Annotated in this window: 102 protein-coding genes and 1 riboswitch (2 of these 103 cut by a window edge); of the genes, 81 read left to right on the top strand and 21 right to left on the bottom strand. The window is 71.0% G+C overall.

What is annotated here, in order from left to right; all coding sequences use genetic code 11:
- The 4 genes from secD to ACZ4N5_RS09005 all read left to right on the top strand — a co-directional run.
- Positions 1-1717, top strand: the 3' portion of a protein-coding gene (gene secD, locus ACZ4N5_RS09020) for a protein translocase subunit SecD (RefSeq protein ID WP_467756447.1). It extends 41 nt beyond the left edge of the window; only the last 1717 of its 1758 coding nucleotides appear in the window; the start codon falls outside the window, past its left edge; it ends in the stop codon at positions 1715-1717.
- Position 1718: 1 nt separating this feature from the next.
- A complete protein-coding gene (gene secF / locus ACZ4N5_RS09015; RefSeq protein ID WP_467756446.1) occupies positions 1719-2834 on the top strand; it encodes a protein translocase subunit SecF in 1116 nt (371 codons plus the stop codon).
- Positions 2831-3370 carry an adenine phosphoribosyltransferase gene (locus tag ACZ4N5_RS09010; RefSeq protein WP_467756445.1) on the top strand — a complete coding sequence of 180 codons (540 nt, stop codon included), beginning with the start codon at positions 2831-2833 and terminating at the stop codon, positions 3368-3370. The genes secF and ACZ4N5_RS09010 overlap by 4 nt, the downstream gene beginning before the upstream one ends.
- 231 nt (positions 3371-3601) lie before the next feature.
- Positions 3602-6166, top strand: a complete 2565-nt coding sequence (locus tag ACZ4N5_RS09005; RefSeq protein WP_467756444.1) for a RelA/SpoT family protein — start codon at positions 3602-3604, stop codon at positions 6164-6166.
- 116 nt (positions 6167-6282) lie between these two features.
- Here the strand turns inward: ACZ4N5_RS09005 and ACZ4N5_RS09000 are convergent, their stop codons facing one another.
- Complete coding sequence (locus tag ACZ4N5_RS09000) at positions 6283-7512, bottom strand: DUF349 domain-containing protein (protein WP_467756443.1); 1230 nt, start codon at positions 7510-7512, stop codon at positions 6283-6285.
- 134 nt (positions 7513-7646) lie between these two features.
- A complete protein-coding gene (locus ACZ4N5_RS08995; RefSeq protein ID WP_467756442.1) occupies positions 7647-8465 on the bottom strand; it encodes a peptidylprolyl isomerase in 819 nt (272 codons plus the stop codon).
- Positions 8466-8645: 180 nt separating this feature from the next.
- Between ACZ4N5_RS08995 and ACZ4N5_RS08990 the strand changes: the two genes are divergently transcribed.
- The gene (locus ACZ4N5_RS08990; RefSeq protein ID WP_467756441.1) at positions 8646-9368 is read left to right on the top strand and encodes an MBL fold metallo-hydrolase; all 723 of its coding nucleotides are present in this window, start codon (positions 8646-8648) and stop codon (positions 9366-9368) included.
- 10 nt (positions 9369-9378) lie between these two features.
- Positions 9379-10641 carry a histidine--tRNA ligase gene (gene hisS, locus ACZ4N5_RS08985; protein ID WP_467756440.1) on the top strand — a complete coding sequence of 421 codons (1263 nt, stop codon included), beginning with the start codon at positions 9379-9381 and terminating at the stop codon, positions 10639-10641.
- 246 nt (positions 10642-10887) lie between these two features.
- Here the strand turns inward: hisS and ACZ4N5_RS08980 are convergent, their stop codons facing one another.
- Positions 10888-11733, bottom strand: coding sequence for an ABC transporter permease (locus ACZ4N5_RS08980; RefSeq protein ID WP_467756439.1), 846 nt, complete (start codon positions 11731-11733; stop codon positions 10888-10890).
- On the bottom strand, positions 11730-12596 hold the full coding sequence (locus ACZ4N5_RS08975; RefSeq protein WP_467756438.1) for an ABC transporter ATP-binding protein: 867 nt from the start codon (positions 12594-12596) through the stop codon (positions 11730-11732). Before ACZ4N5_RS08975 ends, ACZ4N5_RS08980 begins: the two co-directional genes overlap by 4 nt.
- Before the next feature lie 138 nt (positions 12597-12734).
- On the opposite strand from ACZ4N5_RS08975, the gene ACZ4N5_RS08970 reads away from it, so the two are divergent.
- From ACZ4N5_RS08970 to rpsD, 3 genes are all read left to right on the top strand, one after another.
- Positions 12735-13370, top strand: coding sequence for a vitamin K epoxide reductase family protein (locus tag ACZ4N5_RS08970; RefSeq protein WP_467756437.1), 636 nt, complete (start codon positions 12735-12737; stop codon positions 13368-13370).
- Positions 13371-13449: 79 nt separating this feature from the next.
- A complete protein-coding gene (locus ACZ4N5_RS08965) occupies positions 13450-14805 on the top strand; it encodes a replication-associated recombination protein A (protein WP_467756436.1) in 1356 nt (451 codons plus the stop codon).
- 339 nt (positions 14806-15144) lie between these two features.
- A complete protein-coding gene (gene rpsD, locus ACZ4N5_RS08960) occupies positions 15145-15759 on the top strand; it encodes a 30S ribosomal protein S4 (RefSeq protein WP_054233962.1) in 615 nt (204 codons plus the stop codon).
- A 39-nt stretch (positions 15760-15798) separates the two neighbouring features.
- On the opposite strand, the gene ACZ4N5_RS08955 is transcribed toward rpsD, so the two are convergent.
- Positions 15799-17967: an ATP-binding protein gene (locus tag ACZ4N5_RS08955; protein WP_467756435.1), complete on the bottom strand. Its 2169-nt coding sequence runs from the start codon at positions 17965-17967 to the stop codon at positions 15799-15801.
- A 161-nt stretch (positions 17968-18128) separates the two neighbouring features.
- Here ACZ4N5_RS08955 and ACZ4N5_RS08950 point away from each other — a divergent pair, with 161 nt between their 5' ends.
- The 13 genes from ACZ4N5_RS08950 to nusB all read left to right on the top strand — a co-directional run bounded on the left by ACZ4N5_RS08950 (position 18129) and on the right by nusB (position 31357).
- On the top strand, positions 18129-18563 hold the full coding sequence (locus ACZ4N5_RS08950) for a DUF948 domain-containing protein (RefSeq protein WP_261702773.1): 435 nt from the start codon (positions 18129-18131) through the stop codon (positions 18561-18563).
- A 7-nt stretch (positions 18564-18570) separates the two neighbouring features.
- Positions 18571-18942, top strand: coding sequence for a DUF6167 family protein (locus ACZ4N5_RS08945; RefSeq protein WP_467756434.1), 372 nt, complete (start codon positions 18571-18573; stop codon positions 18940-18942).
- Positions 18942-21614 (top strand): alanine--tRNA ligase, encoded by a 2673-nt coding sequence (gene alaS / locus ACZ4N5_RS08940; RefSeq protein ID WP_467756433.1) that lies wholly within the window; start codon positions 18942-18944, stop codon positions 21612-21614. The genes ACZ4N5_RS08945 and alaS overlap by 1 nt, the downstream gene beginning before the upstream one ends.
- A gap of 11 nt (positions 21615-21625) precedes the next feature.
- Positions 21626-22090 carry a Holliday junction resolvase RuvX gene (gene ruvX, locus ACZ4N5_RS08935; protein WP_467756432.1) on the top strand — a complete coding sequence of 155 codons (465 nt, stop codon included), beginning with the start codon at positions 21626-21628 and terminating at the stop codon, positions 22088-22090.
- 177 nt (positions 22091-22267) lie between these two features.
- Entirely contained in the window at positions 22268-24106 is a 1839-nt protein-coding gene (mltG, locus tag ACZ4N5_RS08930; protein WP_467756431.1) for an endolytic transglycosylase MltG, read from the top strand.
- Positions 24087-24926 carry a shikimate dehydrogenase gene (locus ACZ4N5_RS08925; protein WP_467756430.1) on the top strand — a complete coding sequence of 280 codons (840 nt, stop codon included), beginning with the start codon at positions 24087-24089 and terminating at the stop codon, positions 24924-24926. The genes mltG and ACZ4N5_RS08925 overlap by 20 nt, the downstream gene beginning before the upstream one ends.
- A 272-nt stretch (positions 24927-25198) precedes the next feature.
- Positions 25199-26383: a chorismate synthase gene (gene aroC, locus ACZ4N5_RS08920; protein ID WP_467756429.1), complete on the top strand. Its 1185-nt coding sequence runs from the start codon at positions 25199-25201 to the stop codon at positions 26381-26383.
- Entirely contained in the window at positions 26380-26895 is a 516-nt protein-coding gene (locus ACZ4N5_RS08915) for a shikimate kinase (protein ID WP_467756428.1), read from the top strand. The genes aroC and ACZ4N5_RS08915 overlap by 4 nt, the downstream gene beginning before the upstream one ends.
- Positions 26892-27983 carry a 3-dehydroquinate synthase gene (aroB, locus tag ACZ4N5_RS08910; protein WP_355839541.1) on the top strand — a complete coding sequence of 364 codons (1092 nt, stop codon included), beginning with the start codon at positions 26892-26894 and terminating at the stop codon, positions 27981-27983. Before ACZ4N5_RS08915 ends, aroB begins: the two co-directional genes overlap by 4 nt.
- 192 nt (positions 27984-28175) lie before the next feature.
- A complete protein-coding gene (locus tag ACZ4N5_RS08905; protein ID WP_467756427.1) occupies positions 28176-29096 on the top strand; it encodes a Pro-rich N-terminal domain-containing protein in 921 nt (306 codons plus the stop codon).
- Between the two features lie 90 nt (positions 29097-29186).
- The gene (locus ACZ4N5_RS08900; protein WP_467756426.1) at positions 29187-30293 is read left to right on the top strand and encodes an aminopeptidase P family protein; all 1107 of its coding nucleotides are present in this window, start codon (positions 29187-29189) and stop codon (positions 30291-30293) included.
- A 60-nt stretch (positions 30294-30353) separates the two neighbouring features.
- Entirely contained in the window at positions 30354-30920 is a 567-nt protein-coding gene (gene efp / locus ACZ4N5_RS08895; RefSeq protein ID WP_081223344.1) for an elongation factor P, read from the top strand.
- 2 nt (positions 30921-30922) lie between these two features.
- Positions 30923-31357 carry a transcription antitermination factor NusB gene (gene nusB / locus ACZ4N5_RS08890; RefSeq protein WP_401334189.1) on the top strand — a complete coding sequence of 145 codons (435 nt, stop codon included), beginning with the start codon at positions 30923-30925 and terminating at the stop codon, positions 31355-31357.
- 237 nt (positions 31358-31594) lie between these two features.
- Here nusB and bldD read toward each other — a convergent pair whose 3' ends face one another.
- Positions 31595-32095, bottom strand: coding sequence for a transcriptional regulator BldD (gene bldD, locus ACZ4N5_RS08885; RefSeq protein WP_037621142.1), 501 nt, complete (start codon positions 32093-32095; stop codon positions 31595-31597).
- Between the two features lie 245 nt (positions 32096-32340).
- On the opposite strand from bldD, the gene pyrR reads away from it, so the two are divergent.
- From pyrR to ACZ4N5_RS08815, 14 genes are all read left to right on the top strand, one after another.
- Positions 32341-32931, top strand: a complete 591-nt coding sequence (pyrR, locus tag ACZ4N5_RS08880) for a bifunctional pyr operon transcriptional regulator/uracil phosphoribosyltransferase PyrR (RefSeq protein ID WP_261702761.1) — start codon at positions 32341-32343, stop codon at positions 32929-32931.
- Between the two features lie 82 nt (positions 32932-33013).
- Positions 33014-33991 (top strand): aspartate carbamoyltransferase catalytic subunit, encoded by a 978-nt coding sequence (locus tag ACZ4N5_RS08875; protein ID WP_467756425.1) that lies wholly within the window; start codon positions 33014-33016, stop codon positions 33989-33991.
- A 4-nt stretch (positions 33992-33995) separates the two neighbouring features.
- On the top strand, positions 33996-35282 hold the full coding sequence (locus ACZ4N5_RS08870) for a dihydroorotase (protein ID WP_467756424.1): 1287 nt from the start codon (positions 33996-33998) through the stop codon (positions 35280-35282).
- Positions 35279-35848, top strand: a complete 570-nt coding sequence (locus tag ACZ4N5_RS08865; RefSeq protein WP_467756423.1) for a PH-like domain-containing protein — start codon at positions 35279-35281, stop codon at positions 35846-35848. The genes ACZ4N5_RS08870 and ACZ4N5_RS08865 overlap by 4 nt, the downstream gene beginning before the upstream one ends.
- Positions 35845-37002, top strand: a complete 1158-nt coding sequence (gene carA / locus ACZ4N5_RS08860) for a glutamine-hydrolyzing carbamoyl-phosphate synthase small subunit (RefSeq protein ID WP_467756422.1) — start codon at positions 35845-35847, stop codon at positions 37000-37002. The genes ACZ4N5_RS08865 and carA overlap by 4 nt, the downstream gene beginning before the upstream one ends.
- Positions 36995-40303, top strand: coding sequence for a carbamoyl-phosphate synthase large subunit (gene carB, locus ACZ4N5_RS08855; RefSeq protein WP_467756421.1), 3309 nt, complete (start codon positions 36995-36997; stop codon positions 40301-40303). The genes carA and carB overlap by 8 nt, the downstream gene beginning before the upstream one ends.
- A gap of 99 nt (positions 40304-40402) precedes the next feature.
- Entirely contained in the window at positions 40403-41509 is a 1107-nt protein-coding gene (locus ACZ4N5_RS08850; RefSeq protein WP_467756420.1) for a quinone-dependent dihydroorotate dehydrogenase, read from the top strand.
- Positions 41506-42348: an orotidine-5'-phosphate decarboxylase gene (pyrF, locus tag ACZ4N5_RS08845; RefSeq protein WP_467756419.1), complete on the top strand. Its 843-nt coding sequence runs from the start codon at positions 41506-41508 to the stop codon at positions 42346-42348. The genes ACZ4N5_RS08850 and pyrF overlap by 4 nt, the downstream gene beginning before the upstream one ends.
- A 310-nt stretch (positions 42349-42658) precedes the next feature.
- Complete coding sequence (locus ACZ4N5_RS08840; protein WP_016638838.1) at positions 42659-42982, top strand: integration host factor; 324 nt, start codon at positions 42659-42661, stop codon at positions 42980-42982.
- Between the two features lie 37 nt (positions 42983-43019).
- On the top strand, positions 43020-43577 hold the full coding sequence (gmk, locus tag ACZ4N5_RS08835) for a guanylate kinase (RefSeq protein ID WP_467756418.1): 558 nt from the start codon (positions 43020-43022) through the stop codon (positions 43575-43577).
- 37 nt (positions 43578-43614) lie between these two features.
- Positions 43615-43887, top strand: a complete 273-nt coding sequence (gene rpoZ, locus ACZ4N5_RS08830; RefSeq protein WP_003982715.1) for a DNA-directed RNA polymerase subunit omega — start codon at positions 43615-43617, stop codon at positions 43885-43887.
- A gap of 91 nt (positions 43888-43978) precedes the next feature.
- Positions 43979-45181 carry a bifunctional phosphopantothenoylcysteine decarboxylase/phosphopantothenate--cysteine ligase CoaBC gene (coaBC, locus tag ACZ4N5_RS08825; protein WP_467756417.1) on the top strand — a complete coding sequence of 401 codons (1203 nt, stop codon included), beginning with the start codon at positions 43979-43981 and terminating at the stop codon, positions 45179-45181.
- A 238-nt stretch (positions 45182-45419) separates the two neighbouring features.
- Entirely contained in the window at positions 45420-46628 is a 1209-nt protein-coding gene (gene metK, locus ACZ4N5_RS08820; protein WP_467756416.1) for a methionine adenosyltransferase, read from the top strand.
- A gap of 409 nt (positions 46629-47037) precedes the next feature.
- Entirely contained in the window at positions 47038-49194 is a 2157-nt protein-coding gene (locus tag ACZ4N5_RS08815) for a primosomal protein N' (RefSeq protein ID WP_467756415.1), read from the top strand.
- Positions 49195-49447: 253 nt separating this feature from the next.
- Here the strand turns inward: ACZ4N5_RS08815 and ACZ4N5_RS08810 are convergent, their stop codons facing one another.
- Positions 49448-49990, bottom strand: coding sequence for a hypothetical protein (locus tag ACZ4N5_RS08810; RefSeq protein ID WP_467756414.1), 543 nt, complete (start codon positions 49988-49990; stop codon positions 49448-49450).
- A gap of 381 nt (positions 49991-50371) precedes the next feature.
- Here ACZ4N5_RS08810 and fmt point away from each other — a divergent pair, with 381 nt between their 5' ends.
- Together fmt and ACZ4N5_RS08800 are read left to right on the top strand one after the other, a co-directional pair.
- Positions 50372-51304: a methionyl-tRNA formyltransferase gene (gene fmt / locus ACZ4N5_RS08805; RefSeq protein ID WP_467756413.1), complete on the top strand. Its 933-nt coding sequence runs from the start codon at positions 50372-50374 to the stop codon at positions 51302-51304.
- 80 nt (positions 51305-51384) lie between these two features.
- Positions 51385-52818, top strand: a complete 1434-nt coding sequence (locus ACZ4N5_RS08800; protein WP_467756412.1) for an RsmB/NOP family class I SAM-dependent RNA methyltransferase — start codon at positions 51385-51387, stop codon at positions 52816-52818.
- Positions 52819-52984: 166 nt separating this feature from the next.
- On the opposite strand, the gene ACZ4N5_RS08795 is transcribed toward ACZ4N5_RS08800, so the two are convergent.
- Positions 52985-55228 (bottom strand): MMPL family transporter, encoded by a 2244-nt coding sequence (locus tag ACZ4N5_RS08795; RefSeq protein WP_467756411.1) that lies wholly within the window; start codon positions 55226-55228, stop codon positions 52985-52987.
- 134 nt (positions 55229-55362) lie between these two features.
- Between ACZ4N5_RS08795 and rpe the strand changes: the two genes are divergently transcribed.
- From rpe to ACZ4N5_RS08755, 8 genes are all read left to right on the top strand, one after another.
- Complete coding sequence (rpe, locus tag ACZ4N5_RS08790) at positions 55363-56049, top strand: ribulose-phosphate 3-epimerase (RefSeq protein ID WP_467756410.1); 687 nt, start codon at positions 55363-55365, stop codon at positions 56047-56049.
- A gap of 78 nt (positions 56050-56127) precedes the next feature.
- On the top strand, positions 56128-57171 hold the full coding sequence (locus tag ACZ4N5_RS08785) for a sugar-binding transcriptional regulator (RefSeq protein ID WP_261702744.1): 1044 nt from the start codon (positions 56128-56130) through the stop codon (positions 57169-57171).
- A 52-nt stretch (positions 57172-57223) separates the two neighbouring features.
- On the top strand, positions 57224-57670 hold the full coding sequence (locus tag ACZ4N5_RS08780; protein WP_467756409.1) for a guanyl-specific ribonuclease: 447 nt from the start codon (positions 57224-57226) through the stop codon (positions 57668-57670).
- The gene (locus ACZ4N5_RS08775) at positions 57667-58044 is read left to right on the top strand and encodes a barstar family protein (RefSeq protein WP_467756408.1); all 378 of its coding nucleotides are present in this window, start codon (positions 57667-57669) and stop codon (positions 58042-58044) included. Before ACZ4N5_RS08780 ends, ACZ4N5_RS08775 begins: the two co-directional genes overlap by 4 nt.
- 107 nt (positions 58045-58151) lie before the next feature.
- Positions 58152-59594 (top strand): GuaB1 family IMP dehydrogenase-related protein, encoded by a 1443-nt coding sequence (locus ACZ4N5_RS08770; protein ID WP_467756407.1) that lies wholly within the window; start codon positions 58152-58154, stop codon positions 59592-59594.
- A 174-nt stretch (positions 59595-59768) separates the two neighbouring features.
- Positions 59769-60167 (top strand): hypothetical protein, encoded by a 399-nt coding sequence (locus tag ACZ4N5_RS08765; RefSeq protein ID WP_467756406.1) that lies wholly within the window; start codon positions 59769-59771, stop codon positions 60165-60167.
- Positions 60168-60447: 280 nt separating this feature from the next.
- Positions 60448-61929, top strand: coding sequence for an amino acid permease (locus tag ACZ4N5_RS08760; RefSeq protein WP_467756405.1), 1482 nt, complete (start codon positions 60448-60450; stop codon positions 61927-61929).
- A gap of 30 nt (positions 61930-61959) precedes the next feature.
- Positions 61960-62412 carry an Lrp/AsnC family transcriptional regulator gene (locus ACZ4N5_RS08755; protein ID WP_467756404.1) on the top strand — a complete coding sequence of 151 codons (453 nt, stop codon included), beginning with the start codon at positions 61960-61962 and terminating at the stop codon, positions 62410-62412.
- Between the two features lie 142 nt (positions 62413-62554).
- On the opposite strand, the gene ACZ4N5_RS08750 is transcribed toward ACZ4N5_RS08755, so the two are convergent.
- Positions 62555-63295, bottom strand: a complete 741-nt coding sequence (locus ACZ4N5_RS08750) for a GntR family transcriptional regulator (RefSeq protein ID WP_467756403.1) — start codon at positions 63293-63295, stop codon at positions 62555-62557.
- A 211-nt stretch (positions 63296-63506) separates the two neighbouring features.
- On the opposite strand from ACZ4N5_RS08750, the gene ACZ4N5_RS08745 reads away from it, so the two are divergent.
- The 10 genes from ACZ4N5_RS08745 (at position 63507) to ACZ4N5_RS08700 (ending at position 75786) form a co-directional block, all read left to right on the top strand.
- Positions 63507-64664: an ABC transporter substrate-binding protein gene (locus ACZ4N5_RS08745; protein ID WP_467756402.1), complete on the top strand. Its 1158-nt coding sequence runs from the start codon at positions 63507-63509 to the stop codon at positions 64662-64664.
- Complete coding sequence (locus tag ACZ4N5_RS08740) at positions 64661-65569, top strand: ABC transporter permease (protein ID WP_467756401.1); 909 nt, start codon at positions 64661-64663, stop codon at positions 65567-65569. The genes ACZ4N5_RS08745 and ACZ4N5_RS08740 overlap by 4 nt, the downstream gene beginning before the upstream one ends.
- Entirely contained in the window at positions 65557-66375 is an 819-nt protein-coding gene (locus ACZ4N5_RS08735) for an ABC transporter permease (protein WP_467756400.1), read from the top strand. Before ACZ4N5_RS08740 ends, ACZ4N5_RS08735 begins: the two co-directional genes overlap by 13 nt.
- Positions 66376-66378: 3 nt before the next feature.
- The gene (locus ACZ4N5_RS08730) at positions 66379-67440 is read left to right on the top strand and encodes an ABC transporter ATP-binding protein (RefSeq protein WP_467756399.1); all 1062 of its coding nucleotides are present in this window, start codon (positions 66379-66381) and stop codon (positions 67438-67440) included.
- A gap of 600 nt (positions 67441-68040) precedes the next feature.
- Positions 68041-69525 (top strand): HAD-IA family hydrolase, encoded by a 1485-nt coding sequence (locus ACZ4N5_RS08725; RefSeq protein ID WP_467756398.1) that lies wholly within the window; start codon positions 68041-68043, stop codon positions 69523-69525.
- Positions 69526-69700: 175 nt separating this feature from the next.
- On the top strand, positions 69701-72013 hold the full coding sequence (locus ACZ4N5_RS08720; protein WP_467756397.1) for a sensor histidine kinase: 2313 nt from the start codon (positions 69701-69703) through the stop codon (positions 72011-72013).
- Positions 72003-72503, top strand: a complete 501-nt coding sequence (locus ACZ4N5_RS08715; RefSeq protein WP_467756396.1) for a roadblock/LC7 domain-containing protein — start codon at positions 72003-72005, stop codon at positions 72501-72503. Before ACZ4N5_RS08720 ends, ACZ4N5_RS08715 begins: the two co-directional genes overlap by 11 nt.
- Before the next feature lie 7 nt (positions 72504-72510).
- Complete coding sequence (locus ACZ4N5_RS08710; protein WP_467756395.1) at positions 72511-72891, top strand: DUF742 domain-containing protein; 381 nt, start codon at positions 72511-72513, stop codon at positions 72889-72891.
- A 312-nt stretch (positions 72892-73203) separates the two neighbouring features.
- Positions 73204-74031, top strand: a complete 828-nt coding sequence (locus ACZ4N5_RS08705) for a carbon-nitrogen hydrolase family protein (protein WP_467756394.1) — start codon at positions 73204-73206, stop codon at positions 74029-74031.
- A 60-nt stretch (positions 74032-74091) separates the two neighbouring features.
- Positions 74092-75786 (top strand): flavin monoamine oxidase family protein, encoded by a 1695-nt coding sequence (locus tag ACZ4N5_RS08700; protein ID WP_467756393.1) that lies wholly within the window; start codon positions 74092-74094, stop codon positions 75784-75786.
- A gap of 30 nt (positions 75787-75816) precedes the next feature.
- Here ACZ4N5_RS08700 and ACZ4N5_RS08695 read toward each other — a convergent pair whose 3' ends face one another.
- The gene (locus tag ACZ4N5_RS08695; RefSeq protein ID WP_467756392.1) at positions 75817-76746 is read right to left on the bottom strand and encodes an LLM class F420-dependent oxidoreductase; all 930 of its coding nucleotides are present in this window, start codon (positions 76744-76746) and stop codon (positions 75817-75819) included.
- 92 nt (positions 76747-76838) lie between these two features.
- On the bottom strand, positions 76839-77513 hold the full coding sequence (locus ACZ4N5_RS08690) for a DUF5995 family protein (RefSeq protein WP_467756391.1): 675 nt from the start codon (positions 77511-77513) through the stop codon (positions 76839-76841).
- Between the two features lie 173 nt (positions 77514-77686).
- Here ACZ4N5_RS08690 and ACZ4N5_RS08685 point away from each other — a divergent pair, with 173 nt between their 5' ends.
- On the top strand, positions 77687-78796 hold the full coding sequence (locus tag ACZ4N5_RS08685) for a glycoside hydrolase family 6 protein (RefSeq protein ID WP_467756723.1): 1110 nt from the start codon (positions 77687-77689) through the stop codon (positions 78794-78796).
- Here ACZ4N5_RS08685 and ACZ4N5_RS08680 read toward each other — a convergent pair.
- On the bottom strand, positions 78778-80169 hold the full coding sequence (locus tag ACZ4N5_RS08680; RefSeq protein ID WP_467756390.1) for a uracil-xanthine permease family protein: 1392 nt from the start codon (positions 80167-80169) through the stop codon (positions 78778-78780). The genes ACZ4N5_RS08685 and ACZ4N5_RS08680 overlap by 19 nt on opposite strands.
- 122 nt (positions 80170-80291) lie before the next feature.
- Between ACZ4N5_RS08680 and ACZ4N5_RS08675 the strand changes: the two genes are divergently transcribed.
- Both ACZ4N5_RS08675 and ACZ4N5_RS08670 read left to right on the top strand, forming a co-directional pair.
- A complete protein-coding gene (locus ACZ4N5_RS08675; RefSeq protein WP_467756389.1) occupies positions 80292-81632 on the top strand; it encodes an alginate lyase family protein in 1341 nt (446 codons plus the stop codon).
- 97 nt (positions 81633-81729) lie between these two features.
- Positions 81730-82188, top strand: a complete 459-nt coding sequence (locus ACZ4N5_RS08670) for an acyl-CoA thioesterase (protein ID WP_467756388.1) — start codon at positions 81730-81732, stop codon at positions 82186-82188.
- Here the strand turns inward: ACZ4N5_RS08670 and ACZ4N5_RS08665 are convergent.
- The gene (locus ACZ4N5_RS08665; protein ID WP_467756387.1) at positions 82148-83359 is read right to left on the bottom strand and encodes an MFS transporter; all 1212 of its coding nucleotides are present in this window, start codon (positions 83357-83359) and stop codon (positions 82148-82150) included. The two genes, ACZ4N5_RS08670 and ACZ4N5_RS08665, sit on opposite strands and share 41 nt — an antisense overlap.
- 131 nt (positions 83360-83490) lie before the next feature.
- Here ACZ4N5_RS08665 and ACZ4N5_RS08660 point away from each other — a divergent pair, with 131 nt between their 5' ends.
- On the top strand, positions 83491-84723 hold the full coding sequence (locus ACZ4N5_RS08660) for an ROK family transcriptional regulator (RefSeq protein ID WP_467756386.1): 1233 nt from the start codon (positions 83491-83493) through the stop codon (positions 84721-84723).
- A 507-nt stretch (positions 84724-85230) separates the two neighbouring features.
- Here the strand turns inward: ACZ4N5_RS08660 and ACZ4N5_RS08655 are convergent.
- Together ACZ4N5_RS08655 and ACZ4N5_RS08650 are read right to left on the bottom strand one after the other, a co-directional pair.
- Positions 85231-85980: an SDR family oxidoreductase gene (locus ACZ4N5_RS08655; protein ID WP_467756385.1), complete on the bottom strand. Its 750-nt coding sequence runs from the start codon at positions 85978-85980 to the stop codon at positions 85231-85233.
- A gap of 337 nt (positions 85981-86317) precedes the next feature.
- Complete coding sequence (locus ACZ4N5_RS08650; protein ID WP_467756384.1) at positions 86318-87247, bottom strand: RNA polymerase sigma-70 factor; 930 nt, start codon at positions 87245-87247, stop codon at positions 86318-86320.
- 365 nt (positions 87248-87612) lie between these two features.
- Positions 87613-87743, top strand: a riboswitch (FMN riboswitch).
- A 153-nt stretch (positions 87744-87896) separates the two neighbouring features.
- Between ACZ4N5_RS08650 and ACZ4N5_RS08645 the strand changes: the two genes are divergently transcribed.
- The 9 genes from ACZ4N5_RS08645 (at position 87897) to ACZ4N5_RS08605 (ending at position 95437) form a co-directional block, all read left to right on the top strand.
- Positions 87897-88532, top strand: coding sequence for a riboflavin synthase (locus tag ACZ4N5_RS08645; RefSeq protein WP_355839453.1), 636 nt, complete (start codon positions 87897-87899; stop codon positions 88530-88532).
- Positions 88529-89164 carry a nicotinamide mononucleotide transporter family protein gene (locus tag ACZ4N5_RS08640; protein ID WP_467756383.1) on the top strand — a complete coding sequence of 212 codons (636 nt, stop codon included), beginning with the start codon at positions 88529-88531 and terminating at the stop codon, positions 89162-89164. Before ACZ4N5_RS08645 ends, ACZ4N5_RS08640 begins: the two co-directional genes overlap by 4 nt.
- Positions 89161-90498, top strand: coding sequence for a bifunctional 3,4-dihydroxy-2-butanone-4-phosphate synthase/GTP cyclohydrolase II (locus ACZ4N5_RS08635; protein WP_467756382.1), 1338 nt, complete (start codon positions 89161-89163; stop codon positions 90496-90498). The genes ACZ4N5_RS08640 and ACZ4N5_RS08635 overlap by 4 nt, the downstream gene beginning before the upstream one ends.
- Positions 90499-90605: 107 nt before the next feature.
- Entirely contained in the window at positions 90606-91091 is a 486-nt protein-coding gene (ribH, locus tag ACZ4N5_RS08630; RefSeq protein ID WP_328556700.1) for a 6,7-dimethyl-8-ribityllumazine synthase, read from the top strand.
- Between the two features lie 34 nt (positions 91092-91125).
- Positions 91126-91398, top strand: a complete 273-nt coding sequence (locus ACZ4N5_RS08625) for a phosphoribosyl-ATP diphosphatase (RefSeq protein ID WP_030038616.1) — start codon at positions 91126-91128, stop codon at positions 91396-91398.
- Between the two features lie 85 nt (positions 91399-91483).
- Complete coding sequence (hisG, locus tag ACZ4N5_RS08620) at positions 91484-92341, top strand: ATP phosphoribosyltransferase (protein ID WP_467756381.1); 858 nt, start codon at positions 91484-91486, stop codon at positions 92339-92341.
- 14 nt (positions 92342-92355) lie between these two features.
- A complete protein-coding gene (locus tag ACZ4N5_RS08615; protein WP_467756380.1) occupies positions 92356-92823 on the top strand; it encodes a PH domain-containing protein in 468 nt (155 codons plus the stop codon).
- A gap of 197 nt (positions 92824-93020) precedes the next feature.
- On the top strand, positions 93021-94352 hold the full coding sequence (locus tag ACZ4N5_RS08610) for a hemolysin family protein (RefSeq protein ID WP_467756379.1): 1332 nt from the start codon (positions 93021-93023) through the stop codon (positions 94350-94352).
- Positions 94349-95437 carry a hemolysin family protein gene (locus ACZ4N5_RS08605; RefSeq protein WP_467756378.1) on the top strand — a complete coding sequence of 363 codons (1089 nt, stop codon included), beginning with the start codon at positions 94349-94351 and terminating at the stop codon, positions 95435-95437. The genes ACZ4N5_RS08610 and ACZ4N5_RS08605 overlap by 4 nt, the downstream gene beginning before the upstream one ends.
- Positions 95438-95515: 78 nt before the next feature.
- Here ACZ4N5_RS08605 and ACZ4N5_RS08600 read toward each other — a convergent pair whose 3' ends face one another.
- Positions 95516-97381, bottom strand: coding sequence for an AAA family ATPase (locus tag ACZ4N5_RS08600; protein ID WP_467756377.1), 1866 nt, complete (start codon positions 97379-97381; stop codon positions 95516-95518).
- Positions 97382-97849: 468 nt separating this feature from the next.
- On the bottom strand, positions 97850-98503 hold the full coding sequence (locus tag ACZ4N5_RS08595; protein ID WP_467756376.1) for a uridine kinase family protein: 654 nt from the start codon (positions 98501-98503) through the stop codon (positions 97850-97852).
- A gap of 231 nt (positions 98504-98734) precedes the next feature.
- On the opposite strand from ACZ4N5_RS08595, the gene ACZ4N5_RS08590 reads away from it, so the two are divergent.
- The 6 genes from ACZ4N5_RS08590 (at position 98735) to ACZ4N5_RS08565 (ending at position 105439) form a co-directional block, all read left to right on the top strand.
- On the top strand, positions 98735-99691 hold the full coding sequence (locus ACZ4N5_RS08590; protein ID WP_467756375.1) for a hypothetical protein: 957 nt from the start codon (positions 98735-98737) through the stop codon (positions 99689-99691).
- A gap of 53 nt (positions 99692-99744) precedes the next feature.
- Positions 99745-101286 carry an amino acid permease gene (locus ACZ4N5_RS08585; RefSeq protein ID WP_467756374.1) on the top strand — a complete coding sequence of 514 codons (1542 nt, stop codon included), beginning with the start codon at positions 99745-99747 and terminating at the stop codon, positions 101284-101286.
- A gap of 189 nt (positions 101287-101475) precedes the next feature.
- Positions 101476-102828, top strand: a complete 1353-nt coding sequence (locus ACZ4N5_RS08580) for a peptidase C39 family protein (protein ID WP_467756373.1) — start codon at positions 101476-101478, stop codon at positions 102826-102828.
- 281 nt (positions 102829-103109) lie between these two features.
- Entirely contained in the window at positions 103110-103256 is a 147-nt protein-coding gene (locus ACZ4N5_RS08575; protein WP_355839429.1) for an SCO1431 family membrane protein, read from the top strand.
- Between the two features lie 110 nt (positions 103257-103366).
- Entirely contained in the window at positions 103367-104026 is a 660-nt protein-coding gene (locus ACZ4N5_RS08570) for a TetR/AcrR family transcriptional regulator (protein ID WP_467756372.1), read from the top strand.
- 240 nt (positions 104027-104266) lie between these two features.
- Positions 104267-105439 (top strand): acyl-CoA dehydrogenase family protein, encoded by a 1173-nt coding sequence (locus tag ACZ4N5_RS08565; protein WP_467756371.1) that lies wholly within the window; start codon positions 104267-104269, stop codon positions 105437-105439.
- On the opposite strand, the gene ACZ4N5_RS08560 is transcribed toward ACZ4N5_RS08565, so the two are convergent.
- Positions 105402-105731 (bottom strand): hypothetical protein, encoded by a 330-nt coding sequence (locus tag ACZ4N5_RS08560; protein ID WP_467756370.1) that lies wholly within the window; start codon positions 105729-105731, stop codon positions 105402-105404. The two genes, ACZ4N5_RS08565 and ACZ4N5_RS08560, sit on opposite strands and share 38 nt — an antisense overlap.
- Positions 105732-106061: 330 nt before the next feature.
- On the opposite strand from ACZ4N5_RS08560, the gene ACZ4N5_RS08555 reads away from it, so the two are divergent.
- Both ACZ4N5_RS08555 and ACZ4N5_RS08550 read left to right on the top strand, forming a co-directional pair.
- Positions 106062-107174, top strand: a complete 1113-nt coding sequence (locus tag ACZ4N5_RS08555; protein WP_467756369.1) for an Rv3169 family protein — start codon at positions 106062-106064, stop codon at positions 107172-107174.
- Positions 107175-107187: 13 nt separating this feature from the next.
- A complete protein-coding gene (locus tag ACZ4N5_RS08550) occupies positions 107188-108300 on the top strand; it encodes a phosphotransferase family protein (RefSeq protein WP_467756368.1) in 1113 nt (370 codons plus the stop codon).
- 13 nt (positions 108301-108313) lie between these two features.
- Here the strand turns inward: ACZ4N5_RS08550 and ACZ4N5_RS08545 are convergent, their stop codons facing one another.
- Complete coding sequence (locus tag ACZ4N5_RS08545) at positions 108314-108748, bottom strand: hypothetical protein (RefSeq protein WP_467756367.1); 435 nt, start codon at positions 108746-108748, stop codon at positions 108314-108316.
- A 268-nt stretch (positions 108749-109016) separates the two neighbouring features.
- Between ACZ4N5_RS08545 and ACZ4N5_RS08540 the strand changes: the two genes are divergently transcribed.
- The 4 genes from ACZ4N5_RS08540 to fxsA all read left to right on the top strand — a co-directional run bounded on the left by ACZ4N5_RS08540 (position 109017) and on the right by fxsA (position 114029).
- On the top strand, positions 109017-109457 hold the full coding sequence (locus ACZ4N5_RS08540; RefSeq protein WP_037621061.1) for an Lrp/AsnC family transcriptional regulator: 441 nt from the start codon (positions 109017-109019) through the stop codon (positions 109455-109457).
- Positions 109458-109821: 364 nt separating this feature from the next.
- The gene (locus ACZ4N5_RS08535) at positions 109822-111438 is read left to right on the top strand and encodes an amidohydrolase (protein ID WP_467756366.1); all 1617 of its coding nucleotides are present in this window, start codon (positions 109822-109824) and stop codon (positions 111436-111438) included.
- Between the two features lie 540 nt (positions 111439-111978).
- Positions 111979-112773 (top strand): polyprenol monophosphomannose synthase, encoded by a 795-nt coding sequence (locus ACZ4N5_RS08530; protein ID WP_467756365.1) that lies wholly within the window; start codon positions 111979-111981, stop codon positions 112771-112773.
- A gap of 686 nt (positions 112774-113459) precedes the next feature.
- The gene (gene fxsA, locus ACZ4N5_RS08525; RefSeq protein ID WP_467756364.1) at positions 113460-114029 is read left to right on the top strand and encodes an FxsA family membrane protein; all 570 of its coding nucleotides are present in this window, start codon (positions 113460-113462) and stop codon (positions 114027-114029) included.
- A 454-nt stretch (positions 114030-114483) separates the two neighbouring features.
- Here fxsA and ACZ4N5_RS08520 read toward each other — a convergent pair whose 3' ends face one another.
- Positions 114484-114858 carry an RNA polymerase-binding protein RbpA gene (locus ACZ4N5_RS08520; protein ID WP_003977404.1) on the bottom strand — a complete coding sequence of 125 codons (375 nt, stop codon included), beginning with the start codon at positions 114856-114858 and terminating at the stop codon, positions 114484-114486.
- A gap of 255 nt (positions 114859-115113) precedes the next feature.
- Positions 115114-115343 carry the 3' end of an MFS transporter gene (locus ACZ4N5_RS08515; RefSeq protein ID WP_467756363.1) on the bottom strand. Its footprint extends 1120 nt past the window's final position, so only the last 230 of its 1350 coding nucleotides appear in the window; its start codon lies beyond the right edge, outside the window; the stop codon is at positions 115114-115116.

Raw genomic sequence — 115343 nt, 5'->3', positions numbered from 1 at the left:
CAGGCCGGGGCGCTCGCTGGCCCTGATCCTGATCGCCATCGCGGCGCTCACCGGGGGGATGTTCGCCTCCGGGCACACCACTCCGCGTCTCGGCATCGATCTCGCCGGCGGCACGAGCATCACGCTCACGGCGAAGAACGAGCCGGGCCAGCCCAACGCGATCAACAAGACCAACATGAACACCGCGGTCGACATCATGAACCGCCGTGTCAACGGTCTCGGTGTCTCCGAGGCCGAGGTTCAGACCCAGGGCTCCGACAACATCATTGTCAACATCCCCAAGGGAACGAACTCCAAGCAGGCCCGCGACCAGGTCGGCACCACCGCCAAGCTCTACTTCCGTCCCGTGCTGGCCACCGAGGTCTCCGGGGCCGACGCGTCGGCCAGCCCGTCGCCGAGCGCCTCCAGCAGTGCCTCCGGCAAGTCCACGGACAAGGCGACCTCGTCCTCCTCCGCCCCCGCGACGCCGTCGGCCTCCGCCACCACCCAGGGTCGCGCGGTCACCGACGCCCTGAAGGCGGGCTCCTCGCCGTCGCCGAGCGCCACCCCGAGCTCCTCGGCCTCCTCCAGTGCCGCTCCCTCGGCCAACGCCAGCGTGGACCCCGCGACCGCCAAGCTGCAGTCCGAGTACGCCGCGCTGAACTGCGCCGACAAGTCGGCCCGCGCCACGGCCGGTGTCGGCGCCAAGCCGACCGAGCCGACCGTGGCCTGTGGCAAGAACTCCTCGGGCCAGTGGCAGAAGTACGTGCTCGGCCCGGCCGAGGTGTCCGGCACGGACATCAAGAAGGCCGCCGCCGTCTTCGACACGCAGAGCGCCGCGGGCTGGAAGGTCACCATGGACTTCACGTCCGGTGGCTCCAAGAAGTTCGCCGCCATCACCGGCAAGCTCGCCCAGAACCAGTCCCCGCAGAACCAGTTCGCCATCGTCCTCGACGGCGAGGTCGTCTCCGACCCGTTCGTCAACCAGGCGCTGACCGGCGGCAACGCGGAGATCTCCGGAAGCTTCAGCCAGACCGAGGCGCAGGACCTGGCCAACATGCTGAAGTACGGCGCGCTGCCGCTCAGCTTCAAGGAGTCCAGCGTCACCACGGTGACCGCCGCGCTCGGTGGCGAGCAGCTGCACGCCGGACTGATCGCCGGCGCCATCGGCCTCGCCCTGGTCGTCCTCTACCTGGTGATCTACTACCGCGGCCTGTCGGTCATCGCCATCGCCTCCCTGGGCGTCTCCGCGATCCTCACCTACGTGCTCATGGCGCTGCTCGGCCCGGCCATCGGCTTCGCGCTGAACCTCCCGGCCGTCTGCGGTGCGATCGTCGCGATCGGTATCACGGCGGACTCGTTCATCGTCTTCTTCGAACGCATCCGGGACGAGATCCGCGAGGGCCGCTCCCTGCGGCCCGCCGTCGAGCGTGCCTGGCCGCGTGCCCGGCGCACCATCCTGGTCTCCGACTTCGTGTCGTTCCTCGCCGCCGCGGTGCTCTTCATCGTCACCGTCGGCAAGGTCCAGGGCTTCGCGTTCACCCTCGGTCTGACCACGGTGCTCGACGTCGTCGTCGTGTTCTTCTTCACCAAGCCGCTGATGACGCTCCTCGCCCGCAGGAAGTTCTACGCTGAGGGCCACCACTGGTCCGGTCTCGACCCGAAGCGACTGGGCGCCAAGCCGCCGCTGCGCCGCACCCGTCGCGCGTCCGCCCCCGTCGACACGAAGGAGGCGTGAGATGTCGAAACTCGGCACCCTCGGCGCCCGGCTCCACCGCGGCGAGATCGGTTACGACTTCGTCGGCAAGCGCAAGATCTGGTACGGCATCTCGATCCTGATCACCATCACGGCCATCCTCGGCCTGACGGTGCGAGGCCTGAACATGGGCATCGAGTTCCAGGGCGGCGCCGTCTTCACCACCGGCAAGTCCAGTGTCTCGGTGAGCCAGGCGGAGACGTACGCACAAGAGGCCTCCGGCCACGACGCGGTCGTCCAGAAGCTCGGCAACGGCGGACTGCGCATCCAGATCGCCGGTATCGACACCGACAAGTCGGACGCGATCAAGGACAAGCTCGCCACGGACCTGAAGGTCAACTCCGAGCAGATCAACGCCGACCTGGTCGGCCCCAGCTGGGGTGACCAGATCGCCAACAAGGCCTGGGAGGGCCTGGCGATCTTCATGGTCCTGGTCGTGATCTACCTGGCCATCGCCTTCGAGTGGCGCATGGCCATCGCCGCGCTGGTCGCCCTGATCCACGACATCACCATCACGGTCGGCATCTACGCCCTGGTCGGCTTCGAGGTCACCCCGGGCACGGTGATCGGTCTGCTCACGATCCTCGGTTACTCGCTCTACGACACGGTCGTCGTCTTCGACAGCCTCAAGGAGCAGACCAAGGACATCACCAAGCAGACCCGCTGGACCTACAGCGACGTCGCCGACCGCTCGATCAACAGCACCCTGGTGCGTTCCATCAACACCACGGTGGTCGCGCTGCTGCCGGTCGCCGCACTGCTGTTCATCGGTGGCGGCGTGCTCGGCGCGGGCGTCCTCAACGACATCTCGCTGTCGCTGTTCGTCGGCCTCGCGGCCGGCGCGTACTCCTCGATCTTCATCGCCACGCCGCTCGTCGCCGACCTCAAGGAGCGCGAGCCGCAGATGAAGGCCCTGCGCAAGCGGGTCCTCGCCAAGCGGGCCCAGGCGGCCGCCCAGGGCGAGTCCCCCGAGCCGCGGGCCACCGAGTCGTACGAGGACGACGACCGGGATGACGTCACCCCCGCGGTCGTCGGTCCCCGCAACCAGCCCGCGTCCCGCACCCGCGGCCGCGGCCGGCCTTCGGGAAAGCGCCGATGACCAGCATCGAAGAGCTGCTGTTCAGCCGTATCCGTGACGTGGCCGACTACCCGGAGCCGGGGGTGATGTTCAAGGACATCACCCCGCTCCTGGCCGACCCGGCCGCGTTCGGCGCGCTGACCGGCGCCCTGGCGGACATCGCCGTGCGCAACGGAGCCACCAAGATCGTCGGCCTGGAGGCCCGTGGCTTCATCCTCGGAGCGCCGGTCGCCGTCCAGGCAGGGCTCGGCTTCATCCCCGTGCGCAAGGCGGGCAAGCTCCCCGGAGCGACCCTGTCGCAGGCGTACGACCTGGAGTACGGCTCCGCCGAGATCGAGGTGCACGCCGAGGACCTGAGCGCGGCCGACCGCGTGCTGGTCGTCGACGACGTCCTCGCCACCGGCGGCACCGCCGAGGCCTCGCTCCAGCTCATCCGCCGGGCGGGCGCCGAGGTCGCGGGCGTCGCCGTGCTGATGGAGCTGGGATTCCTGGGCGGCCGCGGCCGTCTGGAGCCGGCTCTGGCCGGCGCTCCCCTGCAGGCGCTCCTCACGATCTGAGGCCCGTCCGCTCACCACCCGGGAGGACAGTCCCGGGAGAGGCACCCGAAAGGCCTGAGACACCCGTAGGACACCGTGGAGGCGGGCCCGGAGGAATCCGGCGCCCGCCTCTGGCGTTCCTTCTGTACGAGGCCGCCCCCGGCGGCCGACAGCGAGTCCGGCGCGAAGGATCGCTACCATGGGGTTTCCGGAGCCTGACCGGGGGACCCGGATCGCGCACGAGGAGCCCTCTTGCCAGACGAGGCCCAGCCACTCGCCCCCAGCGCGGAACGCCTGGGGCGAACCGCCTCCACCCAGCCCGAGCCCGCCTCGGGCCCCGCGGAGACGCCCGCACGGAACGTCGCGAGCGGGCCGGTCGAGCACGCCCAGGCCGCGCCCGACGACACGGCGGCCGAGGAGCCACGTCCCAAGCCGGCCTCGCCCGAGCGCCCCGCGAACACCCCGGCGGTCCGTCCCGCGGCAGGTCAGCCCACACGCTCCGGCGGATCCTCCAACCGCGTCCGCGCCCGGCTCGCCCGTCTCGGCGTCCAGCGCTCGAACCCGTACAACCCGGTTCTGGAGCCCCTGCTGCGGATAGTGCGCAGCAACGACCCCAAGATCGAGACGGCGACGCTCCGGCAGATCGAGAAGGCCTACCAGGTCGCCGAGCGCTGGCACCGAGGCCAGAAGCGCAAGAGCGGCGACCCGTACATCACGCACCCGCTCGCCGTCACCACCATCCTGGCCGAGCTGGGCATGGACCCGGCGACGCTCATGGCCGGTCTCCTGCACGACACCGTCGAGGACACCGAGTACGGCCTCGACACCCTGCGCCGCGACTTCGGCGACCAGGTCGGGCTGCTCGTCGACGGCGTCACCAAGCTGGACAAGGTCAAGTTCGGCGAGGCCGCCCAGGCCGAGACCGTGCGCAAGATGGTCGTCGCCATGGCGAAGGACCCCCGCGTCCTGGTCATCAAGCTCGCCGACCGCCTCCACAACATGCGCACCATGCGCTACCTCAAGCGCGAGAAGCAGGAGAAGAAGGCGCGCGAGACCCTGGAGATCTACGCGCCGCTCGCCCACCGCCTGGGCATGAACACCATCAAGTGGGAGCTGGAGGACCTCGCCTTCGCGATCCTCTACCCCAAGATGTACGACGAGATCGTGCGTCTGGTCGCCGAGCGTGCCCCCAAGCGCGACGAGTACCTCGCCATAGTGACCGACGAGGTCCAGTCCGACCTGCGCGCGGCCCGCATCAAGGCGACCGTCACCGGCCGCCCGAAGCACTACTACAGCGTCTACCAGAAGATGATCGTCCGCGGCCGTGACTTCGCGGAGATCTACGACCTGGTGGGCATCCGCGTCCTCGTGGACACCGTCCGCGACTGCTACGCGGCCCTCGGCACCGTGCACGCGCGATGGAACCCGGTCCCCGGCCGGTTCAAGGACTACATCGCGATGCCGAAGTTCAACATGTACCAGTCGCTGCACACGACGGTCATCGGCCCCAACGGCAAGCCCGTCGAGCTCCAGATCCGTACGTTCGACATGCACCGCCGCGCCGAGTACGGCATCGCCGCGCACTGGAAGTACAAGCAGGAGACCGTCGCCGGCTCTTCCAAGATCCGCACAGACGTGCCCCGGGCGGCCAAGGGCAGCGCGGGCCAGGACACCGTCAACGACATGGCGTGGCTGCGCCAGTTGCTCGACTGGCAGAAGGAGACCGAGGACCCCAGCGAGTTCCTGGAGTCCCTGCGTTTCGACCTGTCGCGCAACGAGGTCTTCGTCTTCACTCCCAAGGGCGACGTCATAGCGCTTCCGGCCGGTGCCACGCCGGTCGACTTCGCGTACGCGGTCCACACGGAGGTCGGCCACCGGACCATAGGGGCACGGGTCAACGGACGCCTGGTGCCGCTCGAATCCACCCTGGACAACGGCGACCTGGTGGAGGTCTTCACCTCCAAGGCGGCCGGCGCGGGCCCCTCCCGCGACTGGCTCGGCTTCGTGAAGTCGCCGCGCGCCCGCAACAAGATCCGCGCCTGGTTCTCCAAGGAACGCCGCGACGAGGCGATCGAGCACGGCAAGGACGCCATCGCCCGCGCGATGCGCAAGCAGAATCTGCCGATCCAGCGCATCCTCACGGGCGACTCCCTGGTCACCCTCGCGCACGAGATGCGCTACCCCGACATCTCGTCCCTGTACGCGGCGATCGGCGAGGGCCATGTCACCGCCCAGAGCGTCGTCCAGAAACTCGTCCAGGCGCTCGGCGGCGAGGAGGCGGCCACCGAGGAGATCGACGAGTCCGTACCGCCCGCGCGGGGCCGAGGCCGCAAGCGGCGCAGCAACAACGACCCCGGTGTGGTCGTCAAGGGCGTCGACGACGTGTGGGTCAAGCTCGCCCGGTGCTGTACGCCGGTGCCGGGTGACCCGATCATCGGATTCGTCACCCGTGGAAGCGGTGTATCGGTTCACCGCAGCGACTGCGTCAACGTCGACTCGCTCTCGCGTGAGCCCGAACGCATCCTCGAGGTCGAGTGGGCGCCCACCCAGTCCTCGGTCTTCCTGGTCGCCATACAGGTCGAGGCCCTGGATCGGTCCCGGCTCCTGTCGGACGTCACCCGCGTCCTGTCCGACCAGCACGTGAACATCCTGTCCGCGGCCGTCCAGACCTCCCGCGACCGTGTCGCCACCTCCCGCTTCACCTTCGAGATGGGTGATCCCAAGCACCTGGGACACGTCCTGAAGGCCGTACGGGGCGTGGAGGGCGTCTACGACGTGTACCGCGTGACATCGGCCCGCAGGCCCTCCGAGGCCTGACACCCGCCGTCCGCCCGGCCGCACGGCCGGGCACCGCACGAAGGGGCTCCCGTACGGTGCGTACGGGAGCCCCTTCGCGTGTCGTCCGGCGGATCAGCCGCCGAACTTCTGTCCGATCAGCCGCCGAATTCCTGAAGACCCTTCAGCGCCTGGTCCAGCAGCGCCTGACGGCCGTCCAGCTCCCTCTGGAGCTTGTCGGCCTTCGCGGTGTTGCCCGCGGAGCGCGCCGCCTCGATCTGCCCCTGGAGCTTGTCCACGGCGGCCTGCAGCTGACCGGTCAGACCCTCGGCACGCGCGCGTGCCTCCGGGTTCGTCCGGCGCCACTCGGTCTCCTCCGACTCCTGGAGGGCCCGCTCCACCGCGTGCATCCGGCCCTCGACCTTCGGGCGGGCGTCGCGCGGCACGTGACCGATGGCCTCCCAGCGCTCGTTGATGGAACGGAAGGCCGCACGGGCCGCCTTCAGGTCCTGCACCGGGACGAGCTTCTCGGCCTCCTCGGCCAGCTCCTCCTTGAGCTTCAGGTTCTCCGTCTGCTCCGCGTCGCGCTCGGCGAAGACCGAGCCGCGCGCCGCGAAGAACACGTCCTGGGCGCCGCGGAAGCGGTTCCACAGGTCGTCCTCGTGCTCGCGCTGGGCGCGGCCCGCGGACTTCCAGTCCGTCATCAGCTCGCGGTAACGGGCCGCCGTCGGGCCCCAGTCCGACGAGCCGGACAGCGCCTCGGCCTCGGCGACCAGCTTCTCCTTGGTCTTGCGGGCCTCCTCGCGCTGCGCGTCCAGCGAGGCGAAGTGCGCCTTGCGCCGCTTGGAGAACGCCGAGCGGGCATGCGAGAAGCGGTGCCACAGCTCGTCGTCCGACTTGCGGTCGAGTCGCGGCAGCCCCTTCCACGTGTCCACCAGCGCGCGCAGCCGCTCACCGGCCGCCCGCCACTGGTCGCTCTGCGCCAGCTCCTCGGCCTCGACGACCAGCGCCTCCTTGGCGTGCCGCGCCTCGTCGGACTGCTTGGCCCGCTGGACCTTGCGTTCCTCACGGCGCGCGTCGACCGTCTCCACGAGCTTGTCCAGCCGCACCTTCAGCGCGTCCAGATCGCCGACCGCGTGGTGGGCGACCACCTGCTCGCGGATGTGATCGATGGCCGTCTGGGCGTCCTTCGCCGACAGGTCGGTGGTCTTCACTCGCTTTTCGAGGAGGCCGATCTCGACCACCAGGCCCTCGTACTTGCGCTCGAAGTAGGCCAGCGCCTCATCGGGGGAGCCGGCCTGCCAGGAACCGACGACCTGCTCGCCGTCGGCCGTACGCACGTACACGGTCCCCGTCTCGTCGACGCGGCCCCACGGGTCGCTGCTCACAGCGCCTCCTCCACATGATGCCTGTGAGGGGCGTCACGCCCCCTGGCATCGTCCACAGTTTCGTCACGGCCAACATAGGCGACCGGCGGGGCGGCTGTCCGCATCCCGCGCGACCGAAATTCAGCAGCTGACGGTCAGGATTTCGTCACGGTCAGCTTGTTGATGACGACGGTCGCGTTGGGGGCGCCGTCGCCCTGGCCCGTGCTCTCGCCGGCGGCCGCGATCTTCTTCAGGACCGTCATGCCGGACTTGGAAATAGTTCCGAACGGTGTGTAACTGGGCGGAAGCTGACTGTCCTGGTAGACCAGGAAGTACTGGCTGCCGCCGGTGTGCTTCTGGCCGGTGTTGGCCATGGCGATCGTGCCCGCCGGGTACACGCCGCCCTTGAGCGTCTTGTCCTTGAGGTTCTCGTCCGGGATCGTGTAGCCGGGACCGCCGGAGCCCTGGGCCGTCGGGTCACCGCACTGCAGCACGTAGATGCCGTTGGTGGTGAGCCGGTGGCACTTGGTGTGGTCGAAGTAACCCTTGCCGGCGAGGAAGTCGAACGAGTTCACCGTGTGCGGGGCGGCGGACGCGTTGAGAGCGATGTCGATGTCACCGCACGTCGTCGCCATCTTCATGGTGTAGGCCGCCGACGTGTCGATGGTGACCGCCGGCTCCTTCTTCCAGGTGAGCGGCTTCACCGCGCCCGCGGCGGGCTTCTCGCACGGGTCGGGCGCCTTGCTCGGCGTGGCGCTCGGTGTCACCTCGGCGCCCGCATTGGCCTTCTTGTCGTCGCTCTTGAAGGCCCCGGTCAAGTACGACGCCGCACCGCCCGCGACGACCACGCCGACGACCGCCGCGATCACCGCGTTGCGTGTATGGGTCCTGCGTCGCGCCGATGTGCGGCGCTGCTGCTGTCGCAAGAACTTCTCCCGGGCGAGCTGACGCCGCCGCTGTTCCTGGCTGACCACCGGGTTTCTCCTCGTGCGTCTCGTACGTCGTGTGGGACGCGTGCGTCTCGTGAGCCGACCGCCTGCGTGTGCCCCGTACCGTATATGGGTTCGCTGAGGAATCGGCAGCGCCGGTAGGCTCTGATCCACAGCCACCCGCCCCGTACGACACCAGCGCGTACGCCACCACGAAGGACGATCGTGCTCATTGCCGGGTTCCCCGCCGGGGCCTGGGGGACCAACTGTTACCTGGTCGCCCCCGCCGCGGGTGAGGAGTGCGTGATCATCGACCCGGGCCATCAGGCCGCCCAGGGAGTCGAGGACGCGCTCAAGAAGCATCGGCTCAAGCCCGTCGCGGTCATCCTCACCCATGGCCACATCGACCATGTCGCCTCGGTCGTCCCGGTGTGCGGAGCGCACGACGTGCCGGCCTGGATCCACCCCGAGGACCGGTACATGATGAGCGACCCCGAGCGGGCGCTCGGCCGATCGATCGGAATGCCGCTGATGGGCGAGCTGACAGTGGGGGAGCCCGACGACGTGCGGACGCTGACCGACGGCGCCGAGCTGAAGCTGGCGGGCCTCGACCTCTCCGTCGCGCACGCGCCGGGCCATACGAAGGGGTCGGTGACGTTCCGGATGCCCGAGAGCGCGGAGATCCCGTCCGTGTTCTTCTCCGGGGATCTGCTCTTCGCCGGCTCCATCGGACGCACCGACCTGCCCGGCGGCGACATGGACGACATGCTCGACTCGCTGGGCCGTGTGTGCCTGCCGCTCGACGACTCGACCGTGGTGCTGTCCGGCCACGGCGCCCAGACGACCATCGGCCAGGAGCGCGCCACCAACCCGTATCTGCGGCAGGTGGCGGCGAGCCGCCAAGAACGCGGGGCGGACCCGACCTCCGCTCCTCGACGAGGAATGTGACGAGACTTCCGTGAGTACCTTCCAGGCCCCCAAGGGCACGTACGACCTGATTCCGCCGGACAGCGCCAAGTACCTCGCGGTCCGCGAGGCCATCGCCGCGCCGCTGCGCAACTCCGGCTACGGCTACATCGAGACGCCCGGCTTCGAGAACGTCGAACTGTTCGCGCGCGGTGTCGGTGAGTCCACCGACATCGTGACCAAGGAGATGTACGCCTTCGAGACCAAGGGCGGCGACAGGCTGGCCCTGCGTCCCGAGGGCACCGCCTCCGTGCTGCGGGCTGCCCTGGAGGCCAACCTGCACAAGGCGGGCAACCTCCCCGTCAAGCTCTGGTACTCGGGGTCGTACTACCGCTACGAGCGTCCCCAGAAGGGGCGTTACCGCCACTTCTCCCAGGTGGGCGCCGAGGCGATCGGAGCCGAGGACCCGGCGCTCGACGCCGAGCTGATCATCCTGGCGGACCAGGCGTACCGGTCGCTGGGCCTGCGGAACTTCCGCATCCTGCTGAACAGCCTGGGCGACAAGGAGTGCCGCCCCGTCTACCGGGCCGCGCTGCAGGACTTCCTGCGCGGCCTGGACCTCGACGAGGACACGCTGCGCCGTGCGGAGATCAACCCGCTGCGCGTGCTCGACGACAAGCGCGAGGACGTCCAGAAGCAGCTGGGCGGGGCGCCGTTGCTGCGCGACTACCTCTGTGACGCCTGCAAGGCGTACCACGAGGAGGTGCGCGACCTGATCACGGCCGCGGGTGTCTCCTTCGAGGACGACCCGAAGCTGGTGCGCGGCCTCGACTACTACACCCGCACCACCTTCGAGTTCGTGCACGACGGTCTGGGCTCGCAGTCCGCGGTCGGCGGCGGTGGCCGTTACGACGGGCTGTCCGAGATGATCGGCGGCCCCGAACTGCCGTCCGTCGGCTGGGCGCTGGGCGTCGACCGTACGGTGCTGGCGCTGGAGGCGGAGGGCGTGGAGCTCGAACTCCCCGCGGCCACCAGCGTGTTCGCGGTGCCGCTCGGGGAGGAGGCCCGGCGAGTGCTCTTCGGTGTGGTCACCGAGCTGCGCAAGGCCGGTGTCGCCGCCGACTTCTCGTACGGCGGGAAGGGGCTCAAGGGCGCGATGAAGAACGCGAATCGCAGCGGGGCCCGCTTCACGATCGTCGCCGGTGAGCGTGATCTCGCCGAGGGCGTCGTGCAGTTGAAGGACATGGAGTCCGGGGAGCAGACGGCGGTCGCCGTCACCGAGATCGCGGCCGAGCTGCGGTCGCGCCTGAGCTGAGCAGCTCTCGTCCCGGCCGGGGTCCAGTCCCCGGGACCGCCCGCCCGAACGCTTGAGGGGCTGACATCCGTCAGCCCCTCAAGCGTCGGCGGAGCCGCGGGGCACGGGGCCGGAGCCCCACTCCGGCAACCCGAAGGACATCGCGCACATCACCGCGGCCGTCCGGTCCTCCACCCCCGACTTCCCGAAGCCCCGCAGCGGATGGGACGCCGGAGCGGTGAGGGGCGGGGAGCGCGGGCGGAGTTGTCATCCGTCGCGACGGCTCTTCCAGCGGAAAGTCAGCAGACACAGCAGCAGTCCTCCGACGCACCACGCCCCGAGCACCAGGGCGATCCGTCCGAACTCCCAGTCGCCCGCCTGCTCCAGAACCTTGGCGGAATCGGGCAGGAACACCCCGCGCAGCCCCTGGCACATCCACTTGAGGGGGAACAGCGCGCCGATGTTCAGCATCCAGTCCGGGATGGTGTCGACGGAGATGTAGACGCCGGAGATGAACTGGAGCACCAGGAAGGGCAGGACGACCACCGATGTGGCGCTCCTGCCCGACTTCGGGACCGAGCTGATCGCGATGCCGAGCAGGGCGCAGGCCGTGAGACCCAGGACGAAGATCCAGCCGAAGTCCGCCCACTTGCCGAGGTCCGAGGGCAGGTCGACGTCGTACAGCGTGGTGCCGACGAGGAGCAGGATCGCCGTCTCCAGGGCGCCGGTCACGAGTACCAGCCATATCTTGCCGAAGAAGTACGCGGCCGGCGGCATCGGTGTGCCGCGCAGTCGGCGCAGCACCTTCTCGTCCCGTTCGATCGCGATCGAGATGCCGAGGGACTGGAAGCTGGTCGACATGATGCCCGCGGCCATCATCGCCGGGACGTACAGCTGGGAGGCGGTGATGCCCGCGCCCTTCACGTCGTTGCTGAAGATCGAGGCGAACAGGAACAGGAAGACGACCGGGAAGGCGAAGGTGAACACCACCTGGTCGCGCTGGCGGAAGAACTGCCTGATCTCCAGAGCCCCGCGCCGCAGTCCCAGCCCCCAGGCACCGGGCAGCCGGCCGTTTGCGGTCTTCGTCCGCAGGCGTACGTCGGTCGTGGTCATCGCGCGTCCTCCAGGCCGGTCAGTCGCAGATAGACGTCCTCCAAAGTGGGGCGGCTCACCCGGAGTCCCGGGATCTCCCCGTCGAAGCGGTGCGTGAGCTCGGCGACCGTCCTGGTGGGGGTCTCCGTGCGCTCGCTGCGCGGGCTGCCGTCGGCCTCCGTCCACTCGACCGTGGCCTCGGTGCCGAAGCGCTCGCGCAGCGCGGCCGGTTCGCCCTCGGCGACGACCCGGCCCCGCGCGATGACCGCCAGCCGGTTCGCGAGGGCTTCCGCCTCCTCCAGGTAGTGCGTGGTCAGGAGGATGGTGGTGCCCTCGTCGGCCAGCTTGCGGATCAGCTCCCAGAACTGCCGTCGCGCCGCCGGATCGAAGCCCGTGGTCGGCTCGTCCAGGAGCAGCAGTTCGGGACCGCCGATCACGCCGAGGGCCACGTCGAGGCGCCGGCGCTGACCGCCCGACAGCGACTTGATCCTGCTGCCCGCCTTCTCCTCCAGACCGACCAGGCCGATGACTTCCTCAGGGTCACGAGGATTCGGGTAATAACGGGAGAAATGCCGCACAGTCTCGCCCACCGTCAACTCGGCGGGCGCGGATTCGTCCTGCCAGACGATTCCGACGCGCGAGCGCCACGCGCGCGTGCCCGTCGCCGGGTCCGAGCCGAGCACCGAGACCTCGCCCGCGTCCCGCCGGCGATTGCCCTGAAGGATCTCCACGGTGGTGCTCTTGCCCGCGCCGTTCGGTCCGAGCAGCCCGAAGACCTCGCCCTGCCGGATGTCGAGATCGATGCCGTCGACGGCGGTCACGTCCCCGTACTGCTTGCGCAGCCCCCGTACGTCCACCGCGAGTTGGTCCGCGTGTGTTGTCATGCCGACGAGCATCCCCCGAACCGAACACTCCGGGGCGGCCGTGCGTACCTTCTTATGCCCACCGAACGGTGGACAGGCGGGCGCGTGCGGCACAATGAGCCTGCCCGCAGGCCCCTTCGAAGCTACGGAAACGGCGTGATGAGCAAGACGACAGTCAACGACGTCCCGACCGACCAGGAACGCCCCGCCGCTCCCCGGACGGTCGGCGGCAGCCGTGCCCTCGCCCTGCTGCTGGTGATCACGGGCGCCGCCGGTCTGCTCGCCGCGTGGGTCATCACGATCGACAAGTTCAAGCTACTGGAGAACCCGAACTTCGTGCCCGGGTGCAGCCTGAACCCGGTCGTCTCCTGCGGCAACATCATGAAGAGCGCCCAGGCCTCGGCCTTCGGCTTCCCGAACCCCATGATGGGGCTCGTCGCCTACGGCATCGTGATCTGCGTCGGCGTGAGCCTGCTCGCGCGGGCCACCTTCCCGCGCTGGTACTGGCTGACGTTCAACGTCGGCACGCTCTTCGGGGTCGCGTTCTGCACCTGGCTCCAGTTCCAGTCGCTGTACCGGATCAACTCGCTCTGCCTGTGGTGCAGCCTGGCCTGGGTCGCCACGATCACCATGTTCTGGTACGTGACCTCCTTCAACGTCCGCAACGGCTTCCTGCCCGCCCCGCGCTGGATCAAGAGCTTCTTCGGCGAGTTCACCTGGGTCCTGCCGACGCTGCACATCGGCATCATCGGCATGCTGATCCTGACCCGCTGGTGGGACTTCTGGACCAGCTGACGGGCCTGCGGGGGATCGTCGGACCAGCTGACCGACGGCCCTGCGGGGATTGTCAGTGGGGTGACATAGGGTTTTGGACGTGGAGCCCGACCTGTTCACCGCCGCGGCAGAAGAACGCCAGGAGAAGGACCCGTCCAGCAGTCCCCTGGCGGTGCGGATGCGCCCGCGCACCCTCGACGAGGTCGTGGGGCAGCAGCATCTGCTGAAGCCGGGCTCGCCCCTGCGCAGACTCGTCGCCGAGGGCAGCGGTGGCCCGGCCGGACCGTCCTCGGTGATCCTCTGGGGCCCGCCGGGCACCGGCAAGACGACCCTCGCGTACGTCGTCTCCAAGGCCACCGACAAGCGCTTCGTGGAGCTCTCCGCGATCACCGCGGGCGTCAAGGAAGTGCGCGCGGTCATCGACGGCGCCCGCCGCGCCACCGGCGGCTTCGGCAAGGAGACCGTCCTCTTCCTGGACGAGATCCACCGCTTCAGCAAGGCCCAGCAGGACTCCCTGCTCCCGGCCGTGGAGAACCGCTGGGTGACGCTGATCGCCGCGACCACCGAGAACCCGTACTTCTCGGTGATCTCGCCGCTCCTCTCGCGCTCCCTCCTCCTCACCCTCGAACCGCTCACCGACGACGACCTGCGCGCCCTGCTGCGCCGGGCACTCGCCGCGGAGCGCGGTCTCAAGGAAGCCGTCACCCTGCCCGGGGACGCCGAGGAGCACCTGCTGCGGATCGCAGGCGGTGACGCCCGCCGTGCCCTGACCGCCCTGGAGGCCGCGGCCGGCGCGGCCCTCGACAAGGGCGAGCCGGAGCTCACCCTCCAGACGCTGGAGGAGACGGTCGACCGCGCCGCCGTGAAGTACGACCGCGACGGCGACCAGCACTACGACGTGGCGAGCGCGCTCATCAAGTCCATCCGCGGCTCCGACGTGGACGCCGCCCTGCACTACCTGGCCCGGATGATCGAGGCGGGCGAGGACCCCCGCTTCATCGCCCGCCGTCTGATGATCTCCGCCAGCGAGGACATCGGCCTCGCCGACCCGAACGCGCTGCCCATAGCCGTCGCCGCCGCCCAGGCCGTCGCGATGATCGGCTTCCCCGAGGCCGCGCTCACCCTCAGCCACGCCACGATCGCCCTCGCCCTGGCCCCGAAGTCCAACGCCGCGACCATGGCCATCGGCGCCGCCATGGAGGACGTGCGCAAGGGCCACGCGGGTCCGGTGCCGACGCATCTGCGCGACGGGCACTACAAGGGCGCGGCCAAGCTCGGGCACGCCCAGGGCTACGTGTATCCGCACGACCTGCCCCAAGGCATCGCCGCCCAGCAGTACGCGCCCGAGGAGCTCACGGACCGGGAGTACTACACCCCGACCCGGCACGGTGCCGAGGCGCGATACGCGGACGCGGTGGAGTGGACCAGGAAACACCTCGGTAGAGGGCGGTCCTGAGCACCCTGTAGCATGGCTCGAAGCGCTGCGTCCCGTGTCCGGCTCCGGTCGGCACCACCAGAACGGGACATCCAGCCGGAGCCCCTGCCTCCACGGGGGGATTCCAGGAGCGTCGCGCACCGTCGAAGGTGTCGCGGGCAGCCCACCACCACCCGGTTTTCCGGGAGAGGTCGGTGGGCCACTCGCGTGCTGCACGTATGTGCCCAGACCCAGGAGCGGCTGCCCGCCCCGTCCATGTGGACTTCCACAGCGGCGAGGAGGGTTTCCCGGGCTGCGGATTGCGACCTCCCTAACCCTGGTGAAGCCGTATTCGCATCTAAAACATGAGGTGTTTGGTTCATGGCGAACCAGTCCCGCCCCAAGGTCAAGAAGTCGCGTGCGCTCGGCATCGCGCTGACCCCGAAGGCTGTCAAGTACTTCGAGGCCCGCCCCTACCCGCCGGGTGAGCACGGCCGTGGCCGCAAGCAGAACTCGGACTACAAGGTCCGTCTGCTCGAGAAGCAGCGTCTGCGCGCGCAGTACGACGTGTCCGAGCGCCAGCTCGTCCGCGCCTACGAGCGTGCCTCCAAGGTCCAGGGCAAGACCGGTGAGGCCCTGATCATCGAGCTGGAGCGTCGTCTCGACGCGCTGGTCCTTCGTTCGGGCATCGCCCGCACGATCTACCAGGCCCGCCAGATGGTCGTTCACGGCCACATCGAGGTCAACGGCCAGAAGGTCGACAAGCCCTCGTTCCGCGTCCGTCCCGACGACGTCGTGATGGTCCGCGAGCGCAGCCGCAGCAAGACGCTGTTCGAGGTTTCCCGCGCGGGCGGCTTCGCCCCCGACGGTGAGACCCCGCGCTACCTCCAGGTGAACCTCCCGGCCCTGGCGTTCCGCCTGGACCGTGAGCCGAACCGCAAGGAGATCCCGGTGATCTGCGACGAGCAGCTCGTCGTCGAGTACTACGCCCGCTGATCTTCTTACAGCGGACGCGGTACCACCTGCGCGTCAGTGTCAGCCCGTCGTCTCCCCGCCCTTCGAGGTGGGCGAGACGGCGGGCTTTCGCATGTCCGGCGGCAGCCTGCGCGGCGACGGCACGGCCCCGAGCGGCGGAGCCCCGGCCCCTTTGAGCGCACGGGCGACCGCCGCCTCCTGCCCGAGCAGCTCTCCCGCCCGTACGCACTCCTCGTACCGCTCGTCGCCCAGCCGCTGCCGGGAATGGGCCGCGCAGCGCTCGTGCGGCGCGTTGTAGTACGCCGAACCGAACAGCGGCAGGCCCACGGACGGCCACATCCGCGATGCCGCCCCCTGGAGCAGCGCGGCCTCGGCCGGATCGCCCTCCACCGCCGTGACCAGGGCGAGCAGCTCGACCGTGAGGACCGCGCCGAGCAGATCGTGGAAGCTGTGCGCGATGCCGAGGCCCTGCTCCAGGAGATCCCGGGCCCGTGCCTGATCGCCCTCGACCTGGGCCTGGTAGGCCAGGACGTACAGCGCGTACGCCAGCGCCCAGCGTTCCCCGTGGTCCTCGCAGACCCTGCGGACGTCCTCGCACAGCTTCACCGCACCCGGCAGATCGCCCTGGAAGGCGAGCGCCATCGCCAGCTCGACCTGGCCCATCAGCACATTGCTGTTCAGCTCGCCGATCTCGTGATAGCGGTCCAGCGCCGAGCGCAGCAGGGCTTCGGCGCGTGCCATGTCGTCCGAGACCAGGGCCAGACAGCCGGTGCGATGTTCGGCGTACGCGAGCGCGACGGCGTTCTCGGAACGCTCCGCCTCCTCGCGGCACTCCTGGAGCGCGGACAGCGCCGGCACCGAGTCCCCCTGGAGGACCGCCACATAGCCGAGCACCCACAGGGCCTTCAGCCGCGACTGGTCACGGTCGCCGTCGAGCTCGACACTGCGCTCCAGCCAGTGCCGGCCCTCGGAGAGCCGGCCGCAGCCGACCCAGTAGAACCACAGGGTGCCCGCCAGATACTGGCCAAGATGCGCCTCGTCCGGTTCGGTGAGCGAGTACTCCAGCGCGCTGCGCAGATTCGGCAGTTCCGTATCGACGCGTGCCGCCACCTCGCCCTGCCGCGGCGAGAACCAGTCGAGCTCGCACCAGGTGGCCAGGCCCATGTACCAGTCGCGGTGCCGGCGCCGCAGCCGCTCCGCGTCGCCCGTCGCCTCCAGCCAGTCCGCGCCGTAGGCCCGCACCGTGTCCAGCATGCGGTAGCGCACACCCGCCGCCGTCTCCTCGCGCGAGAGCACCGACTGCGCGAGCAGTGCGCCGAGCACGTCCAGGACGTCGTCGGCGTGCAGTCCGTCCCCGCCGCACACGTACTCGGCGGCCTCCAGGTCGAACCGCCCGGCGAACACCGACAGCCGTGACCACAGCAGCCGTTCCCCCGGCGTGCACAGCTCATGGCTCCAGCCGATCGCCGTCCGCAGCGTCTGGTGCCGCGGCGGCGCGTCGCGCCCTCCGCCGGTCAGCAGCCGGAACCGGTCCTCCAGACGGGCGAGGAGCTGCGCGGGCGAGAGGGCGCTGAGGCGGCCCGCCGCCAGCTCCAGCGCCAGCGGGATTCCGTCCAGGCGTCGGCACAACTCCTCGACGGCGGACCGGTTCCCCTCGCCCAGGGCGAAGCCGGGCACCCGGGCCGCCGCCCGGTCCGCGAACAGCTCCACCGCCTCCGTCGCGGTCAGCGGAGCCAGCGGGAACACCCGCTCGCCCCCGACCTCCAGCGGCCTGCGGCCCACGGCCAGCACCCGCAGTCCGGACGCCCGCCGCAGCAACTCGCCCACCAGCGCGGCGCTCACGTCCACCAGGTGCTCGAAGCCGTCCAGGACCAGGAGGATCCGACGTCCGGCGAAGTGGTCGAGCAGCACCTGCCGCGTCGGCTTGGCCGTGTGGTCCGTCAGACCGAGGGCCTCGGCCACCGCGTACTCCACGAGGTCCGGGTCGTGCACCGTGGACAGGTCCACGCGCCACACCCCGTCGCGTACGTCCGTCCGTGCCGCCGCGTGGGCGGCGAACCGGGTCTTGCCGACCCCTCCCATGCCGGTCACGGTGACCAGACGGACCGTCTCCAGTGCCGCGGCCAGCCGTGCGAGTTCGGCGGTGCGCCCCACGAACGCGTCGAGTTCCAGGGGCAGATTGCCGGGTGTCGCAGGACCGGAGCGCCGGGCGCGGTGAGAACGCTGCATGAGATACGGAGCGTACTGACCCCTTAGCACTCCGTACAATCGCTTCGGGCAACTCCACACCGCGGAGCCGTTAAATGCGGTACGGAGCCCCGGCCCCGGCGCGATAGGCTCGGGTGACGACTTTTCGATGTTCAGGCACACAGTCAGGGAGCGGGTGCACAGTGTCCGGTGGTGAGGTGGCCGGGATTCTGGTGGCCGTCTTCTGGGCGATCCTGGTCTCCTTCCTCGCCGTCGCGCTGGTGAGGCTGGCCCAGACGCTCAGGGCGACCACCAAGCTCGTGGCGGACGTGACCGACCAGGCCGTCCCGCTCCTGGCGGACGCCTCCGCGGCGGTGCGCTCCGCGCAGACGCAGATCGACCGGGTCGACGCCATCGCGTCGGACGTCCAGGAGGTCACGTCGAACGCGTCGGCGCTGTCGACGACCGTCGCCTCCACGTTCGGCGGCCCGTTGGTCAAGGTCGCGGCGTTCGGCTACGGCGTGCGCCGGGCCATCGGAGGCCGTCGAGAGAATGTGCCCGACAAAGCGTCCCGGCGTACCGTGATCGTGGGCCGCACCGTCCCGTCCGCGCGGCGGGGAAAGCGGAAGAAGGACTGACGCAGCGATGTTCCGCCGTACGTTCTGGTTCACCGCAGGCGCAGCCGCGGGTGTATGGGCCACCACCAAGGTCAACCGCAAGCTCAAGAAGCTGACCCCCGAGAGCCTCGCGGCACAGGCCGCCAACAAGGCGATCGACGCGGGTCACCGGCTCAAGGAGTTCGCGCTCGACGTCCGTGACGGGATGGCCCAACGAGAGGCCGAACTCGGCGAGGTGCTCGGCCTGAACGAGCGCCCGGACCCCGAACTGCCCACGCAGCGCCGGACCGCCGCGATCGGCGACCCCGAGCGGCCCGGCAGCAAGCAGCTCGGCAACAACAAGCAGATCAAGTACATCGAGAACACGACGTACTCGTGCAACCGGAATGAGGACCACTGATGGAGTCGGCTGAAATCCGCCGCCGCTGGTTGAGCTTCTACGAGGAGCGCGGTCACACCGTCGTCCCTTCGGCGTCGCTCATCGCGGACGACCCGACTCTGCTCCTGGTCCCCGCCGGCATGGTCCCCTTCAAGCCGTACTTCCTCGGCGAGGTCAAGGCGCCGTGGCCGCGCGCCACCAGCGTGCAGAAGTGCGTGCGCACGCCCGACATCGAAGAGGTCGGCAAGACCACGCGGCACGGCACGTTCTTCCAGATGTGCGGCAACTTCTCCTTCGGCGACTACTTCAAGGAAGGCGCCATCACCTACGCCTGGGAGCTGCTCACCTCGCCCCAGGACAAGGGTGGTTACGGGCTCGACCCGGAGCGCCTGTGGATCACGGTCTACCTCGACGACGACGAGGCCGAGTCCATCTGGCGCGACAAGATCGGCGTCCCGGCCGAGCGTATCCAGCGCCTCGGAAAGAAGGACAACTACTGGTCCATGGGCGTCCCGGGCCCCTGCGGCCCGTGTTCCGAGATCAACTACGACCGCGGCCCCGAGTTCGGCGTCGAGGGCGGCCCTGCCGTCAACGACGAGCGGTACGTGGAGATCTGGAACCTGGTCTTCATGCAGTACGAGCGCGGCGAGGGCACCTCGAAGGACGACTTCGAGATCCTCGGCGACCTGCCCAGCAAGAACATCGACACCGGCCTCGGTCTTGAACGCCTCGCCATGATTCTGCAGGGCGTGCAGAACATGTACGAGATCGACACCTCCATGGCCGTCATCAGGAAGGCCACCGAGCTGACGGGTGTCGAGTACGGCGCCGCCCACGGCTCCGACGTCTCGCTGCGCGTGGTCACCGACCACATGCGCACCTCCGTGATGCTCATCGGCGACGGCGTGAGCCCTGGCAACGAGGGCCGCGGCTATGTGCTGCGCCGCATCATGCGCCGCGCCATCCGCAACATGCGGCTGCTCGGTGCCACCGGGCCCGTCGTCAAGGACCTCATCGACGTCGTGATCGCGATGATGGGCCAGCAGTATCCGGAGCTGGTCAGCGACCGGCAGCGGATCGAGACCGTCGCCCTCGCCGAGGAGGCCGCCTTCCTCAAGACGCTGAAGGCCGGTACGAACATCCTCGACACGGCCATCACCGACACCAAGGACTCCGGCGGCACGGTCCTCGCCGGCGACAAGGCCTTCCTGCTCCACGACACCTGGGGCTTCCCGATCGACCTCACCCTCGAAATGGCCGCCGAACAGGGCCTCTCGGTGGACGAGGACGGCTTCCGCCGCCTGATGAAGGAGCAGCGGGACAAGGCCAAGGCCGACGCCCGCGCCAAGAAGACCGGCCACGCCGACCTCGGTGCCTACCGTCAGATCGCCGACGCCGCCGGAGAGACCGACTTCATCGGCTACGACCGCACCGAGGCGGAGTCGACGGTCGTCGGCATCCTCGTCGACGGTGTCTCCTCCCCGGCCGCCACCGAGGGCGACGAGGTCGAGATCGTCCTCGACCGCACCCCGTTCTACGCCGAGGGCGGCGGCCAGATCGGTGACACGGGCCGCATCCGGGTCGACACCGGCGCCATCATCGAGATCCGCGACTGCCAGAAGCCCGTCCCGGGTGTCTACGTCCACAAGGGTGTCGTCCAGGTCGGCGAGGTCACCGTCGGCGCCAAGGCCCAGGCCACCATCGACGTACGCCGTCGTACGGCCATCGCCCGCGCCCACTCGGCCACGCACCTCACGCACCAGGCGCTGCGCGACGCCCTCGGCCCGACGGCCGCCCAGGCCGGTTCCGAGAACCAGCCCGGCCGCTTCCGCTTCGACTTCGGCTCCCCGTCCGCCGTCCCGACGGCCGTGATGACGGACGTCGAGCAGCAGATCAACGAGGTGCTCGCCCGCGACCTGGACGTCCAGGCCGAGGTCATGAGCATCGACGAGGCCAAGAAGCAGGGCGCCATCGCCGAGTTCGGCGAGAAGTACGGCGAGCGCGTCCGCGTCGTGACCATCGGCGACTTCTCCAAGGAGCTGTGCGGCGGCACGCACGTGCACAACACCGCCCAGCTCGGCCTGGTCAAGCTGCTCGGCGAATCGTCCATCGGCTCCGGGGTACGGCGCATCGAGGCCCTGGTCGGCGTCGACGCGTACAACTTCCTGGCCCGTGAGCACACGGTCGTCGCCCAGCTCCAGGAGCTGGTCAAGGGCCGTGCCGAGGAGCTTCCGGAGAAGGTCTCCGCCATGCTCGGCAAGCTGAAGGACGCCGAGAAGGAGATCGAGAAGTTCCGCGCGGAGAAGGTCCTGCAGGCCGCCGCCGGTCTCGTCGACTCCGCCAAGGACGTCAACGGCGTCGCCCTGGTCACCGGTCAGGTGCCGGACGGCACCGGCGCCGACGACCTGCGCAGGCTGGTCCTCGACGTGCGCGGCCGCATCCAGGGCGGACGGGCCGCCGTCGTGGCCCTGTTCACGGTCGCGGGCGGCAAGCCGCTGACGGTCATCGCCACCAACGAGGCCGCCCGCGAGCGCGGTCTGAAGGCCGGCGAGCTGGTCCGTGCGGCCGCCAAGACCCTCGGCGGCGGCGGTGGCGGCAAGCCGGACGTCGCCCAGGGCGGCGGCCAGAACCCCGCCGCCGTCGGCGAGGCCATGGACGCGGTCCAGCGCCTCGTCGCCGAGACGGCCAAGTAAGGGCCGCGGACATGCGCAGAGGACGTCGACTCGCGATCGACGTCGGGGACGCCCGGATCGGGGTCGCCTCGTGCGACCCCGACGGGATCCTCGCGACACCGGTGGAGACGGTCCCGGGACGTGACATCCCGGCCGCCCACCGGCGGTTGAGGCAGCTCGTCGAGGAGTACGAGCCGATCGAGGTCGTCGTCGGGCTCCCTCGCTCCCTCAAGGGGGGCGAGGGCCCCGCCGCGGTGAAGGTCCGTGCCTTCGCCCAGGAGCTCGCGGGCGGGATCGCTCCCGTTCCGGTACGGCTCGTGGATGAGAGGATGACCACAGTCACGGCCGGTCAGGGCCTGCGCGCCGCGGGCGTGAAATCGAAGAAGGGCCGGTCGGTCATCGACCAGGCGGCCGCCGTCATCATTCTGCAACAGGCGCTGGAATCCGAACGAGTGTCAGGCAAGTCCCCCGGCGAGGGCGTCGAAGTGGTCATGTGATCGCGATACGGTAACGTTCCGCCCGATGCGGTGGCGTTCGAACAGCCGTCGCACAGTAAAGAGGCGGACGGGAGCCGGGCCATAGGAGCCGGCAGCTGCCGGCTCGCGGCTCGTAGGGGATCGATGACTGAGTATGGCCGGGGCCCTGGCTCCGAACCGTGGCATCCGGAGGACCCGTTGTACGGGGACAGCGGATGGGGCGGACAGGCCGCCGACGGCCAGTCCGCCTACGACGGCGGCCAGCCGCAGCACTATCCGCAGCAGCAGGCGCAGCAAGGCGACTGGAGCCAGGGGCAGCAGCAGTACCCACCGCAGGGACAGCCGGGGCAGTACCAGGACCAGCAGCAGTTCCAGCAGGGGCAGCAGTTCCAGGGGCAGCAGCAGTACCCCGGTCAAGGCCAGCAGCAGTACGGCAATCAGGGGCAGCAGCAGTACCCCGGTCAGGGGCAGCAGCAGTACGGCAATCAGGGCCGGCAGCAGTACCCCGGTCAGGGGCAGCAGCAGTACGGCGACCAGGGCCAGCAGCAGTTCAACGGCCAGGGCCGGCAGCAGTACCCCGGTCAAGGCCAGCAGCCGTACGGGGACCAGGGCCGGCAGCAGTACGGCAACCAGGGCCAGCAGCAGTACCCCGACGGCGGCCAGAACGCCGGGCCGCAGTCCCAGGTGCCCTACTCCTCCGATCCTGCCGACCCCTACGCCGGCCAGTACACGGGTGAGCAGTCCGACTTCTATGGCACCCCCGATGCCTATCCGCCGCCCGAGCCGCCCGCCCGGCGACGAGCCGAACCCGAACCGGAGCCGGACTGGGACCCGGGACCGGACCAGGGCGAGCACGCGTTCTTCGCCGGTGGCGACGACGATGACGACCTCGACGACGACGATGACGACCCGAAGAAGGGCCGGGGCCGCAAGGAACGGGGCGGCGGCACGGGCAAGAAGAAGCGCCGCAGCGGCTGCGCCTGCCTGGTGGTCGTCATGGTCTTCGGAGGCGGTCTCGCCGGAGCCGGGTATTTCGGCTATCACTACTACCAGAATCGTTTCGGCTCGGCTCCCGACTTTTCGGGCGAGGGCTCGGGACAGGTCGCCGTCGTGATTGCCAGGGGCGAGGGTGGCTACGTAATCGGCCAGAGGCTCAAGGAACTCGGCGTCGTCAAGAGCGTCGATGCCTTCGTCTCCGCTCAGCAGAAGAATCCCAAGGGCAAGTCGATTCAGGCGGGCGCCTATCTCCTGAGGAAGGGGATGTCGGCCGCGAGCGCAGTCGAGCTGATGCTCGATCCCAAGAGCCAGAACAATGTGACCGTGCCTCCCGGGTTCCGCAATGCCCAGGTGTACGCGGCGATCGACAAGAAGCTCGGACTTTCCGCCGGCACCACCAATGGCGTCGCGAGGAAGGAATACAAGAGCCTGGGGCTCCCGAGCTGGGCGAACAGCAACAAGGACATAAAGGATCCGCTGGAAGGGTTCCTCTACCCGCTCACGTATCCCGCCGCCAAGGGCATGAAGCCCGAGACCGTGTTGAAGAGCATGGTCGCGCAGGCCAACAAGAAGTACACCGCGCTGGGAATCATGGCGAAGGCGAAGGCCCTCCACCTCGACAATCCCTTGCAGGTCGTCACGGTCGCGAGCCTGGTCCAGGCCGAGGGCAAGACGCACGACGACTACCGGAAGATGGCCGAAGTCGTCTACAACCGGCTGAAGCGCACCAACACCGAGACCAATCAGAAGCTGCAGTTCGACTCGACCTTCAATTACCTGAAGGGTCAGAGCAAGATTCACATCAGTTCGTCCGAGATCAACAGCAATCCGGACCCGTACAACACCTACACTCACGCGGGTCTGCCGCCCGGTCCGATCGGCAACCCGGGTGACGACGCCTTCAGGGCGGTGTTCAACCCCACGAAGGACGGCTGGCTCTATTTCGTGGCGACCGACGGTCAGAACAATACCGAATTCGCCAAGACGCTGGCCCAATTCCAGAAGCTCAAGGATAAATTCAATGCCAGCTCGGGCGACTGATGCCCGCCGGGCCGCGGTGCTCGGTTCGCCGATCGCTCACTCCCTCTCCCCGGTGCTGCACCGTGCCGCGTACCGGGAGCTGGGCCTCGGCGACTGGTCGTACGACCGGTTCGAGGTCGACGAGGAGGCGCTGCCCGGCTTCTTCGAGGGTCTCGGACCCGAGTGGGCCGGGCTGTCGCTGACCATGCCGCTCAAGCGGGCCGTGATGCCGCTGGTGGACGAGATCAGCGAGACGGCGGCCTCCGTCGAGGCGGTCAACACGGTCGTGTTCACCGAGGACGGACGGCGCGTCGGCGACAACACCGACATCCCCGGGATGGTCGCCGCGCTGCGCGAGCGGGGCATCGAGCAGGTCGACTCGGCCGCTGTTCTCGGTGCCGGAGCCACCGCCTCCTCCGCGCTGGCCGCCCTCGCGCGGATCTGCACCGGCGAGATCGTCGCGTACGTCCGCAGCAAGGAGCGGGCCGCCGAGATGCGGCAGTGGGGCGAGCGGCTCGACATCGAGGTGCGCACCGAGGACTGGACCGACGCCGAGCAGGCACTGCGGGCTCCGCTGGTGATCGCCACGACTCCGGCGGGGACCACGGACGCACTGGCCGCCGCCGTCCCGGAGCGCCCCACGACCCTCTTCGACGTGCTGTACGACCCCTGGCCGACCGACCTCGCGGCGCGCTGGTCGGCGTACGGCGGAGCCGTCGTCGGCGGACTCGATCTCCTCGTGCACCAGGCGGTGCTCCAGGTCGAGCAGATGACCGGGCGGGCGCCCGCGCCGCTCGGCGCCATGCGCAAGGCGGGCGAGCACGCGCTCGCCGCCCGGTAGGCGACACCGGTCGAGCCCCGGCGGGCAGGCAGCCGAGAGGCGGCCGCCGGGACGGCCCGGGACGGGCCCGCTCCGGCGCCCCCGCGGGCGTACCCGGGCCGGTGCGACCCGGCCATGTGCGTCCGCCTGATGGACCTGCGGCCGATTACCGCCCCCGGACGTGAAAGGATCGGAGGCGGCGGGCCAGGGCCACGCACCCGGTCGCGCCGTCGCTGTACGCGAGGACGCGTGTACGCAGCAGCAGTACCAGGGCGCGAGCATGAGGAGCACCGTTGAGCAGGTTGCGCTGGCTGACCGCGGGGGAGTCCCACGGTCCCGCACTTGTCGCGACGCTGGAGGGCCTTCCCGCCGGCGTCCCGATCACCACGGAGATGGTGGCGGACCACCTCGCCCGGCGGCGCCTGGGCTATGGACGCGGTGCCCGGATGAAGTTCGAGCGCGACGAGGTCACCTTCCTCGGCGGCGTCCGGCACGGTCTCACCCTCGGCTCCCCGGTCGCCGTCATGGTCGGCAACACCGAGTGGCCCAAGTGGGAGCAGGTCATGGCGGCCGACCCGGTCGCCCCGGAGATCCTCGCCGACCTTGCCCGCAACGCCCCGCTGACCCGCCCCCGGCCCGGCCACGCCGACCTCGCCGGCATGCAGAAGTACGGCTTCGACGAGGCCCGGCCGATCCTGGAGCGCGCCTCCGCCCGCGAGACCGCGGCCCGCGTCGCGCTCGGCGCGGTCGCCCGCTCCTACCTGAAGGAGACGGCCGGGATCGAGATCGTCTCGCACGTCGTCGAACTGGCCGCGGCCAAGGCGCCGTACGGCGTCTACCCGAAGCCCTCCGACGTGGAGAAGCTCGACGCCGACCCGGTGCGCTGCCTCGACGCCGACGCCTCGAAGGCGATGGTCGCCGAGATCGACCAGGCCCACAAGGACGGCGACACGCTCGGCGGCGTCGTCGAGGTGCTCGCGTACGGCGTACCGGTGGGCCTCGGCTCGCACGTGCACTGGGACCGCCGTCTCGACGCCCGGCTCGCGGCCGCGCTCATGGGCATCCAGGCCATCAAGGGCGTCGAGGTCGGCGACGGCTTCGAACTGGCCCGTGTGCCCGGTTCGCAGGCCCACGACGAGATCGTCCACACCGAGGACGGCATCCGCCGCTCCACCGGCCGCTCCGGCGGCACCGAGGGCGGTCTGACCACCGGCGAGCTGCTGCGCGTCCGCGCCGCGATGAAGCCGATCGCGACCGTGCCGCGCGCGCTGGCCACCATCGACGTCGCCACCGGCGAGGCCGCCAAGGCCCACCACCAGCGCTCCGACGTCTGCGCGGTCCCGGCCGCCGGGATCGTCGCCGAAGCCATGGTCGCCCTCGTCCTCGCCGACGCCGTCGCCGAGAAGTTCGGCGGCGACAGCGTCCCGGAGACCCGCCGGAACGTGCGGAGCTACCTCGAGAACCTGGTCGTCCGGTGACCGCCCCACGGCTCGTGCTGGTCGGCCCGATGGGGGTCGGCAAGTCCACGGTGGGCGCGCTCGTCGCCGAGCGGCTCGGTTGCGCCTTCCGGGACACGGACGACGACATCGTGGCCGCCGAGGGCCGCACGATCGCCGACATCTTCGTCGACGAGGGCGAGTCCGCCTTCCGCGCGATCGAGAAGCGGGCGGTGCGCGAGGCGCTCGCCGAGCACGACGGTGTGCTGGCGCTGGGCGGCGGTGCGATCCTCGACGAGGACACCCGCGCGCTGCTCGCCGGCCACCAGGTCGTCTACCTCTCGATGGACGTGGAGGAGGCGGTCCAGCGCACCGGACTGAACGCGGCCCGGCCGCTGCTCGCCGTCAACCCCCGCAGGCAGTGGCGCGAGCTGATGGAGGCACGCCGCCACCTGTACACCGAAGTCGCCCGCGCGGTCGTGGCGACCGACGGCCGCACCCCCCAAGAGGTCACCCAAGGGGTCCTCGACGCACTGGAGTTGAAGGAAGCATGAGCGAGGCAGTGACCCGCGTCCAGGTCGGCGGCACCGCGGGCACCGACCCCTACGAGGTCCTGATCGGCCGTCAACTCCTCGGCGAGCTCGGCGGATTGATCGGCGACAGGGCCAAGCGTGTCGCCGTGATCCACCCCGAGGCGCTCGCCGGAACCGGCGAGGCGCTCCGCGCCGACCTGGCGGAGCAGGGCTTCGAGACCGTCGCCATCCAGGTGCCGAACGCCGAGGAGGCCAAGACCGCCGAGGTCGCGGCCTACTGCTGGAAGGCGCTGGGCCAGTCGGGCTTCACCCGCACCGACGTCATCGTCGGCGTCGGCGGCGGTGCCACCACCGACCTGGCCGGTTTCGTGGCGGCGACCTGGCTGCGCGGGGTGCGCTGGATCGCCGTACCCACGACCGTGCTCGCCATGGTCGACGCGGCGGTCGGCGGCAAGACCGGCATCAACACCGCCGAGGGCAAGAACCTCGTCGGCGCCTTCCACCCGCCCGCGGGCGTGCTGTGCGACCTGGCCGCGCTCGACTCGCTGCCGGTCAACGACTACGTCTCCGGGCTGGCGGAGATCATCAAGGCCGGTTTCATCGCCGACCCGGTGATCCTGGAGCTCATCGAGTCCGACCCCGAGGCGGCCCGGACGCCCGCGGGCCCGCACACCGCCGAGCTGATCGAGCGCTCCATCAAGGTCAAGGCCGAGGTCGTCTCGGGCGACCTCAAGGAGTCCGGACTGCGCGAGATCCTCAACTACGGCCACACCCTCGCGCACGCCATCGAGAAGAACGAGCGCTACAAGTGGCGGCACGGCGCGGCCGTCTCCGTCGGCATGCACTTCGCCGCCGAACTCGGCCGCCTCGCGGGCCGGTTGGACGACGCGACCGCCGACCGGCACCGCACGATCCTGGAGTCCGTCGGGCTCCCGCTGAGCTACCGCTACGACCAGTGGCCGAAGCTCGTGGAGAACATGAAGGTCGACAAGAAGTCCCGCGGCGACATGCTGCGCTTCATCGTCCTCGACGGGCTGGCCAAGCCGACCGTCCTGGAGGGCCCGGATCCGGCCGTCCTGCTCGCGGCCTACGGCGAGGTCGGCGAGTAACGGGCGGCGCCCCGCGCGGACGTATGTTCCGAAGGACCCCTGCTCAACCCGTTTTGCCTCTCCCTCCCGGGCACTTCGCACGCTCCCCGGCCGTTCACACAACGGCGGCCGGGGAAGGTACCGTTCGGTAGCGACGGGACCGGCGTCCCGCCCGCCAGCGCACATCGCCTGTACGAGACGGAGTGGCACCGGATGCAGCAAGCAGTGGGGGCTCCGCTGCCGCCGCCCCACCAGCCGGGGCAAGGACCGGCCGCCGGATGGTCGCCGGCCGGACAGTACCCGGGGCAGCAGGGTCCTGCGCCCGCTCCGGGTTTCGCCGGAGCGCCGGTGCCGCCCGGCGCCCCTCCCGCCCAGGCCCCGCAGCATCACCTGCCGCCGCATCACCTGCCGCCGCACCAGGTGCCGGCGCAGCCTCCGCAGCACCCCTCGGTCCAGCCCCCGCCGCACCCCCCCGTCCCGCCCGCGCCGGACACCACCGGGCATGTGCAGCTGCCGCCGGGCGTTTCGGTGGCCATGCCGAGCCCGCCGCCCGCGACGGGCGCGCCCGATCCGGCGGCCACCACGCTCGCGGTCCTGCTGATCGGTCCCGCGGGCGCCGGAAAGACCAGCGTCGCCAAGTACTGGGCGGACCACCGCCGGGTGCCCACGGCCCACATCAGCCTCGACGACGTACGCGAATGGGTGCGCTCGGGCTTCGCCGACCCGCAGTCGGGATGGAACGACCATTCCGAGGCGCAGTATCGTCTCGCCCGCCGCACCTGTGGCTTCGCCGCCCGCAACTTCCTGGCCAACGGGATCTCGTGCATCCTCGACGACGCCGTCTTCCCGGACCGCCCGGTCGTCGGACTCGGCGGCTGGAAGCGGCACGTGGGCCCCGGGCTGCTGCCGGTCGTGCTCCTGCCGGGCCTGGAAGTGGTCCTGGAGCGCAACGCGGAGCGCTCCGGGAACCGCAGGCTCAGCGACGAGGAGGTCGCGCGCATCCACGGCCGGATGGCCGGCTGGTACGGCTCCGGGCTCCCGATCATCGACAACTCGCAGCTCGACGTGGCGGCCACGGCCCGCGTCCTGGACGACGTCCTCGCGCGGTCGATCGCCAGCCCGCCGCAGTGGTGAGCGGGCCCCGCGTCCTCCGGTCCGGACGCCGGGGTACCCGTCCGGCCCTCTGAACCGGCGACATCCGGCCACCACTCGTACGCTCGGTTCATGTCAGAGGTGTACGCGACCCGCAGAGAGCGGCTCCGGGAACGCAGCACGGCGGGTGGCAGCGCGACCGCGCTGGTGACCCGCCCCGCCAATGTGAGGTATCTCGCCGGCGCGGCGCCGCACGGCTCCGTGCTCCTGCTCGGCAGCGGCGAGGACGTGCTGCTGTGCGGCTGCCCGCCGACCGGTGAGGCCATGGAAGGGCGCCCGGACGAGGCGCTGAACGTGCGGGTCCTGCCGCGCGCGGGCGGTGATCCCGCCGTCGCGGCCGCCGGTCTGGCGGCCGGCCAGGGTGCCGAGTCCCTCGCGGTCGAGGAACGCCACCTGACCGTGACCCGGCACCGCGCCCTCGGCTCGGTCGCGCCGCGGCTGCGCCTGGCCGACCTGGGCGGCGCGGTGGAACAGCTGCGCGTGATCAAGGACGAGGAGGAGATCTCCTGTCTGCGGATCGGCGCGGAAATCGCCGACCAGGCGCTCGGTGAACTCCTCGAATCCATTCTCGTCGGCCGCACGGAACGCCATCTCGCCCTGGAACTGGAGCGCCGGCTCGTCGACCACGGCGCGGAGGGACCGGCCTTCGCGACCTCGGTGGGCACCGGCCCGAACTCGGGACGGCGCGGCCACCGGCCCACCGACCGGCGCGTCGAGGAAGGTGACTTCCTCTCCGTCTGTCTCGGCGCGACCTATCGCGGCTACCGGTGTGAGATCGGTCGTACGTTCGTGATCGGCACCTCGCCCGCCGACTGGCAGATCGAGCTGTACGACCTCGTCTTCGCCGCCCAGCGGGCCGGACGGGAGGCGCTGGCACCGGGCGCCGCCTACCGCGATGTGGACCGCGCGGCCCGCCAGGTACTGGGCTCCGGGGGCCATACCGAAGGCCTTCCGCCGCTGACGGGGCACGGTGTCGGGCTCGAAATCGACGAGGACCCGCAGCTTGCCCCCGCGGCCATGGGTAAACTGGACGCTTGCGTGCCGGTCACCGTCGAACCGGGAGTCCACCTTCCGGGCCGGGGCGGTGTCAGGATCGATGACACGCTCGTCGTGCGCCCTGAGGCGGACGGCGGACCCGAGCTACTCACCATCACGACCAAGGAGCTGCTCGCGCTCTAGCTTTTCGAGCTGTGCGCGTGCGCCGGGGTCGTCCACGTCAGTCCAGGAGATTCCGCAACCGTGGCTTCCACGAACGACCTCAAGAACGGCCTGGTGCTCAAGCTCGACGGAGGCCAGCTCTGGTCCGTCGTCGAGTTCCAGCACGTCAAGCCCGGCAAGGGCCCGGCCTTCGTGCGCACCAAGCTGAAGAACGTGCTCTCCGGCAAGGTCGTCGACAAGACGTTCAACGCCGGCGTCAAGGTCGAGACGGCCACGATCGACAAGCGCGACATGCAGTTCTCGTACATGGACGGCGAGTACTTCGTCTTCATGGACATGGACACGTACGACCAGCTGATGGTCGACCGCAAGTCCGTCGGCGATGCCGCCAACTTCCTGATCGAGGGCTTCACGGCCACCGTCGCCCAGCACGAGGGCGAGGTGCTCTTCGTCGAGCTGCCGGCCGCCGTCGAGCTGGTCATCCAGGAGACCGAGCCGGGCGTCCAGGGCGACCGCTCCACCGGTGGCACCAAGCCCGCCACCCTGGAGACCGGCCACCAGATCCAGGTCCCGCTCTTCATCACCACCGGTGAGAAGATCAAGGTCGACACGCGCAGCAGCGACTACCTCGGCCGGGTGAACAGCTAACCGTGGCTGCCCGCAACACGGCCCGCAAGCGCGCCTTCCAGATCCTCTTCGAGGGCGACCAGCGCGGCGTGGACGTCCTGACGGTCCTCGCGGACTGGATCCGGCACTCCCGGTCCGACACCCGGCAGCCGCCGGTCAGCGAGTACACGATGCAGCTGGTCGAGGGCTACGCCACCAAGGTGAGGCGGATCGACGAGCTCATCGCGCAGTACGCCGTCGGCTGGACGCTGGACAGGATGCCGGTCGTCGACCGCAACATCCTGCGCCTCGGTGCCTACGAGCTGATCTGGGTCGACGAGACCCCGGACGCCGTGGTGCTCGACGAGGCGGTGCAGCTGGCCAAGGAGTTCTCCACGGACGAGTCGCCCTCGTTCGTGAACGGCCTGCTGGGCCGGCTGAAGGACCTGAAGTCCTCGCTCCGCCGCGACGAGGACTAGGACCTGTCCGGCCGATCACAGTGGAGGATGCCACCCGTGCCTGGCCGGCAGCCGTAGTCGTACGGCCCCAAGGGGGCGTACGGAACGCCGGAGGGCCCGCAGCGCGATCGCTGCGGGCCCTCCGGCGTTCCCGTACCTCGAAGGCTCCCGAGGCCCGCAGACGGCCGCCGGGGTGGCCGGAACCATCAGGTTCCGGCCACCCCGGCGGCACGTTTCTGCTGAGCTGTCCTAAGGGATTCAGCCCTCGTCGTGGGCGACCGCGCGGCGCGCGTCCGCGTCCAGGACGCCCCAGCTGATCAGCTGCTCGGTCAGGACCGAGGGGGACTGGTCGTAGATGACGGCGAGGGTGCGCAGGTCGTCCTGGCGGATCGACAGCACCTTGCCGTTGTAGTCGCCGCGCTGCGACTGGATCGTCGCCGCGTAGCGCTGGAGGGGGCCTGCCTTCTCGGCCGGCACGTGCGCCAGCCGCTCCAGGTCGAGGACCAGCTTCGGCGGCGGCTCGGCGGCCCCGCCCGGCGTGGTCCCGGGCAGCAGCTCCTGGACCGGAACCCCGTAGAAGTCCGCCAGTTCGGCGAGGCGCTGTACGGTGACGGCGCGGTCGCCGCGCTCGTACGAACCGACCACGACCGCCTTCCAGCGTCCCTGGGACTTCTCCTCCACGCCGTGGAGGGAAAGGCCCTGCTGGGTGCGGATGGCGCGGAGCTTGGCCCCGAGCTGTTTGGCGTATTCGCTGGACATATAGCTCCCCGGACGCTGTATCAACGTGCGGCTCCGCCGCGCGGCTGGTGACTCACTGTGAGGTTACGCAGCGTTACTCTCCCCCGTCAAGCCGAAGGATTTTCGACCGCCTCCTGTACGGGTGTCGCCAAGGCTGGCTCAAAGCGATGTGATCAGGTGCGTTGCCGGGCTGGTACCGTTGATGGCGCAAATCCGACGTCCTTTAATGATCCGTCCCGTGAGGCGGAGAAGGAGGTCCGTTTCCTATGGACACTCAGCACGACAAGCAGCAGTACGAAGCCGATGCGCGGCCCGTTCTCGAGGCGCCCGACATCGCGCGGGTGCTGACCCGCATCGCCCACGAGATCGTCGAACGCGCCAAGGGCGCCGACGACGTGGTGCTCCTCGGCATTCCGACCCGGGGTGTCTTCCTGGCCCGCAGACTGGCCGAGAAGCTCCAGGAGATCACCGACCGCAAGATCCCGGTCGGCTCCCTCGACATCACCATGTACCGCGACGACCTGCGCATGCACCCGCCGCGTGCGCTGGCCCGCACCGAGATCCCCGGTGACGGCATCGACGGCCGCCTCGTCGTCCTCGTCGACGACGTGCTCTTCTCCGGCCGCACCATCCGCGCCGCGCTCGACGCGTTGAACGACATCGGCCGGCCGCGTGCCGTGCAGCTCGCCGTCCTCGTCGACCGGGGCCACCGGGAACTGCCCATCCGCGCCGACTACGTCGGCAAGAACCTCCCCACGTCGTTGCGGGAGACGGTCAAGGTCCAGCTCGCCGAGGAGGACGGTCGCGACACCGTGCTGCTCGGCGCCAAGCGGACCTCCCCGGGCGAGCCCCAGTAGCACTCCGGTCCCCGCCGCCGAGTGCGCTCCCGCGCGCCCGCATGCCCGAATCCTCCCTGAACTTCCTTACGGAGCCTGACAGATGCAGCGTCATCTCATCTCGGCCGCCGACCTCACCCGCGACGACGCCGTCCTGATCCTCGACACCGCCGAGGAGATGGCCCGGGTCGCCGACCGGCCGATCAAGAAGCTGCCGACCCTGCGCGGCCGCACCGTCGTCAACCTCTTCTTCGAGGACTCGACCCGCACCCGGATCTCCTTCGAGGCCGCCGAGAAGCGCCTCTCCGCGGACGTCATCAACTTCACCGCCAAGGGGTCGAGCGTCTCCAAGGGCGAGTCCCTCAAGGACACCGCCCAGACCCTGGAGGCCATGGGGGTCGACGCCGTCGTCATCCGGCACGGCGCCTCCGGAGCCCCGTACCGGCTCGCCACCTCCGGCTGGATCGACGCCGCCGTCATCAACGCGGGCGACGGCACCCACCAGCACCCCACGCAGGCCCTGCTCGACGCCTTCACCATGCGCCGCCGACTGGTCGGCCGGGACGCCGGGATCGGCCAGGACCTGGCCGGCAAGCGCATCACGATCGTCGGCGACGTCCTGCACAGCCGCGTCGCCCGCTCCAACGTCGACCTGCTGCACACCCTCGGCGCCGAGGTCACCCTCGTCGCGCCGCCCACCCTGGTGCCGGTCGGCGTGGAGAGCTGGCCCTGCGAGATCTCGTACGACCTCGACAGCACCCTGTCCAAGTCCGACGCCGTGATGATGCTGCGCGTGCAGCGCGAGCGGATGAACGCGGCGTTCTTCCCGACCGAGCGCGAGTACTCGCGTCGTTACGGGCTCGACGGCGACCGCATGGCGAAAATGCCGGAGCACGCCATCGTGATGCACCCCGGCCCGATGGTCCGCGGCATGGAGATCACCGCCGAGGTCGCCGACTCCGAGCGGTGCACCGTCGTCGAGCAGGTCGCCAACGGTGTCTCCATCCGCATGGCCGTCCTGTACCTGCTCCTGGGCGGCAACGAGCCCGCCGTCACCCACACCCGTACCGAGGAGAAGTAAGTACATGAGCAAGATCCTGATCCGTGGTGCGAGGGTGATCGGCGGCGAGCCGCAGGACGTCCTGATCGACGGCGACACGATCGCCGAGGTCGGTACGGGGCTGTCCGCAGAAGGCGCCGAGGTCGTCGAGGCCGACGGCAAGGTGCTGCTGCCGGGCCTCGTCGACCTGCACACCCATCTGCGCGAGCCGGGCCGCGAGGACTCCGAGACCGTGCTGACCGGCACGCGCGCGGCGGCGAGCGGCGGCTTCACGGCCGTGTTCGCCATGGCCAACACCTTCCCGGTCGCCGACACCGCCGGCGTGGTCGAGCAGGTCTACCGGCTCGGCCAGGAGCACGGCTACTGCGACGTGCAGCCGATCGGCGCCGTCACCGTCGGCCTGGAGGGCAGGAAGCTCGCCGAACTGGGCGCGATGCACGAGTCCGCGGCCGGTGTCACGGTCTTCTCCGACGACGGCAAGTGCGTCGACGACGCGGTGATCATGCGCCGCGCGCTGGAGTACGTGAAGGCCTTCGGCGGCGTCGTCGCCCAGCACGCCCAGGAGCCCCGCCTCACCGAGGGCGCCCAGATGAACGAGGGCGTCGTCTCCGCCGAGCTCGGACTCGGCGGCTGGCCCGCGGTGGCCGAGGAGTCGATCATCGCCCGCGACGTGCTGCTCGCCGAGCACGTCGGCTCCCGCGTCCACATCTGCCACCTGTCGACCGCCGGGTCCGTCGAGATCGTCCGCTGGGCCAAGTCCCGCGGCATCGACGTCACCGCCGAGGTCACCCCGCACCACCTGCTCCTCACCGACGAACTGGTGCGCTCGTACAACCCGGTCTACAAGGTCAACCCGCCGCTGCGCACCGAGCGGGACGTCATGGCGCTGCGCGAGGCGCTCGCCGACGGCACGATCGACATCGTCGCGACCGACCACGCGCCGCACCCGCACGAGGACAAGGACTGCGAGTGGGCCGCCGCCGCCATGGGCATGGTGGGCCTGGAGACCGCGCTGTCCGTCGTCCAGCAGACGATGGTCGAGACGGGACTGCTCGACTGGGCCGGCGTCGCCGACCGCATGTCCGTCAAGCCCGCCGCGATCGGCCGGGCGGTCGGCCACGGACGTCCCGTCTCGGCAGGTGAGCCCGCCAACCTCACGCTGGTCGACACGGCATACCGTGGGACGGTGGACCCCGCTGGCTTCGCCTCGCGCAGCCGCAACACCCCCTACGAGGGCCGTGAGCTGCCGGGCCGGGTCACCCACACCTGGCTGCGGGGCAAGGCCACCCTCGTCGACGGGAAGCTCGCGTGACACCTCTCATCTCCCTGGCCGCCGCCGGACAGAAGTCGGCGGAAGTGACCGACTGGTCCGCCCGGATCGGCTGGCTCGTCGGCCTCGCCCTCTTCGTCGCGCTCGTCTACTGGCTGATGCGCGAGGGCTGGAAGTGGCGCGGCACCCTCCAGGGCGACCTGCCGGAGCTGCCTGACGCGCCGGAAGACCCCGGCCCGGTGAAACTGAGCATGAGCGGCCGCTATCACGGCTCCACCACCGCCGGACAGTGGCTCGACCGCATCGTGGCGCACGGCCTGGGCACCCGCAGCCGGGCCGAGCTCACCCTGACGGACGCGGGACTGGACGTCGTACGCCCCGGAGCGGACGACTTCTTCATCCCGGCCTCGCAGCTGCGCGAGGCCCGGCTCGACAAGGGCATCGCGGGCAAGGTCCTCACCGAGGGCGGACTCCTCGTCGTCACCTGGGCGCACGGCGACAGGCTCCTCGACTCCGGTTTCCGCTCGGACCGCGCGGCCGAGCACAACGAATGGGTCGACACCCTGAACGACATGATCAACAAGACGGAAACGGAAGGCGCACGATGACGACCTCCACTCAGGGGAATGCCTCGCAGAGGGAAAAGGCGCTTCCCGCCGTACTCGTCCTGGAGGACGGCCGGGTCTTCCGCGGCCGTGCCTACGGGGCCGTGGGGGAGACCTTCGGCGAAGCGGTGTTCTCCACCGGTATGACCGGCTACCAGGAGACCCTCACCGACCCGTCCTACCACCGCCAGGTCGTCGTGATGACCGCCCCGCACGTCGGCAACACCGGCGTCAACGACGAGGACCCCGAGTCGCAGCGGATCTGGGTCGCCGGATACGTCGTCCGGGACCCCGCGCGCGTGCCCTCCAACTGGCGCTCGCGGCGCTCGCTGGACGAGGAACTGCGCGGCCAGGGCGTCGTCGGCATCAGCGGTATCGACACCCGCGCCCTCACCCGCCATCTGCGCGAGCGCGGCGCCATGCGCGTCGGCATCTTCTCCGGCAACGCGCTGCCCGACGCGGGCACCATGCTCGCCGAGGTGCGCCAGGCGCCCGAGATGAAGGGCGCGGACCTCGCCGCCGAGGTCGCCACCAAGGAGCCGTACGTCGTCCCCGCGATCGGCGCGAAGAAGTTCACCGTCGCCGCCGTCGACCTGGGCATCAAGGGCATGACCCCGCACCGGATGGCCGAACGCGGCATCGAGGTGCACGTGCTGCCCGCGACGGCCACCGCCGAGGACGTCTACGCCGTGAACCCGGACGGAGTCTTCTTCTCCAACGGCCCCGGCGACCCGGCGACCGCCGACGGTCCCGTTGCCGTCATGCGGGAAATCCTCGTCCGCAAGACCCCGCTCTTCGGCATCTGCTTCGGCAACCAGATCCTCGGCCGGGCCCTCGGCTTCGGCACGTACAAGCTGAAGTACGGCCACCGCGGCATCAACCAGCCCGTGCAGGACCGTACGACCGGCAAGGTCGAGGTCACCGCGCACAACCACGGCTTCGCCGTCGACGCCCCGCTCGACGAGGTCTCCCAGACCCCCTACGGCCGCGCCGAGGTCTCCCACGTCTGTCTCAACGACAACGTGGTGGAGGGCCTCCACCTGCTCGACCAGCCGGCCTTCAGCGTCCAGTACCACCCCGAAGCGGCAGCCGGCCCGCACGACGCCGCCTACCTGTTCGACCGCTTCGTATCCCTGATGGAGGGCCAGCGTGCCTAAGCGCACCGATATCCAGTCCGTCCTGGTCATCGGCTCCGGCCCGATCGTCATCGGCCAGGCCGCCGAGTTCGACTACTCCGGCACCCAGGCGTGCCGCGTCCTGCGCGCCGAGGGCCTGCGGGTCATCCTGGTCAACTCCAACCCGGCGACGATCATGACCGACCCGGAGATCGCCGACGCCACCTACGTCGAGCCGATCACCCCGGAGTTCGTCGAGAAGATCATCGCCAAGGAGCGCCCGGACGTCCTGCTGCCGACGCTGGGCGGCCAGACGGCCCTCAACACCGCGATCTCCATGCACGAGCAGGGTGTGCTGGAGAAGTACGGCGTCGAGCTCATCGGCGCCAACATCGAGGCGATCAACAAGGGCGAGGACCGCGACCTCTTCAAGGGCGTCGTCGAGGCCGTGCGCCAGAAGATCGGATACGGCGAGTCCGCCCGGTCCGTCATCTGCCACACCATGGACGACGTCATCAAGGGCGTCGGGACGCTCGGCGGGTACCCCGTCGTCGTCCGCCCCTCCTTCACCATGGGCGGCGCCGGCTCCGGCTTCGCGCACGACGAGGAGGAGCTGCGCCGCATCGCCGGCCAGGGCCTCACGCTCTCCCCGACCACCGAGGTGCTCCTGGAGGAGTCCATCCTCGGCTGGAAGGAGTACGAGCTGGAGCTGATGCGCGACAAGAACGACAACGTCGTGGTCGTCTGCTCCATCGAGAACTTCGACCCCATGGGCGTCCACACCGGCGACTCCATCACGGTCGCGCCGGCCATGACGCTGACCGACCGCGAGTACCAGCGGCTGCGCGACATCGGCATCGCGATCATCCGCGAGGTCGGCGTCGACACCGGCGGCTGCAACATCCAGTTCGCGGTGAACCCCGAGGACGGCCGCGTGATCGTCATCGAGATGAACCCGCGCGTCTCGCGGTCCTCGGCGCTCGCCTCCAAGGCGACCGGCTTCCCCATCGCCAAGATCGCGGCCAAGCTCGCCGTCGGCTACACGCTCGACGAGATCCCGAACGACATCACCGAGAAGACCCCGGCGTCCTTCGAGCCGACCCTCGACTACGTCGTCGTGAAGGCGCCGCGCTTCGCCTTCGAGAAGTTCCCGTCCGCCGACTCCACCCTCACGACCACCATGAAGTCGGTCGGCGAGGCCATGGCGATCGGCCGCAACTTCACCGAGGCGCTGCAGAAGGCGCTGCGCTCGCTGGAGAAGAAGGGCAGCCAGTTCACCTTCGTGGGTGACCCCGGTGACAAGGACGAGCTGCTGCGCGAGGCCGTCCGGCCCACCGACGGCCGCATCAACTCCGTCATGCAGGCCATCCGCGCGGGCGCCACGCAGGAGGAGGTCTTCGAGTCCACGAAGATCGACCCGTGGTTCGTCGACCAGCTGTTCCTGATCAAGGAGATCGCGGACGACCTGGCCGCCGCCGACAAGCTCTACCCCGAGCTGCTCGCCGACGCCAAGCGGCACGGCTTCTCCGACGCCCAGATCGCCGAGATCCGCGGGCTGCGCGAGGACGTCGTCCGCGAGGTGCGGCACGCGCTGGGCGTGCGCCCGGTCTACAAGACGGTCGACACCTGCGCCGCCGAGTTCGCGGCGAAGACGCCGTACTTCTACTCCTCCTACGACGAGGAGAGCGAGGTCGCGCGGCGCGAGAAGCCGGCGGTGATCATCCTGGGCTCCGGCCCGAACCGCATCGGCCAGGGCATCGAGTTCGACTACTCCTGTGTCCACGCCTCCTTCGCGCTCAGCGACGCGGGCTACGAGACCGTGATGGTCAACTGCAACCCCGAGACCGTCTCCACGGACTACGACACCTCCGACCGTCTGTACTTCGAGCCGCTGACGCTGGAAGACGTGCTGGAGATCGTGCACGCGGAGTCGCTGGCCGGTCCGATCGCCGGTGTCATCGTGCAGCTCGGCGGCCAGACCCCGCTCGGCCTGGCACAGGCGCTCAAGGACAACGGTGTGCCGATCGTGGGCACCCCGCCCGAGGCGATCCACGCCGCCGAGGACCGCGGCGCCTTCGGGCGGGTCCTCGCGGAAGCGGGCCTGCCGGCCCCCAAGCACGGCACCGCCACCACCTTCACCGAGGCCAAGGCCATCGCGGACGAGATCGGCTACCCCGTCCTCGTCCGGCCCTCGTACGTCCTCGGCGGGCGCGGCATGGAGATCGTGTACGACGAGACGCGGCTGTCCTCGTACATCGCCGAGTCGACCGAGATCAGCCCCTCGCGGCCGGTGCTGGTCGACCGGTTCCTCGACGACGCGATCGAGATCGACGTCGACGCGCTGTACGACGGCGAGGAGCTCTACCTCGGCGGCGTCATGGAGCACATCGAAGAGGCCGGTATCCACTCCGGTGACTCGGCGTGCGCGCTGCCGCCGATCACCCTCGGCGGGTTCGACATCAAGCGGCTGCGCGCCTCGACGGAGGCCATCGCCAAGGGCGTCGGCGTCCGCGGCCTGATCAACATCCAGTTCGCGATGGCCGGCGACATCCTCTACGTCCTCGAAGCCAACCCGCGTGCCTCGCGCACCGTCCCCTTCACCTCGAAGGCGACCGCGGTGCCGCTCGCGAAGGCCGCCGCCCGTATCTCGCTGGGCGCGACCGTCGCCGAACTGCGGGCCGAGGGTCTGCTCCCGGCGAACGGCGACGGCGGCACCCTGCCGCTCGACGCGCCGATCTCCGTCAAGGAGGCCGTCATGCCGTGGTCGCGGTTCCGCGACATCCACGGACGCGGCGTCGACACGGTGCTCGGTCCGGAGATGCGCTCCACCGGCGAGGTCATGGGCATCGACTCGGTGTTCGGGACGGCGTACGCGAAGTCGCAGGCGGGCGCCTACGGTCCGCTGCCCACCAAGGGCCGCGCCTTCATCTCGGTCGCCAACCGCGACAAGCGCTCGATGATCTTCCCGGCGCGCGAACTCGTCGCCCACGGCTTCGAGCTGCTCGCCACCTCCGGCACGGCCGAGGTGCTCAAGCGCAACGGCATCCACGCCACGGTCGTGCGCAAGCAGAGCGAGGGCGAGGGCCCGAACGGCGAGAAGACCATCGTCCAGCTCATCCACGACGGCGACGTCGACCTCATCGTCAACACGCCGTACGGCACCGGCGGCCGCCTCGACGGCTACGAGATCCGCACGGCGGCCGTGGCCCGCTCGGTCCCGTGCCTGACGACGGTGCAGGCGCTCGCCGCCGCCGTCCAGGGCATCGACGCGCTCAACCACGGCGACGTGGGCGTGCGCTCGCTCCAGGAACACGCCGAGCATCTGACGGCGGCGCGCGACTAGCAGCCCTGAGGGGGACACCGGAAACGGTGTCCCCCTCTTCATGAGGCCCCCTGCCCCTTCAAGAGGCGCCCTTCACCGGGCTCTTTCGAGGACATGATCATGTACAAGCTCTTCTTCGACCTCGTCTTCAAGCGGATGGATCCGGAGCGGGCCCACCACCTCGCCTTCCGCTGGATCAGGCTCGTCGCCCGCGTTCCCGTCCTGCGCACCTTCGTCGCCGCCGCGCTCGCGCCCCGGCACAAGGAGCTGCGCACCGAGGCGCTCGGGCTGCGCATGCACGGCCCCTTCGGACTCGCGGCGGGCTTCGACAAGAACGCCGTGGCCATCGACGGGATGTCGATGCTCGGCTTCGACCACATCGAGATCGGCACGGTCACCGGGGAGCCGCAGCCGGGCAACCCCAAGAAGCGGCTGTTCCGCCTCGTGCCGGACCGCGCGCTGATCAACCGCATGGGATTCAACAACGAGGGCTCCGCGGCCGTCTCCGAGCGACTGGCGGCCCGTACGCCCGTCTTCAGGACCGTCGTGGGCGTCAACATCGGCAAGACCAAGGCCGTCCCCGAGGCGGAGGCCGTCGGCGACTACGTGAAGTCGACCGAGCGCCTCGCCCGGCACGCCGACTACCTCGTCGTGAACGTGTCGTCCCCGAACACCCCCGGCCTGCGCAACCTCCAGGCCACCGAGGCGCTGCGCCCGCTGCTCAGCGCCGTCCGCGAGGCCGCCGACCGTGCCGTCACCGACCGGAGGGTCCCGCTCCTCGTCAAGATCGCGCCCGACCTCGCCGACGAGGACATCGACGCGGTCGCCGATCTCGCCGTCGAACTCGGCCTGGACGGGATCATCGCCACGAACACGACCATCGCGCGCGAGGGGCTCGGTCTGACGTCCGCCCCCTCCCTGGTGAAGGAGACCGGCGGCCTCTCGGGCGCGCCGCTCAAGGCGCGCTCCCTGGAGGTGCTGCGCCGCCTCTACGCGCGCGTGGGCGACCGCATCACCCTGGTGGGCGTCGGCGGCATCGAGAACGCCGAGGACGCCTGGCAGCGCATCCTGGCCGGCGCCACGCTGGTCCAGGGCTACAGCGCCTTCATCTACGAGGGTCCCTTCTGGGGCCGCGCCATCCACAAGGGGCTCGCCGCCCGCCTGCGGACGAGCCCGTACGCCACCCTCGCCGACGCGGTCGGCGCCGACGTGAGGAAGTCCGTATGAGCCTGGAACCCTTCGGCGCGCGCCTTCGCCGCGCCATGGACGAGCGCGGTCCCCTGTGCGTGGGCATCGACCCGCACGCGTCCCTGCTCGCCGACTGGGGGCTCGGCGACGACATCGCGGGCCTGGAGCGCTTCAGCCGTACGGTCGTCGAGGCGCTCGCCGAGCGCGTCGCCGTACTCAAGCCGCAGAGCGCGTTCTTCGAGCGGTTCGGGTCGCGCGGGATCGCCGTCCTGGAGAAGTCGGTCGAACAGGCGCGGGCGGCCGGGGCGCTGGTCGTGATGGACGCCAAGCGCGGTGACATCGGCTCGACCATGGCGGCGTACGCCGAGACCTTCCTGCGCAAGGACGCGCCGCTCTTCTCGGACGCGCTGACCGTGTCGCCCTACCTGGGCTACGGCTCGCTGAGGCCCGCGGTGGAGCTGGCGCGTGAGAGCGGGGCCGGGCTCTTCGTCCTCGCGCTCACCTCCAACCCGGAGGGCGGCGAAGTGCAGCACGCCGTCCGCGCGGACGGACGCACCGTCGGAGCGACGATGCTCGGGCACCTGGCCGCCGAGAACGCGGACGAGACGCCGCTCGGCTCCTTCGGAGCGGTCGTCGGCGCCACCCTGGGCGATCTCTCCTCCTACGACCTGGACATCAACGGCCCGCTCCTCGCGCCCGGCATCGGCGCCCAGGGAGCGACCGCGGCCGATCTGGCGGGCGTCTTCGGGTCCGCCGTGCGCAATGTCGTCCCGAACGTGAGCCGGGGTGTTCTGCGTCACGGTCCCGACCTCCTGGCCCTGCGCGAGTCGGCTGACGGGTTCGCGGAGGAGATCAGGGCGGCTGTGGCGGCCGCCTGAGACCTCCGACAGCCGTTCGAGAGCTCTCCGACGAGTGCCTTCCGAGCGCCCCGAGTCTGAATACATTCTCAAATCCGGGGAGGTATGTCGGAAATGTCGGGCCCCAGGGAGGCTGACCAGGACTTTTCCTCTGTTCTCGCTGACTCCGGCGCACTTGCCCGCTAGTCTCCGTCGAGTGGGGCCACCTCCCACCGCCTCAAGGCAGTGGGAGGAGAACGGGCAAGCGTGTTGCCCGTTGCTCCCAGGTGTGGGGCGACTAGGTTCCTCACCGGTCCGTATCCGACAGTTCGACATCCGAGGTGACGTAGGCGTGGCTCTTCCGCCCCTTACCCCTGAACAGCGCGCAGCCGCGCTCGAAAAGGCCGCCGCGGCTCGCCGGGAGCGGGCCGAGGTCAAGAATCGACTCAAGCACTCCGGCGCCTCGCTTCACGAGGTCATCAAGCAGGGTCAGGAGAACGACGTCATCGGCAAGATGAAGGTCTCCGCTCTCCTGGAGTCCCTGCCGGGCGTGGGCAAGGTCCGCGCCAAGCAGATCATGGAGCGACTCGGGATCTCCGAGAGCCGCCGTGTGCGTGGTCTCGGCTCGAATCAGATCGCCTCTTTGGAGCGCGAGTTCGGTGGTTCCGGCGCCTGAGTCCTGGACACCCCGGGATTGCTGGAATAATCGCTGCATGAGTGAACGTCCGCGGCTGACCGTGCTCTCCGGCCCCTCAGGGGTCGGCAAGAGCACGGTCGTCGCTCATATGCGCAAGGAACACCCCGAGGTCTGGCTCTCGGTGTCGGCGACGACCCGCAAGCCGCGCCCCGGTGAGAAGCATGGTGTCCACTACTTCTTCGTCTCCGACGACGAGATGGACAAGCTGATCGCCAACGGCGAACTCCTGGAGTGGGCCGAATTCGCCGGCAACCGTTACGGGACACCGCGCGCCGCCGTCCTGGAGCACCTGGAGTCGGGTGTACCGGTCCTCCTGGAGATCGATCTGCAGGGAGCCCGGCAGGTCCGCGAGTCCATGCGGGACGCGCTGCTCGTGTTCCTGGCCCCGCCCTCCTGGGAGGAGCTGGTGCGCAGGCTCACCGGGCGGGGCACCGAACCGCCCGAGGTGATCGAGCGCCGCCTGGACGCGGCGAAGATCGAACTGGCGGCCGAGCCGGAGTTCGATGTCACCCTGGTCAACACCTCCGTCGAAGACGTGGCGCGCGAGCTGCTAGCCTTGGTGGAAGTTGTTTGATCTTTCAGGTCAATTTCCACCTTTCGGAAGGCAGAGCGTGTCCTCTTCCATCACTGCTCCCGAGGGCATCATCAACCCTCCGATCGACGAGCTTCTCGAGGCCACCGACTCGAAGTACAGCCTGGTGATCTACGCGGCCAAGCGTGCCCGCCAGATCAACGCGTACTACTCGCAGCTCGGCGAGGGCCTCCTCGAGTACGTCGGTCCGCTCGTCGACACCCACGTCCACGAGAAGCCGCTGTCGATCGCCCTGCGCGAGATCAACGCGGGCCTGCTGACCTCCGAGGCCGTCGAAGGCCCCGCTCAGTAGTCGTTCATTTGCTCATCCCAGGCCCGGCGGCGCGACTGCCGGGCCTGTGGTGTGTCATGGAGTCGTACGTTTCCGAGCCCGGGGAGAGACGGTGGACAAGCCGAAGGTCGTTCTGGGGGTCAGCGGTGGCATCGCCGCATACAAGGCCTGTGAGCTGCTGCGACGACTGACGGAGTCGGGCCACGACGTGCGGGTCGTTCCCACCGCGTCCGCGCTGCACTTCGTGGGCGCCGCCACCTGGTCCGCGCTCTCGGGCCATCCCGTCTCCACCGAGGTCTGGTCGGACGTCCACGAGGTCCCGCACGTCCGCATCGGGCAGCACGCCGACCTCGTGGTGGTCGCCCCCGCGACCGCCGACATGCTCGCCAAGGCCGCCCACGGACTGGCCGACGACCTCCTCACCAACACCCTGCTCACCGCCCGCTGCCCGGTCGTCTTCGCACCCGCCATGCACACCGAGATGTGGGAGCACCCGGCGACCCAGGAGAACGTGGCGACCCTGCGGCGGCGCGGTGCCGTGGTCGTCGAGCCCGCCGTGGGGCGCCTGACCGGCGTCGACACCGGCAAGGGGCGGCTGCCCGACCCGGGGGAGATCTTCGAGGTCTGCCGCCGTGTGCTCGCCCGGGGGGTCACCGAGCCGGATCTCGCCGGCCGCCATGTCGTCGTCAGCGCGGGCGGCACCCGCGAGCCCCTCGACCCGGTCCGCTTCCTCGGCAACCGTTCCTCCGGCAAACAGGGGTACGCGCTCGCCCGCACCGCCGCCGCGCGCGGCGCCCGGGTCACGCTGATCGCGGCGAACACGGGCCTCGCGGACCCGGCCGGGGTCGACGTGGTGCAGGTCGGCACCGCCGTGCAGATGCGGGAGGCCGTGCTGAAGGCGGCCCCGGACGCCGATGCGGTGGTGATGGCGGCCGCGGTGGCGGACTTCCGCCCGCAGGCGTACGCGGCCGGGAAGATCAAGAAGAAGGACGGCCAGGAGCCGGAGCCGATCGTCCTGGTCCGTAATCCGGACATCCTCGCGGAGATCTCCGCGGACCGCGCGCGCCCCGGCCAGGTGGTGGTCGGATTCGCCGCCGAGACCGACGACGTCCTCGCCAACGGACGGACCAAGCTGGAGCGCAAGGGCTGCGATCTCCTGGTGGTGAACGAGGTGGGGGAGCGCAAGACCTTCGGTTCCGAGGAGAACGAGGCGGTGGTGCTCGGAGCCGACGGAAGTGAGACCCCGGTGGCCCACGGACCCAAGGAAGCACTGGCCGAGACCGTGTGGGACCTGGTGACACGCCGACTGGTGTGAAACCTCACCCAGCGCACCCGTCACCACAAAGCCCGCAAAAACGGGCGTGGCGACCCTGGCGAAGAGCCACGACGATGGCGCAGAATGCCCGTGCCGCAGGTCACAGGGGTTTCGAGAGGCGAGACAGGGGTCCCGCGGCTGAGCGCGACCGATAAACTGTTCTCGGACGACGCCGGGCGCAGCCCCCGTCCCGTCCACCAATGATCAGCCAGCAGCCGCTGCAACCACAGGGAGCGTTGTGTCCCGTCGCCTGTTCACCTCGGAGTCCGTGACCGAGGGTCACCCCGACAAGATCGCTGACCAGATCAGCGACACCATTCTCGATGCGCTCCTGCGCGAGGACCCGACGTCCCGGGTCGCCGTGGAGACACTCATCACGACCGGCCTGGTGCATGTGGCCGGAGAGGTCACGACCAAGGCGTACGCGCCGATCGCCCAGCTGGTCCGCGACAAGATCCTGGAGATCGGCTACGACTCGTCGAAGAAGGGCTTCGACGGAGCGTCCTGTGGCGTGTCGGTGTCGATCGGTTCCCAGTCCCCGGACATCGCGCAGGGTGTCGACACGGCGTACGAGTCCCGTGTCGAGGGTGACGAGGACGAGCTGGACAGGCAGGGCGCCGGCGACCAGGGTCTGATGTTCGGGTACGCGACGGACGAGACCCCGAACCTGATGCCGCTCCCGATCCACCTCGCGCACCGGCTCTCGCGCCGGCTGTCCGACGTCCGCAAGAACGGGACCATCCCGTACCTGCGCCCCGACGGCAAGACCCAGGTCACCATCGAGTACGACGGCGACAAGGCGGTCCGTCTGGACACCGTCGTCGTCTCCTCGCAGCACGCGTCGGACATCGACCTGGACTCCCTGCTCGCTCCCGACATCCGCGAGTTCGTGGTGGAGCCGGAGCTGAAGGCCCTGCTCGACGACGGCATCAAGCTGGAGACCGAGGGCTACCGCCTGCTGGTGAACCCGACCGGCCGCTTCGAGATCGGCGGCCCGATGGGCGACGCCGGCCTCACCGGCCGCAAGATCATCATCGACACGTACGGCGGCATGGCCCGCCACGGCGGCGGCGCCTTCTCCGGCAAGGACCCGTCCAAGGTCGACCGCTCCGCCGCGTACGCGATGCGCTGGGTCGCGAAGAACGTCGTCGCCGCGGGCCTCGCCTCGCGCTGCGAGGTCCAGGTCGCCTACGCGATCGGCAAGGCCGAGCCGGTCGGTCTGTTCGTCGAGACCTTCGGCACCGCCAAGGTCGACGCCGAGAAGATCGAGACCGCCATCACGGACGTCTTCGACCTCCGCCCTGCGGCCATCATCCGCGACCTCGACCTGCTCCGGCCGATCTACGCCCAGACCGCCGCCTACGGCCACTTCGGCCGCGAGCTGCCCGACTTCACGTGGGAGCGGACGGACCGGGTGGACGCCCTGCGCAAGGCCGCGGGCCTGTAGTCCGCGAACGCTTCGTCAGAGCCGCGAGGCCCGGTACCCCGAGGGGTGCCGGGCCTCACGGCTGCGCGGGTAAAACGGTGGCCCCGACCGGCCGGAATTCGTACGCTGGTGATCTCCCGGTGCGATGGCCGCGGTTACTTCGGTGGAGTACGCCCATGGCGTGCGGTGAATCTGGATCACGTTCCGCTGCCGCCTGGATCTCGGGAGAACCGACGTCGCCCTGCCCGGTGCGATGGCCGCGGATACTTCTGGGGCCGAAGGCCCCTCGCAGGTTCGAATCCTGCTGCCGGTCCCTGACCGGTATGGCCGAGCGGTCCATGGCAAAAGCGCCCTCACGGCGTTCGCGATCCGCGGCCGGCCTGATCTCGAGCGGGCGGCGCTGTCAGTGCGGTCTGGTAGGAATACTGCTGTGAGCAGCGCGAACGGGCGACCCGACGACGGCGCGGGCGGCGCGGACGGTGCGCCGCCCGAGCAGCTTGCGCTGATCCGGGAGGCCGTGCGCCAGGCCAAGGAGCCGAAGGCGAAGCCGCGGACCTGGCGGGGAGCCGCGCTGGCCAAGGAGCTGCCCGTCGCGCGGGTGCTCGTCGACAAAGGGGTGCTGCACCTCGACCGTTACTTCGACTACGCCGTGCCCGAGGACCTCGACGAGGCCGCGCAGCCGGGCGTGCGGGTTCGGGTGCGGTTCGGTGCGGGCGGACGCAATGTCCGGTCGGGGCGGCGCGAGGGCGGCGGTCTGATCGACGGATACCTCGTCGAGCGGGTCGCCGAGTCCGACTACTCCGGGCCGCTGGCCGCCCTCGCCCAGGTCGTCTCGCCCGAGCCCGTCCTCGGGCCCGAGCTGCTGGGACTCGCCCGCGCCGTCGCCGACCGGTACGCGGGATCGCTCGCCGACGTGCTGCAACTGGCCGTGCCGCCCCGGCACGCCCGCGCCGAGGCACGGGAGTCGCCGGTGCCCCCGCCGCAGCCCACCGCACCAGACCCCGGGACCTGGCGGCGGTACGGGAGAGGGGCGGACTTCCTCGCCTCGCTCGCCTCCGGTGGAGCCCCGCGCGCCGTGTGGACCGCGCTGCCCGGTCCCGAGTGGGCCGAGGAGATCGCCCGCGCGGTGCAGGCGACGCTCGCCTCCGGGCGCGGCGCGCTCGTCGTCGTACCGGCCGGGCGGCCCGCCGCCCGCGTGGACACCGCTCTCAAGGCTCTGCTGGGGGAGGGGCAGCACGCCGTGCTGACCGCCGACGCCGGACCGGAGCGGCGCTACCGTGACTGGCTCGCCGTACGACGGGGGTCCGTACGGGCCGTGGTCGGCACCCGGGCCGCCATGTTCGCGCCCGTACGGAATCTGGGACTTGTCGTCGTCTGGGACGACGGCGACGACGGACACAGCGACGACAACGCTCCCTTCCCGCATGTCCGGGAAGTGCTGGAGCTGCGTTCCTCGCGCGACAAGTGCGGCTTCCTGCTGGGGAGTTGGACCTGCACGGTGGAGGCGGCGCAACTGGTCGAGAGCGGCTGGGCGCTGCCGCTGGCCGCCGACAGGGAGCAGGTGCGCGCCGCCGCGCCGCTGGTACGGACCGTCGGGGACGGCGATCTCGCGCGCGACGAGGCCGCTCGGGCCGCCCGGCTGCCCACGCTCGCCTGGCAGATCGTCAGGGAGGGGCTGCGGCAGGGGCCTGTGCTGGTCCAGGTGCCTCGGCGGGGATATGTGCCCCGGATGGCGTGTGCCCAGTGCCGGGCGCCCGCGCGGTGCCGGCACTGCGCGGGGCCATTGGAGGCGCAGGACGCCCAGGCATTGCGCTGCGCGTGGTGCGGGCGGGACGAGACGGCCTGGCACTGCCAGGAGTGCGGCGGGTTCCGGCTGCGGGCGCAGGTCGTCGGCGCCCGCCGGACCGCGGAGGAGCTGGGACGGGCGTTCCCGGCCGTGCCGGTGCGCACGTCCGGGCGGGAGCAGGTGCTGGACACGGTGTCCGCGGCGCCGGCCCTGGTGGTCAGCACGCCGGGAGCCGAACCCGTCGCCGAGGGCGGGTACGCGGCGGCACTGCTGCTCGACGGCTGGGCGATGCTCGGACGGCCCGATCTGCGGGCCGGTGAGGAAGCGTTGCGCCGGTGGACAGGGGCCGCCGCGCTGGTCCGTCCGCAGGGGGCCGGCGGCACGGTCGTCGTCGTGGCCGAGCCGACCCTGCGGCCCGTGCAGGCACTCGTACGCTGGGATCCCGTCGGGCACGCGGTGCGTGAGCTGTCCGAGCGGGCCGAGCTGGGATTTCCGCCCGTCTCCCGGATGGCGGCGGTGTCCGGGGCGCCGGAGGCGCTCGCCGGGTTCCTCGCCGCCGCCGAACTGCCACCCGACGCCGAGGTGTTGGGGCCCGTACCGCTGCCGGTTACCGAGGCCGGGCGGCCCCGGCGACCCGGTGGGCCGCCTCCTGGGGATCCCGGGGAGCGGGTGCTCATCCGGGTGCCTCCGGGGAGTGGAGCGGCGCTGGCGGCCGCACTGAAGGGCGCACAGGCCGCGCGCATGGCCCGGGGGGGCAACGAGCCCGTACGCATCCGGATCGATCCGCCCGACATCGGGTGAAATCCCGCGCGGTCGCGTGAGATCCGGTGAGGCCGCGCGAGCGGGAGCGCGGAGCAGCTGATGCCCGGGTGTCGGCGTGGACTGTGGGCGCGAGCAGTGGGGCGTGAGCAGTGGGTGTGGGCCGCGGGCGTGAACAGTCGGCTGGGAGCTGGGAGCTGGGAGCTGGGAGCTGGGGGCAGAGGCAGGGGTGTCGACGTAGGACTGCCCCCCGGGGGTCTTTGCGCCGGGAGGCAGTTGTCGTCTCGGGGGCGAGTCAGCCGTTGCGTGGGCCCGGGAAGGCCGTGGACCTGACCTCTTCGCGGAGGGTGGGGCTGCCGGCTGTCGGCTGGGTCGGCATGGAGCGGGCGGCGGGGACGGTCGGCACCGAGGGAAGAGTGGTGTTGACGGCGACCGTGCGCGTGTCGGCCGTCTCCGTGGCGCGCTCCGCCTCGGCGGCGGCCTGGGCGGCGGCGCGGCGCGCGCCGTAACGCCGGTGCACCGCCTGCTTGGTGACCCCGAGGGCCGAACCCACCGCGTCCCACGAGAATCCGAGTGAACGGTCGAAGTCCACGGCGGCCGTGACCAGCGTCTCGACGCTGTCCCGCAGCTCCTGGGCGAGACGGACGGTCGGGGCGGGAGCGCGTCCGTAGACGACGAAGCCCGTGGACGGGCCGGAGCGGCGCGGGCGGTAGACGTTGCCCAACTGGGCGGTGAGCGTGCGCAGTGCGTCCACCTGCCGGCGGACCCGCTCGATGTCCCGCACCAGCAAGTGCAGGCTGGCCCGAGCCTGGGCGTCGTGGGTTGCGTGGTCGGCCATGAACAAGCCTCTCGAACCGGCGTTGAAAAGGATCGGGCCGCGAATGTGCGGCCCGCTGTGGTCAACTCTTTCTTGACCAACGCGTAGACGGGTGAGTGGTCACGCTGCGGGGGCGCAAGGGCATATGCACGGGGCGCGTCCCGCTCTGTACGCCCCCCGTTGTGTGGTGGACGCGCCCCACCTGCCGCTGAGCGGGCCGCACCCCCCGTGCCGGTGCGCGGGCAACATCGGCCGTGCGGGCCCGAGGACATGGCCCCCTGAAGAACCCCCGAGCCCCTGAGCCCCGCGCGGCATAGACTGGTGCGCTGCCCCGTGCTTCGCCTGAACCGGCACGAGCGCGGGGGATGGAAGAGCTCCCGCCCGAGAGGCCAACCGCCACCCATGAAGCTCGTCTTCGCAGGTACCCCCGAGGTCGCCGTTCCCGCCCTGGACGCCCTGATCGCCTCCGCGCGGCACGAGGTGGTCGCCGTCGTGACCCGGCCGGACGCGCCGGCCGGACGGGGGCGACGGCTCGTCGCGAGTCCGGTCGCCGAGCGGGCGGAAGAGGCCGGGATCGAGGTGCTCAAGCCTGTGAAGCCCCGGGACGAGGACTTCCTGGCCCGGCTGCGGGAGATCGGCCCGGACTGCTGTCCCGTCGTCGCGTACGGGGCGCTGCTGCCCCGGGTCGCCCTCGACATCCCCGCCCAGGGCTGGGTCAATCTGCACTTCTCGCTGCTGCCGGCCTGGCGCGGCGCCGCCCCCGTCCAGCACGCGATCATGGCCGGCGACGAGATCACCGGCGCCACCACCTTCCTGATCGAGGAGGGCCTCGACTCGGGGCCGGTGTACGGGACCGTCACCGAGGAGATCCGCCCCACGGACACCAGCGGCGATCTGCTGACGCGGCTCGCCTTCGCCGGGTCCGGACTGCTCGCCGCGACGATGGACGGGATCGAGGACGGCACGCTCAAGGCCGTACCGCAGCCCGCCGACGGCATCAGCACGGCGTCGAAGATCACCGTCGAGAACGCCCACATCGACTGGGCCGCCCCGGCGCTGCGGGTCGACCGCATGGTGCGCGGGTGCACGCCGGCCCCCGGCGCCTGGACCGTCTTCCGGGCCGAGCGGCTCAAACTCATCCACGTCACGACGGTGCCCGACCGCACGGACCTCGCCCCGGGCGAGCTTTCCGTCGCCAAGAACAACGTGTACGTGGGCACCGGTTCCTACGCCGTCGAGCTGCTCTGGGTACAGGCCCAGGGCAAGAAGCCGATGCGCGCGGCGGACTGGGCCCGCGGGGTGCGGATTTCCTCCGGGGAGCGCCTCGGCGTCTGACGTCGGCCGTCCGACTGACGTCGGCCCTGCGGCGTACGCTGATAAGCGCATCTTTTTCCTGGATCCGGAGCACCTTTTTCGTGACTGAACAGCCCCGTCGGCCGCAGAAGCCCGGCAAGCCCTACCGCCGCCCCCAGAAGGACCCGGTCCGCATGCTCGCCTTCGAGGCGTTGCGGGCCGTGGACGAGCGGGACGCGTACGCGAACCTCGTCCTGCCGCCGCTGCTGCGCAAGGCGCGGGAGAAGGGCGACTTCGACACACGGGACGCCGCGCTCGCCACCGAGCTGGTGTACGGCACGCTGCGCCGCCAGGGGACGTACGACGCCGTCATCTCGGCCTGTGTCGACCGGCCGCTGCGGGAGGTCGACCCGCCGGTCCTCGATGTGCTCAGTCTCGGTGTCCACCAGCTGCTCGGCACCCGCATCCCGACGCACGCCGCCGTCTCCGCCTCCGTCGAGCTGGCCCGGGTGGTGCTCGGCGACGGGCGGGCCAAGTTCGTGAACGCCGTGCTGCGCAAGGTCGCGCGGCAGGACCTCGACGCCTGGCTGGAACAGGTCGCGCCGCCCTACGAAGACGACCCCGAGGACCATCTCGCCGTCGTTCACTCGCACCCGCGCTGGGTCGTCTCCGCGCTGTGGGACTCGCTGGGCGGCGGCCGGGCCGGCATCGAGGACCTGTTGGAGGCCGACAACGAGCGGCCCGAGGTGACTCTGGTCGCCCGGCCCGGACGCTCCACCTCCGACGAGCTCCTCGACGCCCTCGACGAGGACTCGGCGCTTCCCGGGCGCTGGTCGCCGTACGCCGTGCGGCTCACCGAGGGCGGCGAGCCGGGTGCCATCGACGCCGTGCGGGAGGGCCGTGCGGGCGTCCAGGACGAGGGCAGCCAGCTGGTCGCGATCGCCCTGGCGAACGCGCCGCTCGACGGGCCCGACCGGGTCTGGCTGGACGGCTGCGCCGGACCCGGCGGCAAGGCCGCGATGCTGGCGGGCCTCGCCGCCCAGCGGGGTGCGACGCTGCTCGCCTCCGAGAAGCAGCCGCACCGGGCGGGGCTCGTCGCCAAGGCGCTCGCCGGGAACCCCGGCCCCTACCAGGTCATCGCGGCCGACGGCACCCGCCCGCCGTGGCGGCCCGGCACCTTCGACCGGGTGCTCATGGACGTGCCCTGCACGGGACTGGGCGCGCTGCGCCGCCGTCCCGAGGCCCGCTGGCGGCGTCGCCCCGAGGACCTCGACGGCTTCGCGTCGCTCCAGCGCGGGCTCCTGCGCACGGCGCTCGAGTCGGTGCGGGTCGGCGGTGTCGTCGGGTACGCGACCTGCTCGCCGCACCTCGCCGAGACCCGGGCGGTCGTCGGCGACGTCCTGAAGCACTTCGAGGAGGGCTCCGCCGAACTGCTCGACGCCCGTTCGCTGCTGCCCGGCGTGCCCGCCCTGGGGGACGGCCCCGACGTACAGCTGTGGCCGCACCTGCACGGGACGGACGCGATGTATCTGGCCCTGATCCGCCGAACCGGCTGACCGCTCGGCGCAGCGGGGCATTTCCGCTCAGCTGCGCCGGCCCGTGGGGCTGCGCTGCTCTGCCACGTGCTGCTCCGCCACGTGCCGCTCCGGGCACGTGCCGCTCCGCCCGGCGCTGCTTTGCTCAGGCGTGCCGCTTCGCGCTGCTCAGGTCCGGTCCGCAGCGTCAGCCGGGCGGCGAAGCCGGTTTCGTGGGGGCCCCGGATTCCCCGGTTTCCCCGGAATCCGGGGATGCCGCCGGCTCCCCGGATGACCGAGGCTCCCCGGAATCGTCCGGCTCCGCCGCTTCGGGGGGCCGGGTCCCGCCGTCCTCGTGCGCGAGCCGGTTCGGCCACCACACCTTCGGGCCCACGTCGAGGAAGAGCGCGGTGACCAGCACCGAGCGCACCACGAAGGTGTCCAGGAGCACACCCAGGGCGACCGCGAAGCCGATCTCCGCGAAGCCCACGATGGGCAGGGTGCCGAGTGCCGCGAACGTGCCCGCGAGGACGAGACCGGCCGAGGTGATCACCGCCCCGGTGGTGGCGAGCCCCGTCACCACACCGGGGCGGGTGCCGTGGTGGCTCGCCTCCTCGCGGATACGGGTGGTCAGGAAGATGTTGTAGTCGATACCGAGTGCCACCAGGAACACGAAGACGAACAGCGGGAAGGCCACGTCCTCGCCCGCGTAGTCGAAGACGTGCCGGAAGGCCAGTGCGCTCACGCCGAGGGCGGTGGCCAGCGACAGCACCACGGTCCCGATCAGCAGGAGCGGGGCGACCAGAGCCCGCAGCAGGATGCTCAGGACCAGCAGGACCACCACCAGGACGAGCGGGATGACCAGGTAGTTGTCGTGCGTCTGGGCGTTCTCCATGTCCAGACGGGCCGCCGTTCCGCCGCCCACCTTCGCGTCGGCGCCGGGTACGGCGTGCACCGCGTCGCGCACCCGCTCCACCGTGGCCTGCGCCGCCGCGCTGTCGGCGGGGGCGCGGGTGGTCGCCTCGAACAGCACCCGGTCGCCGTGCACGGGCGCGGTGCCCGGCGGCACACCGATGCTCGCCGGCACCACACCCGGGTCCGCGGCCACGGCATGGCCGACCTCCCTGCCCTGGGCCACGTTCGACACGATGACCAGGGGATCCCCGTCGCCCGCGGGGAAGTAGCGCGCCGACACCTGCTGGCCGACGATCGAGTCCGGTTTCCCGGTGAAGGTGTCGGCGTTGGAGATGCCCGCGGCCCGCAGCTGGATCAGGCCCAGGGACAGCAACGCCAGCGCCAGTGCCGTGGCGACCCAGGTCGTCCGGGGGCGGCGGGCGATCCGGCGGCCCATGCGCGCCCAGACGCCGCTCTTGGTCGGATCGGCCGAGCCGAGGTGCGGGACGGCCGGCCAGAAGATCCAGCGCCCGAAGACCAGCAGCAGGGCGGGGAAGAGCGTGAGCATGGTGAGCAGGCCGACGCCCACGCCGATCGCCGCGACCGGGCCGAGGCCCCGCGTCGAGTTCATCTCGGCGACCAGGAGCACCAGCATGCTCAGCACGACCGTCGCGCCGGAGGCGAGGATGGCCGGACCGGCCCGGTTCATGGCGAGGGCCATCGCCTCGTGGCGGTCCTCGTGGCGGCGCAGCTCCTCGCGGTAGCGGGCGACCAGCAGCAGCGCGTAGTCGGTCCCCGCGCCGAACACGAGCACGGTGAGAATGCCCGCGCTCTGGCCGTTCACCGTCAGACCGGCGTGTTTCGCCAGAAGATAGATCAGCGCCTGCGCCGTGAACAGCGCGACGACCACGCCGAGCAGCGGGACGAAGAGCAGGGTCGGGCTGCGGAAGGTGATCAGCAGCATCACGACGACGACGGCCATCGCGGAGTAGAGCAGGGTCGAGTCGATGCCCTTGAAGGCGTTGGAGGAGTCCGCGGCGGTACCGCCGGGCCCGGTGATGTGCACGGAGAGCCCGTCTGCCCCCTTGCCCACCTGGTGCCGGATGGAGTCGACGGCGGGGCCGATCCGCTGCCAGCCGGACGCGTTCATGGTGATGGGGATGTAGATCTGGGCCGCGCGCGGATCGGTCGGCCGGTCGAAGACCGGTCCCCGGGTCTCCGCGCCGCGGATGCCGTGCTCCCGCAGCGACTTCACCTGCTGGACGTCCCCGGCGATCTGCAGGCGGTCCTGCGGCGTCAGGCCGTCCGGGCGCGCGTAGACGACGACCGCGGGAATCTGCTCGGGCCGGAACTCATTCGAGATGTCGAGGACTTGGGTGGACTCGGCCGAGCCCGGCAGCCAGGACTGGGCGTCGTTGTCCTGGGCGTCGCTGAGCTTCGCTCCGAGCGGTGCCACGAAGACGAGCACCAGCAGCCACAGGGCCAGGACCAGCCACTTGGACCGCCGTCCGCACACGACCCCGATGGTTGCGCGCTTCCAGGCGTCGAGCCGCTTCATGCCCACCCCCGAGGTCGGACGCAGCGCCGCTGGGCCGCCCAGCATGGCATGCCGGACGCTCGTACGACATCCACGGAACAACCCAGGTCCGGACCGAGGCGGGCAACCGGCCCGGGGCATGGCAGTCTTGGGGCATGGCCGTGCAGATCAACCCCAGCATCCTGTCCGCCGACTTCGCCCGTCTTGCCGAGGAGGCAAAGGCGGTCGAAGGCGCGGACTGGCTCCATGTCGACGTCATGGACAACCATTTCGTACCGAACCTCACGCTCGGGGTGCCGGTCGTAGAGTCTTTGGCCCGTGCGACGGACATTCCGCTGGACTGCCATCTGATGATCGAGGACGCCGATCGGTGGGCGCCCCAGTACGTGGAAGCCGGTGCCGGCTCCGTCACCTTCCACGTGGAGGCGGCCGCCGCGCCCGTCCGGCTGGCCCGTGAGATCCGGGCCATGGGCGCTCGCGCCTCCATGGCGCTGAAGCCCGCGACCCCCATCGAGCCGTACGAGGACCTGCTGCCCGAGCTCGACATGCTGCTGATCATGACGGTCGAACCCGGATTTGGCGGCCAGGCCTTTCTTGACATCATGCTCCCCAAGATCCGTCGCACGCGCGAGTTGATCAGCAAGCACGGCCTGGAACTGTGGCTCCAGGTCGACGGCGGTGTCTCGGCGTCGACGATCGAGCGGTGCGCGGAGGCGGGCGCCGACGTGTTCGTCGCGGGTTCGGCGGTGTACGGGGCGGCGGACCCGGCCCAGGCGGTACGTGCCCTGCGCACCCAGGCACAGGAGGCGACGGCCCATGCATCGTGGGCGTGCGACCACTGAGCCAAGGGAACGTGAACGCCGCCCATCAGGGCGGATCAAGTGCGCCGGATCTGCAAGGATGAACGGCGAATCCAGAGTGTGAACAGAAGTGAGGAGATCGCCGTGTCGGGTATGTCGGCGGGCCGGTCAGCCATGCGGATGGGACCCGCTGAGCTGGTCCAGGCGGCGGCCATGGCCCGCCGCTTCTACCTAGAGGGCAAATCCAAGATCCAGATCGCCGAGGAGTTCGGCGTCAGCCGCTTCAAGGTGGCCCGGGTCCTGGAGACCGCTCTCGAACGGGATCTCGTGAGGATCGAGATCCGCGTCCCCGCCGAGCTGGACGCGGAGCGCTCGGACGCGCTGCGTGCCCGCTACGGCCTGCGGCATGCCGTGGTCGTCGAGTCCCCGGCCGAGGCCGAGGAGTCGCCCGACCCCGAGAACCTCGGTGAGGTGGCCGCCGACCTGCTCGGCGAGCTCGTGAACGAGGGTGATGTGCTCGGCCTCGCCTGGGGCCGGTCCACGATCCACATGGCGGCGGCCCTGGACCGGCTCCCGCCGTGCACCGTGGTGCAGCTGACGGGTGTCTACGACGCCGGGACCGCCGAGCGCGGCTCCGTCGAGGCCGTCCGGCGTGCCGCGCAGGTGTCGGGCGGCGACGCCCACCCCATCTACGCGCCGATGCTGCTGCCCGACGCGGCCACCGCGGCGGCGCTGCGCAACCAGACCGGGATCGCCCGCGCCTTCGAGTACTTCGACAAGGTGACGGTCGCCTGCGTCTCCATCGGCTCCTGGGAGCCCGGCATCTCCACGGTGCACGACATGCTCAGCGACGAGGAACGCGCCCACTACGCGTCCCTCGGTGTCGCCGCCGAGATGTCCGCGCACCTCTTCGACGCCGAGGGCCGGCGGGTCGGGCGTGACCTGGGCGAGCGCTGCATCACGGTCGAGGCCGACCGGCTGCGCCGTATCCCCGAGGTCGTCGCCATAGCGGGCGGTCAGCGCAAGGCGGCCGCCATCGACGCGGTGCTGCGGTCCGGGCTCGTCACCAGTCTGGTGACGGACACCTCGGCCGCGGACGCGCTGATGACGGCGGGACCGCCCCCGCGTCCGGCGCTGAACCGGGCGGACCCGGACGGGCCCTGAGGTCGACACCCAGCGCGCGCCGCGGGGGGACGGCCGTGGCAGCATCGACGTCATGCTGCCACGGCCGTCCCCCCGCGCGTTCGCGGGCCGCCTGTTCGCCGGACTGCTGGTCTGTCTGACGGTCCTGCTGACGGGCTGCTCGTCCACGGGCACCACCGGCTCGGGTGACCCCGCGGCCACGGCCGCGAGCGGTGCCACGGCGGCCCCGTCCTGGGCCGGCGGCCTGCCGGTCGTCCCCGCGGCGGCGCTCCCCGCCGAAGCGCGGGCGACCCTCGTCCTCATCGACCGGGGCGGCCCCTTCCCGTACGCCAAGGACGGCGCCGTCTTCGGCAACTTCGAGCGGGAACTGCCGGGGCACGCCAGGGGGTACTACCACGAGTACACGGTGCGGACCCCGGGCGAACGCGACCGGGGGGCCCGGCGCATCGTCGCCGGACAGCACGGCGAGATCTACTACACCGACGATCATTACAACTCGTTCAAGGCGGTGCTGAGATGACGCACGGTCCGCTCGCGGAGGTGTGCCGCTCGGCCGGGTGGCAGGTCACCGAGCTCGACCTCACCGGGGTTCTCGACACGTCCGGGTTCATGGAGCGCTGCGTCCGCGCCCTCGACCTGCCGGAGTGGTTCGGGCGGAACTGGGACGCGCTCGCCGACGTCCTCGGCGACCCCGACTGGGGACCGGCCAGTCCGGGCAGGCTGCTCGTGGTGACCGGCTGGCGCCCCTACGCGCGGACGCGGCCCGACGAGTGGGAGACCGCCCAGGAGGTCCTTCAGTCGGCCTCCGGCCACTACCAGCAGTTCGACGCCACCCTGTCGGTCGTCCTCATCCTTGGAGGATCCGACCAATTGCCCCCTGACCAGCCTGGATGATCTGTCCGGGGACCGCACGGGGGCTGTCATGGGACAATGAAGTACGTGCTCTTCCCCCTGGCTGACCTGTCCGGGGGCCACCTCTGATCGACTGGGATGTGCAGCACGTGCGTTTCCTCAACGACATCCAGCCCCCGTACGACCTGACGTACGACGACGTCTTCATGGTGCCCAGCCGCTCCGCGGTCGGCTCGCGTCAGGGCGTGGACCTCAGCTCTCCGGACGGCACGGGCACCACCATCCCGCTCGTCGTCGCCAACATGACGGCGATCGCGGGCCGCCGGATGGCCGAGACCGTCGCCCGCCGCGGTGGCCTTGTCGTCATTCCGCAGGACATCCCGATCGACGTCATCACCGAGGTCGTCTCCTGGGTCAAGGGGCGCCACCTGGTGCTCGACACCCCGATCCGCCTCGAGCCCCACCAGACCGTCGCCGACGCACTGGCGCTGCTGCCCAAGCGCGCGCACAACGCGGGCGTCGTCGTGGACGAGAACAGCCGTCCGGTCGGTGTGGTCACCGACGCCGACCTCACCGGCGTGGACCGCTTCACCCAGCTGTCCGAGGTCATGTCCAGGGACCTGCTGCTCCTCGACGCGGACATCGAGCCCCGCGAGGCGTTCAACCGGCTCGACGGCGCCAACCGCCGCTACGCCCCCGCCGTGGACGCGGAGGGCAAGCTGGCCGGCATCCTCACCCGCAAGGGCGCCCTGCGCGCCACCCTGTACACGCCGGCCACCGACGCGGGCGGCAGGCTGCGCATCGCCGCCGCCGTCGGCATCAACGGCGATGTGGCGGGCAAGGCCAAGCAGCTCCTGGACGCGGGCGTCGACACGCTCGTCATCGACACGGCGCACGGTCACCAGGAGTCGATGATCAGCGCCGTCAGGACGGTGCGCGCGCTCGACCCGCAGGTGCCGATCGTCGCGGGCAACATCGTCGCCGCCGAGGGCGTCAAGGACCTGATCGACGCGGGCGCCGACATCATCAAGGTCGGCGTCGGCCCCGGCGCCATGTGCACCACCCGCATGATGACCGGCGTCGGCCGGCCGCAGTTCTCCGCGGTCCTGGAGTGCGCGGCCGAGGCCAAGAAGTACGGCAAGCACGTGTGGGCCGACGGCGGTGTCCGCCACCCCCGTGACGTCGCGATGGCGCTGGCAGCCGGTGCCTCCAACGTCATGATCGGCTCCTGGTTCGCCGGCACGTACGAGTCCCCGGGCGACCTTCAGCAGGACGCCGACGGACATCTGTACAAGGAGTCGTTCGGCATGGCGTCCGGGCGCGCCGTCAAGAACCGCACCAGCGAGGAGTCCGCGTACGACCGGGCCCGCAAGGCGCTGTTCGAGGAGGGCATCTCCACCTCGCGGATGTTCCTCGACCCGTCCCGTCCGGGCGTCGAGGACCTGATCGACTCGATCATCGCGGGCGTCCGTTCCTCCTGCACCTACGCGGGCGCGAACTCCCTGGAGGAGTTCGCCGAGAAGTCGATCGTCGGTATCCAGAGCGCGGCCGGCTACGCCGAGGGCAAGCCCCTGCACGCCAGCTGGAGCTGACCCGCCCCTGTTCCCCGTACGGCCCCTGTTCCCCTCCCGGGAGCAGGGGCCGTACGCGTGTCCCCACCCCTGAACAGGGGCCGTACGCGTGGGCGGCCTCCGGTGTGCACGGCCCGCGGCCCGATTCCGTCAGGCCTTCTTGACGTCAAGTCTGCTTGACGTAACGCTGGAGGCATGACGACGACACCGCACAACATCGAGGCGCAGTACACCCTGCTGACCGCCGTGGCCCGGCTGGACGAGCTGCGCGTACGCGACTCGCTGGCCGGGGCGGGGAGCGACGCGGAGGCGCTCGACCGTGCCGGACTCCTGGAACTGCTCGCGCTCAGCGAGGTGGTGGCGCAAAAGGCGGCGTACGGCCGTCAGCTCACCGTGCGCGCCGCCCGTGAGGCCGGCGCCTCCTGGTCCCAGATCGGCGCGGCTCTCGGTACCAGCAAGCAGGCCGCATGGGAGGCCCACACGCGCTGGATCGACGCCCAGGCGGCGGTCTACGGACAGCCCGGCCGGCTGGGCTTCGACGACCAGGACGTGGCGCGGGCGCGGGCCGTGGCGGGGGAGCCGGACGAGAACTGACGACCCGTCAATTCGGCTGTCTCCAAGCCTCGTCACCCGCTGGAAAGACGCCTCACGCAACCATCGAAAGGCCCCGCGCAACGAACATGCGCCGGGATGCGATGAACGCAACGATCTTGCGGAGATGCGCAAGGTTGCTGCATTACGCCCGTGAAGCCCGGACTCATAGGGTCAAGCGCTGTACACAGGCGTGGCGGGGACCCCGCTCGGTGGGTCCCTCCTGTCAGGGGTGCCGCCGGTCCCCGCCCTTTTCGACCGGCAGCGATGAAGGAGCCAGCGCGTGCTCGATCAAGGCGCACCCCCGCAGTCCCGACCCACGTCCGCCCCACCGTCCCCGGGTGTCGGCGCGCGTCTCATGCGCCGAAAGCCGGTGGAACGCCTGGTGGAGGAGGGTGGCCAGGGCGAGGGGGGCTCGCTGCGGCGCTCCCTCGGCCTGTGGCAGCTCACCATGATCAGCATCGGTGCCACGCTCGGCACCGGCATCTTCGTCGTCCTCGGCCAGGCCGTCCCCAAGGCCGGGCCCGCGGTCACCCTGTCCTTCGTGATCGCCGGTCTCACGGCGCTCTTCTCCGCACTCTCCTACGCCGAACTGGCCGGCACCATCCCGGTCGCCGGATCCTCGTACTCGTACGCGTACGCAACGATGGGTGAGCTGATCGCCTGGATCTGCGGCTGGTGCCTGGTCCTGGAGTACGGCGTCTCGGTCGCGGCCGTCGCGGTCGGCTGGGGCGAGTACCTGAACGAACTGCTCGACGGCACCATCGGCGTCACCATTCCGGACGTGCTGTCCGCGCCGCCCGGTGACGGGGGCATCTTCAACCTGCCCGCGCTCATCGTGGTGATGCTCGCGATGGCGTTCCTGCTCGGCGGAGCGCGCGAGTCGGCGCGCGCCAACACCATCATGGTGGCCGTGAAGATCGCCGCGCTGGTGCTGTTCTGCGCGATCGGCGTCCAGGGCTTCCGCTCCGGCAACTACGACCACTTCATGCCCCTCGGCATGGCGGGCGTCAGCGCCGCCGGCGCCACCCTGTTCTTCTCCTACATCGGCTTCGACGCCGCCTCCACCGCCGGCGAGGAGGCCAAGGACCCGCAGCGCGACCTGCCGCGCGCGATCATGCTCTCGCTGGTCATCGTGACCGCCCTGTACGTCCTCGTCGCCGCCGTCGCCGTCGGTGCGAGGCCCTGGCGGCAGTTCAACGACTCGGAGGCCGCGCTCGCCGGGATCATGAAGGACGTCACCGGGCAGACCTTCTGGGGCACGCTGCTGGCGGCCTGCGCGGTCATCGCCATCGCGAGTGTCGTGCTGACCGTGCTCTACGGCCAGACCCGCATCCTGTTCGCGATGGGCCGGGACGGCCTGGTGCCCAAGGTGTTCGCCAAGGTCCACCCGAAGACCGGCACGCCCCGCGCCAACACGGTGATCGTCTCGCTGTTCTGCGGTGTCCTCGCCGCCGCGATCCCGCTCGGCCAGCTCGCCGACGCCACCAGCATCGGCACGCTCTTCGCCTTCGGGCTGGTCAATGTCGCCGTCGTCGTGCTGCGCCGGACGCGCCCGGCCATGCGCCGCACTTTCCGGGTTCCGCTCGCGCCGGTGCTGCCCGCGATCGGCTTCCTGCTGTGCGTCTGGATGATGGCCAGTCTCTCCGCCGTCACCTGGGTGGTCTTCGGCGTCTGGATGGCCGTCGGGCTCGTGTTCTACTTCAGTTACGGCTACCGCCGGTCCCGGATGGCGACCGCGGATCCCGTCGCCGAGCAACCGTAGAACCCCTCGCAGAAAAGTGAACCACCCGCAGTGCTGAACGATCTCGACGAACGCATCGTGCACGCCCTCGCCGAGGACGCCCGTCGCTCCTACGCGGACATCGGGCAACTGGTCGGCCTGTCCGCGCCCGCCGTGAAGCGGCGGGTCGACAGGCTGCGGGCCACCGGGGCCATCACCGGGTTCACCGTACGGGTGGACCCGGCGGCGCTCGGCTGGGAGACCGAGGGCTTCGTCGAGATCTACTGCCGGCGGAACACCTCGCCGGAGACCATCCAGCGCGGTCTGGAGCGCTATCAGGAAGTCGTGGCCGCCTCCACCGTCACCGGGGAGGCGGACGCGATGGTGCAGGTCTTCGCCTCGGACATGCGGCACTTCGAGCGGGTCCTCGAGCGGATCGCGGGGGAGCCGTTCGTGGAGCGGACGAAGTCCGTTCTCGTGCTCTCGCCGCTGCTGCGGAGGTTTTCCTCGGGGTCGCCGACTTAGTCGGCGCCCCATAAGAACTTGTGCGCCCCAGGGGGGCCTCGCCCTGTGCGGGTGCGGGTGCGGGTGCGGGTGCCTGTGTGGTGTGGCTTGGCGCGCAGTTCCTCGCGAACCTGACGGGCGCTCCCGCGCCCGGAGGAGACGGCTACTCGGCCGTCTTCCTCGCCAGGGCGTTGTTTCCGATGGAGTTGTGGACGCTGAAGCTCACGGCGTCCGAGCGGTAGCGGTCGTCGGACCACTCCACCGGGCGTCCCTCACGGGTGGTGGTGACGCGGCGGACGCGCAGCAGAGGGCTGGTGCGGCGGACTCCGAGGAGGTCCGCGTCCTGGGCGCCCGCCGCGACGGCGTCGATGACGTGCTCGCCGTACGCGAAGACCAGGCCGGTGTCCTCGAAGAGCCGCTGCGTGACGGAAGGGCACTCGGGCTCGATCGACGCCACGGCGGGGGAGATCCAGCCCGCGTACACCGTGCGCTCCAGCAGGACCGGCTCGCCGTCCAGGCCGCGGACCCGCAGCACGTGCAACACCGGTTCCCTCTCGCGGAGTTGGAGACGGACTGCGTCCTCCGCCGTCGCCGGGCGGTACTCCTGCGACACCACGTGCCCCGTCGCCTCGCGCCCCATCGCGCGCGCCCACTGGGCGAAGCTGCGCAGTTCGGCGAAGCTCTGGCTGCGGCGGCCGGCCAGGACCACGCGGCGGGCGCCCTGGCGTGACCCGATGAGCCCCTCGGCGGTCAGGGCCGCGACCGCCTGGCGGACCGTGCCGCGCGAGACGCCGTAGTGGGCGGCGAGGTCGGTCTCCGCCGGCAGCAGACTGCCCACGGTGTACTCCTCGCGGTCGATCGCCCGCCGAAGCTCCTCGGCGATCTCCTCGTGTCGCGCCGCCATTCTTCCCCTCTGATTCGACCACTGTGTACAGCCTGATCAGCCTAATCGACATCGGACCGTGATCCGTGTCGGCCGGGATTGTGCAGGGAATAGGGGGTCACGGTTTCACCAAAGTTTACGAACAAGACACCATCGGCGGGCCTACTGGGGCCAACTTGTTCAGACAAGTTCTCCGTACCACCCCACCCTCGTGCGTCACCCTGGAGAGACCGTGACCGTGTTCCTGCCGAGGACCGCCCTCCTCACCGGCGGCCTCGCCGTCGCCGCAGCCCTCACTCTGAGCGCCTGCGGCGCCGCTCCCGACGACAAGGCGACCACCGCCGACGGCAAGAGCGCGGCCACCGCGACCTCCGCCGCGGACTTCGGCGGTCTCGACGCCCTGGTCAAGGCGGCCAAGAAGGAGGGCACGCTGCACGCGATCGCCCTTCCCCGCGACTGGGCCAACTACGGCGCCCTCATCGACGGCTTCACCAAGAAGTACGGCATCAAGATCGACGTCGAGAGCCCGGACGGCACCAGCCAGGACGAGATCAACGCCGTCACCTCGCGCAAGGGCCAGGACCGCGCCCCCGACGTCCTCGACCTCGGCAGCTCCTTCGCGCTGAGCGCGGCCCAGCAGGGGCTGCTCGCCCCGTACAAGGTGACCGCCTTCGGTGACCTCCCCGAGGGGCAGAAGGACGCTGCCGGCCGCTGGTTCAACGACTACGGCGGCTACATCTCCATCGGCTGCGACGCCAAGAAGGTCAAGGAGTGCCCGACGACCTTCAAGGACCTGCTCAAGCCGCAGTACAAGGGCCAGGTCGCGCTCAACGGCAACCCCACCAAGTCCGGTTCGGCCTTCGGCGGCGTGTACGCGGCCTCGCTGGCGAGCGGCGGCTCCTTCGACGACATCCAGCCCGGCCTCGACTTCTTCGCCAAGCTGAAGAAGAACGGCAACTACACGCCGGTCGAGTCCACCCCGGCCACCGTCGAGAAGGGCGAGACGCCCATCAGCATCGACTGGGACTACCTGAACGCCGGATACGCCGACGAGTTCAAGTCCAAGGGCGTCGACTGGAAGGTCGCCATCCCCTCCGACGGCCAGTACGCCCAGTTCTACTCCCAGGCCGTCAACAAGGACGCCCCGCACCCGGCGGCCGCCCGCCTGTGGCAGGAGTACCTCTACAGCGCCGAGGGCCAGAACCTCTGGCTCAAGGGCTACGCCCGCCCGGTCCTGATGACCTCGATGGAGAAGGCCGGCACGCTCGACAAGACCGCCGCCGCGAAGCTCCCCGCGGTCACCGGTACCCCGAGCTTCCCGACCGAGGACCAGCAGAGCAAGGCCAAGACCGTGCTCGGCCAGGGCTGGGGCAAGGCCGTCTCCGGATGACCACCGCTCTCACAAAGGCCCCGGCCGACGTGGCGCCCGCCGCTGCCCACCAGCAGCGGCGGCGCCGCCGCGCCACCGGTCCGCTCGCCGTCCTCCCGCTGCTCGTCTTCGTGGCGATCTCCTTCGGCGTCCCCGCGCTCGCCATGCTCAATGGCGCCTTCACGGTCAAGGACCAGACCACCGGCGCCAGTTCGTACACCACTGCCAACATGACCGGCTCGTTCCAGGGCGCGTACCTGACCGCACTGATCGGCAGCGTCAAGTTGTCCGCCGTCTCCGCCGGCCTCGCGACCGTCCTCGGACTGCCGCTCGCCCAGGCCGTGGTCACCTCCCGCTTCCGCGCGCTGCGTGAGGCCGTGCTCACCGCCTCCGGGGTCCTCGCCAACTTCGGCGGCGTCCCGCTGGCCTTCGCCTTCGTCGCCACCCTCGGCAACTCCGGTGTACTGACACGGCACTTGAGCCTCACGGACAAGGGCTGGAACCTCTACAGCTTCTGGGGCCTGGTCGTCGTCTACCTGTACTTCCTGATCCCGCTCATGGTCCTCACCATCACGCCGGCTCTTGACGGCCTGCGCTCCCAGTGGCGCGAGGCGGCGCAGAACAACGGCGCCACCTCCGTCCAGTACTGGCGGCACGTGGCGCTGCCCGTCCTCGCGCCCTCGCTCCTCGGCGGACTCGTGCTCCTCTTCGGCAGCGCCTTCGCCGCGTACGCCACCGCCGCCGCCATGGTGGGCAGCGCGGTGCCGCTGGTCACCCTGCAGATCGCCGACGCCATCTCCGGCAACGTGCTGGTCGGCCAGGAGAACGTGGCGCTCGCCCTCAGCCTCGACATGGTCCTCATCGCGGGCCTGGTCATGGCCGTGTACCTGCCCCTGCAACGACGGAGCGCGCGATGGCTCGCCTGAACCTGTGGCGCTGGGTGGTCCTCGCCCTCGCCGCGCTGTACTTCCTGGTGCCCATGGCCGCGTCCGTGATCTTCACGGTCGATGTGCCGGGGCAGGGCGTCACGTTCGACGCCTACAGCCAGATCGTGTCCGCCGACGGATTCGTCTCCAGCCTGCTGCTCTCGCTGGAACTCGCCGTCGCGACGATCGTCGTGGTGCTGCTCCTGATGGTGCCCGCCACGGTCGCGCTGCGGCTCGGCTCGCCCAAGCTGCGGCCGGTCGTCGAGGTGGTGTGCTCACTGCCGCTGGTCGTCCCGCCGATCGCGTTCGTCGCCGGTATCGCCACCGTCCTGAAGTGGGGGCCCGAACACCTCTCGCGCACCCCGCTGTTCCAGACGTTCGTGGCCATCCAGGACCCGGGGTTCCCCGTTGTCCTCGTCCTCGCGTACGTCGTGATGGCGCTGCCGTTCGTGTACCGGGCCCTGGACGCGGGACTGCGCGCCGTCGACGTGCGCACCCTCGTCGAGGCGGCCCGCAGCTGCGGCGCGAGCCGGCCGCAGGCGCTCGTGCGCGCGGTGCTGCCCAATCTGCGCGGCGCGCTGCTCAACGCCTCCTTCCTCACCCTGGCCCTGGTGCTCGGCGAGTTCACGGTCGCGCGCCTGCTCGGCTACCAGCCGTTCGCCGTGTGGATCTACAACATCGGCGGCTCGCAGGCCCAGATGTCCGTCGCCGTCTCCGTGCTCAGCCTGTTCCTCACCTGGGCCCTGCTCCTCGCGCTCGCCGTCTTCGGCGGCCGCTCCCGTACCGCTTCCGCCTCCCGGGGATGAACCATGTCAGTCGCCACGCTCGACAAAGCCGCCACCGTCGAATTCCGGGGGCTCCGGCGGGAGTTCGGCCCGACCGTCGCTCTCGACGGTCTGGATCTCACCGTCCGGCCCGGTGAACTCCTCGCCCTGCTCGGCCCCTCCGGCTGCGGCAAGACCACCGCGCTGCGGATGCTCGCCGGCTTCGAACATCCCGATTCCGGTGAGGTGCTGGTCGACGGCGAGGACATCACCCGGGTTCCGGCGCACCGCCGCGACGCCGGGATGGTCTTCCAGTCGTACAGCCTCTTCCCGCATCTGAGCGCCCTGGACAACGTGGCCTTCGGACTGCGGATGCGCAAGGTGCGTACGGCCGAACGACGGTCCCGAGCGGCCGAGTTGCTCGATCTCGTGGGCCTCGGGGACAAGGGTGAGCGGTACCCGCACCAGCTCTCCGGCGGCCAGCAGCAGCGCGTCGCGCTGGCCCGCGCGCTCGCCCTGCGGCCGCGCGTCCTGCTGCTCGACGAGCCGCTGTCCGCGCTGGACGCCAAGGTGCGGCTCTCACTGCGTGAGGAGATCCGCCGGCTCCAGCTGGAACTCGGCATCACCACCCTGTTCGTGACCCACGACCAGGAAGAGGCGTTGTCCATGGCGGACCGGGTCGCGGTGATGCGGGCCGGCCGGCTCGAACAGTGCGCTTCGCCCGCCGAGTTGTACGGGCGTCCCGCCACCGCCTTCGTCGCCGAGTTCGTGGGCACGATGAGCCGGATCCCGGGGACCCTCGACGGCGACCGGGTCGAAGTCCTCGGCCGGCGGCTCCCGGTGGACGGGGACGCGCTCGCCCCGGGAGGGGTGGACGTGCTGGTACGGCCGGAGGCGGTCCGGGTGAGCGCCGACGACGCGGGGGACGCCAGGGTCGTGGCCACCGCGTTCCTCGGCGCGGCCACCCGCGTGACCGTGCGGCTCGCCGACGGCACCGAGGTCAAGGCCGACCTGCCCACGCACGAGGCCGCGACGCTCACATCGGGCGCCGCCGTGACCGTCACCCTGCCGGACCGTCCGGTCCTGGTCGCCGCGCGCACGAGCTGAGGAGCGACCGGCATCGCGCGCCCGAGGCCGCCGAGCATCTCGCCCCGCGCGGGGGGCGGGGCGAGACGCTCGGCGACCTCGGGCGGGCGCGGCGGCCGAGGGACGGCACAGGCGTCCGCGAGGAGGGCGCCGTCGCGGCCCACGCCGAGGGCGGCCCCCGGCATCACGCGGCTTCGGCCCACTCCGCGGTCGGTCCCCGGCGTCACGCGGCTTCGGCCTCCGTGGGCGGTCCCCGCATCACACCGTCGCGGTTGCCGATGCCGGTGCCGGGCCACGCGCGACGGCCGGACACGTCAGGCACGGCACGGGCGCCGTACGCCGTACGGTCCCCGGACCGGTCGGCGGGGCGTGCGACCCGGCAGCCCGCGGTATCGCCGGGTTCGGGCAGACGGCGTTCCGGTGCCGTGCCCGATTGCCGCGCCGTCAGGTCGGCATCGAACGGTCGGGGGCGCCCCGCCCGGCAGGTCTGCGGAACCCCGGTCCCGCACTGCCCGCAGCGGCCCCTGCACGCGAAACACATCCGGCCCCGACCACCCCGCCGCCCCACTCGGTCCCCCCACCCAGTCCCCCCACTCACCCCCACCGAAGAAAGAGAACACCGTGACCCACCGCACCACCGCCCGACTTCCCCTCCAGGCCGTTCTGTTCGACATGGACGGCACGCTCGTGGACACCGAGCGGCTGTGGTGGGAGGCCGTGGAGCAGGTGGCCGACGGGTTCGGGCACGTGCTGACGGGGGCCGACCAGCCGCAGGTGCTCGGGCGGCCCGTCGAGTACACCGCCGCCTGGCTGGCCGGGGTCACCGGCGCACCGGGGGAGGGGATCGCCGCCGAGCTGCACCAGCAGTTCGCGGACCGGGTCCGTACGGGCATCGTGCCCCGCCCGGGGGCGAAAGAACTGCTGGACGCGCTCGCCCGCGAAGGTGTGCCCACCGCCCTCGTGACCGCCTCCCCCCGCGCGGTCGCCGACACCGTCCTGGAGGCGCTCGGCGCCGAACGCTTCGCCGTCTCCGTCACCGCCGACGACACCGAACGCACCAAACCCGCCCCCGACCCCTACCTCGCCGCCTGCCGCGCTCTCGGCGTCGACCCCGCCGCCTGCGTCGCCGTCGAGGACACCCAGACCGGCGTCACCTCCGCCGAGTCGGCGGGCTGCGCCGTCCTCGCCGTGCCCTCGCTGGCGCCGATCGCGCCCGCGGCCGGCCGCACCGTGCTCGGCAGCCTGGAGGGCGTGTCCCCGGCCCGGCTGCGCGCGATGGTCGCCCCGGGCGAGCTGCGGGTGATGAGTTGGAACCTCTGGTTCGGCGGCACCAAGGTCGACGGGTACCGCGAGAAGCAGCTCAAGGTCATCGCCGAGACGGGCGCGGACGTGGTCGGCCTCCAGGAGACGTACGGGAACGCGGCGCGGGAACTCGCCGACGCCCTCGGCTGGCACCACCACCGGGCGGGCGACAACCTCGGTGTCATCAGCCGCCACCCGATCATCGCCGGCCTCGGCGACCCGGACGTCGGTTTCTACGGGGGGACCGGCGTCCGGCTCGAACTGGACGGCGGGCAGCGGGTGGACGTCTGGAGCGTCCACCTCGACTGCGCGCCGTACGGCCCGTACGAGGCCCGCTTCGACGGACTTCCGGCGGCCGAACTGATCGCGCACGAGAGCGGGCGGCTCGCCCGGATGCGGGAGATCCTGCGGCGGATCGCCGACACCTCCGAGGCGTCCGTTCCGGTCGTCCTGACCGGTGACTTCAACGTGCCCTCGCACCTGGACTGGCCGGAAGTCGCCTGGCCGGTGACGCGGGCCGCCGAGGAGGCGGGCCTGCGCGACTCCTACCGCGAGGCCCACCCCGACCCGGTACGGGATCCCGGACACACCTGGTCGCCCGTCCACGTCGAGCACGAGGACGGCAGCGGGCGCCCGGAACCGCAGGACCGGATCGACTTCGTCCTGCACCGGGGCCTGACCGTTCTCGACTCCCGCACCGTGGTCAGCGGCACCCCGCGTCCCTGGCCCGAGGTGGCGGGCAACGACTGGCCCTCCGACCACGCGGCGGTCGTCACCGTCTTCGCCGTGCCCCGCGGTGACTGACACAAGGGAGCGTGCGGTGGCGTGCCGCGCGAGTTGAACGGTGAGTCAGTCCAGACCATTGCGGTCCGGGCGTGTCATCCACTAGTTTTGAGCCGCGATCGCTACCCGCGAGTAACACCGATGGGTTACCACACGTCACCCGGCCACCCGACCGTCCTGTCGTCCTGGGGAGACCATGCGCTGGCCCTTCGGTCGTCCGTCCACGGTCCGTTCGCGGATCGTGGCCCTCTCGATCGCTCCGGTGATCGCCCTCATGACACTGTGGAGTTTCGCCATGGTGTCCGTCACCGGCGAACTGCGCGCGCTCGTCCGCCTCCAGGGTGTCTACAACACCTTCGGCACGCCGGTCGACACGGCGATCGGCCAGATCCAGATCGAACGGCGCCTCGCCGCCGCGTACTTGGGCGCGGCGAACGGGACGAAGGCGGGCCCCGAACTGCTGGCCCAGGAGCGCCGTACCGACCGCGCCGTGACCGCGCTGCGCACGGCGGTCCGGAACGGGGACCGAAGCCGGCTCTCCGGCCATCAGCGGCAGGTGCTCGACGCCATGCTCCAGTCCGCCGACGGACTGGAGGGGCTGCGCGGCCGGGTGCTGTCGCGCTCCGTCACCTGGGACCGGGCCGTGGCCGAATACAGCGCCCTGGTGGAACCGGGCTTCGACGTCGAGTCCGCGCTCACGGCGCTCCAGGCGGGACAACTGGCCCGTGAGGCACAGATCGTCGTCGAGCTGGTACGGGTGCGGGAGTTCGTGTCGCGCGAGGACGCGCTCGTCGCCGGTGCACGGGCCGCCGGAACGCTCACCGACCGCCAGTACGACACCCTCACCGCGACCATCGAGGACCGCCGGGTCTTCGAGCGGACCTACGTGCCCGACCTGCCGGCCGACTCGCGCGCCCTCTTCGAGGCCTTCCAGCGCGACGACCTCCACAAGGAGCTGACCCGGGACGAGGACGCCCTGCTGCGGGCGGGCGCGCGGCGCGCGGGCGAGGCCGTCGCGGCCGGCTCCTGGCGCACCACCACCGACCGTGCCGTCAAGCAGTACATGCGGCTGTGCACCCGGTCGGCGATCAACTCCGCCGCGCGCGGACGGACGTTCGCCTACCAGGAGCTGACCAAGGCCGCCATCGTCGGCGTGCTCGGACTGGCCGCCGTGGGACTGTCCCTGTGGCTCGCCGTGCGCGGCGCCCGGCGCATCTCGCGCCGCCTGGAGTCGCTGCGGGACGCCGCCGACCTCCTGACCAACCGTCAGCTTCCGCACGTCATGGAGCGGTTGAGCGCCGGCGACGAGGTCGACGCCGCGGCCGAGGCGCCGCCGCTGGCCGACGTGGAGGCGGTGGCCGACGAGATCGGCCAGGTCGGCCGGTCCTTCAACACCGCCCGGCTCGCCGCCGTCGAGGCCGCCGTCAAGCAAGCCACCCTGCGCCGCGGGCTGTTCGCCGTGCTCCTGAACATCGCCCGCCGCAATCAGGCGCTCGTCCACCGCCAGCTCAAACTCGTCGACACGCTGGAGCGGCGCACCGACGACCCGGACATCCTGGACGACCTGTTCCGGATCGATCACCTCACCACGCGCATGCGGCGCCACGCGGAGAGTCTGATCATCCTCTCCGGCTCGGCCCCGGGCCGCCGTTGGCGGCGGCCGGTACCCGTCGCGGAGGTGGTGTCCTCCGCGGTGAGCGAGATCGAGCACTACACGCGTGTGGTGGTCCCCCCGATGCCCGAGGTGGGCGTCGCGGCGGACGCCGTCGCCGACGTCGTCCATCTGATCGCCGAACTCGTCGAGAACGCCACCGTGTTCTCACCGCCCCGCACCCAGGTCACCCTGCGCACCGGACGGGCGGGAAGCGGGTTCGTCCTGGAGATCGACGACCGGGGCCTCGGTCTCGCGCCCGAACAGATCGAGGAGGCCCAGCGCACCCTCACCACGCCGGACGACTTCGACCCGACCCGGCACGACCGGCTCGGGCTGTACGTGGTGGGCCGGCTCGCCGCACGGCACGGCATCAAGGTCACGCTGTGCCGCTCCCCGTACGGCGGTACGACGGCGGTGGTGCTGTTGCCGGAGGCGGTTCTCGCTCCGGTGGAATCGGCGTGCCCGGCGGTGGGGGCGGATTCGGCCCCGGTGGGGCTCCCCTCACGGACGGGCACCGTGGTCCTCCCGGAGCAGCGCAAGACGCGGCGGGAGGAGGCCGGCTTCGTGCCGCAGGACACCTCGGTTCCGGCCCCGCCCGAGCTGCCCACCCGGGTCCGCCAGCGGGCCCTCGCCCCCGAGCTGCGCACCGCGGGACCGGTGGCCGACGAGACGCCGGAGCGCGAGGTCACTCCGGAGGAGATGCGCGCGGTCTTCGGGGCCTTCCAGCGCGGCCTCGACCGCGGCCGCAAGGGCCTGCCCACGCAGCCGGGCACCAGCGGGTCCGGCTCCGCGCAGCCCGGCCCCGCGCAGCGAACCGACACCGAGGAAGGGACGGACGCCGACGATGCGCCCTGACCAGCTCCCAGAGCACCCCGCCCAGACCCTTGAGGGCCGGCACCCGGAGCCGGGTGGTGCCTCCGAGTCCGGGGACGACTCCGAACGGCCCGGCACCGATCTCGGGTGGCTGCTCGACGACCTGGTGGCCAGGACCGACCACGTCCGCCAGGCCGTGCTCCTGACCGCCGACGGTCTGCCGCTGAGCTGCTCGGAGGGCATGGGCAGACGGGACATCGAACACCTCGCCGCCGTCTGCTCCGGCTTCCACAGCCTCGCCCGTTCGGCAGGCGAACGGTTCGCCGCGGGCGGGGTGCGCCAGACCATGGTGATGCTCGACGACGCCTACCTCTTCATCACCCCGGCGGGTGACGGAAGCCGGCTGGCCGTGCTCAGCGAGGTGCAGACGGACGTCGGACAGCTCGCCCACGAGATGGAACTGCTCGTCCGCCGCGTCGGCCGCCACATGGCCGCCGCCGTACGTTCGGCGGCTGACCCCGCGGGCCACTGATCCGCCCGTGACCGACGATCACTGGTACGAGGACGAGACCGGGCCGATGGTGCGGCCCTACACCGTCACCGGGGGCCGGACCCGGCCTTCGGACCGGCACGTCATCGATCTGATGTCGCAGGTCACGGTCCTGGAGACGGACGCCGGGCAGCCCGGTGTCGATCATGCCGCGGCCGTCCTGCTCGATCTGGCCCGCCGCGGACCCCGGCCGGTCGTCGAGCTCGCCGCGGACGCCGACCTGCCGCTGACCGTCGTACGCGTCCTGCTCGGCGACCTGGCCGAGGCCGGTCTGCTGCGCATCGACGAGCCGTACCGGCCGCCGCACGGCGGTCCGGCGGCCGACCCGGAACTGCTGCGCGAGATCGTGGAGCGGCTGCGCGAGCTGTGACCGCCCGGAGCGCCGGACGCGGGGGCGGCGACGGAATTCAGCGGCCGACGAATTCGGGGGTGTCGCCCTGTCTCCGCACCGTCTCCGCGCCCAAGGTTCGAGGGCGCGAAAAACCGTCTGTGACCTGCGTCTCCAGGGGATCGGGGCCAAGACCGGGGGCGCGGCGAGGTGCGCAACGAATCGCCGCCGGGGGCCGGGCGCACGCAATGAATCGTTCGGTGGCGCGCAACGGGTCCTTCTTGTCCCCGTGAGCCGGTCGACCGTACCGTCTATCTGGCCCCCCGAACCCCCTCGTACCGGTGGAGAACCCGCATGCGCACAGCCCTGCTCCAGAGCTCCGGCCGCCCCGGCTCGATCGTCGAGAACCTCAAGGTGCTCGACGAGGCCGCGGGTCGCGCCGCCGCGGCGGGCGCCGGGCTGATCGTGACGCCGGAGATGTTCCTGACCGGCTACGCCATCGGTGACGACATCGCGCGCCTCGCCGAGCCCGCCGACGGCGACTCCGCCGACGCGGTGGCGGAGATCGCCACCCGGCACGGCGTGGCCGTCGCCTACGGCTACCCCGAGCGCGAGGCCGGACGAGGCGAGGGCGAGGACTCCACGGCCGGCACCGGGACGAGGGTCTTCAACTCCGCGCAGCTGATCTCCGCCGACGGCACCCGGCTCGCGAACTACCGCAAGACCCACCTCTTCGGCTGCTTCGAGCACGACCACTTCACGCCGGGCGACCAGCCCGTCGTGCAAGCGGAACTGAACGGCCTCCGGGTCGGCCTCATGATCTGCTACGACGTCGAGTTCCCGGAGAACGTCCGCGCGCACGCCCTCGCCGGCACCGACCTGCTGCTCGTGCCGACCGCGCAGATGCACCCGTTCCAGTTCGTCGCCGAATCCGTCGTCCCGGTGCGCGCCTTCGAGAACCAGATGTACGTGGCCTACGTCAACCGCACCGGTCCGGAAGGGGAGTTCGAGTTCGTCGGACTGTCCACGCTGGCCTCGCCCGACGGAGTCGCCCGGGCCCGTGCGGGCCGCGGCGAGGAACTGGTCCTGGCGGACGCCGACCCCGTCCTCCTCGCGGCCTCGCGCGAGACGAACCCGTATCTGAAGGACCGTCGCCCCGGTCTCTACGGGTCCATCGTCTGATCTTCCGCCCGGTCCGACAGCCTCCCCCTCACCAGTTTTCGCGCAAGGAGTCCGTACCCCATGACGTCCACCGTGCCCAACGCCGTCCAGCACGCCGACGTGCAGCAGCCGCCGATCACCATGTTCGGCCCGGACTTCCCCTACGCCTACGACGACTTCCTCGCGCACCCCGCGGGCCTCGGGCAGATACCCGCGACCGAGCACGGCACCGAGGTCGCGGTCATCGGCGGCGGACTGTCCGGCATCGTGGCCGCGTACGAGCTGATGAAGATGGGCCTCAAGCCCGTCGTGTACGAGGCCGACGAAATCGGCGGCCGGCTGCGCACGGTCGGCTTCGAGGGCTGCGACCCCTCGCTCACCGCCGAGATGGGCGCGATGCGCTTCCCGCCGTCCTCCACCGCCCTCCAGCACTACATCGACCTGGTGGGCCTCGAGACCCGGCCGTTCCCCAACCCCCTCGCCGAGTCCACGCCCTCCACGGTCGTCGACCTGAAGGGCGAGTCGCACTACGCGACCTCCGTCGACGACCTGCCGCAGGTCTACCGCGACGTGATGAACGCCTGGAACGCCTGTCTCGAGGACGGCGCCGACTTCTCCGACATGAACCAGGCCATGCGGGAGCGCGATGTGCCGCGCATCCGGGAGATCTGGTCGAAGCTCGTCGAGAAGCTCGACAACCAGACCTTCTACGGCTTCCTCTGCGACTCGGAGTCCTTCAAGTCGTTCCGGCACCGCGAGATCTTCGGCCAGGTCGGCTTCGGCACCGGCGGCTGGGACACCGACTTCCCGAACTCCATCCTGGAGATCCTTCGCGTCGTCTACACCGAGGCCGACGACCACCACCGCGGCATCGTCGGCGGCTCCCAGCAGCTTCCGCTGCGGCTGTGGGAGCGCGAGCCGGAGAAGATCGTCCACTGGGCGTACGGCACCTCGCTGTCGACGCTGCACGACGGCGCCCCGCGCCCGGCCGTGACCCGGCTGCACCGCACCGCGGGCAACGGGATCACGGTGACCGACGCGAACGGTGACATCCGTACGTTCAAGGCGGCGATCTTCACCGCCCAGTCCTGGATGCTGCTCTCCAAGATCGCCTGCGACGACTCGCTCTTCCCGATCGACCACTGGACGGCGATCGAGCGCACCCACTACATGGAGTCGAGCAAGCTCTTCGTGCCCGTCGACCGGCCGTTCTGGCTGGACAAGGACGAGGAGACCGGCCGCGACGTCATGTCGATGACGCTCACCGACCGGATGACCCGCGGTACCTACCTCCTGGACGAGGGCCCGGACAAGCCCGCCGTCATCTGCCTCTCGTACACGTGGTGCGACGACAGCCTGAAGTGGCTGCCGCTGTCCGCGAGCGAGCGCATGGAGGTCATGCTGAAGTCGCTCGGCGAGATCTACCCGAAGGTCGACATCAGGAAGCACATCATCGGCAATCCGGTGACCGTGTCCTGGGAGAACGAGCCCTACTTCATGGGCGCGTTCAAGGCCAACCTGCCGGGCCACTACCGCTACCAGCGCCGCCTGTTCACGCACTTCATGCAGGAGTCGCTGCCCGAGGACAAGCGGGGCATCTTCCTCGCCGGCGACGACATCTCCTGGACGGCCGGCTGGGCCGAGGGTGCCGTCCAGACCGCGCTGAACGCGGTCTGGGGCGTCATGCACCAGCTCGGCGGGACGACCGACCCGACCAACCCCGGGCCCGGCGACGTCTACGACGAGATCGCGCCGGTGGAACTGCCCGAGGACTGACCCTTCCCCGCGGGGCGCGCGGCGGGCGGGTCAGACCCCGGCCGCCCGCGCCGCCTCGTACACCTCGGCGGCCACGTCCTTCAGTTCCTGGGCGTCCCGCACCGAGCTCTGCAGGTCGAAGAAGATCTCACCGAGGCCGAGCTCGGCGTGGGCGACCAGGTCCTCGACGATCTGGTCGACGCTGCCCTGGAAGGGCTGGCGGTTCGCGCCCTCGTACCCCTTCGCCGTGTACTGCGGGTTGGTCCGCAACACCGTGCGCAGCGGCTCGGTGCGGCCGCGCTCGGCTGCCAGCTCCTGCAGCCGGCTCCACTGCGCGGCCAGTTGCTCGACACCCATGCCGATCGGCATCCACCCGTCGGCGTGGTCGACGAGTCGGCGCCGTGCCTTTCCGGTGTTGGCGGCCAGCAGGATCGGGATCGGCCGGGCCGGCTTGGGGCCGACCACGGCCGACGCGATCTTGGTGAGCGTGCCGTCGTAGACCACCGGGTCGGGACCCCACACCGCGCGGCACACCCCGATCACCTCGTCGAGGGCCTGGCCGCGTTCTTCGAAGGGCCGCGGGGAGGCCGCCGCGTACTCGTCGAGCGACCAGCCCGAGCCGAAGCCCGCGACGACCCGGCCGCCGCTCGCCGCGTCGAGCGAGGCGAGGGCCTTGGCGAGCTGGAAAGGCATGTGCAGCGGGGCCACCAGGACACTGGTGCCGAGCTCGGCGCGCTCGGTGACCGCGGCCGCGAGGGTCAGGGTGACCAAGGGGTCGGCGACGCCGCGGTACGCCTCCGGCCAGGGCAGTCCCTCGATGCCGTACAGACCCTGCGTCGGGGGATCCGGGAACAGGGCTCGCTCGAATACCCACAGGCTGTCGTACCCGATGGCCTCGGCCGCGCGTGCCACGTCGGGCACGTCCCGTCCGAGGTCGTACTGCTTCATCTGCGGGAGGGTGAGGCCGAGTCGCGTCGTCATACCTGTGTGCTCCTTCGCATCAGAGTGTGCCGACCGTTCAACGTACAGTGATCCGCGCCGAGTTCCGGTGAGGGCCGCGCCGCGTGGCCGGATCAGTCCGGCAGGGGGGTGAGCAGCATCCGGCCGGCCAGGCCCACCGCCGCGTCGAGGCGCCCGCCGAACTCCTCGGCCAGGTCGGGGAGCCCGCGCAGCGCCCACAGGGCCCGCGCCGCCGCCCACGTGGCCTCGCGCGCCCGCTCCAGACTCCAGGAGCCGAGCAGATGGGTGAGCGGATCCGCGATCTGGAACAGGTCGGGGCCCGGCATCAGCTCTTCGCGGATGCGCTCCTCCAGCGAGACGAGGAGATCGCCCACACGGTCGAACTCGTCCTCCAGGTCGGCCGGTTCGCACGCGAGCGTACGACAGGTGTCCACCACGGCGAGCACCAGATCGTGCCCGATGTGCGCGTTGATGCCCGCGATCGCGAACTGCAGCGGACGTACCCCCGGATGGCGGCGGAACCGCAGCAGCGGCCGCCAGCAGGCGGGCGCCCGGCCCTCCTCGGCGACCGCCAGATAGTGCTCCGCGAACCGTACGTCCAGCGTGATCGCGGCCCGGTGGTCCGGGAAGACCCCCGCGTCCAGATGCCGGTCGAACTCCTCGGTGACGGTGAGGTAGACGCGGTTGAAGACCGCGAGACCGTCGCGCTCGGGGAGCCTCGCGTCCAGGGCCCGCATACGGGAGACGACCGTGTCAACGGGAGTGGTGAACTGTGCCGACTGCGCCATGGGGGCAGCGTCCCAGTCCTAGGGTGGCCGACGTGCCGCCGGGCCGACGGCTTCCCCGGAACGGGGGAACGCGGTCGTGGCGGGAGTGGGGGGAACAGTACGTGTCAGGCTTACGTGCCCAGCGGCCCGTCCAGCGCGGGACCCGGCCCGGCCGGTCCGCCGCACGCGGTGTCATGGTCACCCTGGCCTCGGTCGTGGTGGCGGTCGGCACCGTGACGGTCACGGTGCCCGCGCTCGACGACGGGCGCCCCGCGAAGGCTGCGAAACCGCTGGTCATCCACTCGTCCGCGCTGGGCGCGCCGCCGGGTGTGCCGATGCCCTCGCCCAGCTCGGCCGCTCCGTCCCCGTCGAGGCAGGCCTCCCCGGAACCGGCTCCCGACCCCTCGCCGACCGTGAGGAAGCCGCGGACCGCGGCAGCCCCCGCCCTCCTCTACCGCGATTCCGACTCCCAGGTACGCGACTGGCTCGACACCCACCCCGGTGACGCCCGGCGCGCGGTCATCGAGTCCCGGATCGCCGACCGCCCGGCCGCCGTGTGGTTCGCGGACTTCACGCCGGCCACCATCACCGCGCGGGTCAGGGCCGTGACATCGGCCGCCGCCGCGCGGGGCCGGGTGCCCGTCCTCGTGCCCTACGCCATTCCGCAGCGCGACTGCGGCGGTGCCTCGGAGGGCGGGGCGCCCGACCTCGCCGCCTACGACGGCTGGATCGACGGGATCGCGGCCGGGCTCGGTTCGGGCGAGGTCGTCGTCGTCCTGGAGCCCGACTCGGTCGCCCAGTCCGACTGCCTCACCGAGGGCGGGCGGGCCGACCGCTTCGCCTCCCTGGCCCGCGCCGGACGCGTCCTGAAGGCGGCGGACCCCAGGGCCCGGGTCTACTACGACGCGGGCAACTCCGACTGGAACCCGGCCGCCGCACAGGCCGCGCTGCTCCGCCGGGCGGGCGCTGCCTCACCGGCCTCGTCCGACGGCGTCTTCACCAACGTCTCCAACTTCAACCGGACGACCGACGAGATCGCCTACGCCCGGCGCGTGCTGTCCGCGCTCGGCGGGCCCGCGGGCCTCGGCGCCGTCATCGACACCAGCCGCAACGGCAACGGCGCAGCAGCCGGCGGCGAGTGGTGCGATCCGCCGGGCCGCAGGATCGGACAGGCGCCGACCCTGAGGACCGGGGTGGCGGGGGTCGACGCCTATCTGTGGGTGAAGCCGCCGGGTGAGTCGGACGGCTGCCGGGGCACAGCAGGCACCTTCTCGGCGGAGTACGCCTATGAGCTGGCGGGCTGACCCCCGGGCTCGTCGTAGGCCGACGTCCCCGAGTCGAGGAGCGGCTCCTGCTTGAGGTGGGCCGGGGCCATCGCCCGCAGCGCGTGGTAGCCGGTGATCACGACGACGGTGCCCAGCGCGATGCCGTTCAGCGAGAAGTTGTCGGTGAACTTCAGGGTGACCCCGCCGATGCCGATGATGATGCCCGCGGCCGCCGGCACCAGGTTCAGCGGACTGCGCAGGTCCACCCGGGCGTTGAGCCAGATCTGCGCGCCCAGCAGCCCGATCATGCCGTACAGGATGACGGTGATGCCGCCGAGGACGCCGCCCGGGATCGCCGCGACCACCGCGCCGAACTTGGGGCACAGGCCGAAGAGCAGGGCGAAGCCGGCGGCGGCCCAGTAGGCGGCCGTGGAGTAGACCCGGGTCGCGGCCATCACGCCGATGTTCTCGGAGTACGTGGTGTTGGGCGGGCCGCCGACCGCGGTGGAGAGCATGGAGGCGGCGCCGTCCGCGGAGATCGCGGTGCCCAGTTCGTCGTCCAGCGGGTCGCCGGTCATCTCGCCGACGGCCTTGACGTGCCCGGCGTTCTCGGCGACCAGCGCGATGACGACCGGCAGCGCGACGAGGACCGCCGACCACTGGAACGTGGGTCCGTGGAAGGACGGCAGTCCGATCCAGTCGGCCTTCTCGACGCCGGAGAGGTCCAGGCGCCAGTGGTCGGTGACCTTGCCGCTCGAGTCCACCGAGTGGATCCGGCCGAAGATCCGGTCGAAGGCCCAGGAGATGACGTAGCCGAAGACCAGTCCGAGGAAGATCGCGATGCGTGACCAGAAGCCGCGCAGACACACCACGGCCGCGCCGGTGACCAGCATGGTGAGCAGCGCCGTCCACTCGTCCTGCGGCCAGTAGGTGGACGCGGTCACCGGCGCCAGGTTGAAGCCGATCAGCATGACGACCGCGCCGGTCACGATCGGCGGCATCGCGGCATGGATGATCCTCGCCCCGAACCGCTGGACGGCGAGCCCCACCAGGAACAGCACGACGCCGACCACGAAGCACGCGCCGGTCACCGTCGCGCTGGTGCCGCCCTGAGCGCGGATCACGGCGGCGACGCCCACGAAGGAGAGCGAACAGCCCAGGTAACTGGGGACGCGGCCGCTGGTGGCGAGCAGGAAGATGACCGTCGCGACCCCGGACATCATGATCGCGAGGTTGGGGTCGAGTCCCATGAGGACGGGTGCCACGAAGGACGCCCCGAACATGGCCACCACGTGCTGGGCGCCGAGCCCGAAGGTCCGGGGCCAGGAGAGGCGTTCATCGGGGCGGACGATCGCTCCCGGGGCGGGAGTCCGCCCGTCGCCGTGCAGTTTCCAGCGCACGCCGAGGTCCATGGTGAGGATTCGCTTTCTCTGTACGTGAATCTGTCCGGACCATTGTCAGGGCCAACCAGCGGCCTCTACGCTCGCACGGCCCTACTCGTGAACATCGTTCATATGTCTGATCGGAGTGTTCCGTGAGTGCACGATCCAGACTGGGCGTGGTGGTCGCGGCGGCCGCCGTCGCCCTCGCGTCCGTCGTCGTCCCCTCGGCGTCCGCCCGTACGGCGTCCGTGGGCGCCGCCTCCGCGTCCGCTCGTACCGCGTCCGTGGACGTCCACCCGGCGTCCGCTCGTACCGCGCCCGGAATCCCGAGGACCGCGGTCCTCGACGGCGGCCGGCTCCGGCGGACCCGCATCCGCCTGGACCACGGCGACCGCCGACTCGCCCTCTCACTGCGGGCGTTGACGGCCCGCGCCGACAACTGGCTGGACCAGGGCCCCTGGACGGTCGTCGACAAGCCGAAACCCGCCCCCGGCGGCGATGTCCACGACTACCTCAGCCAAGCCCCGTACTGGTGGCCCTCGCAGCCCGCCACCGCCGACAACCCCTGGGGCTGTCCGTACGTCCAGCGCGACGGACAGCGCAACCCCGAGGTGGACACAGGAACCGACCGCCAGGACGTCGAGAAGGTCTTCGACTCGACGTACGATCTCGCGCTCGCCTGGTACTACACCGGCAGGAAGCAGTACGCCGAGAAGGCCTCCCTGATCCTGCGCACCTGGTTCCTGGACCCGGCCACGAAGATGAACCCGAACCTCGACCACGGCCAGTTCATCCCCTGCAAGTACGACGGCCGGGCCATCGGCATCATCGACTTCTCGCAGTCCTACACGAGCGTCCTCGACGCGATCGCCGTCCTGGACACCGGCGCCCCCGGCTGGTCCCGGCACGACCGGGCCGCGATGCTCGACTGGAACACCGGCTTCCGCGACTGGCTGACGGACAGCGCCTTCGGCAAGGAGGAGGGCGCCGCCCGGAACAACCACGGCACGTTCTACGACATGCAGCTCGCCGCCCTCGCGTACGCGACCGGTGACCAGGCGCTCGCCCGGCGGACCGTGCTCGACGCGCGCGCCCTGCGGATCGACCCGCAGATCGCGGCCGACGGGAGTCAGCCCCAGGAACTGGCCCGCACCCGCAGCTGGCACTACTCGACCTTCGACCTGGTCGCCTACACCCGGCTCGCGGCCATCGGCCGCCATGTCGGCGTGGACCTCTGGTCCTATGAAGGGCCGGACGGCCAGAGCCTGTTCAAGGCGGTCGACTACCTGTTGCCCACGGCGACGGGCGCCCAGCCGTGGAACCACCCCGAGCTGGAGTTCCATCGCTTCGCGGCGAGCGATGTGGTGCACGCGGCGGCCGACGCGGGGGACCGGGCCGCGCGGGCCGCCGTGCCAGAGCTCGAGGCGCCGCCCGGCGGCGATCTGTGGGAGCTGCGGCCGGCCGCCGAGCAGCTCGACTCGATCACCGGCTGATCCCGCCCGGACAGGGCTCCTGAGCGTTTGCTTAGGATGGGGCATCATTTTCAGCCAGCCGCCCCATCCGCACGCGCCCGTCTCAGGAGCCCCGCCCGTGACCGCCGAAGCCCCCGTCGCCCCCGCCCTCCCGTACGGACGGCTGCTGCCCGTCACCGTCCACTTCGACGACCTCGACGCGCTCGGACTGCTGCACAACGCCCGCTACCCGGTCATGGTCGAGCGTGCCTGGACCGCGCTGTGGAACGAGAGCGGCTTCGGCTTCGAGGGCGACTGGGAGGCGGCGGGCGACTCGTGCAACGCGGTCAAGGAACTGCGGATCACCTACGAGGCCCCGGTCAGCCGTCCCGGCGCGTACGCCGTCCACATGTGGCTGGAACGGCTCGGGAACACCGGACTGACGTACGGCTTCCGCTTCTGTTCCCTCGACGGCGCGGTCACCTACGCGCACGGCACCCGGGTCCTCGTCCGGCTCGACGCCGGGACGCTGCGCCCGGCGCCGTGGAGCGACCGCTTCAGGGTCGTGGGTCGGGAACTGGTGCGCTCGGGGAACTGACCTTCGGACGCGTGCGGTCCCCCGCGCGCAGCACACCCGCGAGCGCGGTGAGCCCGAACGCCAGGACCGTGACCAGCCCGAACGACACCATGAGGCTCGTCGCCTGCGCCACCGACCCGATCAGGCTCGGCGCGATCAGACCCGAGGTGTACGTGATGGTGGCGACGCCCGCGATGGCCTGACTGGGATTCGGGCCGCTGCGTCCGGCCGCCGCGAAGCAGAGCGGGACGACGACCGCGATACCGAGGCCGAGCAGGGCGAAGCCTCCCATCGCCACCGCCGGCTGCTCGGCGACGACGATCAACAGCCCGCCGAGCACGGCCAGCACACCGCCCGCCCGCACGGTGCGCACAGCGCCGAATCGGTTCACCACCGAGTCGCCGAGCAGCCGGGCCACCGCCATGGTCAGCATGAAGCCGGTGGTCGAGGCCGCGGCGAGACCGGCCGAGGTGTCCAGCCGGTCGCGCAGATAGACCGCCGACCAGTCCAGGCTCGCCCCCTCCGCGAAGACCGCGCAGAAGCCGACCGCACCGATCAGCAGCGCCGACCGGGGCGGCAGCGCGAACCGCGGCGGCGGCTCCTCGTCCTCGGCGGGCTGCAGATCGAGCACCCAGCGGCAGGCGGCAAGACCGACCAGCGTGAGGGTCGCCGCGGCCAGGGCGTGGTGCACCCGCGCGTCCGAGCCCAGCTGCGCGGCGAGCGTGCCGGCCGCGGCGCCGATCAGGGCGCCGGCACTCCACATGCCGTGCAGCCCCGACATGATCGACTTGTCGAGCCGGTTCTCGACCTCGACACCCAGCGCGTTCATGGCGACATCCGCCATCCCCGCCGTGGCGCCGTAGACGAACATCGCGAAGCACAGGGTGAGCAGGTTCGGCGCGAGCGAGGGCAGAACCAATGCCAGCGTCCACAGGGCCATGAGCCCGCGCAGCGCCGTACGGCTGCCGAAGTGGTGGGTGATCCGGCCGGCCAGCGGCATCGAGCAGGACGCGCCCAGGGCGGTGAAGGCGAGGGCGAAACCGAGCTGCCCGGCACTGACCGACGCATGGTCCTGGATCCATGGCACGCGGGTCGCGAAGGACCCGGTGACGGCTCCGTGCACGGCGAAGACGGCCGCCACGGCGTACCGGGCGCGCTTGACCTCGCGCTGGTCGTAGACCACTTCACTCATGCTCCGGCCCCTCCCCGGGTGATGGTTCCCCGTTCCGCCGCCGTAAACTATCAGGAACCCTGCCTGATAGATAGATGACCGCTTGCCGCCCGCCCACCGGGCGGCCCTGCCGATCTGGGAGGATTCCCGGCATGCCCGCATCCCCGAGCACCGCACGGGCCATCAACGACCGGCTCGCCCTGCGGCTGTTGCAGCAGGAAGGCCCTTTGACGGCAGGGCGGTTGAAGCAGCTCACCGGACTGTCCCGGCCGACCGTCGCCGACCTCGTCGAACGCCTCACGGCCTCCGGTCTCGTCACGGTCGTCGGGGAATCGGGCGAGCAGCGGCGCGGCCCGAACGCCCGGGTCTACGGGATCGTCGCGGACCGCGCCCACCTGGCCGCACTGGACGTCCGTACGGAGGGAGTCTCCGTCGTCGTGTCCGACCTGGTCGGTCACGTCCTGGCCGAGGCGTCCGTGCCGATCGGCGGGGACACCGGGACCGGACCGGCGGTGGAGCAGGCGGTCGCGCTGGTCGAGCGGGTGGCGAAGGAGGCGGGGACCCTCGGGGCGACGCCCCCGCGCGAACCCGTCCGGGGGTGGGGCAGGCTGCACACCGTCGGCATCGGCGCGCCCGGCCTGATCGACCCCGCCACCGGCGAACTCCGCGACTCCTCCGCCCTGCCCGCATGGCACCGGCGCCTGATCGCCGCCCTCCAGGAACGGCTCCCCGAAGCCCGCGTCCTCGTCGAGAACGAGACCAACCTCGCCGCCCTCGCCGAACAGCGCGACGGCGTCGCCCGCGACCGCGACACCTTCGTCCTGCTGTGGCTCGGCCACGGCACCGGCGCCGCCGTCGTCCTCGACGGCGCCCTGCGCCGCGGTGCCTCCGGAGGCACCGGGGAGATCGGCTTCCTGCCCGTGCCCGGCACCACGACCCTTCCCTCGGCGACCGACTGCGAGGGCGGCTTCCACTCGCTGGCCGGGGCGGCGGCGGTCGCGGCGTTGGCGGCGGAGCACGGCGTCTCGGCGGTGCCGGACGCCCACGAACCGCACGCCGCGGCGCTGGTGAGACAGGCGGTGGCGGCACCCGACTCCCCGGAGGCCGCCGGCTTCCTCGACGCCCTCGCCGACCGGCTCGCCATCGGGGCGGCCTCCGTCATCGCCGTACTGGACCCCGGCTGTGTGGTCCTCGGCGGCGAGGTCGGCCAGGCGGGCGGCGCCGTGCTCGCCGCACGGGTCGAACGACGGCTCGTCCGCATGTCGCCGCTCCCGACCGAGGTGCGCGCGAGCACGCTGGGCGGAGGCGCGGTGCTGCGCGGCGCCCTCCTGACCGCGCGCGACGGCGCCCAGGACGAACTGTTCGCTCCGCCGTCGTCGCGGTAGGTCCCGGGGCGCACGGAAACCCCGGGCGGCGTGCCGGGCCGAGGCGGGGGCCGGCGGACCTGGTGGGGTGATCCGGGCGGACCCCTGGTGGGGTGATGGCCCGGCCGGGGTGCTGGGGCCCCGGGGTGGGGTGCCGAGGTCTAGGGGACCCGGGGTGGGGTGCGGGGCCAAGGCTGGGGTCGGCGGACCTGGTGGGGTCATGGGGCCCGGGCCCGGGCCGGGGTCCAGGGAACCCGGGGTGGGGTGCCGGGCCAAGGCTGGGGCCGGCGGACCTGGTGGGGTGATGGGGCCGGGGTCTAGGGGACCCCGGGTTGCCGGGCCAAGGCGGAGGCGGCCGGACCCGGTGGGGGAGTGGGCCGGGGTCCACAGGACCCGGGTCGGCGTGGCGGTCCGGATCCGGAGAAATCCTGGTGGCCCGGCGGTCCGGACTTCCGGCGGTCCCCGAGCCGAGGCCGGCGGGCCGGGGCGGGGGCCGCCGAGCCGGCGGCCCCGAGCCCACCGGGGGAGTCAGCGCGTGTTCTGGGAGCGGGCCTTCAGGAAGTCCTCGAACGTTCCCTTCCCCACGGCATGCTCCGGCGTGAGGTGGTGCCCGTCCCGGAACGCCCGGTAGGCCTTGCCCGCCAGAGGTACGTCCAGCAGCGGGCGTCGCTTCCCGGTGGCGCGCAGGTGGGCGGCGGCCAGCGAACGGAGCGTGCGCACCTGGGGCCCGCCCATGTCCTCGACCCGCCCCGCGGGTGCCCCGGCCGCCAGTCCGGCCAGCCGGTCGGCGACCTCGGCGACCTCGATCGGCTGGTCGGAAATCCCGGCGGGGAGGAGCAGTACGGGCAGCTTGGCGAGGCCGCCGAGGACCTGGGCGACGAGGTCGTGGAACTGGGTGGTGCGCAGGATCGTCCAGCCGAGCCCGGACTCCTCGATCAGTTTCTCCACGGCCCACTTGGTCTTGTAGTAGCCGAACGGGACCCTGTCCACGCCGACGATCGAGATGTAAAGCAGATGGGGGACGGCCGCCCGGCGCGCGGCCGCGATCAGCTGCGCGGCCGCCCGCTCGTCGCCTCCTCGCGGTGAGGTCGCGCAGTGCACGATCGCGTCCACCCCCGTGACGGCCGCGTCCAGGCCGCTGCCGCCCTCGCGCAGATCGACGGCGTACGGCTGCGCGTGCCGGCTGAGCACCCGCACCTCGTGGCCGTCCGCCCGCAGTCGCTCGGTGACGAGCCGGCCGAGGGTTCCGGTGCCGCCGGTCACCAGGATTGTGGTCATGCCGTTCAGTCCTTTCGGCGTTCGGACGCTCCCGGCCGGAGCGCCCTTCACCAACTGAGACCGGACAGCCCGCGCGGATGTGACAACGACCTGCGCGGGACCATGATCGCAACCCGCGCGGAACCACGATCGCAACCGCCGCGCGGCCATGACCGCAAATCTTGCCGCCGGACGGCCGCGGGCCTGTGCGCGCGGAACGGGCGGCCACGAACCCGGCGCGGGCAGAACCGGGCGGCACGGGGAGAACCGGGCGACGCGGGCGGAGCCGGCGAGACGGGCGGAACCGGCGACAGCCGAGCCGCCGCGGCGTCCGGCCCATCGGCTCTCGCCGCTCCGCTCACCCCGGGTTCCGGGCCTGCGCCAGCTGGCGCCCCACGAACTCCAGCTTGTCGGGGTTCATCACCACGCGCACCTGCGTGAACACGCCGTCGTGGGCCTCGAAGGCGACAACGCCGATGACACCGCTGACACCGGCGACCCCGTCGGCGCCCTCGGGCCCGCGGGCGATCAGTCCGTCGCGGCCGTTGACCTCGGCCACCGACAGGCCGACGCCGTCCGCCGCGGCCCGGCCGAGGATGCCGGCCAGGAAGCGCAGCACCTTCTCGCGACCCTCGACGGGCCGCAGTGCCGCGGAGACCTTGCCGCCGCCGTCGGACCACCAGACGACCTCCGCGGCGAACAGCCGCTCCAGACCGGCCAGATCGCCCTCGCGGGCAGCGGAGAGGAACGAGGCGACGAGCCGGGTCTGTTGCTCGGGAGGGGCCTCGAAGCGGGCCTTCGGCGCGGCGACCCGTCGCACCGCCCGCCGGTACAGCTGACGGCAGTTGGCCTCGGTCAGTTCCAGGACGTCGGCGATCTCCCGGTGGCCGTACGCGAAGGCCTCCCGCAGCACGTAGACGGCCCGTTCGGTCGGGGTGAGCCGCTCCAGGAGGACCAGCAGGGCGAGGGACACGGCGTCGCGCTGCTCCGCCGACTCCAGCGGGCCGAGGGCGTCGTCCGCGGTGACGACCGGTTCGGGCAGCCAGGGCCCCACGTACCGCTCGCGCCGTGCGCGGGCCGAGGTCAGCCGGTTGAGGCAGAGGTTGGTGACGACCTTGGCGAGCCAGGCGCCGGGCTGCTCGACCTCCGCGCGGTCGGCGCCGCTGAAGCGGAGATAGGCGTCCTGAACGGTGTCCTCGGCGTCGACGGCGGAACCGAGCATCCGGTACGCGAGCCCGAACAGGCGCGGCCGGTACGTCTCGAACTCGTCGGCGAGGCTCGTCGTCACGCCTCCAGCGTGGCAGAGGCCGGGCACTCGCGGCCGCGCGGGTGCCCGGGGCCCGCAGATGCCGGCTGGGGGACCCGGCGGCGGGGCAAGGGCCTTCGTCACCGCCGCCGGGTCGATCGTGGGGGGACCGGCGATGAATGATCACGCAGTCTTGATCGAGGACACTAAGAGGACTAGACCATAGCGTCAATAGGTATGGACCAATTTCGGGGTCGCGTGGTACGGCCCAAGGTCGCGCGTCGCGATGGAAGTTGACCGGAGAAACGGTTCCGCGGAAGTCCATGCCGGTCGGCTGTGAGCCACCCCACAGGGGTGCCGCCGCATGGCCGTCGGCCGGGCGTGGCACACTGGCCCTGTACCAGAAGCAGCGCACTCCGGGGTCGGTGTAATTCCGAACCGGCGGTTACAGTCCGCGACCCGGTCGCTTCCAGCGGCCGGTTGACCAGGTGAAATTCCTGGACCGACGGTTAAAGTCCGGATGGGAGGCAGTGCGCGGCGGGCGGGCATCCGTGCGCGCTGCCGTTTGTCGCTTCTCGTCCTGCGGGACGAGTGACCTTTCGGCGTCGCTCCCGGTGTGCCGCGGTCCGCTCATTCTGTCGTCATCGACAGCCCCGGAGTCCGTGCCCTATGAGGCAGGAGGACCCGGGAAGTGTTCACCGGAATCGTCGAAGAGCTGGGTGAGGTCACCGCCGTCGAGATGCTCGACGACGCCTCGCGTTTCCGGCTGCGTGGCCCCGTCGTCACGCAGGGCGCGCAGCACGGCGACTCCATCGCCGTCAACGGAGTCTGTCTCACCGTGGTCGAGCACGAAGGCGACGAGTTCACCGCCGACGTCATGGCCGAGACCCTGAACCGTTCCAGCCTCGGCGCCCTCACCGTGGGCTCCCGCGTCAACCTGGAACGGCCGATGGCCGTGGGCGAGCGCCTCGGCGGCCACATCGTGCAGGGACACGTCGACGGCACCGGCGCGGTCATCGAGCGCAAGCCGTCCGACAACTGGGAGATCGTCAAGATCTCGCTGCCCGCCGACCTTTCGCGCTATGTGGTCGAGAAGGGCTCCATCACGGTCGACGGCATCAGCCTGACCGTCGTCGACGCCGGCCCGGACTACTTCACCGTCAGCCTCATCCCCACCACCCTCGACCTGACCACGCTGGGCCGCAAGCAGCCCGGCGATCCGGTCAACCTCGAGGTCGACGTCATCGCCAAGTACGTCGAGCGACTGCTCGGCGCCCGGGGCGAGCAGCCCGCCGGTCCGCCCGGCGTCCAGGGGGCCGGGCGGTGAACTGGCTCAACTCCGAGGCCTTCGTCCTCCTCGACCAGCACATCAAGTGGTCGGACATGATCGGCAACGTGATCGGTCTGATCGCCCTCGCGCTCGGCTGGCGGCGCTCCCTCTGGAGCTGGCCCGTCCAGCTCCTCTCCGGCGTCATCCTCTTCGTGGCCTTCTTCGGCCACCTCACCGGCAGCGCCGGCAAGCAGGTCGTCGTCATCGTCGTCGCCCTGTGGGGCTGGTGGCAGTGGAACCGCGGCGAGGGCAAGGACGGGCGCATCTCCGTACGGTTCGCCACCTGGCGCGAGCGCGCGTACATGGTGGGGGCCGCGGCCGTGGGCACCCTCGCGGTCAGCGCGCTGTTCCACGCGTACCCGACGCTGTCCTGGGACCCCTGGCCCGACGCCTACATCTTCGTCGGCACGATCGTCGCCATGTACGCGCAGGCCCGCGGCATGGTCGAGTTCTGGTTCGCCTGGCTGCTGGTCGACCTGGTGGGTGTCCCGCTCAACTTCGCCAACGGCTACGCCTTCTCCGGTTTCGTCTACGTCCTGTACGGCGCGCTCGTCCTGTGGGGCCTGCGCGACTGGTGGCTGCGCTCCCGTGAGGCCGGGCAGCCCGTCCTGGAAGGAGCCCCGGCATGACAACGGCGCCGGTTTGGTACAGCACCGGGCACGATCAAGATGTCTCGGACTTCGCGCTCGACCCCGTCGAGCAGGCCATCGCCGACATCGCGGCCGGCCGTCCCATCGTGGTCGTCGACGACGAGGACCGGGAGAACGAGGGAGACCTCGTCGTCGCCGCCGAGATGGCGACCCCCGAGATCGTCGCCTTCATGATGAGCGAGTGCCGCGGGCTGATCTGCGCGCCCATGGAGGGCGACGAACTCGACCGGCTGCGCCTGCCGCAGATGGTCGACGACAACACCGAGTCGATGAAGACCGCGTTCACGGTGTCGGTGGACGCGTCCGCGGCGCACGGGGTGACCACCGGTATCTCGGCGGCCGACCGGGCCGCCACCCTGCGGCTCCTCGCGGACGGTGCGTCGGTGGCCGACGACTTCGTTCGCCCCGGCCACATCTTCCCGCTCCGCGCGCGGCCCGGCGGCGTCCTGGCCCGCAACGGCCACACCGAGGCCGCCGTGGACCTGGCCCGGCTGGCCGGCCTGCGCCCGGCCGGAGCGATCGTCGAGATCGCCGGCGAGGACGGCCGGATGCTCCGGCTGCCCGAGCTGATCCCCTTCGCCCGCAAGCACGGCCTGACGATCATCTCCATCGAGGACCTGATCGCCTACCGCCGCTCCACCGAACGCGCTACGTCGGTCGAGACCGGGGCGGCCCTCGCCGCACCCACCGTCCGCCGTGAGGCCGAGGTCCATCTCCCCACCGCGTTCGGCGAGTTCACCGCGTACGGCTACCGCTCCACCGCCGACGGGGTCGAGCACGTCGCCCTGGTCCACGGCGAGATCGGTGACGGCGAGGACGTCCTCGTCCGCGTCCACTCCGAGTGCCTCACCGGCGATGTCTTCCACTCGCAGCGCTGCGACTGCGGTCCCCAGCTCCAGACGTCCATGGAGCGCATCCGGACCGAGGGCCGCGGCATCGTGGTCTACCTGCGCGGCCACGAGGGGCGCGGCATCGGCCTGCTCTCCAAGCTCCGCGCGTACGAACTCCAGGAACGCGGCCGGGACACCCTCGACGCCAACCTGGAACTCGGCCTGCCCGCCGACGCCCGGGACTACGGCGCGAGCGCGCGGATCCTGGAGGACCTCGGCGTCCGCAGCCTGCGTCTGCTGACCAACAACCCCGACAAGACCGACGCGCTCCTCCGGTACGGCCTGCGGGTCACCGGGCGGGAGCCGATGCCCGTGGAGGCGGGCGAGCACAACCTGCGCTACCTGCAGACCAAGCGGGACCGGATGGGACACGACCTGCCCTGGCTCGACGCGACGACCGTGTCGGCCTGCGGGAGCCAGTGACACCGCACGACCGGTACCACCGGCACGGCACAGCGTCATCGGCAACACAGCACCATCGGCAACACAGCATCATCGGTAATACAGCACAGCGGGACTGAAGGAGAGACGTGAGCGGCAAGGGTGCACCCGAACTGTCCGTACGCAACTGCGGCGATCTGCGGGTCGCGGTCATCGCGGCACAGTGGCACGACAAGGTGATGGACGGTCTCGTCGACGGCGCGCTGCGCGCCCTGCACGAGCTGGGAATCGACGAGCCGACCCTGCTGCGGGTCCCGGGAAGCTTCGAGCTGCCCGTCGCCGCCAAGGTCCTCGCGGGCCGCGGCTACGACGCGATCGTCGCGCTCGGCGTCGTCATCCGCGGCGGAACCCCCCACTTCGAGTATGTGTGCCAGGGCGTCACCCAGGGCCTCACCCAGGTCTCCATCGACACCGGCGTCCCCATCGGCTTCGGTGTGCTCACCTGTGACACCGAGGAGCAGGCCCTGGACCGCGCGGGCATCGAGGGCTCCAACGAGGACAAGGGGCACGAGGCGGTGACGGCCGCCGTGGCGACGGCGGCCACCCTCCGCTCAGTATCCGAACCCTGGCACTGAGGGACGGCAGCGAGCGCGTAGGCTGAGGGCCACCATGTCCAATAAGACGTTCGAGGAGCTCTTCACCGAGCTCCAGCACAAGGCCGCCACGGGCGATCCCGCCACTTCGCGCACCGCCGAGCTGGTCGGCAAGGGCGTTCATGCCATCGGCAAGAAGGTCGTCGAAGAGGCCGCAGAGGTCTGGATGGCCGCCGAGTACGAAGGCAAGGACGCCGCCGCCGAGGAAATCTCGCAGCTGCTCTACCACGTCCAGGTGATGATGGTCGCGCGCGGGATCTCCCTCGACGACGTGTACGCGCATCTGTAGGGGCCGGTCTCAGCAGCGCCCCCACCGAGCACGTCCACCCGTCCCACCCACTCCTGAACAACCTCGAGCAAAGGAAGCCGACCTCATGCTGCGCATCGCCGTCCCCAACAAGGGTTCCCTCTCAGGACCTGCGGCGGACATGCTGCATGAGGCCGGCTACCAGCAGCGCCGGGAGTCCAAGGAACTGCGGATCGTCGACCCGAACAACGAGGTCGAGTTCTTCTACCTCCGCCCCCGCGACATCGCCATCTACGTCTCCTCCGGCCGTCTCGACATCGGCATCACCGGTCGCGACCTCCTGATCGACTCCGGGGCCAACGCCGAGGAGATCCTCCCGCTCGGCTTCGCCCGCTCCACCTTCCGCTTCGCCGCCAAGCCGGGCACCGCGAACGGCATCGCGGACCTGAACGGCACGACGATCGCCACCTCCTACGAGGGCATCGTCGCCAAGCACCTCGCCGACCACGGCATCGACGCCTCCGTCGTGCACCTCGACGGCGCCGTCGAGACCGCCATCGAACTCGGTGTCGCCGAGGTCATCGCGGACGTCGTCGAGACCGGCACCTCGCTGCGCAACGCCGGCCTGGAGATCTTCGGCGTCCCCATCATGAAGTCCGAGGCGATCGTCATCCGCCGCGTCGGGGCCGACCGCGCCGAGGACGCCGAGCCCAAGGTGCAGCAGTTCCTGCGCCGGCTCCAGGGCGTCCTGGTCGCGCGGACGTACGTGATGATGGACTACGACTGCCGCGCCGAGCACCTGGAGAAGGCCGTCGCGCTCACTCCCGGCCTGGAGTCGCCGACCATCTCGCCGCTGCACAATGAGGGCTGGGTCGCCGTCCGCGCCATGGTCCCCTCCAAGGAGGCCCAGCGGATCATGGACGACCTGTACGCGCTCGGCGCGCGGGCCATCCTGACCACGGCCATCCACGCCTGCCGGCTCTGACGGGATCCACGGACATGTCGGACCTTCCCTCCCTTCCCGCAACTTTCCGCCCGTCCCGCACCCGGGCCGTGCTGCTCACCGCGGGCGCCTCGATCCTTGTGGTCATCACCACGGTCGCCATGCTTCTGGAGCAACTCGGCCCGGGGGAGAAGCTCAGCTTCATCTTCACCGCGGCGCTGCTCTTCGGGGTACTCGTGCTGCTCTCGCGGCCCAAGGTCGTCGCCGACGAGAGCGGTGTCACCGTCGTGAACATCGTGAGCCGCCGGCACCTGGACTGGGCGGAGATCCTCCAGGTCAACCTGCGCCCCGGCGACCCGTGGGTGTTCCTCGACCTCAGTGACGGCACCAGCCTGCCGGTGCTCGGTATCCAGCCGGGCATCGCCAAACAGCGTGCCATCGAGGACGCCCGCACCCTGCGCGCCCTGGCTTCGGCCCGGGGCATCCGCGAGCCCGACGGGCATCGCGGCGAACATCAAGGCTGACTCTCGGCCTTCCACCCTGCCCTGAGGGCCCATGTCTTGATTAATCTGTTGGCGGAGGCGTTTTCATCGCGCCTCCGCCTCCGATGTGCTCCAGCTCTCAGAGGCCCCCTGCTACCCGAGGAGTGACTCCCTCCAGCGATGGACGGATCGTCCTGTAGTACCTGCGCCGCCCCCTTCCGACATAGCGAGGCGGCGGCATGACCATCCCCCTGTTGCTCCTTGGCGCGGCGTTCCTGCTGATTCTCGCCAACGGCTTCTTCGTGGCCGCGGAGTTCGGCCTCGTCACGGTCGAGCGCCCCGAGGCGGAGAAGGCCGCCGCCGACGGCGACAAGCGCGCCGGTACGGTCGTGGAGTCGCTCAAGGAGCTGTCCTTCCAGCTCTCCGGCACCCAGCTCGGCATCACCATCACCTCGCTCGTCGTCGGCATGCTCGCCGAACCGGCGCTCGCCCAGCTGCTGGACGGCCCGTTCAGGGCGGTCGGGCTGCCCGATGGCGCGGTGCCCGGCTTCGCCGTGGTGACCGGCATGCTGCTGGCCTCCGCCGTGCAGATGGTGATCGGTGAACTCGTGCCCAAGAACTGGGCGGTGTCCAAGCCGCTCCAGGTGGCCCGCTTCGTCGCCGGCCCGCAGCACGTCTTCTCCCGTCTCTTCCGGCCGGTGATCGCCGCGCTCAACACGGTCGCCAACCGGCTCGTCCGCGCCCTGGGCGTGGAACCCGCCGAGGAGCTGGCCTCCGCCCGCACCCCCGGCGAACTCGTCTCCCTCGCCCGCCACTCGGCCCGGGCGGGCGCCCTGGAGCAGGACACCGCGGACCTCTTCGTCCGCGCGATGTCGCTGGCCGACCTCACCGCGCAGCACGTCATGACGCCGCGGGTGAAGGTCAGCGCGCTCCAGTCGTCGGCCACCGCCGAGGACGTGGTCAACCTCACCCGTGCCACCGGTCTGTCCCGCTTCCCCGTCTACCGGGAGCGGATCGACGAGATCGTCGGCATGGTGCACCTCAAGGACGCCCTCGCGATCCCGTCGCGCGACCGGCTGCGCACGCCCGTCGGCCGGATCGCCCAGGCCCCGCTGCTCGTCCCGGAGACGCTGCCCGTGCAGCCCCTCCTGGAGCGGCTGCGCAGTGAGCAGCCGATCGCCGTCGTCGTCGACGAGTACGGCGGCACGGCCGGTGTGGTCACCTTGGAGGACATCGTCGAGGAACTCGTCGGCGAGGTCCGCGACGAGCACGACGACGTGCTGGGCGAACCGCCCGAGCTCGCGGCCGCTCCCCCCGAGGACGGCAGGCCCGCCTGGGACGCCGACGGCAGTTGCCGGGTGGACATCCTGCAGCGCGTAGGCCTCGACGTGCCCGAGGGACCGTACGAGACCGTGGCGGGCCTGGTCGCCGACCTGCTCGGCAGGATCCCGGCCCCCGGCGACAAGGCCGAGCTTCCCGGCTGGCGCCTCGTGGTGCGACAGGTCGGGCACTACCGTGCCGAACGTGTCCGCCTCGTGCGGACCGCGCTCGCCCCGGAGGCCGTCCGATGAGCATGCTCCAACTCCTGTTCGCGGGCCTGCTGGTGCTCGCCAACGGCTTCTTCGTCGGCGCCGAGTTCGCGCTCGTGTCCGTACGGCGCAGCCAGATCGAACCACTGGGCACCGCACGCTCCCGGCAGGTCCTGTACGGCCTGGAGCGCCTCCCGCAGATGATGGCGGCGGCCCAGTTCGGCATCACCATGTGCTCGCTGACGCTCGGCGCGGTCGCCGAGCCCACGGTCGCCCGTCTGCTGGAGCCGCTCTTCGCGGCGGTCCATCTGCCGGACGGGGTGATCCACCCCCTCGGCTATGTGATCGCGCTCGCCCTCGTCGTCTTCTTCCACCTCGTCATCGGCGAGATGGTCCCGAAGAACCTGGCGATGGCCGCGCCCGAGAAGACGGCCCTCTGGCTCAGTCCGGGACTGGTCGCCTTCGCACGCGTGTGCCGGCCGGTGACGGTGGGCCTCGGCGCCTGCGCGCGGCTGATCCTCAAGCTGTTCCGGGTCGAGCCCAGGGACGAGGTCGAAGCGGTCTTCACCAGCGAGCAGCTCAACCGGCTGGTCGAGGACTCCGGACTGGCGGGCCTTCTCGACCCCGAGGAACAGGAGCGCCTGGAGGACGCGCTGGAACTCGGCTCCCGCCCGGTCACCGACGTCCTGCTCGACAGCGGCTCGCTGGTCACCGTGGACCCCTCGGTCACCCCGGGCCAGGTCGTCGCGCTCACCGCGCGCACCGGGTACTCCCGGTTCCCGGTGGTCGCGGAGAACGGCGCCTTCATGGGCTGCTATCTGCATGTGAAGGACGTCCTCGACCTGGAGGAGTCCGAGCGTGCGGTCCCGCAGCAGATGTGGCGCCCGATGACCACCCTGCGGTCCGAACTCCCCCTGGACGACGCCCTCACCGTGATGCGCCGCGCCGCCACCCACCTCGCCCAGGTCGCCGACGCCTCCGGCAAGGTCCTCGGCCTCGTGACCCTGGAGGACGTCCTGGAACTGCTGGTCGGCGAGGTGCGGGACCCCGCGCACCGCAATGTCGCGCCGGTACGGGTCGCGGAGCCGCGCCCCAGCCAGGCCCCCGAGGAGGCGCTGGCGAGCTGATCGTGAGTGTCGGCCCCGGATTCCCGGCGGCCGTGCGACCCGTGACGGTCGTACGGCTCCGGCGGAACCGGGGCCTTCTCACATCGCCGACGGATCCTGCGGGCCGCGTCCCGACAGGACCTCCCCGTAGGCCTGCATGAGGTCGGGCAGCCGCAACGTGGAGAGGTCGTCGCGCGACGGTGTGCCGGGGTATCCCGACAGCCGCAGGTCCCGGTAGGCGCAGCTCTTCTCGTACAGGGTGCGCAGGAAGCGGCCGTTGCCGAGTTCGTCGATCCAGCCCTGGTCGACGACGTGCCCGGCGATCGAGCGCAGTTCGTCCAGCGCCTCCTCGTCCCAGATGTCGCCGTTCTCGGCGGCCAGCACCTCACCGATGGAGGTCAGTTCGAGGGGGCGGTAGGAGGGGAAGTCCACGCGGCTGGTGAAGCGAGAGGAGAGGCCGGGGTTGGCGGCGAGCAGGCGGTCCATGCCCTCGGGGTATCCGGCGAGGATGACGACCAGGTGGTCGCGGTTGTCCTCGGCCCGCTTCAGCAGGACCTGGAGGGCTTCGTCGCCGTACGCGTCGCCCTTGCCGTAGCCGGAGTTGGAGAGCGAGTACGCCTCGTCCACGAACAGGACCCCGCCGATCGCCGAGTCGATCAGCTCGTTGGCCTTCACGGCGGTCTGGCCGAGGTACTCGCCGACCAGGTCGGCACGCTGGGCCTCGACCAGGTGGTCGCCGCCGAGCAGCCCGAGCGCGTAGAAGACCCGGCCGAGGATGCGGGCCACCGTGGTCTTGCCGGTGCCGGAGGGGCCGGAGAAGACGAAGTGCCGTTTCGGCGGCTGCACCGGGAGGCCCTGCCCGGTGCGCAGCCTGGCCATGTTCAACTGCGCCGACAGCGCCTTGACCTGTCGCTTGACGGGCTCCAGGCCCACCATGCGTTCCAGCTCGGCGAGCGCCTCTTCGAGTAAGGCGGGGTCGGTCGGTCCCGCGGGCATGGGCTGCACCGGCACCACGGCCTTCTCGCGGAAGCCGTCGGTCTGGGCAGGCAGTCCGCCGGGCGGCGAGGGGTCGGGCTCCGAGAGCCTCAGGTCGCGCCCTTCGGAGCCCCACAGCGGATCCATGCCGTCCGGGCCCTCCAGCACGTCCTGCCCGATCCCGGCGAGCGTGATCGCCGCGAGGTCGGCCGCGGCGTCGTCGTACCCGTCCCCCTCGGAGATGGCCGCGAGCCGCGCCGAGGTGTCCATGAAAGAGGGGTCGACCCGGTGCACCGCCCGGTACAGGGGCAGCGCGGCGGCGGACCGTCCGGTGCCCTCGTGTGCGCGGGCCAGCCAGTACCGCAGTTCCTTGCGCTGCGGCTGTTCGCTTCGGCAGCGCATCAGCGCGGACGACAGCAGCGGCTCGGCCTGCCCGTACATCTCCAGCCGGACCCGCGCCATGCCGCCGAACAGTCCGGCCTCTATGCCGAGCATGGGATCGTTGATCAGCGGATCGGTGTGCCGCACCAACTGCTCCCAGTCCTTGACCAGATAGGCGCGGCACGCGTGCAGGAACCGCACCTGGTGGTCCGCGTCGACCGGCGGCAGGCCGGCCAACGCCCGGTCCAGTTCGGGCACATGACGTCCGTCGAGCCAGTGCGAGGCGTGCGCGAGCAGTAGGTCGCGCGGACTCTCCAGCACCGGCTGAACCCACCAGCCCAGCCAGTACCAGGAGTTGAGGGTGCGCCGGTGGCGGGAGCGCTGTTCGCCGAAGCGGTCCCGGTGCCGGAACATGCGCAGCAGCGCGGTCGTCGTGTCCACCCGTAGCGCGTGCAGTCCGAGCCAGCCGTCCGCCATACCGGGGTCCATCCGGACCGCGGCGCGGAACTCCTCCTCCGCCTGCGGGTAGGCGCCCATCGTGTAGGCGTCCACACCCCGCAGCCAGGCGAGGTCGGCCGGGGCCTCGGGGCCCTGCGTGCCGAAGTCCATCACGTCCCCCACAAACCGTGCCCCCGATGGTCGGGGAGTGTCTCGCGGATCAGGACACCCCCCTTGCCGTCGGGCCGGTGCCCGTCGGCAGCTCTGGTCGAACGACTGTGCCACGGACGGGAGTTGAAGCGGTGCGGCAGAGCAGCCGTCCGAAGGTCGCACCGAGAGGCATCGTACCTGCGGTTCATGGGCCTGCCGAAGGGTGCCGCACACCCCGTTCCACGAGGTGGGAGCATATGGGGCGCACTGAAGGCGGTGACCCAGGGTGAGCGAATCGCGCCGGGTGGCGTCCGGAAAGAGAGGATGTGGGCAGAACGAAGCCCCCGATCACGGGGGAACAACCGGGGGCTTCGCGACTGAGGGGCGGCTCCCGAAGGCCGCTCCTTCAGAACGTAAGACCTGTACGGCCCCCTGGTCAAGCAGAGTTGAGCGACTCAGGCAACTTCTGTGGAGTGGCTCTTCACAACTTCAGCACGCTGCGGATGGTCCATCACGGTGAGTGATGAACTGGTCCGGTCCAGACGTCTCAACGGGCCCCGGCAGCACCTCGTATCCCTCAGGACACTGCCGCACCACATGGTCCGCGAACGGTCGCGTGGGGTCCTCGGCGAAGTGCCGACGCTCGGCGCGGACCCATTCGGCCCAGAAGTCGCTCTGCGCCTCACCGTCCCGTCGCCGCCCCCGCGCCCAGGCCTCCTCGTGCGGCAACTCCATCCACAGCAGTCGCGCGAGCCATGGGCGCAACGCGCGACGTCCCGCGCCGACGCCCTCCAGCAGCACCACGGGCGCGGCCGGCAGCTCACGGACCGGTCCGGACTCCCGGGCGGTCCAGTCGTACGGGGCATAGCGCGCCGTCTCGCCGCGCCCGAACGGCTCGATCACCTGGCTCAGTAGACGCCCGGTCCAGCCGAAGAGCTCCTCGTGGGTGGCGATGTCGTCGAGGTGCAGGACGGGTGCGCCGCCCAGAGCCGTCGCCAGCTCCCCGGCGAACGTGGTCTTTCCGGAGCCCGCGTGGCCGTCCACGCCGATCAGGCGGACGGGACCGCAGGACGGCGGCAGCCGGCGCAGTCGTGTGGCGAGGTCGTGAATGGGGCTTCCCGGGGTGAGGTGCGAGGTGGGCATAGGCCTGGCGAACATTCTATCGAGGCGCCGTTCGCGGCGGATCCACGAGTTCAGAGTAGTGCCGTATTGAACCATTCATTGAACAATCCTCAAGAAGTTTGAGGGCCTGCTCCAAAAGTTCACAACCTGCGGAACCAGGTATTTCAGATATGGCGTTCCGGTACTCCGGGATGCTGAGTAGGGTTCCTGTTGCGCAACGGCGAGACGTCGTATGGGGATGGACAGGGGAAGATGGCCGCGGGCTTATTCGAGGGGCAGTATGTGTGGCATCCGGCGGCCGACGACCGCAGACTCGCCAGCGTCTGCATGGATGTCCGGGCCGGCCGCTATCTGAGCGCCCACGAAGCCCTGTCGGAGACCCGCGCCGACTTCGGATTGCGGGCCCATCGCTCCCTGGTCCTCGCCTCCGAGGCCGCCGACTCCGACCTCGCCGAACGCTGGCTGGCCGAGGAGCAGACCCCGGAGGCCGCGCTGATGTGGGCCCGCGTGGCCGTGCTGCGGGCGTTACGCGCGGCCGACGCCAAGGACGACCGGGCCGAGGCCCTGGAACGCATAGCGCTGACCGCCTGCGACCGGGCCGCGGTGATGGACCGGGCCGATCCCACGCCCTGGGTCGCCCGGCTGTCCATGGCCCGGCTGCACGACCTGCGTGACGCCGCTCCGCAGGGGCTGCTGACCCAGCCGCCCGGCCCCTGGCGCCTGTTCTCGCACATCCTCCGCCTCGACCCGTGGAACCGCGAGGGTCATCACCGGTTCCTGGCGTTCTTCTTCACGCGCTACGGCGGCTCCGTGAACGCCGCCTGGGACGTCGCCGCCTTCCTGAGCCAGCGCGCCCCCGCCACCTCGGCGCTGCGGCTGCTGCCGCTGGTGGCCCTGGTGGAGAGCTATAACCCCACACAACTGCTGGTCGACCGCACCTGGGAGCAGCCGCAGTGGCGTTCCACGGCGCTCGCGATCTACCAGAACTGGCTGCCGGCGGCGTCCGGGTACCGCTTCACGCCCGTGCTCGACCTGGCGTATCTGGCGCACGCGCTGTTCATGGCGCAGCGCGAGTTCGAGGCGCGGGCGGTCCTGATGGCCATGGGGCCGTACGCCTGCCGCATGCCGTGGAGCGTCTTCGGCGAACCCGAGGAGCAGTTCTCCCGCGCCCGCCGCGCCTGCGGCCTTCCCGTGCCGGGGGCCGGCTGACCGGCCGCCCTCCCTCCCCGACGTCCTGAACCCCCCCGAGAGAAAGGTCAGTTGTGTCAGAACGGATATCGCCCCCACGCCAGAGAACCGGCGCCGGAAAGGATTCCGTCGCCTTCGACGACGACGCGACGCTTCATGCGATGGGATATCCGCGAAAACTCACCCGCCGATTCCAGGCGTTCGACAATTTCGCGATCTCCTTCACCATCATCAACATCATTTCGGGTATCTTCTCGTCCTTCGGCTTCGGAATGAATGCCGGCGGTCCGCGCATTCTCGTGTTCGGCTGGATCGGCGTCTCCGTGATGGTGCTCTTCATCGGCGCCGCGATGGCGGAAGTCGCCTCCGCCTACCCGACCAGCGGGGCGCTCTATTTCTCCGCAGGCAAGCTCGCCAAGCGGCACAAGGGTGCCTGGTCCTGGTACACGGGGTGGCTGAATTTCGTGGGTCAGGTGGGCGGCACGGCCGCCACCGGATACGCGGCCGCCACCTTCATCCAGGCGTTCGTCGCACTGCAGTGGCATTCGTACGAGCCGACCGCCGAGCAGACCGTCCTGATCACGGCGCTCATCATCGTGCTCCAGGGTTTGGCCAATACCTACACCGTCCAACTGGTCGCCCTGCTCAACCGGATCTCCGTGTGGTGGCTGCTGATCGGGCTCGTAGTGATCGTGAGCACACTCATCGTGATGCCCGACGATCATCAGTCGGCCTCGTTCGTCACGCATTTCGCGAACAACACCGGTTTCACGAACGGGATTTACGGCGGGATGCTCGGCCTGCTGGTCACCAGCTGGACCTTCACCGGCTTCGACGGCAGCTTCCACATGTCCGAGGAAACGGTGCGGGCCACGGTCAACGCACCGAAGGGGATCACCCGTTCGATCGGCTATTCGGCGATCACCGGGCTCATCCTCATGCTTGCCCTTGTGTACAGCGTTCATGATTATGACCAGGTCGCCGGCTCCTCGACGCCGCCCGTGCAGATTCTCATCGACGGGCTTGGCATGGGCATGGCGAAGTTCATTCTGCTCATCGTGATCGGGTCCATGCTCTTCTGCGGGCTGGCCAACCTGACCAGCAACACCCGGCAGATCTTCGCCTTCTCCCGGGACGGCGCGATGCCGGGTTCTCGCTGGTGGCACTCCGTCTCGCCGCGTACCCGTACGCCCGTGAAGGCCGTCTGGCTGGCCGTCGCCTGCTCGCTGGCCCTCGTCCTGCCCGCCTGGTGGTCGCACACCGCCTTCACCGCCATCGTCAGCGTCAACGTGGTCGGACTCTTCCTGGCCTACGCCGTGCCGATCTTCCTGCGGCTGCGGCTCGGCGACGAGTTCCAGCCCGGCCCCTGGAACCTGGGCCGCTGGAGCAAGCCCGTCGGCTGGGTGGCCGTGACCTGGATCCTCGCCAGCAGTGTGCTCTTCATGCTGCCCCAGTTCTCCCCGATCACCGGGGACAACTTCAACTACGCCTCGATCGCCCTGGCCGTGGTGCTGATCGTCGCGACGGTGTGGTGGTTCGCCACGGCGCGCCGCCGTTTCCAAGGCCCCGTCAGCTACGGCCGTCCCGACGAGGTCGCAGCCATGGACCTCGTCTGATCATCGGTCCGCCTCGGCCCCGGCGTCCGCCGGGGCCGAGGCGTCCCAGGTCATGCCAGTGGTCCCGACCAATATTGGTAGGCGCGGCACAGGCCGAAGTGCTGGCAGAAGTCGGCCCCGGGCGTACATAGTTGGCGCACAACAGAGCATTGGGCCCGCCCGTTCCGGACACCTGGGGGTTCTCCACCCATGAGCAGAGCCGAACAGCCGTCCCGCAGAGTCGTCCTGGCCGCCGCGGTCGCCGCGGCGGCGGTGGGGGCCGCGGGCCCGACGGCCGCCGCCGCCCCGGCCCGCCGGACCAGGGCGCCCGGCGGGCTTGTCGACAATCACGCCTGGACCTCGCACAGCGACTGGCGCGCAGGCAGCGCGCTCGGCACGCGGGCCGTGCGGGGCGCGCGCCCCGGCCTGGTGATCGCCGCTCCGGCCGGCACCACGGACTACACCGACCCGCACACCGGCAAGACCGCCACCTGGGAGTACGCGACCTGGACCTCGCCGGTCCACCGGCTGGCCGTCCCCTCCACGGAGGCCATCGCCTCCTGGAACGCGCACACCCCGGCCGGCACCTGGCTCCAGGTCGAGCTGACCGGCACGTACTCCGACGGCACGGACACCCCCTGGTACGTGATGGGCCGCTGGGCCTCCGGCGACCAGGACATCAGGCGCACCTCCGTGGACGACCAGACCGACGGCCGCAGCACGATCTGGACGGACACCTTCTCCATCGACGACGCCGGCTCCGGTCTGCGCCTCGTCTCGTACCGGCTGCGCCTGACCCTCTACCGCACCCCGGACTCCAGGGTCACGCCCACCGTGTGGCGACTCGGCGCCATGGGCTCCGACATCCCGGACCGGTTCACGGTCCCGGCCTCGACCCCGGGTCTCGCCCAGGAGCTGAAGGTTCCGCGCTACTCGCAGGAGATCCACGCCGGTCAGTACCCCGAGTACGACAACGGCGGTGAGGCCTGGTGCAGTCCCACCTCGTCGCAGATGATCATCGAGTACTGGGGACGCAGGCCCACTGCCGAGCAGCTCGCCTGGGTCGACCCGACGTACACCGACCCGCAGGTGTGCCTCGCCGCCCGGTCCACCTACGACTACCAGTACACCGGCTGCGGCAACTGGCCCTTCAACGCCGCCTACGCGTCCACGTACAAGGACCTCCAGGGCGTGGTGACGCGGCTCGGCTCGCTCACCGACCTGGAGACCCTGATCGCCGCGGGCATCCCGGCCATAACGTCCCAGTCGTTCCTCAAGACCGAGCTGACGGGCGCGGGTTACGGCACCTCGGGCCACCTCATGACGGTCATAGGGTTCACCGCGGACGGCGACGTGATCGCCAACGACCCGGCGTCGCCCGGCGACGACGCGGTACGCAGGGTCTACAAGCGCTCCGAGTTCGAGAACATCTGGCTGCGGACCAAGCGCTACAACGCCTCCGGGAAGGTCGTCTCCGGAACCGGCGGGGTCTGCTACCTGTACTTCCCGGCGCATCCCTCGGCGCGGCAGCGCAAGGCGCTCGCGGCGGTGGGCGTCCGGTGATCCGCGGGGCGGCCCCCTGGGCAGTGGGGGCCGCCCGGCCGTCCGGGGGCCGTCCGGGACGTGCTCATCGGCGACCTTTCGGCCGGTCGGCCGGAGTCGTGTGACGAGACGCACACGCGGTGCGCGCCGGCTGGAATTCCACGGGATCCGAAGCCGGTCGAGGCGTGGACGTGATCCAGCTCTCTACCGGTGAAAGCGGCTCCGGTGGCAAGGTGGTCGGGTCGGTGGGGAGCCGACGGGAGGCGGGGGATGCCACCGCACCACTACGTCAGCGAGAAGCCATGACCGCGAGCTCCGCCACCGCCCCTCGTCTCCGCGCCCGCACCGGGGGCCCCAAGGACGACGGCCCGAAGATCCTCGAACATGTCCTGGGCTGGACCTTCGTGGTGGTCGTGGCCATGCTGGTGACGCAGCTCGGTCTGCTCTGAGCCCTTCGACGACCGGGACGACCGGGCCGCCGATCTCACCCGAATGAGCGCTCGGCCTCGTTCTGCCATACTGCGCATGTTCCGTCGGCAGTTGGAGACCAGGGCCGAAATTGAATAATAGTCAACAGCGTGACGTCGGCCGCCCCCGGGCGCGGGGAACCGACCGCTCACTGGCGCGCCGCGCCGAACTCATCGCCATCGGACGGAAGTTGTTCGCCGACACGTCGTACGACGCACTGTCGATGGATGACATCGCACGTCAGGCGCATGTCGCCAAGGGGCTGATCTACTACTACTTCAAGTCCAAGCGCGGCTACTACCTCGCCATCGTCGAGGACTCGGTCGCGGATCTGGTCTCCCGGGCCGCCGACGGTGTGGAGCTGCCTCCGGTGGAGCGGGTCCAGCGCACGATCGACGGCTATCTCCGCTATGCCGAGCACAACCAGGCCGCCTACCGCACGATCATCACCGGCGGCGTGGGCTTCGACACCGAGGTGCAGGCGATACGCGAGGGTGTGCGCGAGGCCATCGTCGCGACGATCGCCGAAGGGGCGTACGGCAGGGGCAGGATCGGAGCGCTGCCGCGCATGGCCCTGCTCGGCTGGCTGCACAGTGTGGAGGGAGCCACCCTCGACTGGATCGGCCACCCGGCGCTGCCGCGCGACACGATGCGCGAACTGCTGGTGAAGATGCTGGGGGGCGCGATGCGCGCTGTCGAGGAACTCGACCCCTCCTATGCGGCCCCGCCCGACGCCCGGCGGGACAACTGAGGGAACAGTATGAGGACTAGACCACCCTGTCAATGGTTCGGACCAATTCCCCGTCCCGTCGGCAGGTGGTCGTCATCCGGTGCGGGTGTGCCTCCGTTCGGGCATACTCCCGGCGCCACGGCCGCCGGTGGACGGGTTCCGTGATCCGGACCGGGAGCATCGGCTGGGCCAGGTGAGACCCGGCGCCGCTCCACCCGGGTGGGCGTACGCCGATGTGCCCGAACACGGAGGAGCGTCACCGTGCCCGATCACCCCCCGCAGCCGGTGGACCGTCAACTGCCCACGGACGAGGCGCGGGATCTGATCGCGCTCGTCCGCGACATCACGCGCCGCGAGATCGCCCCGAAGGCGGCCGACGAGGAGGACGCCGGACGCTTCCCCCGCGAGGTCTTCGGGCTGCTCTCGGAATCCGGACTGCTCGGACTGCCGTACGACTTGGGCCTCGGTGGCGGCGGCCAGCCGTACGAGGTCTACCTCCAGGTCCTCGAAGAGCTCGCCATGGCCCGCCTCACCGTGGGCCTCGGCCTCAGCGTCCACACCCTGGCCTGCCACGCCCTCGCGAACTACGGCACCGAGGAGCAGCGGGCCGAGCATCTGCCCGCGATGCTCGGCGGCGGCCTCCTCGGCGCGTACTGCCTCTCCGAACCGTCCTCGGGTTCCGACGCCGCCTCGCTGCGGACGAAGGCGGTGCGGCAGGGGGACGACTGGGTGATCACCGGCACCAAGGCGTGGACCACGCACGGTGGGGTGGCCGACTTCTACACCGTGTTCGCGCGCACCGGCGTCGAGGGTTCGCGCGGCATCACGGCCTTCCTGGTACCCGGTGACGCCGAGGGGCTGAGTGCTTCGCCGCCCGAGAGGAAGATGGGCATGAAGGGTTCACCGACCGCGCAGGTCCACTTCGAGGGGGTGCGGGTCGCCGACGGCCGACGCCTCGGTGACGAGGGCCAGGGCTTCGCGATCGCCCTGTCGGCGCTCGACTCCGGGCGGCTCGGGATCGCGGCCTGCGCGACCGGCGTGGCCCAGGCCGCGCTGGACGAGGCCGTCGCGTACGCCACCGGGCGGCGCCAGTTCGGGCGGCGGATCTCGGACTTCCAGGGGCTGCGCTTCATGCTCGCGGACATGGCCACCGGGATCGAGGCCGGCCGCGCGCTCTGCCTGGCCGCGGCACGGCTGCGCGACGCGGGCCGGCCCTTCTCCAAGCAGGCGGCCATGGCGAAGCTGCTGTGCACGGACGCCGCGATGAAGGTCACCACGGACGCCGTCCAGGTCCTGGGCGGATACGGCTACACCGCCGACTTCCCGGCCGAGCGGTACATGCGCGAGGCGAAGGTCCTCCAGATCGTCGAGGGCACCAACCAGATCCAGCGCATGGTCATCGCGCGCCACCTCGTGGGTCCCGAGGCGCGCTGACTTCGGCGCGCGGGTCCCGGTGCGCCCCGAACTCGCCCCGGGGGTCCGCACTCACGCCGAACTCGCGCCGCGGATCGGCACTCACGCCGAACTCGTTGCGCGGGTCCCGGGAGGCGTTGAACTGCCCCTCGCCGTGCGGATCCCGGCCCGGGACGAAGCGCGCCTCCCCCCGCGGTTCCGTGATCGCGCCGAACTGCCCGTACCCGTACATCACCGAGGGCGCCGCCAGACGCACCCACTCGGGGTCGTGGCGGCCCGGCAGCGTGCGGCCGCGGTCGGCCCAGGTACGCATCAGGGCGCGGTAGATGGGCGGATCCTGGACCGGCGGGGGTGGCGGTGGCGGCGGTGCCCAGTGAACCGATTCCGTCGGAGCCGGGACGATGATCCGGCGTCGGCGCCCGGTCGCGGAAGGTGTGGGGCTCATACCGGGGCAACGCGCGGTCGGGTGGACAGGTCACCCGCCCACGGAATCGGGCGTGCGTTCGCGACGGGACCCCTGCGAGGTCAGCGCGGGAGCGCGCTGTCTGGCCCTCGGCTCATATCTGACGTACCGTCAATTCCGCCGCCGGGGGCCGTGCCCCTCCGGGCGACGTCAACTGCCGAGCGCCTTGGGAGGCTTGACGTGAACGACGACCGCCCCGTCCCCCTCGACGAGTACCCCGTGCACCAGGTCCCGCTGTCCATGAAGCATGTCGCCGGCGGTGACCGGAACGCCTACGACCGCTGCATCTTCCACGTCCTCGACCACCGGGGCCGGGCCCTGCTGATCCTCGGCCTCGGCGTCTATCCGAACGTCGGCGTGATCGACGCCTACGCCACACTCCGCCTCGGCGACGCGCTGCACGCCGTCCGGGCCTCCGACGCGCTCGGCGATGACCGGACGAACCTGGCCGTGGGGCCCCTGCGGATCACCGTCGAGGAGCCGCTGCGCCGGCTGCGGCTGCGCTCGGACGTCGACTCCCTGGCGTACGACATCACCTGGACCGCCGACTTCCCGGCCCTCTGGGAGCCGCACCACGTTCAGCGGCGCGGCGGCCGGCTCACCCTGGAGGGCCGTCGCTTCGTACAGGCGGGCGGGGTCGAGGGCGTCATACGCGTCGGCGGCGAGGAGATACCCGTCAGCCCGGGGGAGTGGACCGGCACCCGGGACCGCAGCTGGGGAGTGCGCCCGATCCCGGGGGAGGAGGGCGGCCGACTCGCCGCCGAGAACCCGACCGAGGGATTCCACTGGATCTGGTGCCCGGTGCGCTTCGAGGACCGCTTCCTGATGGTCGTCGTCCAGGAGGACGCCGACGGATACCGCTCGCTGGGCGACGCGACCCTCGTGCGCGACGGCGAGCGGGACCTCCAACTCGGCTGGCCCCAGGCGGACATCACCTACCGCTCGGGCACCCGTCACCCCACCTCGGCCGTTCTCCACCTCACCCGGTCCGTGGACCGCAAGCCGCTGGAGCTGGGGGTGGAGGTGCTGGCCTCGTCCCCGCTCGCGGTCGGCGCGGGGTATCCGCCGGCCGACGACTGGCAGCACGGCACCTGGCGGGGCCGCGGCTGGACGGACCACCGCGTCTACGACCTCTCCGATCCGGCCGCGCATCCCCTCGCGCGCTACGGGGTGACCGACCACGCCGCCCGCTTCACCCTCGACGGGCAGGTCGGGTACGGGATCTTCGAGCACGGCTCGTTCGGCCGCCATGATCCGAGCGGCTTCACCGGGTTCGACTCGGTCGCGCCCTGAGAGGAGTGGCGAGATGGCCACGGCACCCCGCCCGCGTACGACCACGCGTGACCCCGAGGAACTCGCGCGCAGGCTGACCGCCTGGCTGGGCACCCGCCTCCCGGGCGCCGAGGTGGTGAACGTGACCGTCCCCGAATCCAACGGCCTGTCCAGCGAGACCCTGCTCTTCGACATCGAACACCCCGAACCACCGCTGCGCGCCTGCGCGTTGAGACTCGCGGCGGACCCGGGCGCGTACACCGTGTTCCCCGTCTACGACATGGTGCGGCAGTACCGCACGATGCGTCTGGTCGGCGAGCGCAGCGAACTGCCGGTGCCGCGCGTGCGATGGCTGGAGGAGGACCCCGGGCCGCTCGGGGCACCGTTCTTCGTGATGGAACGCGTCGACGGGCGCGTACCTCCGGACGTCATGCCCTATACGTACGAGGGCAATTGGCTGCACGCGGCGAGCGACCAGGAACGCGAGCACCTCGAGGCGGCCTCGATCGCGCTTCTCGCCCGGCTCCACGACCAAGTCCCCCTCAAGGAGGCGGACTTCCTCGCCCTGCCCGGAGACGGCAGCCCGCTGCACCGGCATGTGGCGGCCCAACGCGCCTACTACGCATGGGTGATCGAGGGGCGGTCGCGTTCGCCGCTCATCGAGAGCGCTTTCCGCAGGCTGGAGACCCTGTGGCCGCGCGACGAGGGCGAAGCGGTGCTCAACTGGGGCGACGCGCGCATCGGGAACGTCATCTACGACGGCTTCGACCCCGTCGCGGTGCTCGACTGGGAGATGGCGGCTTTGGCCCCGCGCGAGGTCGACCTCGGCTGGACCGTCTACCTCCATCGCTTCTTCCAGGACCTGACCGCGGGCTTCGGACAGCCGGGGCTGCCCGGCTTCCTGCGCCGCGACCGCGTCGAGGCCCGCTACGCCCGCCTCACCGGCCACACACCCCGCGACATGGACTTCTACACGCTGTACGCCGCCCTGCGGCACGCGATCGTCATGCTGCGCATCGCCTACCGCCAGGCGCACTTCGGCGAGGTGACCGTCCCCCCGGACCCGGACACGCTGATCCTGCACCACGGCAGCCTGCGGGCCATGGTGCAGGGCAGCTACTGGGATGAACCGGGCGTCGCCCGCTGAGCGCGCCGACCTGTCAGGCCGCGCGCCGCATGTCGGGAACGCGCATCGGGCGCGAGCCCGGCCCGCCCACGTGGGAGAACGGCTGCGTCCGCCAGTCGAGGCCCTGAGGGAGCGTCAACAGCAGGGCCGTGTCCTGCTCCTGGAGTTCCGCGGTCTCGTCCGCGGGCCGCGCTTCGCCGGCCGTGCGGCCGGTGCCCGAGCAGACCGTGAGCCCGAACGGGTTCCACGGGGAGGCGCACAGCGCGTGCTCCGGCAGGACTTCCTCGTCCGCCAGCAGCGCGATCGGCTGCGCGCAGTCCGGGCAGATCACCCGGTACATCTCAAAAGTGTCGTACGCGTCGAACTCGTCGCCGTCCAGGGCGTCGGATTCGACACCCTCCGGCTCGGGCTCGAGAACGGACTGCTGCCGCTTGGGTGCGGTACGACCAGGGCGCTTAAGACTCTGCATGGGATTCTCCCCCTCGGGTGGGCCGACAAGGCGCTGCGACCTCGACCACAGCAAGCACTTCCCGTCCCGTCTCTGCGGTAATCACGTGAACATCACGGACCCGGTTGCATCCATGTGTCGTTCGTCACATGCCGCCCGCAGGTGCCTGGCCCGGCGGAATTTCTCCACCAGGTGGCGCGCGACTGACTCTAAGCCACATCACAAAGCGGGTATGACCTGCACCGCTGAGGTATCCCGCAGGATCAACGGACCTGTAGGTTCTTGCGCCATGGAGGAGCTGGACCGACAGATCGTGCAGCTGCTCGTCGCAGACGGGCGGATGAGTTACACCGACCTGGGCAAGGCCACGGGCCTGTCCACGTCCGCCGTGCACCAGCGGGTGCGCCGGCTGGAGCAGCGCGGCGTCATCCGGGGCTATGCCGCGGTCGTGGACCCGGAGGCCGTCGGGCTGCCCCTGACCGCCTTCATCTCGGTGAAACCGTTCGACCCCAGCGCCCCCGACGACATCGCCGAACGCCTCGCGGGTGTCCCGGAGATCGAGGCCTGCCACAGCGTCGCGGGCGACGAGAACTACATCCTCAAGGTGCGTGTCTCCACCCCGCACGAACTCGAGGAACTCCTCGGGCGGTTGCGAGCGCTCGCGGGCGTGTCGACCCGGACCACGGTCGTCCTGTCGACACCGTACGAATCCCGCCCGCCGCGCATCTGACCGGCCGGCCCGCCCGCCCCGCACGGTGACCGCCCAGCCCGGGTTGCCGGACGGAATGCTCCGCTCGGCCACGCAGGCCAGTGGTGGCGGTCGCGCAAGCTCGCCGGCGCGGTGACGCCGGCCTGTCCGGGCGGCGCCGTACAGGGGCGTCCGCGCGATCGCGCGGACCCGTTCGGGAGCCCACGCCGATCCGTCCAAGCGGCCGTGCGGGCCCGCCGCGCGATCACGGAGGTCCGTCCGGGCGGCTCGCACCTCCGCCCAGCCGATCACGCGGGTCGTCCGGACGGGCAGGCGGACCCGCCACGCGGCCGCGCCGACCCCACCCGGGCGACGGCCGGCCGCCGAGAGGCGCGAGACTGTCCCCATGAGTGAGAGCACCGCCCCGTCGGACACCGTGCTGCTGCGCGGTGGAGAAGTCCACAGCCCCGCCGACCCCTTCGCCACCGCCATGGTCGTGGAACGGGGCCAAGTCGCCTGGGTCGGCTCGGAAGGGGCCGCCGACGCCTTCGCCGAGGGGGTCGACGAGGTCGTGGACCTCGAAGGCGCCCTGGTCACCCCGGCGTTCACCGACGCGCATGTGCACACCACCGCCACCGGGCTCGCGCTCACCGGCCTCGACCTCTCCGACGCGCCGTCCCTGGACGCGGCCCTCGCCCTCGTACGCGACTTCGCCGCCGCCCGTCCGGCCGACCGGGTGCTGCTCGGTCACGGCTGGGACGCGGCCCGCTGGCCCGGCGGCCGCCCCCCGACCCGCGCCGAACTCGATCAGGCGACCGGCGGGCGCCCGCTCTACCTCTCGCGCATCGACGTGCACTCCGCGGTGGCCACCAGCGCGCTCCTGGACCTGGTCCCCGGTGTCACGGCGCGTGCCGGGTACGCGCCCGACGGTCCGCTGACCCGCGACGCCCACCACGCCGTGCGCGCCGCGGCCCTCGGCGCGGTCGGCGCCGAACAGCGCACCGAGGCCCAGCGTGCCGCGCTCGCCCACGCCGCCTCGCTCGGCATCGGCTCCGTGCACGAGTGCGCGGGCCCCGAGATCTCCTCCGAGGACGACTTCACCGGCCTGCTCCGGCTCGCCGCGGAGGAGCCCGGACCGAGGGTCGTCGGCTACTGGGCCGACAGCGATGTCGAGAAGGCACGCGGCCTCGGCGCCCTCGGCGCGGCGGGCGACCTCTTCGTCGACGGCTCCCTCGGCTCGCACACCGCCTGCCTGCACGAGCCGTATCTCGACGCCGATCACACCGGCGTCGTCCACCTCGACGCCGACGCCGTCGCCGCGCATGTGGTGGCCTGTACCGAGGCGGGCCTCCAGGCGGGCTTCCACGCCATCGGGGACGCCGCGGTGGCCTCCGTGGTCGAGGGCGTCCGCGGCGCCGCCGAGAAGGTCGGTCTGGCCCGCGTGCGGGCCGCCCGGCATCGCGTCGAGCACGCCGAGATGCTCACCCCCGAGACCGTCGCGGGCTTCGCCGAACTCGGCCTCACCGCTTCCGTGCAGCCCGCGTTCGACGCGCTGTGGGGCGGCGAGGACGGTATGTACGCCCAGCGCCTGGGCGCCGAACGGGCCCGCACCCTCAACCCGTTCGCGGCCCTGCTGCGCGCCGGTGTGCCGCTGGCCTTCGGCTCCGACAGCCCCGTCACCCCGCTCGATCCCTGGGGCACCGTCCGTGCCGCGGCCTTCCACCGGACGCCCGAGCACCGGGTGTCCGTGCGCGCCGCCTTCACGGCGCATACGCGGGGCGGCTGGCGGGCCGTCGGACGGGACGACGCGGGCATCCTGGTGCCCGGCGCGCCCGCGGACTACGCCGTGTGGCGCACGGGCCACCTCGTCGTGCAGGCCCCCGACGACCGGGTCGCGCGCTGGTCCACCGACCCCCGCTCCGGCACTCCGGGGCTGCCTGACCTGACCCCCGGCAACGACCTGCCCGTCTGCCTGCGCACCGTGGTCGGCGGACGGACGGTATTCGTACGGCCTAACGAGTGATGTACCGGGGGCCCAGGGCCGCGTTCAGGGCCCAGTACCCCGTTGCTCGACCTGCGCGTCCCGGGCGCTGACCAGGGCTTTGTCGGAATAGGCGCAGATCAGGCCAGTGTTGACAGCTGGCCGCAGGGGGCGGGTAGGTTCGGCCGGGTCCACCACCGGACGGCCGACCGGGGAACTTCCGCGCGGCCTCGCAGCGCCGCTGGGTCAGGGGTGGTGTGCCGCACCGGCGCACCGCCACTGGGAGCCAGGCCCAGCGCCGGCGCCGCGAGGCGAGCGAACGTTCCGACAAGTCGGCAGGTGCGACCCGGGTGGGGCCCGGACGTTCAGTAGACAACGGCTTTCGGTCGACCCGCAGCCAGCGGGTCCCTGGTCGGCCCGAAGGGCGCCGGGCCCCGATCCGCAGGAGGCGATTTCCGCCCCGGCGCGTCTGCTCTTACCCGCCTCTTGGGGAATCGACACCCCCGTAGGACCGCCGCGACGCAGCAGCGCAGGTTGGGCGCACTATGGTGGACCCCTGCGTACGGATACGAAGGGGCAGCAGTGAACGACGGCGACGGGACCCTCGCGGCGGAAGCCCAGGGGAGGCAGTTCGGCCCGCTCGGCACGGCCTTGGTGATCATTCCGACCTATAACGAGGCGGAGAACATCAAGAAGATCGTCGGCCGGGTGCGATCCGCCGTGCCCGAGGCGCACGTTCTGGTGGCGGACGACAACAGCCCCGACGGCACGGGCAAGCTCGCCGACGAGCTGGCCGCCGATGACGAGAACGTCCAGGTCTTGCACCGCAAGGGCAAGGAAGGGCTCGGTGCCGCCTACCTCGCGGGCTTCCGCTGGGGCCTGGAGCACGGCTACGGCGTGCTCATCGAGATGGACGCCGACGGCTCGCACCAGCCGGAGGAACTTCCCCGCCTGCTGACCGCTCTCAAGGGGGCCGACCTCGTGCTCGGCTCGCGCTGGGTGCCGGGCGGCCGGGTGGTGAACTGGCCCAAGTCCCGCGAGTTCATCTCGCGCGGCGGCAGCCTCTACTCCCGAGTCCTGCTCGACGTACCGATCCGGGACGTGACCGGGGGCTACCGCGCCTTCCGCCGCGAGACCCTCGAAGGCCTCGGCCTCGGTGAGGTCGCCTCCCAGGGCTACTGCTTCCAGGTCGACCTGGCCCGCCGCGCCGTGAAGGCCGGCTATCACGTCGTCGAGGTTCCGATCACCTTCGTCGAACGCGAGCTGGGCGATTCCAAGATGAGCCGCGACATCCTCGTGGAGGCGCTGTGGCGCGTCACCACATGGGGTGTGGGCGAGCGGGTCGGACGGATCACAGCCCGCCGCAAGCAGCCCTGACGCCGGGACCGGCCCGCAGACGGTCCTGACGCCGGGACGGGCCCGCCAGCAGCCCTGACGCCAGACGTCGGGACCGGCTCCCCGTCCGGCGTCCCAGACGCTGGGACCGGCTCCCCGTCGGCGCCTCCAGCTGCGGGCGGATCACAGCCCGCCGCAAGCAGCCATGACGCCGGGACCGGCCCACAAGCAGCCCTGACGCCAGGCGTCGGGACCGGCCCGCAAGCAGTCCCGACGCCGGGACCGGCTCCCGTTCCGGCGTCCCAGGCGCCGGGACCGGCTCCCGTCGGCGCCTCCAGCGGCTCACAAGCCCGTCCTGGCGCCCACGCGGGGCGCAAGCCGGTCCCTGGCTCCCGACCGGGCCGGGAGTGGCCCGGTCGCCCGTGCGAGCCGCTGACAGCCCTGTAGCGCGGTCGGGCCGCGCGTGTCGCGTGGCCCGTAGGGGCGTGCGCGCGTCTCTGCGGCCCCTGCGAGACGTGGCCCGTACGAGGTGGCGGTGTCGGCCGCGAGCAGCCCTGTCGCCGGGACGCGGCCCGCACGTCTTGGTGACGCGCGGACGGTCCGCGAGGAGTCCTGGAACCTGTGGGGTCCGCAAGCCGCCCCCGTCGTCCGGACCGGCCCGGTTCCCCGGGGCGGGGACTGATCATCCGCTTATCCCGTACTGAGGCGAGCCCAGGCACACTGGGAGCATGACGACAGGCGTTCCGACCCCCACTCACCCCGCCCGCCCGCGGCGCTCGCGGCTGCGCACCTTCCTGCCGCTGGGTGTCGCGGTGTGGCTGGTGCTGGAGATCTGGCTGCTGACCCTCGTCGCGCAGGCCACGAGCGGCTTCACGGTGTTCCTGCTGCTGGTCGCCGGGTTCGTGCTCGGCGCCGTGGTCATCAAGCGGGCCGGCCGCCGCGCCTTCCGGAACCTCAGCCAGACGCTGCAACAGGCGCAGAACGGTGTCACGCCCACGAGCGAGGGCAGCCGGGGCAACGGCCTGACGATGCTCGGCGGCCTGCTCCTGATGATCCCGGGTCTGATCTCCGACGCGATCGGCCTGCTCCTGCTCGTCCCGCCGGTCCAGAAGGGCCTCAGCCGCTACACGCAGCGCACTTTCGAGCGCAAGATGCGGCTGGCCGCCCCCGGTACCGTCGGCGACGCCTTCCAGCAGGCCCGTATCCACCGCCCCGACGGCAAGGTGGTCCAGGGCGAGGTCATCAGGGACGACGAGCCGCGTCAGCCCGGCCGCACCTATCCGCCGCTGAACGGCTAGGGCCTGTCGACGGATCATTCCGGAGACACGGGGCCCGGCACGTGCGCTGATCAGGCGCCGCAAGTTTCCTCCGGCTTGATCCGCCGGACGGTCCCTGGCCCCCCGGCGCCCAGGCTGGGGAAGACCGCCGAGCCGACCGGCCGGACACCAGCGGCGCCCGCCCGACGACGTACGAGAATCGAACGACTGGGCGCCACGGCTGTGTCGCCCCGAGGCGCCCGGCCGGATGCCAGGGCATGGGCCGGCCTCCGGGCAGGCGGCGCCGGACTCCGTCGCACCCCGCCCTGCCCACTGGACGCGGCGCCCGGCCGGCATACGGGAAACGGCACACCGGCGACGTACGAGAAGCGGCGCCCCGGAATTCACCGGAACGCACGAGACCGCGGGCCCCGTACGTAACGTACGGTGCCCGCGGTCTCGGCGTGCGGTGTATGCCGCTCGACCCTCGGAGGGGTCAGGCGGACTTGCGGCTGTCCCGCGGATGCACCGCGATGTTCATCGCGCCGGAGCGCAGGACGGCCAGGCGCTCCTCGAGGACCTCTTCGAGTTCCTCTCGGGTGCGCCGCTCCATCAGCATGTCCCAATGTGTACGCGCGGGCTTGGCCTTCTTTTCCTCAGGGCCGTCGCCGTCCACCAGGAGTGCCTGCGCCCCGCAGACCTTGCACTCCCACTCCGGCGGGATCTCCGCCTCGACCGAGAAGGGCATCTCAAACCGGTGCCCCTTCTCGCATGCGTACTCCACGGCCTGGCGCGGGGCCAGGTCGATGCCGCGGTCCGTCTCGTAGCTGGTCACCACGAGGCGCGTGCCGCGAAGAGCTCGCTCACTCATGAATCGTGCCTCCCGGGCTTGTCGCCCACAGGACAGGTGTCGCTGTCGTCGTCATCCGGTCAACGTCCGGTCGGCGGTAAAGATTCCCGTTGTGGGTCATGCGTCGCCGTCGTAGCCGCCCCTTGTTGTACCCACCGTCGCCCGGTTTGTCACATCTGGCATCAGATGTCACCCAACGCTTCAGTATCATTGACGCGCAGTAACGGTACGCCAGGCAGGCCAAACGCGTACACTACCGCTCTTTGGCCCCGGACGCTAAATCATGTCGGGTACGGGATTGCCCGCGTCGCGGATCGCCTGGCGCACCGGGACCCGGGCGAGCAGGACGAAGCCGATGGCGAAGAAGGCCACGAGCGAGATGATCGCGTCGCGGTAACTTCCCGTCAGCTGGTAGGTCAGTCCGAACAGCAGCGGGCCGAGCCAGCTCATTCCGCGGTCGCTCATCTCGTACGCCGAGAAGTACTCGGCCTCCTTGCCGCTCGGCA

Source organism: Streptomyces sp. NPDC026500 (assembly GCF_055567635.1).
Note: the sequence above shows the minus strand (reverse complement) of the source record. Positions and strands in the feature narration are given on the sequence as shown.

Coding starts and splice junctions, on each gene's coding strand:
- secF (WP_467756446.1), top strand. CDS start 1,719: ATGTCGAAACTCGGCACCCTCGGCGCCCGGCTCCACCGCGGCGAGATC.
- ACZ4N5_RS09010 (WP_467756445.1), top strand. CDS start 2,831: ATGACCAGCATCGAAGAGCTGCTGTTCAGCCGTATCCGTGACGTGGCC.
- ACZ4N5_RS08980 (WP_467756439.1), bottom strand. CDS start 11,733: ATGACCACGACCGACGTACGCCTGCGGACGAAGACCGCAAACGGCCGG.
- ACZ4N5_RS08975 (WP_467756438.1), bottom strand. CDS start 12,596: ATGACAACACACGCGGACCAACTCGCGGTGGACGTACGGGGGCTGCGC.
- ACZ4N5_RS08970 (WP_467756437.1), top strand. CDS start 12,735: ATGAGCAAGACGACAGTCAACGACGTCCCGACCGACCAGGAACGCCCC.
- rpsD (WP_054233962.1), top strand. CDS start 15,145: ATGGCGAACCAGTCCCGCCCCAAGGTCAAGAAGTCGCGTGCGCTCGGC.
- ACZ4N5_RS08955 (WP_467756435.1), bottom strand. CDS start 17,967: ATGCAGCGTTCTCACCGCGCCCGGCGCTCCGGTCCTGCGACACCCGGC.
- ACZ4N5_RS08945 (WP_467756434.1), top strand. CDS start 18,571: ATGTTCCGCCGTACGTTCTGGTTCACCGCAGGCGCAGCCGCGGGTGTA.
- alaS (WP_467756433.1), top strand. CDS start 18,942: ATGGAGTCGGCTGAAATCCGCCGCCGCTGGTTGAGCTTCTACGAGGAG.
- ruvX (WP_467756432.1), top strand. CDS start 21,626: ATGCGCAGAGGACGTCGACTCGCGATCGACGTCGGGGACGCCCGGATC.
- ACZ4N5_RS08925 (WP_467756430.1), top strand. CDS start 24,087: ATGCCAGCTCGGGCGACTGATGCCCGCCGGGCCGCGGTGCTCGGTTCG.
- aroB (WP_355839541.1), top strand. CDS start 26,892: ATGAGCGAGGCAGTGACCCGCGTCCAGGTCGGCGGCACCGCGGGCACC.
- ACZ4N5_RS08905 (WP_467756427.1), top strand. CDS start 28,176: ATGCAGCAAGCAGTGGGGGCTCCGCTGCCGCCGCCCCACCAGCCGGGG.
- ACZ4N5_RS08900 (WP_467756426.1), top strand. CDS start 29,187: ATGTCAGAGGTGTACGCGACCCGCAGAGAGCGGCTCCGGGAACGCAGC.
- bldD (WP_037621142.1), bottom strand. CDS start 32,095: ATGTCCAGCGAATACGCCAAACAGCTCGGGGCCAAGCTCCGCGCCATC.
- pyrR (WP_261702761.1), top strand. CDS start 32,341: ATGGACACTCAGCACGACAAGCAGCAGTACGAAGCCGATGCGCGGCCC.
- ACZ4N5_RS08875 (WP_467756425.1), top strand. CDS start 33,014: ATGCAGCGTCATCTCATCTCGGCCGCCGACCTCACCCGCGACGACGCC.
- ACZ4N5_RS08870 (WP_467756424.1), top strand. CDS start 33,996: ATGAGCAAGATCCTGATCCGTGGTGCGAGGGTGATCGGCGGCGAGCCG.
- carA (WP_467756422.1), top strand. CDS start 35,845: ATGACGACCTCCACTCAGGGGAATGCCTCGCAGAGGGAAAAGGCGCTT.
- ACZ4N5_RS08850 (WP_467756420.1), top strand. CDS start 40,403: ATGTACAAGCTCTTCTTCGACCTCGTCTTCAAGCGGATGGATCCGGAG.
- pyrF (WP_467756419.1), top strand. CDS start 41,506: ATGAGCCTGGAACCCTTCGGCGCGCGCCTTCGCCGCGCCATGGACGAG.
- gmk (WP_467756418.1), top strand. CDS start 43,020: ATGAGTGAACGTCCGCGGCTGACCGTGCTCTCCGGCCCCTCAGGGGTC.
- ACZ4N5_RS08810 (WP_467756414.1), bottom strand. CDS start 49,990: ATGGCCGACCACGCAACCCACGACGCCCAGGCTCGGGCCAGCCTGCAC.
- fmt (WP_467756413.1), top strand. CDS start 50,372: ATGAAGCTCGTCTTCGCAGGTACCCCCGAGGTCGCCGTTCCCGCCCTG.
- ACZ4N5_RS08795 (WP_467756411.1), bottom strand. CDS start 55,228: ATGAAGCGGCTCGACGCCTGGAAGCGCGCAACCATCGGGGTCGTGTGC.
- rpe (WP_467756410.1), top strand. CDS start 55,363: ATGGCCGTGCAGATCAACCCCAGCATCCTGTCCGCCGACTTCGCCCGT.
- ACZ4N5_RS08780 (WP_467756409.1), top strand. CDS start 57,224: ATGCTGCCACGGCCGTCCCCCCGCGCGTTCGCGGGCCGCCTGTTCGCC.
- ACZ4N5_RS08775 (WP_467756408.1), top strand. CDS start 57,667: ATGACGCACGGTCCGCTCGCGGAGGTGTGCCGCTCGGCCGGGTGGCAG.
- ACZ4N5_RS08765 (WP_467756406.1), top strand. CDS start 59,769: ATGACGACGACACCGCACAACATCGAGGCGCAGTACACCCTGCTGACC.
- ACZ4N5_RS08750 (WP_467756403.1), bottom strand. CDS start 63,295: ATGGCGGCGCGACACGAGGAGATCGCCGAGGAGCTTCGGCGGGCGATC.
- ACZ4N5_RS08740 (WP_467756401.1), top strand. CDS start 64,661: ATGACCACCGCTCTCACAAAGGCCCCGGCCGACGTGGCGCCCGCCGCT.
- ACZ4N5_RS08735 (WP_467756400.1), top strand. CDS start 65,557: ATGGCTCGCCTGAACCTGTGGCGCTGGGTGGTCCTCGCCCTCGCCGCG.
- ACZ4N5_RS08730 (WP_467756399.1), top strand. CDS start 66,379: ATGTCAGTCGCCACGCTCGACAAAGCCGCCACCGTCGAATTCCGGGGG.
- ACZ4N5_RS08720 (WP_467756397.1), top strand. CDS start 69,701: ATGCGCTGGCCCTTCGGTCGTCCGTCCACGGTCCGTTCGCGGATCGTG.
- ACZ4N5_RS08715 (WP_467756396.1), top strand. CDS start 72,003: ATGCGCCCTGACCAGCTCCCAGAGCACCCCGCCCAGACCCTTGAGGGC.
- ACZ4N5_RS08705 (WP_467756394.1), top strand. CDS start 73,204: ATGCGCACAGCCCTGCTCCAGAGCTCCGGCCGCCCCGGCTCGATCGTC.
- ACZ4N5_RS08700 (WP_467756393.1), top strand. CDS start 74,092: ATGACGTCCACCGTGCCCAACGCCGTCCAGCACGCCGACGTGCAGCAG.
- ACZ4N5_RS08695 (WP_467756392.1), bottom strand. CDS start 76,746: ATGACGACGCGACTCGGCCTCACCCTCCCGCAGATGAAGCAGTACGAC.
- ACZ4N5_RS08690 (WP_467756391.1), bottom strand. CDS start 77,513: ATGGCGCAGTCGGCACAGTTCACCACTCCCGTTGACACGGTCGTCTCC.
- ACZ4N5_RS08685 (WP_467756723.1), top strand. CDS start 77,687: ATGGTCACCCTGGCCTCGGTCGTGGTGGCGGTCGGCACCGTGACGGTC.
- ACZ4N5_RS08680 (WP_467756390.1), bottom strand. CDS start 80,169: ATGGACCTCGGCGTGCGCTGGAAACTGCACGGCGACGGGCGGACTCCC.
- ACZ4N5_RS08665 (WP_467756387.1), bottom strand. CDS start 83,359: ATGAGTGAAGTGGTCTACGACCAGCGCGAGGTCAAGCGCGCCCGGTAC.
- ACZ4N5_RS08660 (WP_467756386.1), top strand. CDS start 83,491: ATGCCCGCATCCCCGAGCACCGCACGGGCCATCAACGACCGGCTCGCC.
- ACZ4N5_RS08655 (WP_467756385.1), bottom strand. CDS start 85,980: ATGACCACAATCCTGGTGACCGGCGGCACCGGAACCCTCGGCCGGCTC.
- ACZ4N5_RS08635 (WP_467756382.1), top strand. CDS start 89,161: ATGACAACGGCGCCGGTTTGGTACAGCACCGGGCACGATCAAGATGTC.
- ACZ4N5_RS08625 (WP_030038616.1), top strand. CDS start 91,126: ATGTCCAATAAGACGTTCGAGGAGCTCTTCACCGAGCTCCAGCACAAG.
- hisG (WP_467756381.1), top strand. CDS start 91,484: ATGCTGCGCATCGCCGTCCCCAACAAGGGTTCCCTCTCAGGACCTGCG.
- ACZ4N5_RS08615 (WP_467756380.1), top strand. CDS start 92,356: ATGTCGGACCTTCCCTCCCTTCCCGCAACTTTCCGCCCGTCCCGCACC.
- ACZ4N5_RS08610 (WP_467756379.1), top strand. CDS start 93,021: ATGACCATCCCCCTGTTGCTCCTTGGCGCGGCGTTCCTGCTGATTCTC.
- ACZ4N5_RS08605 (WP_467756378.1), top strand. CDS start 94,349: ATGAGCATGCTCCAACTCCTGTTCGCGGGCCTGCTGGTGCTCGCCAAC.
- ACZ4N5_RS08600 (WP_467756377.1), bottom strand. CDS start 97,381: ATGGACTTCGGCACGCAGGGCCCCGAGGCCCCGGCCGACCTCGCCTGG.
- ACZ4N5_RS08595 (WP_467756376.1), bottom strand. CDS start 98,503: ATGCCCACCTCGCACCTCACCCCGGGAAGCCCCATTCACGACCTCGCC.
- ACZ4N5_RS08590 (WP_467756375.1), top strand. CDS start 98,735: ATGGCCGCGGGCTTATTCGAGGGGCAGTATGTGTGGCATCCGGCGGCC.
- ACZ4N5_RS08580 (WP_467756373.1), top strand. CDS start 101,476: ATGAGCAGAGCCGAACAGCCGTCCCGCAGAGTCGTCCTGGCCGCCGCG.
- ACZ4N5_RS08575 (WP_355839429.1), top strand. CDS start 103,110: ATGACCGCGAGCTCCGCCACCGCCCCTCGTCTCCGCGCCCGCACCGGG.
- ACZ4N5_RS08560 (WP_467756370.1), bottom strand. CDS start 105,731: ATGCGTACCTGGGCCGACCGCGGCCGCACGCTGCCGGGCCGCCACGAC.
- ACZ4N5_RS08550 (WP_467756368.1), top strand. CDS start 107,188: ATGGCCACGGCACCCCGCCCGCGTACGACCACGCGTGACCCCGAGGAA.
- ACZ4N5_RS08545 (WP_467756367.1), bottom strand. CDS start 108,748: ATGCAGAGTCTTAAGCGCCCTGGTCGTACCGCACCCAAGCGGCAGCAG.
- ACZ4N5_RS08540 (WP_037621061.1), top strand. CDS start 109,017: ATGGAGGAGCTGGACCGACAGATCGTGCAGCTGCTCGTCGCAGACGGG.
- ACZ4N5_RS08535 (WP_467756366.1), top strand. CDS start 109,822: ATGAGTGAGAGCACCGCCCCGTCGGACACCGTGCTGCTGCGCGGTGGA.
- fxsA (WP_467756364.1), top strand. CDS start 113,460: ATGACGACAGGCGTTCCGACCCCCACTCACCCCGCCCGCCCGCGGCGC.
- ACZ4N5_RS08520 (WP_003977404.1), bottom strand. CDS start 114,858: ATGAGTGAGCGAGCTCTTCGCGGCACGCGCCTCGTGGTGACCAGCTAC.